Here is a 96,527-nt window from a genome sequence, read left to right as displayed (position 1 = left end):
AGCTCCTGCCCGGTCTCGGCGGCGATCTCCTTGAGGCGGATCGCCGCGGAGAGACCCGCAGGGCCGGCACCCACGATCACCACGTCGAATTCCATGCTGTCCCGCTCGGGAAGCTCGGCCGCCTCGCTCATGCCCACGGACTCCTCGTCTCTTCGACCGGCGCGCGCCGGCTCGCATCATTCCGCCGGCGTGGCCGGCTCCCGTCGTTCATCCGGCCGAGGCCGGTTCGTCGCATCGCCCGCGCGGCGTCGACCCGAGGTCGGATCGCCGGGCGGGCCCCATGTCTCGTCGTCTCCCCCCGGAACGGCGGAGCGCGACCAGCGCCCTCGTCGTTCCCCCATGCCCCGGTATCGCCAGACGGCGGTTCCTCGGGCTATGATCATGAAGACCACTAGACGCTTTCAAACCTTCCGCCAAGGTGGCAGAAAGTGTCGTATAGGGAATGATGTCGCACCCTCATGCAAGCCTCCGATCTCACCTCGCTTCTCGACTGGTACGCGGCGGTCGGCGTCGACGTCGCGCTCGGTGACGATCCGGTCGACCGATTCCTGGAATCGGTGCGCGAATCGGAGGCCCGTCAGGCGCGCGCCGAGGCCCGGCCGGCGCCGATGGGAGGTGCCGCCGCGCCTTCACGCCCCGGCGTCGGCGAGCGCGACGCCCCTCCCTTCGAGGGCGGATTTCGACGCACGCCCGCCACGGATGCACCCCAGGCGCCGCCGCGCGAACCGCCGCCGGAGCGTCGCCGTTTCGAGGCGCCGCCGCAGCCGGTGGCGCGACCGAGCCTCGGCGCGGCCGTGCCCGGCGATGCCGGCGTCGTCGCGGCGCGCGAGGCGGCCGCCTCCGCCGCGACGCTCGACGAGTTGCGTGCGGCGCTCGAACGGTTCGAGGGCTGCAATCTGCGTCTCACCGCCCGTCGATTGGTCTTCGCCGACGGCGCTCCCGGCGCGCGAGTGATGTTCGTCGGCGAGGCGCCGGGCCGCGAGGAGGACGAGACCGGGGTGCCCTTCGTCGGGCGCTCGGGCCACCTTCTCGACCGCATGCTCGCCGGGATCGGTCTGGCGCGGTCGGACGTCTACATCGCCAACGTCGTGCCCTGGCGTCCGCCCGGCAATCGCACGCCGACGCCGCAGGAGACCGAGATCTGCAAGCCCTTCGTCGCCCGCCAGATCGAACTGGTCGCGCCGGAGGTGCTGGTCTTTCTCGGCGGGGCCGCCGCCGCCGCGCTGACCGGGGCGACCCAGGGCATCATGCGCCTGCGCGGCCGTTGGCTGACCCAGGAGACCGCGATCGGCGCGCTGCGGGCGATGCCGACGCTCCACCCCGCCTATCTCTTGCGGCAGCCGATCCACAAACGTCTGGCCTGGCGTGACTTCCTGGAGATCCGCAAGGCGCTCGACACCGCCGGGCGCTGACGACGGCGCGGGCCGCGCCTCGGTGACGATCCGTTCCACGAACGACCAGGGCCGGGGATCTCTCCCCGGCCCTGGTCGTTTCATCGAGGCATCGTCCGCCGGGCGGGCGTCACCGAAGGGACGCGAGCCCGTCGTGCCGCGCGGGAGGGCGATCACTTGTCGCCGTCACCACCGCCGCCGTCACCACCGCCGCCGTGCATCGAGCCGCCACCGCCGTGACCGCCCATGCCGCCGCCGCCGTGGCCACCCATGCCACCGCCGTGGCCACCCATGCCACCGCCGTTACCGTGACCGGGACCACCACCTTGGTGCGGACCCTGGCCGTGGTGACCGTGATGGCCGTGTTGCGACTCGGAGGAGGTGGGCGCCGCGCTCGTGAGGCCGTTGCTGGCGCCGTCGCCGCCCAGCCCTCCGAAGGTGACGGGCAGAACCGTGCAGACTTGGCCGACCCCGCAGTTCCCGGTCGTCCCGTACAACACGAGATCACTTCCGGCGAAGGCGGTGCCACCACCCAGGACGAGCGTCAGTACGAACGCCATCCCGGACACTTTTTGAAGGGTGTTGAACATGGCAACCTCCTTCGGCCTCGGCCCTTCGAGACTCGTAGGGTCTTCTGTGAGGCACGGTATCCATATAAGAAATCTCTCATTTGAATTCAATCATACTTTAGAAATAGACCGGAAATGAAACCGGCGCCGCGCCGCTCCAGTCGTCATGGAATTTCTGTCGCCCACGTAAGGGGAATTGCTCAAATTGCAAGGAATTTCTAGACACGATCGTCACGGTTGGTCTTGCATCATCGGTGCCGGAACAGGGGCGAGGAGAGGATCGGGCTGGAGCAAGACGTCCATGACCATCAATTCCGTCGGATCGTCGTTCGACTACATCCCTCCGGTCCGCGCCGCACGTGAGACCGCAGCCACCGCGCGCGCCGCGGAGGCCTCCGAATCCTCCGCCGGCAAGCGTGACGACTGGCCGCCGCGTCTGGCCTCCGAGAAGGCCCAGGAGGCGCGGCGCAGCACCATCTACGGCCGTCTCGTCGCCGCCCAGGAAGAGGCCGCCTCCAAACCGAGGATCTCCTCGCAGGATGCCGCCCGGGCCTATTCCGGCCGCTGACGCCCCATCTCGCGGCCCGATCGCCTCGGCCGCCGCGAGCCTCGATCCGCCCACCGTCGTCGATCGCCCGCCCGTGAGCGAGGGCGGACCGTCGCGCGCGGACCCCTCGCCCGAATCGGCTCCGGCCGATCGTCGGGTTTTCGGCGTTTCGCCGCCGCGCTTCCGCCGCCTTGTGCCCCCAGGCTCCGGGTCGGACAGGATCGAGGAGATCGCCCGTGCCGACCGTAATCGCCTCAGCCGCCGTGATCGTCGCTCTCGGCCTCGCCTGGCGCTTCGCGCAGCGCTCCTCGGAACCGACCGGAGCGGCGGGAAACCGCCGCGCGCCGACCGAGATCGCCGACGCGGTGCCGCTGGTTCGCGACGCCGACGGGACCTATCGGCCCGCCGCCGACGAGGAATGACCCTGAGCTCGAGAGAAACCGACGGTTCGCTTCGCCGCCCTCGTGCGGGGCCTGCGAGGGCGCGTCGCCCGTCGGCGCCGGTCTGCGCCGCGACGGTTGACGCGGGCACCCGGCGATGGCTAGGGTCCGGCTCGATTTTCTCGCCTTCGGACACGCCGTCATGATCGATCCCACGATGCCCTCCCACATGCGTCCCGATCGCTCCTTCCAGGGGCTGATCCTGACGCTCCAGCGCTTCTGGGCCGATTACGGCTGTGTCGTGCTCCAGCCCTACGACATGGAGGTCGGCGCCGGCACCTTCCATCCGGCGACGACGCTGCGCGCCCTCGGGCCGAAGCCCTGGCGCGCTGCCTATGTCCAGCCCTCGCGCCGTCCCAAGGACGGCCGCTACGGCGAGAACCCCAACCGTCTCCAGCACTATTACCAGTTCCAGGTGATCCTGAAGCCGTCGCCGGCCGACCTCCAGGATCTCTATCTGAAGAGCCTCGCGGCGATCGGCGTCGATACCGCCACCCACGACGTCCGCTTCGTCGAGGACGATTGGGAGAGCCCGACGCTCGGCGCCTGGGGCCTCGGCTGGGAATGCTGGTGCGACGGCATGGAGGTGAGCCAGTTCACCTACTTCCAGCAGGTCGCCGGTTTCGAGTGCTCGCCGGTCTCCGGTGAGCTGACCTACGGTCTCGAGCGCCTCGCCATGTACGTCCAGGGCGTCGACAACGTCTACGACCTCAACTTCAACGGCCGCGAAGGTCACGAGAAGGTCACCTACGGCGACGTCTTCCTCCAGGCCGAGCGCGAATATTCGCGTCACAACTTCGAGCATGCCGACGTCGACATGCTGTTCGAGCAGTTCCGCATGGCCGAGGCCGCCGCCAAGACCTACATCGAGGCCGGCTGGGAGACCCCGGAGGAGAAGCGCCATCTGATGGCGCTGCCCGCCTACGACCAGTGCATCAAGGCGAGCCACGTCTTCAATCTGCTCGACGCGCGCGGTGTGATCTCGGTCACCGAGCGCCAGAGCTACATCCTGCGCGTCCGCGAAATCGCCAAGGCCTGCGGCAAGGCCTGGCTCGCGACGGAGGCCGGCGGCGCGGCGTGAGCCGACCGCTCCCGGCGAGATCTTCGACGGCGCCCTTTCGCGAGGAAGGGCGCCGTCTTCGTTTGCGATCGTCGCCGTCTCTCGAACGGAATGTTTGATATTTCAATGGAATACAGATCAAGGTGAAGGCGCGCAATCGGGCGCATCTCTTCTCTCGACAACGAGGAGAGCAGCCATGTCCTACGATTTTTCCAAACTCGATCCCCGTAACGGCGACAACATCATCCGCATCGCCGCCGGTCTCTTCATGTTCCCGCACGTGATCGGAAAGATCACCGGCTATGAGGCGACACTTGGTTTCTTCACCAAGGCGGGGTTCTATCCGCCGTCCTTCTTCCTGGTGCTGGCCGGCGTGCTGGAGGCGGTATCGGGTCTGCTTCTCGTCTTCGGCCTGTGGACCCGTTACGCCGCGCCGATCGCCGCCGGCGCGCTCTTCGTCGCGGCCATCGCCCTGTGGGAGGTCGGCGGCTTCAAATGGGTGTGGAACAAGGGTGGGTTCGAATATCCGATCTTCTGGGGCCTGATCTGCCTCGCCATCACCGTCAAGGAATGGATGCCCCGCCTCGGGCGCCGCTTCGGCCTCGTCGCCGCCTGATCCCGCCGAGGACGGATCCACGCTTCGATCGCGACAGCCTTATGAGATGCCGCTAATCTTCCTCCCGAAGGGCCGCCAGACGCCCCTCGGGAGGAGATCGTCCATGAGTGAAGTCGTCGTCGCGCAGAAGGGTCCGTTCGTCGTCGCGGTGAAGAGTGGCGAGACCTATTGGTGGTGCGCCTGCGGGCGGTCCAAGAGCCAGCCCTTCTGCGACGGCAGCCACGAGGGCACCGGCTTCGAGCCGGTCGAGTGGATCGCCACCGCCGATCGCAACGTCCCCTTCTGCGGCTGCAAGCACACCGCGAAGCCGACGATGTGCGACGGCTCTCACAAGCACCTCTGAACGTCGGCACGTCGACGCGATCGCTACCCTCGCCTCAGGGCGAGGATCGGTCCGTCTCGCCCGCGTCGTAGCGCCGCCGCTCCGAGGTGATCCGATCGCGATGGGTCACCGCCCAGTCGGCGAGCGCCCCGATCGGACCGGCCAGCGACGCCCCGAGCTCGGTCAGCGCATATTCGACCTGCGGCGGATTGGTCGGAAAGACCGTGCGCGTCACCAGCCCGTCGCGCTCCAGGCTGCGCAGGGTCACCGTCAGCATCCGTTGCGAGATCGCCCCGACCGCCCGTTTCAGGGCGTTGAAGCGCATCGCGCCGTCGCCGAGCCTCAGGATCACCAACACGCTCCAGGCGTCGCCCAGTCGGTCGAGCACGTCGCGCACCGGGCAGAGCACGCGCGGATCGGCGATCGGCCCGGTGACGCCGGCGACGATCCGCACCTCGCGCATGCTGCGTTCGCCGCTGGCCGGCGGCGTGGCGGTTCCTTCCGAGTGCCTTGCGTTCACGAACGTGCGTCCTTCTCGAGGTGGTCACCTCATGGCATCTGGTTACGGATCGTAACCACCCCGGAAGCCTAATCCCCCCGCCGGCTCCGGGCAACGGGAGATATGCCCATGAAGATCGCTCTGATCGGCGCCACCGGCTATGTCGGCGCCGCCGTCCTCGACGAAGCCCTCGCCCGCGGCCATGCCGTCACCGCGCTCGCCCGCACTCCGGAAAAGCTCGCGCCGCGCCCCGGTCTCACCGTGGTGAAGGCCGACGTCTATGACGCCGCCGCCGTCACCGCCGCCGTGACGGGCGCCGACGCCGTGATCTCCGCCTTCAATCCCGGCTGGACCGACCCGGAAATCCACGCGAACTTCCTGAAGGGAGCGAAGGCGATCGACGCCGGGGTCGCGGCCTCGGGCGTGAAGCGCCTCCTGGTGGTCGGCGGCGCCGGCAGCCTCTATGTCGCGCCCGGCGTCCAGTTGATCGACACCGAGCATTTCCCGAAGGACTATTACGCCGGGGCCGACGCCGCCCGCAAACTGCTCGCCGCCTATCTCGCCGGCGAGGTCGGCGCCGGGCTCGACTGGACCTTCCTGTCGCCGCCGGCGATGTTCAGCCCGGTCGGCCCGCTCGCCCATGCCCCGCGCACCGGCACATATCGCGTCGGCGCCGAGGCTCCGCTGATGGACGGCGCCACCCCGGCCGGCATCTCCGAGGCGGACCTCGCGGTCGCGATCGTCGACGAGATCGAGCGGCCGGCGCATGTGAAAAAGCGCTTCACCGTCGCCTCGGCGTGAGCGCGGACGTTCCGACGAGGGGGAAGGCCGGTTCGCGCCGGCCTTTCTCGTCTTTGCGGCTGGACAGGCTTCGTCCCCGATCGTATGCCTCGACCCGATCGTTTTCCGAGCCGGATCAGAGCCCGCCATGCCCGAACTGCTTCTCGAACTCTTCTCCGAAGAAATCCCCGCCCGCATGCAGAAGAAGGCGGCGGACGATCTCAAGAAGATGATCACCGACGGTCTGGTGGCGGCGGGTCTCCACTACGAGGCGGCGATCGCGCATGCGACCCCGCGCCGGCTGGTGCTCCACGTCGTCGGCGTGCCCGCCAAGGGCGCCGACGTCGCCGAGGAGCGCAAGGGCCCGCGCGTCGGCGCGCCCGAACAGGCGATCCAGGGCTTCCTCAAGGGCGCCGGCATCGCCTCGCTCGATCAGGCGACCGTCGTCTCCGACAAGAAGGGCGATTACTACGTCGCCAAGACCCTGAAGCCCGGCCGCAAGGCGATCGACGTGCTGGCCGAGCTGGTGCCGACGACGATCCGCACCTTCCCCTGGCCGAAGTCGCAGCGCTGGGGCACCGGAAGCTTGCGTTGGGTGCGTCCGCTCCATTCGATCGTCTGCACCTTCGGCTCCGATCTGGAAGAACCGGAGATCGTCCCCTTCGAGGTCGACGGCATCCGCTCCGGCAACATCACCCGCGGCCATCGCTTCATGGCGCCGGCTCCCTTCTCGGTGAAGCGCTTCGACGACTACGTCCAGAAGCTCCAGAACGCCTATGTCGTCCTCGACGCCGAGCGCCGCCGCCACACCATCCGCGAGGACGCCAAGTCGCTCGCCTTCGCCCAAGGCCTCGAGGTGATCGAGGACGAGGGCCTGCTCGACGAGGTCGCCGGTCTCGTCGAATGGCCGGTGACGCTGATGGGCTCGTTCGAGGAGGAATTCCTCGAGGTGCCGGCCGAGGTGATCCGCGCCACCATCCGCGCCAACCAGAAGTGCTTCGTGATGCGCTCGCATCACGTCGACCAGAAGCTGGCCGCCAAGTTCCTGCTGGTCTCCAACATCGAGGCCAAGGACGGCGGCGCCAAGATCGTCGCCGGCAACGGCCGCGTCATCCGCGCCCGCCTGTCGGACGCCCGCCACTTCTTCCACACCGATCTCGCCGATCTCCCCGACTACAAGGAGGCCGGCAAGCCGCTCGACCAGCGCCTCGCCAAGCTGCGCGCGCTGAACGTCGTCTTCCACGAGAAGCTCGGGACGCAAGGCGCCCGCGTCGATCGCCTGATCCGGTTGGCGCGCGAACTGGCGCCGCTGGTCGGCGCCGATCCGGCGAAGGCCGCACGCGCGGCCGAACTCGCCAAGGCCGATCTCATGACCGAGGTCGTCGGCGAATTCCCCGAGGTCCAGGGCCTGATGGGCAAGACCTATGCGCTGGCGCAAGGCGAGGACGCCTCCGTCGCCGTGGCGATCGAGGATCACTACAAGCCGCAGGGCCCGTCCGACCGCGTGCCGACCGACCCGACCGCCATCGCCGTCGCGCTCGCCGACAAGCTCGACGTCCTCACCGGCTTCTGGGCGATCGACGAGAAGCCGACGGGGTCGAAGGACCCCTACGCGCTGCGCCGTGCGGCGCTCGGCGTGATCCGGATTTTGATCGAGAACGGGGTGCGGCTGCCGTTGCTGCCGGCCTTCGCCAAGGCTCTCGCGGCCCTGCCGAAGGCGGCGGACACGACCGCCACCGACCTCCTCGCCTTCTTCGCCGATCGCCTCAAGGTCCAGCTCCGCGACCAGGGCGCCCGTCACGATCTCGTCGACGCGGTCTTCGCCCTCGGCACCGCCGAGGCCCCGCAGGACGACCTCGCTCTCGTCGTGAAGCGGGTCGAAGCCCTCGGCGCCTTCCTCGGCTCCGACGACGGCAAGTCGCTGCTGGCGGGCTACAAGCGCGCCGCCAACATCCTCGACAAGGAGGAGAAGAAGGACGGCCGCGCCTACACGGGCGCGATCGACGCGTCGCTCCTCGCCGAGCCGGCCGAGAAGGCGCTGGCGCAAGCCGTCGCCGTCGCCGAGACCGCCGCCGGCAAGGCCGTCGTCGCGGAGGATTTCGCCGCCGCCATGTCGGCGCTCGCCGCGCTGCGTGGCCCGGTCGACGCGTTCTTCGACGGGATCCTGGTCAACGCCGAGGATGCGGCGGTGCGCGAGAACCGCCTGAAGCTGCTTTCCGCCATCCGCGCCGCCTGCGCCACCGTCGCCGACTTCGGCCGCATCGGCTGAGCGCGAGAGCCTCGTGGGGGCTACACCCTGAGGCGCCCGGCTCCGCCGGGCCTCGTGAGGTGCGAAGCCGGGGCAGGGCGCCCGACGCGCGGGGTCTGGGTACTCGCGGCACCGTCGCCCGTGCCTTCGCTCCTGGTTCGAGGCTCGGCCGGCGGCCTCGCGCCTCACCATGAAGCGTCGGGTGCGGTTCGCGCGCCACGAAACCAAAAGGCCCGCCGGATCGCTCCGACGGGCCTTTTCGATGTCCGGGCGCGGCCGAGGCTGCGACCCGCGCCGGCCTCACTCCTCGAGCAGGCTCCGCAGCATCCACGCGGTCTTCTCGTGGACGTCGAGACGCTGGGTCAGGAGGTCGGCGGTCGGCTGGTCGTTGGCCTCTTCCACCACCGGGAACAACGCCCGCGCCGTGCGCGCCGTCGCCTCCTGGGCCTCGACGAGGTGGCGGATCATGTCGGTCGCCTTGGGCACGCCCTCGACCTCCTTGATCGAGGCGCGCGCGACGAACTCCTTGTAGGTGCCCGGCGCCGGGAAGCCGAGCGCGCGGATCCGCTCGGCGATGAGATCGAGCGCGTTCCACTGTTCGGTGTACTGCCCCATGAACATCAGGTGCAGCGTGTTGAACATCGGACCCTTCACGTTCCAGTGGAAGTTGTGGGTCATCAAGTAGAGCGTGTAGCTGTCGGCGAGCAGCGCCGACAGGCCGTCGGCGATCTTGGCGCGGGTGGCCTCGTCGATGCCGATGTTGATCTTGGGAACGGCGTTCATCATGCGTCTCCTGGGTTCGGGTTGGTGGGGGTCGGGTTGGTGGGGTTGGTCGAAGTGCGATGGGCGCGCGGGGCCGGGCCGTCATCCCAACGTGGTGTCGAGCACCATCATCAGGGCGAAACCGGCCATGAGCCCGATCGTCGCAGGGGTCTGGTGACCGTTGCGATGGGTCTCGGGGATGACCTCGTGGCTGACGACGAACAGCATCGCCCCCGCCGCCAGCCCGAGCCCGATCGGATAGGCGATCGCCAGTCCGCCGGAGAGGCCGACGCCCAGCACCGCGCCGAGCGGTTCCATCAGGCCGGTCGCCACCGCCATGGCGACGGCATAGGGCGCCGAATAGCCGCCCCCGCGCAGCGCCAGCGCCACGGCCAGACCCTCCGGCATGTCCTGGAGCGCGATCGCGGTGGTCAGCGGCAGACCGACGCTCATGTCGGCGTGGGAGAAGCCGACGCCGATCGCCATGCCCTCCGGCAGGTTGTGCAGCGCGATGGCGAAGACGAACAGCCAGATCCGTCCGACCCGCTCGCTGCCGGGCCCCTGCACGCCGATCGTCTCGTGCTCGTGCGGCGTGAATTCGTCGAGACCGAGCATCAGCAGGACGCCGAGCCCCATGCCCGCCACCACGATCAGCGCGGCGAGCGAGCGGCTGCCGGCGAGTTGCTCGCCGGCCGCGAGGCCCGGCAGGATCAGCGAAAAGGCGCTCGCCGCCAACATCATGCCGGCCGCTCCGCCGAGCAGCACGTCGGAGAGCTTCTGCGGCATGGTCCGCATCGCCAGCGCCGGCAGGGCGCCGAGGCCGGTCGCCGCGAACCCGGCGAGACCGCCGACGAAGCCGAACTTCAATCCGTCCGAGGCGCCGCCCACCGCCAGTTCGAAGAGACTGCCGAGGAGGAGCGCGATCACCGCCGCCAGCGACAGGCCGAGCCCGACGGCGGCGATCCGATGCGCGCGGACGTGCCGCCCCATCGTCTCCACCCAGCCGGCTCCCTGCGCGAGGCTCTCCATCGACATGATCCGCAACTCCTCGTCCATCGACGTCCGGCCGGGGAGCGCGAGAGCGCGTCGGATCCCCTCTGTCGGCGTCGACTGGATCTTATTGCGAATAATGTGCAAGAGCAAGAAGGGCGCGCCGAGAATCGACGCGCCCCTCCGAGACGGGCCGCCCGCGAGGGGCGGAAGGATCGGCCGCTCGCGCGCGGCTCACTCGACTTCGGCGTAGTCGATCTTGCCGTCGGCGCCCTTCTTCCAGCGATAGACGACATAGGCCGGCGTGGTGATGTCGCCCTTGGCGTCATAGGAGAGGGTGCCGACCACGGTGGTGAAGGGCCGGCCGGAATGGATCACCTTGGCGACCTTGGCGGTGTCGGTCGACTTCGCTTCCTCGGCGGCCTGCGCCCACACTTCGACGGCGGCGTAGGTATAGAGGGTGAAGGCCTCCGGCTCGATCGACTTGGCGCGGAAGCGGGCGACCACCTCGGCCGATCCCGGGATCTTGCGCGGATCGGGGCTGAAGGTCATCAGCGTGCCGTCGATCGAGCCCTCGCCGGCGATCGCAGCGAGCTCACCGGAATTGATGCCGTCGCCGCCCATCAGCGGCGCCTTGACGCCCTGGTCGCGCATCTGGCGGATGATCAGGCCGGCATCGGCGTGGGTGCCGCCGAAATAGACCACGTCGGCCTGGGCCGCCTTGATCTTGGAGACCAGCGCGCCGAAGTCCTTCTCGCCGCCGTTGATCGATTCCGACAGCACCGCCTTCATCCCGTGCGCCGCCAGCTCCTTGCGGGTCTCCTCGGCGAGGCCGCGCCCGTAGGTGGTCTTGTCGTCGATCACCGCGACGTTCTTGCCGGCATAGGCCTTGGCGAGATAGGCGCCGGCGACCTTGCCCTGCTGGTCGTCGCGGCCGCAGGTGCGGAAGACGTTGGTGAGCTTGCGGTCGGTGAAGTTCGGATTGGTGGTCGAGGGCGAGATCTCGAGGATGCCGTTCTCGGCATAGACGTCGGAAGCCGCGATCGACACGCCGGAGTTCAGATGGCCCGCCACGAACTTGACGCCGTCGCCGGCCAGCTTGTTGGCCACCGAGACGCCCTGCTTCGGGTCGGCCTGATCGTCCGCGACGATCAGCTTCAACTGCTGACCGAGGACGCCGCCCTTGGCGTCGATGTCGGCGACAGCCATTTCGGCGCCGTTCTTCATCTGCTGGCCGTAGACGGCGAGCGCACCCGTCATCGGACCGGCGACGCCGATCTTGATCTGGGCCTGAGCGGTGCCGCAGGCGAGAGCCAGAGCGAGCGAAGCGAGGATGAGGCGGGTCTTCATGGTCGAGCCTTCTTTTCGGGCGGGCCGACCGGGGCGGTCGGTCTCGTGATCCGTACCCCCTACGCCACCCCGGCGCCACGAGAAGCACGCGACCCGCAGGGGAGAACTGCGCTCGAGACATGGGCAATTGGCCCGAAACGAGAAGAGTTTCACAAATTCAGCGGCCAAATAGAACGAAAACTCCGATTTTCGGGCGAAAAATCGGAGTTTTCGGTGAAAATTCGCAGTCGCGAGGAACGCGCGGTCATTTCTGGAGATCGATGGCTCCGTAACAGTCCGGACCCTTCCACTGAGCGGTCACCGCATGGTCGGTGACGCGTCCGGAGAAGGTGACGTTGCCCTTCGAGGTGGGTTTGACCGCCGTGAAGGACCCGTCCGACTTGACGGTTCCGGTGCCGACCTCGCCGGCTCCCTCGTAGACCGCGCCGATCAACTGGATCTCAGAGCCCGAAACCACGGCGCGCATCTGCGTCACCCCGGCGCAGACCGGATCGCGGCCGCCCGCGACCGACGAGGCGCCCTCGTAGGTGCCGCCGGCCGACGCCGGCGCGGCGAGAAGGACGAGGACGAGGGCGGCGAGGGGGGCGGAATGGCGCATGATCGGTCTCCTGGCGCCGTCGTGCGAACGACGGCCGATGCTCGGATGAAAGCCTAGTCGAAGCGCGGGATCGTGACAAACCCGTGGCGGCGCCGCGAAGACGCGCGTCTCGGATCCCGATCCCGGCGCCGTCACGGATCGCCGGCGAGGGTGGCCCGGCCGCGCAGAACCGCCTCGGCCACCTCGAGATAGAGGTCCGAACCGGGCGGATGCAGCACCAGACCGGGCAGGATCGCCGGACGCGCCCGCGAGCCCTTGATCGCCGTCACCAGCAGCCGATGGGCCGGCGCCTCGGCGCGCGGATGCACCGGACGGATCGTCACCGCGCCGAATCGCCGGTCGAGCGCGGCGAGCACCTCGGCGAGCCCGTCGCCCTTGAAGATCATCGCCAGACGCCCGCGCGGCGCGAGCACCGAGGCCGCGACCCGCATCCAGGCGTCGAGGTCACCCTCGGCGAAGACATGAGCCCGGGCGCGCGCGCCCGACGGCGAGGCGCGCACCTCGTCGGCCGCGAAGAAGGGCGGATTGACGATCGCGTGATCGAAGCTCTCGCGCGGCAGGGCCGCGTCGCGCGCCGCGCCGCGCCGCAGGAGATCGACCGCGACGACGCCGACCCGGGCGCCGAATGCCGCGTTCTCCGATCGCCGCGCATTGGCCTCGGCCAGACGCAGCGCCGTCTCGTCGCGTTCCGCCAGCACCACGTCGATGCCGGGAACCCGCGCCGCCGCGCAGAACCCCGCCGTGCCGACCCCGGCGCCGAGATCGACGAGGCGTCCGCGCGCCGCCGCCGGCACCAGGGCGGCGAGCAACACCGCGTCGAGCCCGGCGCGATGGCGGCCCTTCGCCGGCTGCTCGATCGTCACCCGCCCGTCGAGGAAACGGTCGATCGTGGTCGCCGCCTCGGCGGGCGCCGTCGTCACGGTTTCGCGTCCCGCAATTCGCCACCGAGACCGGCCTCGACGATCACGCGCCGCGCCTGCGCCTCGTCGTCGTTCGCGACCAGGAGGCGGCGCGGGAAGGCGCCGATCGCCCCTTCCAGCACCGACATGTGCCCGTCGAGTACCAGCACCGCGATGCCCGCCCCGCCGAGCAGGGCCTCGACGGCGGAAATCAGCACCGGATCGTTGCAGCGGATGATTTCGCGCATGTCGCCTCGCTCTTCTCGCCTCTCGGCGAGACCTAGGCGCGCGGGCGCGCCTTGTCCATGGTGGAGAGCGTGGAAACCCTCGGCGTTTTCACCTGCTTGTCGTCGGCGGGGTGGTTGCCTATGCTCGCCCCGAGCCTCGCCGGGTCGTCTTTCGTCGATCGGCGATGAACGAAACGGGTGCGGCTTGCCTTCTGGTATCGACGCCGCCCGCCCGGAATGGTATCGCGCCCCGTCGGGGTGAGGATCGTGGATCCGGGCGAAGGGAGTGGCCGAAGTGGGCGTCGTGGTTTCTCTCGAGGACAACAAGAAGCGGCCGGAGGCCTCCGTCGAGCCTCTGGTCGCGCTCGTCGCCGCCGACATGGACCGCGTCAACGCGCTGATCCTGTCCAAGGCCGGTTCCGACGTCACCATGATCCCCGAGGTCGCCAATCACCTGATCTCCTCCGGCGGCAAACGCCTCAGGCCGATGCTGACGCTCGCCGCCGCCCAGATGTGCGGCTACCAGGGCGACGGCCACGTCAAGCTCGCCATGGCGGTCGAGTTCATGCACACCGCGACGCTGCTGCACGACGACGTCGTCGACGAGAGCGACATGCGTCGCGGCAAGCTCGCCGCCCGCAAACTGTGGGGCAATCAGGCGAGCGTGCTGGTCGGCGACTATCTGCTCGGCCAGGCCTTCCGCGTCATGGTCGAGGTCGGGTCGATGCAGGCGCTCGGCATCCTCTCCGACGCCGCCTCGATCATCGCCGAGGGCGAGGTGATGCAGCTCGCCGCCGCCAAGAACATGGCGACCACCGAGGACGAATATCTCGCCGTCATCCGCGCCAAGACCGCCGCGCTGTTCTCGGCCGCGGCCGAGGTCGGTCCGGTCGTCGCCGGATCGGGCCGCGACGCGGAAGCCGCCTTCCGCTCCTACGGCACCAATCTCGGCCTCGCCTTCCAACTGGTCGACGACGCCCTCGACTACGGCGGCTCCTCCGCCCAACTCGGCAAGAACGTCGGCGACGACTTCCGCGAGGGCAAGATCACGCTCCCCGTGGTGCTCGCCTATCGCCGTGGGTCGGATGAAGACCGTGCCTTTTGGAAGCGCTGCCTTCAGGACGGCGGCGCCGTCGACGGCGACCTCGCCACCGCGACCGAGCTCCTGAAGAAGCACGACGCCATCGCCACCACGGTCGAGCGCGCCCGCCACTACGGCGCCATGGCCAAGGACGCGCTCGCCCCCTTCAAGGACGGGCCGCACAAGCGCGCCCTCGTCGAAGTGGTCGATTTCTGCATCAGCCGGGTGCACTGAGCGAAAGACGGGCGGGGGCGCGCTTCGGGTGGGTCCCGCCGTCGCCGCAGGGTGGAACGCGCGGCAGCACGCGCAGTCCACAGGCGGCGTCCGTGAGGGAGTAGGCGCCCGACGGGGGCCCGGCGCCGACGGCGCGATACGCTTTTGCGCCATTGCATCCTCCGGGGCCTGACGAGGTCGGGGCCGGTCGACGAGAACGGCCTGTCAACCAAAGCGGGAAGTTCCGTCTCCAAAGAGAAGACCTTCGATTGCGGCTGGTGGAGCGCTCTCCTAAAATGCGAGCGCACCATCCCTCTCCCGAGAGAGGGCCGAAGCCGGGGGCGAGCATGATATTCCTGACGGAACTGGCGATCGCGATCTTGGTCGCCGTCGTCCCCTTGGCCGTCCTCCATGCTCACCTCGGACGAATCCTGACCGACGAATGCGGAACGGTCGAACGGGCCGACTTCTGGGTTCGTTACACGTATCTCGTCGTCGGCGGCTGCTCGATCCTCTTCGCGGCCTTGGGAACGCATCAGGGCGAGCCGGCGATCACGGTCGACGTTCTGCGCTACGCGTTCACCCGTTCGCTCGTGGGAACGCTGGCGGCGCTCGTCGGGGTCGGCTTTCAGATCATGAAGTTCCTCCCGACGCGGGAATGACCCCGCAGGCCGCCTCCTCCGCGTCGACGACGGCGTAAGGGGCGGGACGCGCGGCACGCGTGTTCCACCGGCCGCGCTCATGAGGGAGACGGGCGCCCGAGGCCGATCTTCGGCGCCGACGGTGCAATACGGCTGCGCCTATTGCACCCTACGGGGTCGCGTGGCCGGTCACTTTTCTTCGAACACCCCGAAACACGTCGCGCCCGACCCCGACATCCGCGCCAGCAGGCAGCCCGGCCGTGACCGCATCTCGGCGAGCGTCTCGGCGATCGCCGGGGCGACCGTGATCGCCGCCGCCTCGAGATCGTTGCGGGTGGCGGCGAGCCAATCGACCAGCGCTGCGACGTCGGCGAAGCGTGCGGGCACCTCCGGCATCGGCGGATTGTCTCGGACGGTCAGCGCCCGGAATACCGCCGGGGTCGCGACCGCCACGCCGGGGTTGGCGAGCACCAGGCGGAACCGGGGCAGCGGCGGCAGGATCTCGATCGTCTCGCCGATGCCGCGCGCCCGCAGCGGCTCCCCCCACACGCACATCGGCAGATCGGCGCCGAGCGGCAGCGAGAGTTCGGCGAGCCGCGCCCGGCCGAGATCGAGCCCCCAGACCCGGTCGAGCAGCCGCAGCGTCGCCGCCGCGTCCGACGAGCCGCCGCCGATGCCCGAGGCGATCGGCAGGTGCTTTTCGAGTGTGAGCGCGACGGGGAAGATCGCCCGGCCGATACGCCGCGCCTCCACTTCCAGGAGACGCGTGGCGCGCAGGACCAGATTGTCGGCGTCCGCCTCGAGCCCGGCGGCGGCCGGCCCGACGATCGTCAGGGTGATCGGCAGCGGCTCCCCGGCCGGGGCCACGGCGTCGAGCCGGCGGACCGAGACCCGGTCGGCGCTGCCGCCGTGCGTCACCAGCGTATCGAGGAGATGATAGCCGTCGGCCCGCCGCCCGGTGACGTGCAGGGCCAGATTGATCTTGGCCGGCGCGATCTCGGCATCGACGGCGGCGGCATCGGCCGCCGTCGCGAGCGCGCCGGGACCGAGGTCGATCACGGCGCCTTCGGCGCGGCGGCGCCCGCCGGAGCCGGGGGCGCTTCGGCCGGAGCCGCCGGAGCAGCCTCGGGCTTCGCCTCGGCCGGGGCGGTCGGAGCGGCTTCGGGCTTCGCCTCGCTCGGCGCGGCCTCGGGCTTCGCTTCGCTCGGAGCGGCCGGGGTGGTCTCCGGCTTCGCCTCGCTCGGGGCGGAGGGAGCGGCCGGCGCGGGCGTCAGCGCCGGATCGGCGGCGGCCGCCTTCGCGGCTTCGGCAGCGGCATCGGCGGCGGCCTTCTGGGCCTCGACGGTGCCGACCTCGGCGGCGGCGTTCTGCTTCGCCACCGACATCGCCTTCTGCTCGTCCTCGAGCTTCTTCTGAATCTTCTGGGCGTCCTCGGGGTCGGGCTTGAAGTCGAGCGCGTGACGCCACTGGAACATCGCCTCGAGCCTGCGCCCGACCTTCCAATAGGCGTCGCCGAGATGATCGTTGATCACGGGATCGTCGGGCTTCAGGAGGATCGCCCGCTCGAGCTCGGTCACCGCCTCGTCGTAGCGGCCGAGCTTGTAATAGGCCCAGGCGAGGCTGTCGACGATGTAGCCGTCGTCCGACTTCAGCTCGACCGCCTTCTTCACCAGATCCAACCCCTTGTCGAGGTTGATCCCCATGTCGATCCACGAATAGCCGAGATAGTTGAGCACGTGCGGCTCGTTCGGCATCAGCTCGAGTGCCTTGTAGAAGTCGGCCTCGGCCTTCGGCCACTGCTTGGTCCGCTCGTAGGCGATGCCGCGATAATAGAAGAACGTCCAGTCGGTCTTGGTCGGCTTTTCGATCTGATCGATCGCCCGGGTATAGACCTTGGCGGCTTCGGCGAAGTTCTTGTCGGCGCGCAGCACGTCGCCGAGCGCGACGATCGCGTCGAGGTCCTTCGGCGTGCGCTCGATCACCGCCTCGAGGTGCTTGGAGGCCTCGCCGTAGTTCTGCACCATCGTGTAGAACCGGCCGACCTGGATGTCGGCGAGCGGACGCAGCTTCGAGGCCGTCGGGATCCGCGACAGCAGCGCGATCGCCTTGTCGTATTGCTTCATCTGGCCCTGCAGCCCGGCCAACGACACCAGCGGCAACTCGGCCTTGGGGTCGAGCCACAGCGCCAGCTGCAGATACATCGCCGCGATGTCCTCGCCGCCGTCGCGGCCGAGCGCCGAGCCGATGCCGTAGAGGAATTCGGCCGCACCCGCCTGGGCGCCGGCGATGATCGGCGCGGGCTTCTTGCCCGCCCGGATCTCCTCGCCGAGGGCCGTCATCACCGGATGATCGGGAACCTGCTTCTCGAAGTCGGCGAGGACCTTCAGTGCCTCCTCGCCGCGCCCGGTGCGGGCGAGATGGCGCACCCACGCCTCGACGATCCGGAGCGCGTTGGTGTCGGACTTGTAGGCCGCCTCGAGCCGCTTGGTCGCCTCGGCGGTGCGCCCGGCGCGCTCGGCGATCAGGCCGGTGTGGTAGTTCTTGAAGACCGCGTACCAGTCGAGACCGCCGACCTTGTCGATCGTGCGGATCGCCCCGGTGGTGTCGCCGCGTCCGGCATCGGCCCAGCCGAGCAGGATGGCGACGGTGAGATCGGAGAGGGGGCGCGGCTGGATCTGCGAGAGCTGGGTCCGGGCCCGCTCGAACCGCCCCTTCTTGAGCGCGTCGGCGCCGAGCACCAGACGCGCCAGCGCATGCCCGCGATTGCGCTGCACCAACTCGTCGGCGAGCCGGACCGCCTCGGGGATGCGCCCGTCGGCGACGAGCAGCTGGAAGGTGCGTTCCGCCAGAACCGCGTTGCCGGGATCGAGCGCCAGCGCGGTCTCGAAATAGGTGGCGGCGGCGGCGACGTCGCGCGATTGACCGGCGAAGCGCCCGGCCAGATAGGCGCCCGCCAGCGTCGGCGGCGCCGTGAACGCCGGCATCGCGTCCCCGGTCTTGGCGCCGGCGACCCCGGGAGCCAGGATCACGAGCGCGGCGAGGCCCGTCCGAAGGGTCCGGCCGGCGCCGGCGAGGAGGCCGCGCGGCGGCGGGACGAGGGCGGACGAGGGACGACCAGACGACATGCGCATGAAACTCTTTCGATGATCGCGACGGGCGAACCGACCCGTCGGCGGTAGAACGTCGGACGATGTCCCGGCCGGACCGATCCGGCCGCGCGCGCCCCTGCGCGGCGATCGCGGGAGCCGTCCCACACTGGTCCGCGGATGTGGCCGCCGAAAGGCGGGCGAGCCGTCGATCCGGCCCGTCCGTTCCCTCCCGCCGGGCGGGCTCGGGCGGCGGCGATCGCATCCGGCGGACGGCGCGAGAATGGCCTGTTCGTGCCGGAAAGTGAAGCGTGTTTCCCGCTCCGCGCGGAGGCCCCGGAGCGGTGAAGAAATTTCGATATTTTCCGCCGTCCGGTCGCGACGATCCGCCGCGGCTCATGGTCATCCGTGTCAGAAACGACTTGCAACGGCACCGGGCGGGATGCAAAGCAGGGTCGAAGCACGGTGGTCGGGTGCCCCTCGAGGGTGCGGCCGGCCGCAGTGAACGACATGGGAGACGTTCGATGACGAAATGGGTCTACACCTTCGGTGACGGTGCGGCCGAAGGCGCCGCCGAAATGAAGGCGCTGCTCGGTGGCAAGGGTGCGAACCTCGCCGAGATGTCGAACCTCGGAATTCCCGTGCCTCCCGGCTTCACGATCACCACCGAGGTGTGCACCGCCTTCTACGCCAACGAGCGCGCCTATCCGGCCGAACTGGCCTCCCAGGTCGACGACGCGCTGGCGCTGATGAGCCGCATCACCGGCAAGAACTTCGGCGACGAGGCCGACCCGCTGCTGGTGTCGGTGCGCTCCGGCGCCCGCGCCTCGATGCCGGGCATGATGGACACCGTCCTCAACCTCGGCCTCAACGACGTCACCGTCGAGGCGCTCGCCAAGGTCGCCGGCGACGAGCGCTTCGCCTACGACAGCTATCGCCGCTTCATCCAGATGTATTCCAACGTCGTGCTCGATCTCGAGCATCACGACTTCGAGGAGATCCTCGAGGACTACAAGGAACACAACGGCTACGTCCTCGACACCGACCTGACCGCCGATGACTGGAAGGCGGTGATCGTCTCCTACAAGGCCCTGGTCGAGCGCGCGATGGGCAAGCCCTTCCCGCAGGATCCGCGTCAGCAGCTGTGGGGCTCGATCGGCGCCGTGTTCGGCTCGTGGATGAACGCCCGCGCCGTCACCTATCGCCGCCTGCACGACATTCCGGCGAGCTGGGGTACCGCGGTCAACGTCCAGGCCATGGTCTTCGGCAACATGGGCGAGACCTCGGCCACCGGCGTCGCCTTCTCCCGCAATCCCTCGACCGGCGAGAAGGCGCTCTACGGCGAGTTCCTGGTCAACGCCCAGGGCGAGGACGTCGTCGCCGGCATCCGCACCCCGCAGAACCTGACCGAGGCGGCCCGCATCCAGGCGGAGTCCGACAAGCCCAGCCTCGAGACGGTGATGCCCGCCGCCTATGCCGAGTTCGTGGCGATCTGCGAGCGCCTCGAGAAGCACTACCGCGACATGCAGGACGTCGAGTTCACCGTCGAGCGCGGCAAGCTGTGGATGCTCCAGTGCCGCATCGGCAAGCGCACCACCAAGGCGGCGCTGAAGATGGCGGTCGACATGGTCGCCGAGGGCCTGATCACCTCCACCGAGGCGATCGGCCGGATCGATCCCGCCGGCCTCGACCAGCTCCTTCATCCCACCATCGATCCCAAGGCCGAGCGCAAGCAGTTCGCCCACGGCCTGCCGGCCTCGCCGGGCGCGGCCTGCGGCGAGATCGTCTTCACCTCCGAGGAGGCCGAGGCCGCGACCCAGGCCGGCCGCAAGGTCGTCTTGGTGCGCGTCGAGACGAGCCCGGAGGACATCCACGGCATGCACGCCTCCGAGGGCATCCTCACCACCCGTGGCGGCATGACCTCCCACGCGGCGGTGGTGGCGCGCGGCATGGGCAAGCCCTGCGTCTCCGGCGCCGGCGCGATCCGCATCGACTATGCCGCCGGCACCATGACCGCCGAGGGGGTGACTCTGAAGCGCGGCGACAAGATCACCATCGACGGCTCCGCCGGTCAGGTGCTGATCGGCGCCGTGCCGATGAGCCGGCCCGAGCTCTCCGGCGACTTCGCCAAGCTGATGGGCTGGGCCGACGATGTCCGCCGCATGAAGGTGCGCGCCAACGCCGAGACCCCGGCCGACGCCAAGGTCGCCCGATCCTTCGGCGCCGAGGGCATCGGCCTCTGCCGCACCGAGCACATGTTCTTCGACGAGGGCCGCATCGTCGCCGTGCGCGAGATGATCCTCGCCGACACCGAGGCCGAACGCCGCGAGGCGCTCGCCAAGCTCTTGCCGATGCAGCGCAAGGACTTCGTCGATCTCTTCGAGATCATGCACGGTCTGCCGGTGACGATCCGCCTGCTCGACCCGCCGCTGCACGAGTTCCTGCCCAAGACCGAGGCGGAGATCGCCGAGGTTTCCGCCGCCATGGGCGTGCCGGCGGCCAAGCTGAAGGACCGCGCCGAGGCCCTGCACGAGTTCAACCCGATGCTCGGCCATCGCGGCGTGCGTCTCGCCATCTCCTTCCCCGAGATCTACGAGATGCAGGTCCGCGCCATCTTCGAGGCGGCGATCCAGGCCGCCAAGGAGACCGGCGAGCACGTCGTGCCGGAGATCATGGTGCCGCTGGTCGGCATCAAGGCCGAGCTCGACTTCGTCAAGACCCGCATCGACGCGGTCGCCAAGGAAGTCGCCGACAAGACCGGCGTGACCCTCGATTATCACGTCGGCACCATGATCGAACTGCCGCGCGCGGCGATCACCGCCGACAAGATCGCCGAGACGGCGGAGTTCTTCTCCTTCGGCACCAACGACCTGACCCAGACCACCTTCGGCCTGTCGCGCGACGACGCCTCGAAGTTCCTGAACTACTACCTCAAGGGTGGCATCCTCGAGCACGACCCCTTCGTCACCATCGACAAGGAGGGCGTCGGTTCGATGATCGAACTGGCGGCGGAACGCGGCCGCAAGACCCGTCCGAACATCAAGCTCGGCATCTGCGGCGAGCACGGCGGCGACCCGGCCTCGGTGAAGTTCTGCGAGACGGTCGGCCTCGACTACGTGTCGTGCTCCCCCTTCCGCGTGCCGATCGCGAGACTGGCGGCGGCGCAAGCGGCGCTCGAGCACAAGAAGTGAGGCTTTCTGCCGACCGACGAGATCAGGGGCGCCTTCGGGCGCCCTTTTTCGTTTCGGGAGGGGCCGGCGGACCAGGGGCACGCCCGCCCCGCCCCGCCTTCGATTTCGGCGCAGGCCGAAGGGCGGCCCCGGGTGTGGGCGACGAAATCACCTTGATGAACCACTCTGGTTCACCCATCATCATTATGACCCACAGGGAACCGAGGAGGGCTCGCGCCATGGTCGCATTCACCGTGCGTCTCGACGACGAGAAGGCCCGCAAGCTCGACCGATTGGCGAGCCGGCTCGATCGATCACGCTCGTGGGTCGCCGCGCAGGCCATCGACGACTACCTCGCCCGCGAGGAGTGGCAGATCGCGGAGATCGAGGCCGGGCTCGCCGAGGCCGACCGGGGCGATTTCGCCTCGCCCGAGGATATCGCCCGGGTCGTCGGCAAATACGCGACGCCGGAGCGTGAACCGTGACGCGGACGATCCGCTGGACCGTCCGGGCGGTCCGCCGCCTGGATCAGGTGGGCGCCTTCATCGCTCGCGACGATCCGCGAGCTGCCGCCCGCGTCGTGGCGCGGATCGTCTCGGGCGTGGAACTCCTCGCCGAGCAGCCGGCGCTGGGGCGGGTCGGGCGCGTCCCCGGGACGCGAGAGTTGGTCTTCGCGGACGTGCCTTACATCGTGCCGTACAGGGTCGGGATGGACACGGTCGAGATTTTGACGGTGATGCATACGGCGCAGAAGTGGCCGGAGGGGTTGTAGGGGTGTCTCGGCGGTCGAGGGAGTGCTCATTGGTCGGGTGTTGTTCATCTTGTAGGCGTAATCTTTAGAATTCACAATTTATGGGTGTTTTTGCCGACGACTGAGGATGTGCTTTGTCGGATGTATGGAGGGGGCAATCGTGCAGAGAGACATGGACTATGTCAGGGAGTTGCTTCTCGACATCGAAGGCAAGGAGAGACCGGGCCTAAAGGACTTGCTTCCTGTTAATGCGGGCAATGCTGAATATTTAAAGCTCGCGGAGCACTTGCGAATGCTTGTTGACGAGGCTGGATTCGTGAGCGGGATCCCTGCCCACAACCTGGCGGGAAAGAACTGGCTGGATTTGCGTCTCACGTGGCAGGGGCACGACTTTCTCAATTCCGTGCGCGACCCCGAGACTTGGGTCAAGACTAAGAAGGGTGCACTCGCCGCTGGCGGCTGGACTGTGGACATCCTTAAGGATTTGGCTAAAGGGTTCATCAAAAAGCAACTTGAGGAGCACACGGGTATCAAACTCTAATTTCCGTGGCCTCGTTCCATCGTGACTCCCACCCTGGTTGCCGCTTCCGGTGAGCGGGCGGCCCATCGCTTCCTGGAGCTCTTCACGGCGCACATCCCTTCGCACCGACCGTCATCCCCGGCGCTCCCTCGCCGGGGATGACCGCCTTCGGACGTGAGAGTTCCGTCCGGTGATGCGCCCCCCCTCCGTAGTATCCCCCTGTTACCCCTTCCGCCCCGTTTTCCCCGATGCTCGTCGCAAGCCCCCGCACGAGGGGTTCGACACCGCGTCCCGGCCGCATGCCGGGCGCTCACCGGGAGAGAAACGATGGCGAAGAAGATTCTCATGCTCGTCGGCGACTACGTCGAGGACTACGAGGCGATGGTGCCCTACCAGATCCTGCTGGCGGTCGGCCATTCCGTCGCCACCGTCTGCCCCGGCAAGGCGCCGGGCGATCACGTCGCCACCGCGATCCACGATTTCGAGGGCGCCCAGACCTATTCCGAAAAGCCCGGCCACAATTTCGCGATCACCGCCGAATTTCCGGCCGATGCCTCCGCCTATGACGCCCTCGTCATCCCCGGCGGCCGGGCGCCCGAATATCTGCGGCTCGACCCGGCCGTCATCGCCCTCGTCAGGGCCTTCGACGCGGCGGGAAAGCCGATCGCCGCGATCTGCCACGGCGCCCAGATCCTCGCCGCCGCCGACGTCATCCGCGGTCGCGGCGTCTCCGCCTATCCCGCCTGCGCGCCCGAAGTGCGCCTCGCCGGCGCGACCTACGCCGAGATCCCCATCGACGGCGCCCATACCGATGGTAATCTCGTGACGGCTCCGGCTTGGCCTGCCCATCCCGCCTGGATGGCGCAGTTCCTCGCCGTCCTCGGCACGCGGATCACCCACGGCTGAGGCGGCGCGTCGGGGTCGAAGCGTCTCGACGCGGCCCCGCCAGAGGGACGAGGAGACGCGCCACGGGGAGGAAGAACCATGTGCCACGTCTTCGCGTCCACCGATCCCGACCTGTTCGAGCCGGTGACGCGCTCGGTGCGCGTCGCCGGCGTCGTCACCAGCCTGCGTCTCGAGGGCGCCTTCTGGCGCATCATCGACGAAATCGCCCGCTCCTCGGAGATGTCGACCGGGCGCTTTCTCTCCACGCTTCACGACGAGGTGGTGGAGATCCGTGGCGAGGTCGGCAATTTCGCCTCGCTGCTCCGGGTGATCGCCTTGCGCTGGATCTCCGGCGAGGTCACCGGCGTCGCCGAACCGCGCCTCCTGATCCCGGCTCGCGCCGAGACGGGCTTCGCCGCCAACGCCTGACACCGACGGGCACGATCTGCCCTCAGCGTTCGACCTTGCGGCCGACGGAGGAGAAGCTGTAGCCCTGGGTGCCGTGCGAGGACAGCATCACCGCCTCGATGATCGGTTCGATCGAGGCGGTCGGCGAGGTCCAGTCGACGATGAAGTTGGCGCCGAGCCCGCCGCGCGTGTCGGGTTGGCCGACCACGACCTGGATCGTGCCGTAGGGGCGGATCGCCACCGGCTCGGGCAGATGTTCCTCCACCAGCTTGCCGGCGGTGTCGTAATAGTCGATCCGCTCGATGGTGATCGGCCGGGTCGACGAGCCGTTGTGGATCGACAGCGTCACCGAGAAGTCGATGCGGGTGCTGCCGCCGATCGCCATCACGCTCGAATAGACCGGCACGTAGGTGCGCCCGTGCAGCCCGGTGAGCGAGGCCGGCCCCGGCTGGATGGCGTCGCCGAAGGCGGCGATCGCCGGCGGCACCTTGGCCGGGCCGGCCGCCTCTTGCGCGGCGGCTCCCGCGAGCATCCCCGCCGACAGCAGGGCGGCCGCGAGGTGACCGGCGGATCCTCGACCGATGCGCATCGTCGTTTCCTCGTGCGATTCCCGTGGGATCCGACACTATCACGGCCGCCGCCGGCGTCGACCGCCGCGAGCGCCCGCGCGCCCGGCCTACGACCAACCGCCTCTTTACGGAATCGCTCGCCCGCGCCATGACAGGCCTCATGACAGGACATGTGACCGCCCCCTCGCGCACGCCCCCGATCCCGACGCTCGACGCGATCCGCGCCGGTGGCAAGCCGGCGGTCGCCCGGGCCCTGACCCTGATCGAGACCGCGCATGGCTCGGAAGGTCTGGCGCGGCTCCTCGACGAGGCGACGGCGAACCCCAAGGGCGACGTCCTCGGCCTCACCGGCCCGCCCGGCGTCGGCAAGTCGACCCTCACCAACGCCATCCTGACCGAGGCGCGCGCCGCCGGCCGCACCGTCGGCGTGGTCGCGGTCGACCCGTCGTCGCGCTTCACCGGGGGCGCGCTCCTCGGCGACCGCACCCGCCTCAGGACCGATCCGGAGGATCAGGGCGTCTTCGTGCGCTCGATGGCGGCGCGCGACCGCCTCGGCGGCCTCTCCGATCACGCGGTGGCGGCGATCGTCCTGATGCGCGCGGTCTACGATCTCGTCGTGGTCGAGAGCGTCGGCATCGGCCAGTCGGAGGGCGACATCGCCTTCGTCGCCGACACCGTGCTCCTGTGCATCCAACCGGGATCCGGCGACAGCCTGCAGTTCATGAAGGCCGGCGTCATGGAACTGCCCGACGTCGTCTGCGTCACCAAGGCCGACATGGGCGCGGCCGCGCGCCGGGCCCATGCCGACGTCGCTGGTGCCCTGACGCTGGCGAGCCATGGTTCCGACGACTGGATCGCGCCGGTGGTGTTGGTGTCCTCGACCGCCGGCACCGGCCTCGACGATCTCGCCGCCGCGCTCGGCGCCCATGGCGCATGGCTCGCCGCCGGCGGACGTCGCGCCGGCCGCCGCGCCGCCCAGGCCCGGCATTGGGTCGAGGACGCGGTCCGGGTGCGCTTCGGCGCGCGCGGCCTCGCCGCCGTCGCCGCCGACCTCGCCCGCAGCGGGGAGGGGCCCTTCGGCGCGATCCGCCGCCTCGACGCGGACCTCGCCGCGCGCCTCGCTCGGCCGGTCTGAACCTTCCGCGAGGCGTCTCGCGGAATTTCACCGCGTTTAACGATTTCTCGAGGTTACCGAGCGATGATCGGATCGATCGGGAGGCAATTCCGTGGACCGTGGCCATTCGGCAACGGACGCGATGCCGATCGATCCTGTTCGGAGCTGGTATCGCGTATGCCGAATGATCGTCACCGCCGCCGTGCGGCCCGACGGGTGAGAGCCTTCCCGCGTCTGCGGACGGCGCCCGTCCTCCTCCTCGGTCTCTTCGCCGCCGCCGTCCTGGGGCAGACCCCCTCGGGCGAGCCGCCGATCCATTGGACCATGCGCGAGGATACCTCCTGGATGAACGATTGGGACGGCGTGCGCGACGTGCGCCTCGCCGCCGCCGCGGCCGCCGTCCACCGTGAGGCCAACCAATTGCCCCTCAACCTCGACGGCGCGCCACTGGTCGTCGCCGTCAAGGCCGAGGCCGAGAAGCCGATCGTCGTCGCCGCCAGGCCGGTGGTCGTCGACATCAAGCCGATCGTCGTCGCCGAGGCCGATCTCGTGCCGCGCGACGTGCCGAAGCAGGTGCCGCTCGCGGCCGAGGAACCCGTCACCACCGGGTCGGTCCCCTCCCGGGTCGACACCGGCGAGCGGCGCGAACCCGTCCGGGTCCATCCGACCATCAACCGCACCGGAAAGACCGATCGCCTGTTCTCGCCGTCTCCACTCGGCCGTTCGACCGAACAGGAGATCTTCGTCAAGCCGACGCTGGCGGTGGTCCCGCCCTCGCAGGACGGCTGGCCGCCGGTGGTCACGCTCGCCTCGCTCACCACGCCCTTCGGCGAGAAGACCATGCCGCGCCTCGCCTGGGGGCCGGCCCCCGACACGGGCGCCGAGCCGGTCGTCGTCGCCCTGGTGCGCTCCGGCCCCGGCCGCGTCGTCACCCAGTCGGTGATCGCCGGCCTCGACGGCGACCGTCACCGCGCCAAGGGCCGCGTCGTGCTGCCGCCGGTGCCGGAGGCGCAGGTCGCCACGCTGCCGCCGCGCTCGCGCGTCTGGGCTCAGCCCGACGTGCCGGTGATGGGCTACACCCGTACCAACGACGTCGAATATCGCTTCAAGGCGCTGCTCGGCGACGAGGAGACCGCGACCCCGAGCACCAACCCGGACGATCAACTGCCGCCGTGAGCGCGGCCGTCGCGAGGATCCGCGACGTCTTCTCCCCTGGAAGACCGCGGCGAGGCCGCCCGTGCGCAGAGCGCGGGGCGGCCTTCGTCGTTTCCGCCGCACGGATCACGGGTTCGCCGATCCGCCGCGAGCATGGCTTCCCCGCGCGTCGCGGCGAGCCGGCGCCGTCGTCTCGTGCGACAAAGTGAAGTGTGGGACCGAACCTCGGTTCGACCCCGCCTCGTCACCCTCTCGCTCTCGGAGCCGCCATGCCCTTCGCCTGCACCGTCTCGGCCGTTCCCACCCAGCTCGTCGACGACGATCGCGTCACAGTCACCCGCTGGGACTTCGAGCCCGGCGCCACCACCGGCTGGCACCGGCACGGCATGGATTACGTCGTGGTGATCCTGACCGATGCCGTCATGGCCTGGGAGGTCGACGGCGTCGTCACCGAGCTCGAGGTCAAAGCCGGCCAGAGCTACAGCCGCCTCACCGGCGTCGAGCACGACGTCAAGAACGCCGGCACGACCCATCTCGCCTTCGTCGAGATCGAAATGAAGCGCTGACGCCGCTCGGTCACGGCGGCGCCTCGCGCACTCGTTTCGAACGAACGCCGCGCCGCCGATGCTCCGCGCTCGAGACGCCGCCGCTTCTCTCAGATCGCGGCCGCGCCACTGCTTCTCTGCGGTCGCGACGACACCGCTCAGGCGACGTCGATGTCGAGACCGATGTCGAGCACCGGCGCCGAATGGGTGATCCAGCCGGTCGAGATCAGATCGACGCCGCTCTCCGCGATCGCCGCGACCGTATCCGGTCCGACCCCGCCGGAGGCCTCGGTGATCGCGCGTCCCGCGACGATCGCCACCGCCTCGCGCAGGGTCTCCGGCCCCATGTTGTCGAGCAGCACCGCGTCGGGCCGCTCGCCCATCGCCTCGACGAGCTGATCGAGGCGGTCGACCTCCACCTCGATCTTGACCAGATGACCGGCGAAGGCGCGCGCCTGCCGGATCGCCTGGGCGACCGAGCCGCAGACCGCGATGTGGTTGTCCTTGATCAGGATCGCGTCGTCGAGGCCGAAGCGGTGATTGGCGCCGCCGCCGCAGCGCACGGCGTATTTCTCGAAGGCCCTGAGGCCCGGCGTCGTCTTGCGGGTGCAGACGATCTTCGTCTTCGTATGGGCGATGCGGTCGGCGAACATCCGCGTCGCCGAGGCGACGCCGGAGAGCCGGCCGAGGTAGTTGAGCGCCACCCGTTCCGCCGACAGCACCGCGCGCGCCGACCCCTCGACCCGGGCGATCACGTCGCCGGGCGCGACGCGGACGCCGTCGCCGATCAGCTCGGAGAAGCGGATCGCCGGATCCATCATCGCCATGGCGCGCCGGGCGAAGTCGATGCCGGCGACGACGCCGGTCCTGCGCGTCACGAAGGTGGCGATCGCCCGCGCGCTCGGCGGGATCGTCGCCTGGGCGGTGATGTCGCCGGCCCGGCCGAGATCCTCGAGGAGCGCCGCCTCGACGGCGCGATCGACCAGGAGGCGCGGCAGTTCCGGCAGATAGGCGGTGGTCGACGGGGCCGCCGACACGGGGGCGAAGGACGATACGGTCATGCGCTGAGCGCCTCCGGGGCGGCGACCTGGGCGGAGATCGCCCGCGCCTTGTCGAGGGTGAGATAGGTGCGGCGGGCCTGCGCCGGGTCGGTTTCGGGGAAGTCGGCGCGCCAGTGGCCGCCCCGGCTCTCGGTGCGGGCGAGCGCCGCCGCCGTCACCAGCCGTGCCGCCGTCAGCGTGTTGAGCATCGCGGTGTCGCGGGTGCGCCGCTCCAGCGCGTCGAGGGTGGCGAGCGCCCGGGCGAGCCCGGCGCCGTCGCGGATCACCCCGACGTGGTTCGCCATCACGTCGCGCACCGTCTCCATGGAGGCGGCGTCGGAGGCGCCCGGCAGCTCGGCCTCGCCGCGATCGACCGACCAGCCGGCGACGCGCGGCGACGGCAGCAGGCCCTGGATGTCGCGGGCGATGCGCGCGGCGAAGACCACCGCCTCGAGCAGCGAGTTCGACGCCAGCCGATTGGCGCCGTGGACGCCGGTCGAGGCGACCTCGCCGCAGGCCCACAGTCCGTCGATCGAGGTGCGGCCGTTGGCGTCGGTGAGCACGCCGCCCATGTGGTAGTGCTGGGCCGGCGCCACCGGGATCGGGTCGACGCGCGGGTCGATCCCGGCCGAGAGGCAGGTCTCCCACACGGTCGGGAACTTGGTCGGGAAGGCGGCGCCGACGGCCTCGCGCGCGTCGAGGAAGGCGCCGCGCCCGGCCATGCGCTCGGCGTGGATGGCGCGGGCGACGATGTCGCGCGGCGCCAGTTCCCCGTCGATGTGGTAGCCCGGCATGAAGCGCCGTCCCTCGCGGTCGATCAGGATCGCGCCCTCGCCGCGCAGCGCCTCGGTGGCGAGCGGCGCCGGATCGCGGCCGATGTCGATCGCGGTCGGATGGAACTGCACGAATTCCGGATCGGCGATGATCGCGCCCGCGCGCGCCGCCATGGCGAGCCCGTGGCCGTTCGCCTGGGGCGGATTGGTGGTGACCCGGAAGAGATGGCCGATGCCGCCGGAGGCGAGCACCACCGCATGGGCGGGAAACTCGACCGTGGTCGGCGCCCGGCCCTCGTCGGCGCGCGCGATCACGCCGCGAATCGCGCGGCCGTCGCGGGTCAGCGTCTCACCGACGAAGCCCTCGAGGATGCGGATCGACGGCGTCGCCTTGGCGCGCTCGATCAGCGCCGCCATGATCTCGCGTCCGGCGCTGTCGCCGCGCACGTGGACGATGCGCCGCTCCGAATGCGCCGCCTCGCGGCCGACGGCGAGCCGGCCCTCGGTGTCGCGATCGAAGGGCACGCCATAGGCGAGGAGATCCTCGATCCGGGCGCGCGCCTCGCGGGTCATCAGCCGGGCGATCTTGGCATCGACCGTGCCGGCACCGGCGGCGATCGTGTCGGCGAGATGCTTGTCGGGGTGGTCGCCCTCGGCGATCGCCGCCGCCATGCCGCCCTGCGCCCAATAGGACGAGCCGCCGCCGCCGAGCGGCGCTGCGGTCAGGACCGTCACCGGACGCGGCGCCAGCGAGAGCGCGCAGAAGATCCCCGCCAGCCCGCCGCCGAGGATGACGACATCGTCGATGCCGTCTCGGGTGCGCGGGGTGGCGAGATCATGGGAGATGGACTTGGGCACGGACGGCCTCCGATCCCGGCCGCGTGGGGCCGATCGCAGCAATGGTCGCGCGGGGACGCGACCGGAGGACGGGGAGGGGCGGGACGTCCCTTCCCGACGGCCTCGGGATCGAGGTCAGTTCTTCAGATGGATCATCCGCTCGACGGCGGCCTTGGCGCGGAGCCCGACGGCGGGGTCGACCAGCACCTCTTCCTTCATCTCGAGCAGGGCGTCGAGGATCTTCGGCAGCGTGATCCGTTTCATGTGCGGGCAGAGATTGCAGGGCCGCACGAACTCGACCTGCGGTGCCTCCACCGCGACGTTGTCGGCCATCGAGCACTCGGTGACCAACACCACGCGCGAGCCTTCCGGCAGCGCCTTGACGTAGTCGATCATCTTGGCGGTCGAGCCGGCGAAGTCCGAGGCGCCGATCACGTCCGGCGGGCACTCCGGATGAGCGATGATGGTCACGCCCGGATCGTCGTCGCGATAGGCGGAGAGTTCGGCCCCGGTGAAGCGCTCGTGCACCTCGCACGACCCCTTCCAGGTCAGGATCTTGACCGTGGTGTTGGCGGCGACCCAGCGCGCCAGATACTGGTCCGGCAGGCAGATCACCCGCGGGGCGCCGAAACTCTCGACGACCTCGATCGCGTTGGACGAGGTGCAGGTCATGTCGACCTCCGCCTTCACCTCGGCCGAGGTGTTGACGTAGGCGACGATCGGCACGCCGGGATAGCGGCGGCGCAGCAGACGAATGTCCTCGGCGGTGATCGAGGCGGCGAGCGAGCAGCCGGCCTTGCCGTCGGGGATCAGAACGGTCTTCTCCGGCGCGAGCACCTTGGAGGTCTCGGCCATGAAGTGGACGCCGCCCTGGACGATCACCGCCGCGTCGGTCTTCGCCGCGAGACGCGCCAGTTGCAGGCTGTCGCCGACGAAGTCCGCGACGCAGTGGTAGATCTCCGGCGTCATGTAGTTGTGCGCCAGGATCACCGCGTTGCGGGTCTTCTTCAGCTCGTTGATGGCGTGGACGTAGGGCGCGTGGAACGGCCACTCGATGGCCGGAACGACATGCTTCACCCGCTCGTAGAGAGGCGCCGTCGCCTCCGCCACCTCGGGCGTGTAGTCGAGCGAGGGGCGCGGCAACACGCCGAACCGCTCCGCCGCGCTGCGCATCGGCGCCGTCACGGGCACCCCGCCCGGAACCGCCTCGTCGCTGGAAAACTCCCGGGTCGCGTCGACCACTTGCGTCATTCCGTTTCTCCTCGAGAGCCTTATGCTCAATATGAGCATATATGGAGCCCGAAAAAACACCGGCAAACACCCGGCGTCGACGCCCGCACCTCGCGGACCCGGGGAATATAGGGGCCTGGTCACCACTTGAACAGACCCATTGTCGTCCAAACGTCATGAAAATCGTCGCCCTGTCGTGACGACTCGTCAACGCCGTCGATCGAAGTCACCACGCCTTTTGACTTTTCCAAATCGGTTCGCCCACGTAGTACTACCGATCGAGGGGCGGCCGGCGAGGGGCGACGCGATCGCGTCGCGGCGGCGGGCTCCGGTTCGAGAGAGATCGCCATGTCGTCGCGCCCCGAGAGCTCCGCCGAGACCGCGCGTTTCCCGCTGTGGGCGATCGTCGTCTGCGGCTGCCTGATCGCCGCGATCAACTTCGGCCCCCGGTCGTCGATGGGCTTCTATCTGACGCCGATCACGATGGAGCGCGGCTGGAGCCGCGAGACCTTCTCGCTCGCCATGGCCTGGCAGAACCTGCTGTGGGGCGCCGGCGCGACCTTCTTCGGCGCCTTCGCCGACCGTTTCGGCACCGCCAAGACGCTGGCGATCGGCGCCGCGATCTATGCGCTCGGCATCCTCGCGATGGGCTGGGCGCCGACGCCGCTCGCCTTCCACGGCGCCGGCGTCCTGGTCGGGCTCGGCGTCGCCGGCTCCGCCTTCGGCATCGTCATGGCCGCCTTCGGCCGCGCCGTGACGGCGGAGAAGCGCAGCCTCGTCTTCGGCTTCGCCACCGCCGCCGGCTCTTTCGGCCAGTTCCTGTTCTCGCCGGTGACGCAGGGCCTGATCGTCACCTTCGGCTGGCACGACAGCCTGACCATTCTCGCCGCGATCATGGGGCTGATCCCGCTCTTGGCGATCCCGCTCCAGGGCAAGCCCTCGGCCAAGATCGTCCATGGCCACGATCAGTCGATCGGCGAGGCCTTCAAGGAGGCGCTCGGCCATCGCAGCTTCCTGTTGCTGACCGCCGGCTTCTTCGTCTGCGGCTTCCAGGTCGCCTTCATCACCACCCATTTCCCGGCCTATCTGCGCGACGTCGGGCTGGAGCCGAAGTGGGGTGTGATCTCGCTGATGCTGATCGGCGCCTTCAACGTCGTCGGCTCGCTCGGCTCGGGCCTCCTCGGCATGCGCGTGCCGAAGCGCTGGATCCTCAGCTTCATCTATTTCGCCCGCGCGGTGGTCTTCACCATCTTCCTGCTGGTCCCGGCCTCGCCGGTCGGCGTGGTGCTCTTCGCCAGCGTGATGGGCGTGCTGTGGCTCTCCACGGTGCCGCCGACCAATGCGCTGGTGGCGGTGATGTTCGGCACGCGCTACCTCGCCATGCTCGGCGGTCTGGTGTTCTTCTCTCATCAGATCGGCTCGTTCCTCGGCGTCTGGCTCGGCGGCTGGCTCTACGACCTGAACCAGAGCTACGACCCGGTCTGGTGGATGGGCGTCGCCCTCGGCGTCTTCGCCGGCATGGTCCACCTGCCGATCCGCGAACGCTCCGTCGATCGCATCCCCGTGGCGATGCCGGCGCCGGCCGAGTGAGATCTCCCACGCACGGGGCGGGCTCGCTCGCCTCGATCGCGTCGTGACGAACGGGGGACGCCCGTCGCCTGCGGGTGGTGGGCGCTCGCGCTTGGGTCTATGGTGATCTCGCAACGGGAGCTGCGAGCGAGACCATGGCCGACAATCCCTTCACCACCGGCATCGCCCAATGGACCCATGCCGTGACGTTGCCCTGGCGCCTGTTCGGGCGCCCGTCGAGCGCGGCGCTCCTCGAGGGTTTCCGCCAGCGCAACATCCTCCTCGACGCCTTGTTCTACGACGTGAAGGTGGTGCGCCACGAGGAGGCGGTCGATCTCGCGCCCTGGGTCGCCGGCGAGGGCGCGATCCTGGTGGTGCCCCCCTCCGGCGGCGCCAAACTGACCGTCTGCGCCGATCTCGACGCCTTCTTCGCCGCCGGTGGCGCCGAGTTCGACACGATCGCCGTCGCCGGGGTCGGCTCCTCCGCGCTCGGCACAGCCGCCTTCGCCCGCAACGTCGCCGACGCGCTCGGCCGTCCGGTCGCGGCGGTCGTCTCCGGCTACGGTCTCGCCGATCTCGTCACCGAGGCTTCCGGCGGCATCGCCTGGGCGGCCGGGCTCGACGGGCTCTACAAATTGTGGGAGCGCCTCGACCACAATCTCGACTGGATCCGCACGATGGAGGCCAACGCCCGCGGCGAGAAGCCGGTGCACGCCCATCGCGACGGCGAGGTCCTGCTCGCCCTGCTGCGCGATCCCCGCATCACCGTCGCCAATCTGGTCGGTCACTCCAAGGGCAATCTGGTGATCGCCGACGCGCTCCACGCGCTCCAGCGCGAGGACCGCGCCCGTTCCGACGCGCTCTGCGAACGGCTGCGCATCGTCTCCTTCTCGGCGCGGGTGAAGATGCCGCGCGCCTGCACCCATGTGACCGAGGTGATCGGGCGCTGGGACATGGTGGTCGACTTCGCCGCGCGCCGCGAGGCGCCGCCGGCGATCGTCCCCGACGCCTGGCACCACACCAACACCGATCTCTTCGGCGCGATCGCGGTGACCAAGATCTTGAAGGATCTGTGGGGCGAGCCGAAGCCGCCGACCGCCCCGGCGTCGCCCTCAGCCCCGTGAGCCCAGCCGGAAGCCCGGGGCGGGGCGCTCGCGCAGCACGTCGCGGCGGAAGCGGTAAAGGCTCGCCGGCCGCCCGCCGGTGACGAGCGAGGTCTCGCCGGTCGCCTCGACCAGGGCGGCGGTCTCCACCAGTCGGCGGAAGTTCTGCTTGTGCAGGTGTCGCCCCGAGATCGCCTCGACGGTCTTCTGCAACTCGGTCAGGGTGAAGCTCTCCGGCATCAGCTCGAACACCACCGGCCGGTATTTGAGCTTGGCGCGCAGCCGCGAGATCGCCGTCGCCAGGATCCGGCGGTGGTCGAACGACATCGCCCGCCCGAGCGCCGGGCCCTCGTGCCCGCGACAGGGCCGCCCGTCGCGCCGCGCCTCGGCGACGAGCCCGGCCTCGTAGAGCGTCTCGTAACGCTCCAGCACCTTCTCCTCGTCCCACGGACTGCCGTCCTCGCCGAAGAACAGCCGCATCCGCTCCGCCCGCCCCAGCGCCCGGCCGAGATCGCGTTGATCGGGCGCCTCCGCCCGCCACGCCCGCATCGCCGGCAGGATCGCCTCGTCGAGCACGGAGGGACGGCCCTCGCGCCAGTCCTCCCAGGGGAAATAGTCGTACCACGGCCGGAAGTCGGCCCCGGTCGCGGCCAGCGCCGAGCGCGAGGCGCCGCCGCCGCCGGCGCCCTCGATCCGGGTCAGCGCCAGATAGCCGACCGAGACCACGTGCGGTCCGGTGTCGCCCGGCCGGGCGAGGCGGCCGCGATCGCCGAAGGTGTAGAGCTGCTCGACGTGGCCGAGATGCAGCGCCGTCTGCGCCTGCACCCAGGCGCGCAGACCCAGTTCCAGCGTGCGGTGGCGCAACGGATCGAAGGGACCGAAGGGCAGCGCGTCGGCGCCGTCCCGGTCGCGGCCCTCGCCCCGGCCGATCGTCAGGATCGCCGGTTCCTCGTCGACCACCGCGACGATCGCCGCGTTGAGGCCGATCTCGAGGCCGCCGGCCGTCCCGGCCGCCGCGTCGATCTCCGCGCCGGTCGCGATCTGAGGTTCGATCATGGCGCCGCCCGCTCGATCGGCAGCACGAAGGGAACGCCCTCGAAGGCGTCCCGGCCACGCCCGATCGCCTCGATCGCCTTCGCCATCCGCCCGCCCCGCCCCATCAGGGCGTCGGCGATCCGCACCAGCCGCAGATTGGGCGTCGCCGACGGCGACTTGACGCGCAACTCGCGGGCGATGTCGTCCTCGGCGCGCTCCGGCATCAGCCGGCAGGCGGTGACGAAGGCACCGGCCGTCGAGCGCGAGATCCCGGCCCAGCAATGGATCACCATCGGCCGCTCCCGCGACCACGCGTCGACGAAGTCGAACAGCCGCAGCACCTCCGCCTCGCCGACGGTGATCATCCCGGCCGTCGGCTCGACGATGTCGTTGAAGCCGAGGAAGAGGTGATTGTCGGCGGGAATCGTCGCCGGGCGCGGCACCGGGGTGCCGGCATTGATCAGCGTCGCGACGTGACTGGCCCCACTCGCCGCGACGGTGGCCTCGAGACGCGACAGGGAACAGACGTGCAGGCTCGGCATGAGCGTCTCCGACCGGGATGATTCGTTGCGCCCGTCGATAGACGGCGATCATGACGCGGAAAGGACGAGGAACGAAGACCCTCGCCTCACGCGTCGGTCGGATGGGCGAGCCGGTCGAGCTGGTGGAACCGTTCGAGGAACCGCGCCTGCGCCTCGCCGACCGGCCACGGCGTCAGGTTCAGCCGCTCCGGGAACCCCTTGGGCCGGCCGAAGAGCCGCGCCGCCTCCTCCGCCGAGAACCCCGCGAGTTCCACCGCCTCGAAATAGGCCGAGACGTGATCGGCGCGCTTGGTCAGCGTCCGGATCGCCTCCGGCACCGTCGCGGGCAGGCCGAAGCGGATGTGGATCGCCGCCTCCAGCCGATGTTCGACCGCCTTGTAGCCGCCGCCGACCACCGCCTTGAACGGCGAGATCATGTCGCCGATCACATATTCCGGCCCGTCGTGCAGCAGCACCACGAGGCGGAACTTGGGGTCGAGCGCGGGCTCGAGCCGCAGCGCCAGTTCCTCCACCAACACGCAGTGCTGGGCGACGGAAAAGGCATGATCGCCGTGGGTCTGGCCGTTCCACCGCGCCACGCGCGCGAGACCGTGGGCGATGTCGTCGATCTCCACGTCGAGCGGGGAGGGGTCGAGCAGGTCGAGCCGGCGCCCGGACAGCATCCGTTGCCAAGCGCGGGGAGGAGTGGAACGGGGCGGCATCGGCGGCTCGGCGAAGGATCGGAAGAGGCGGTCGCCCGTTCCTTAGACCGTGCGGCCACCCTCCGCCAAGACCGAACTCACTCGGCGGTCTCGTGCGGCCAGTCGAACGAGGCGAATTCCGGCAGATCGAGCCCGATCGTCACGCCGCCGACCTCGATCGCGTCGCCCGAATCGATCGCCGCCTTGGCCCGGTCGGTGCGCACCAGCGCCAGCGCGAGGGGGCCGTGCGACGAGCCGATCGCGCCGATCGTCTTGTCGCCGCAGGTGATCTCGGTGCCGAGATCGGGCCACGCCGGCCGCGCCTCGAGCGCCCGGGCGATCACCACGCGCTTGCGCGCCGTGCCGCGATGCTTCATCCGCGACACGACCTCCTGACCGACGAAACAGCCCTTCTTGAAGTCGACCCCGTCGAGATCGTCCATGTCGACGTCGTGCGGGAAGACGTCGCCGAGGGCGAAGTCGAGCCCGCTCTCCGGCACGCCGTGCTCGATCCGAAGCGCGTGCCAATCGGCCGGGCTCGCCGTCGTCGCCACCGTGTCGGCCACCGCCGCCGGCACGAGGAGATGCGTGCCGAGGACGGCGAGGCGCGGATCGGCGAAGGCGACCGCGCCCTCGATCGTCGGGGCGGGCCCGCCCCAGGCGAGGAAGACGGCGAAATCGTCGGAACGGTCGGCGACCGTCACCTTGGCGCGCAGCTTGTAGAAGCCGAGCCGCTTGGCGAAGGCGGCCGCCTCGCCGCGCGCCACCTCGAACAGGAACCCGCCCTCGACCGGCGTCGCCAGGAAGTCGAACAGAACCTTGCCCTGCGGCGTCAGGAGCGCGCCGAGCCGCGCCTCGCCGGGCGCGAGCGTCTTGATCGTGTTGGTGACGACGCCGTGCAGAAAGGTCGCGGCGTCCTCGCCCATGACGGCGACGACGCCGCGATCGGGACGTCGAGCGATGGTCGTCGTGGTCATCCGTCGTCTCTCCCATCAGGGTTCGTCGCTCGCGAGCATCGCCCGAGGGCGGCGCGAGCGCGAGAGGAAATGTCGGGCAGGCCGCCCGATCAGTCGGCCGGCCGGAACCAGTGCCAGGTGCCGTCCGGACCGATGCCGACCGAATAGAACGTGTAGCGGCCGACCGACTTCATCTCCTCGAAATCGGCCGAGGTGACGATCTTGTAGAGCTCGACCAGTTGCGGCGGCTCGAGCTTGTCGATCGGCAGCGCCGCATAGGCCGGCCAGACGTACATCTCCTGCGGCGTGCCCGGCGAGACCCGGGCCCAGCTCGATTCGAGCACGTCCGTCAGGATCGCCAGGATCTCCATGCCCTGGCCGTCGCCCGACTGGGCCTTCAGATAATCGATCGGATCGCTCACCTCGTTGACCGAGAACACCGGCGGCATCTCGTTCGACTGGATCGCGATCTTGAGCTTCTGCATGTCGCCGGCATAGGCGGCGTCGAGCAGGCGCTTGCGCATCTTGGCGACCGCCGGCGGCAGGTCGGTCTCGCCCTTGTGGACCTCGGGCGGCGACGAGGAGGGGATCGACGGGGCGACGGCCGGCGGCGGCGCCGGTCGCGGCGCGCGCTCCGCCGCCTCTTCCGGGGTGGGCGCGGCGTCGGGCTTGGCGGCGGTGGGCGGGGTGACGACGATTCGCTCCGTTCCCACCTTCTTGGAGGCGTTCGTCTCCTGCGTCGCGGCCGGGACCGCGCTCGCCGCGAGGAGGGCGATCAGGGCGAGGCCACGGATCGCCGATCGCACCGAGAGTTCTTTCAGACTTGCCATGCGCCGGTCCACCCGCTTAACCATCGGCTCGGGCGTTCGATCCCGTCGATCGGTTCGGCGCCCGACGCGCCGGGCGGCATGTTAGCGATGCGCCGCGCCGATGGAAGGGCCTTCCGCGTTCGGGACGCGGAACCGCAACGGACGAGAAGAGGAGGCGCGTCGCCCATGTCGAGCCTGACGCTGCTTCTGACCGGCCTCGGTGTCGGCGTGGTCTTCTCCGCGCCGGTCGGCCCCGTCAACATCCTGTGCGTCCAGCGCGCCTTCCGCTCCGGCTTCTTCTCCGGTCTGGCGGCCGGCCTCGGCGCGGTCATGGCCGACGGGCTCTTCGCCGCCGTCGCCGCCTTCGGCATCACCGCCGTCTCCGGCTTCATCGAGGGCCATTCGGTCTGGCTGCAGGTGATCGGCGGGGTGCTGCTGATCGCCTTCGGCATCCGCACCGCCCGCGTCCATCCCCATCTCGACGCGAGCGCCGACGAGGTCGCCTCCCTGTCGCGCACCGCCTTCGCGACCTTCGGCATGACCATCACCAATCCGGCGACGGTGCTGGGCTTCCTGGCGCTCTTCGGATCGCTCGGCGATTGGGCGCCGAAATCGGGCGATTGGCTCGCCGCCGGCATGTTCGTGGTCGGGGTGGTGGCGGGGGGATCGTCGTGGTGGCTGATCGTCGCGACGGCGGTGGCGGCGCTGCGCGATCGCATGACCGATCGCACCCTGGCGCGGATCAATCTGGTCGCCGGGGCGCTGCTGGTGTCGTTCGGCGTGGCCGTGCTGGCGCGTCTGCCCTTCGGCGGATCGCCCTTTCCGATCTGAGGCGCGCCTCGGCCCTTCTCACTGCAAGGGGCGATCGATGGTGAATTCGCCGGCCAGCACGCGGTCGGTCAGGCGTTCGACGAAGTCGGCGACCGCGACCTCTCCCCAGGTCGCGACGAGGTCGCTGACAACGGCGAAGAGCGCCGCCTGGGTGACGATGTCGCGTTCGATTCCCTCCGCTTCCGCCTCGGCCATGGCGTCGGCGACCAGTTCGTAGGCGGCGCGCTTCTTGTCGGCGAGCGTCGGTTCGACGTCGCTCACAATCGTCTCGTCGAGCATTCCGATCTCGTGCGATCCCTCGGGGTGCCGCGTTTCGCGCACCCTCGTCCCTCCGAAATGGATAGCACGGGCGAGGCCGCCGGTCCCGCCTCCAGGGGGCCTATTGTTAACGAGCGTTAAAATTCATGTTCCAATGGTTAACGCGGCCGGTGACATTCGAGCCGAATGCGACGGGTCACGGATGCCCCCAGCGCGTCACCAGATCGTGGCCGAGCGCCTCGCCGCGCAGCCGATAGGTCTCGGCGAGGGCGCGCGCCGCGGGCGTGCATCTGCGGTGGACCGCGGCGAGACCGCGATAGGATTGATTGAAGCGATCGACGATGCGCTGACGCCGCTCCCGGCTCGGCTGCTCGGCGTCGAGGATCGTCTGCATCTGATCGCGCCAGGTCTGCGCCTCCGGCGCCCCGCACAGGGGACGCAGGTGGTGCAGCGCCCCGAGCACCTCGGCCAATTTGGCGAGCGTGTCGTCGTAGGGCGCCTCGTCGGCGGCGCGCGACGGCGGGGCCGCGACGAGCACGAGAGCGAGCGCCATCGCCGCGATGGCCGGGATGCGCCCGCCGGCGAGGCCCTTCCGCGCGAAATCGACCCGTCTCGTCATCCGTCCCACGTCTCGCCCGATCGACCCGGCGCGGGGGTTCGTGCCGGTCACGGTTGTCTTAACCCGTCCCGGGAGCGAGATCCATCGAAGAGGCGACGGGCGGCGGCGACCGCGTCGAGCCCGCCGCGAACGAGCGGCAGGCCGGAGAGGCGGGCCGGCGCCACGAACGCCGCTTCGGCGGCGTCGTCACCGGCGACGGGCTCGCCGTCGACCCACACGGCGGCGAAGACGGCGATGTCCCAGGTCATCGCGGTGCCGTCCTCGGCCGCGCTCGGAACCTCGCGCCGATCGCAGAGGCCGAGGAGACGCGCGGTGACGCCGGTCTCCTCGCGCACCTCGCGCAGGGCGGCGGCTTCCGCCGTCTCGTCCGCCTCGATCCGTCCGCCGACCGGCGCCCACAGCCCGCGCGCCGGCTCGCGCCCGCGTCGGACCAGGAGGACCGTGTCGTTGCGGAAGACGACGACCGAGACGGCGGCGCGACGTGGGGGCATGGCGTCCGGAGCGCGTGCGGGAGGGGAGGGAGATCAGGGAAACAGTTCGTCGACGGCGGCCTGCGCCTCCGACTCGAGCGAATCGGCGGCGGGCGCGGCATGCATGCTCGGCGGGCCGTTGATGATGCCGCTGGCGGTGGCGATCAGCGGCTTCAGCCGGTCGCCGACGAAGGCGCGCAGACGATGGCCCCCGGCCGGATCGCGTCCGTCCCAGCCGTCGACCAGCGCGATCGCTTCGGCCATGGCGCAGTCGAGATGGGTGATGGTCGCCTCGAATTCCGAGCGGATCGCCGGATCGGCCGCCTTCCAGGCCAGGACCGCCAGATCGCGCTCGCGGAAATGCGAGTTGCGAAAATAATCCTCATAGGCGAGCGGCGTCCAACCGACGACGTCCTCGGCGCAGTCCGGCATGTCCGGAACCAGCTCCAGCATCATGACGACGTCGTTGAAGTGATTGAGATAGTCGGTGGCGAGACGGGTATTGGGGTTGATGTTGGCGGCGGCCAGCACCTCGGGACTCAAGCGGTCCTGCGAAGCCTCTTCCCTGGTCGCGCGCGCCATCCTTCCACCCATCCCGTCCGGTCGATCGGTTCCAACGGTAAGCGGTAGCCGTTACCATTTCGCTTACGAAACCAAGGCGAGCAGATTCCACCGAGAGGATGATACCGGATGTGTGGCCGCTTCATGCTGACGGCGACGCCCGAGGAGGTGCGGGATGCCCTCGACTACGTCGACCGGCCGAACTTTCCGCCGCGCGAGGACATTCGGCCGACCGAGCCGATCGGTGTCGTCGTACGGGCGTCGGGCGAACGGCGCTTCCGATTGGTCCGCTGGGGCTTCTGGCCGGGGTGGCTGAAGGATCCGAGCACCTTCACGCTGCTGATCAACGCCCGCGCCGAGACGGCGGCCGAGAAACCCTCCTTCCGCGCCGCCATGCGCAACGGCCGCTGTCTGGTGCCGGCGACCGGCTTCGTCGAATGGCGCCGCGACGGCCGGATCCGCACGCCCTTCCGGATCGTGCCCCGGGCGGGCGGGATCGTCGCCTTCGCCGGTCTCACCGAGACCTGGTCGGCGCCCGACGGTTCCGAGGTCGACACCGCCGCCATTCTCACCGTCGACGCCAATGCGGTGGTGGGCGCGATCCACGACCGCATGCCGGCGGTGATCCCACCGGAGCGCTATGGCGAATGGCTCGACCCGGCGACCGACCCGAAGGCGGTCCGGCGCCTGCTCGCGCCCGCTCCCGACGATCTCTTCGAGGCGCTCGAGGTGGCGCCCGCGCCGCGCCCGCCGCGTCCCGGCTCGGCCGGTCCCCCGCCGGGCCGCGCGCCCCGGTCTCGCGAGCCGCGCGGCGGTGGCGGGCAGATGGATCTCTTCTGAACGGTTTCCGGCGTCCTCGCGGGGCGCCGTCGCGGGGTGGGCGGGCCCATGGCGCCGCTTGCGGCCCCATGGGCTCCCGTGTCATAGAACCCGCGAAATCGTAACGAGAAGTCGAAGGACGAGATCCATGGCCGACACCAAGGGCCTGATGGCAGGCAAGCGTGGCCTCGTGATGGGCGTTGCCAACAACCGCTCGATCGCCTGGGGCATCGCCAAGGCGGCGCGCGAGGCGGGCGCGGAGGTGGCGCTGACCTATCAGGGCGACGCGTTGAAGAAGCGCGTCGAGCCGCTCGCCGCCGAGCTCGGCGGTATCGTCGCCGGCCATTGCGACGTCACCGACGCGGCCACCATCGACGCGGTCTTCGCCGAGATCGAGCGCGCCTGGGGCACCATCGACTTCGTGGTCCACGCCATCGCCTTCTCCGACAAGGACCAGTTGACCGGCCGCTACGTCGACACGACGCCGGACAATTTCGAGAAGACCATGAACATCTCGGTCTACAGCCTCGCGGCGATCGCCCAGCGCGCCGAGAAGCTGATGCCGAACGGCGGCTCGATCCTGACGCTGACCTATTACGGCGCCGAGAAGGTCATGCCGAACTACAACGTCATGGGCGTCGCCAAGGCCGCGCTCGAGGCGTCGGTGCAGTATCTTGCGGTCGATCTGGGCGGCAAGAACATCCGCGTCAACGCGATTTCCGCCGGCCCGATCAAGACGCTGGCCGCCTCCGGCATCGGCGACTTCCGCTACATCCTGCGCTGGAACGAATACAACGCCCCCCTGAAGCGCACCGTGACCATCGAGGAGGTCGGCGACAGCGGCCTCTACCTCCTCTCCGACCTGTCGCGCGGCGTCACCGGCGAGATCCTCCACGTCGACAGTGGCTACCACGTCGTCGGCATGAAGGCGGTCGACGCCCCGGACATTTCGGTGGTCAAGGAGTGATCGATTTCCGTCGATACGGACGAAGTGGAGAGGGCGCCCCGGGAGACCGTGGGCGCCTCTTTCGTTCCACGAGGCGACGTCCGTCTTCGAGGGCGCGTCCCCGACCGGCTCTCCCCGCCGTCATCCCCGGGCTCGACCCGGGGATCCATGCGGCCGTGCCCTCGGGAATGACGCCTCGGGGACGACCGGGGCGAGCCCGGTCGTGACGATATCGTGAAGAGGTTGCGACCGAAGTGGCGTTCGGGCCCGCGCGCCGATCCCGCCGGTGAAGACGGTTCGCGACCCCGCCTTCCGACGTTGTGACCGTCATGCTTCCGCGCTAAGACCACCTCGCAAGAGCGAGACGAGGCCCCGATCCGTGACGCGAACGATCTATCACATCCGCCACGGCCAGACCGACTGGAACGTCGCCGGTCGCCTCCAGGGCATGCAGGACATTCCTCTGAACCCGATCGGCCAGGCCCAGGCCGACGGCAACGGCCGCGCGCTCGCCGCCCATCTCGCGGCCGAGGGGATCGATCCGGCCCGCCTCCATTGGTTCTCGAGCCCGCTCGGCCGCACCCGTGAAACCATGGAACGCGTCCGCGCCGGGATCGGCCTCGACCCCGAGGCCTATGTCGTCGTCCCCGATCTGCGCGAGGTCTCCTTCGGCGTCTACGAAGGCAAGACCTACGAGGACATCGCCGAGACGAACCCGGCTCACCATGCCGAGATCCTGCGCGACAAGTGGCATTTCCTGCCGCCGGAGGGCGAGAGCTACGAGCAGATGGCCGAACGCCTGCGGGCGTGGCTCGCCCGAACCTCCGGCGACATGGTCGTGGTTTCGCACGGTGGCGTGTTCCGCGCGCTGCGCGCGGTCATCGAAGGTCTCGACGATCCGAACCTCGCGCATCTTCTCGTGCCCCAGGATCGCATTTTCGTGTGGCGGGACCGTCACGGATCGTGGTTATGATCTGACTCTGGATGGTCCCGTCGTCTCTTCGCGGCGGGATCTTTGCGTGAGGGCCCCGCGACGAGGGCCGCGCCGGATGGGGATGTCGAGATCATGTGCACGCTCGAGGGATGCGGAAGTCACGCCCACATGCCGCCGCTGGTGGTCCCGCAGGCCGATCGCCGGGCCTTTCTGATGGGGCTGGCGGGTCTGCCCATCGCCGCCGTCCTGGCCGATCCGGCGCTCGCCGAGGTCGCCGCCGCGTCGGTGGAGATGGTGCCGATCCCGGTCGAGGGCAGCCACGATCTCTCCGCCGCGATCGCCTATCCCAAGGCCGACAAGGCGCCCGCGCTGGTGCTCATCCACGAATGGTGGGGCCTCAACGATCAGATCAAGGCGGTCGCCGCCGAATTCGCCAACCAGGGCTATCTGGTGATCGCGGTCGATCTCTACGGCAAGGTCGCCAAGGACGCGACCGAGGCCAAGGCGCTGATGGGCGGCCTCGACGCGCGCCTCGCCACCCGCCAGATGATGGCGGCGGTCGCCTTCGCCCGGGCGCACGCGCGCGGCAACGGCAAGGTCGCGACCTGCGGCTGGTGCTTCGGCGGCGGCTGGTCGCTCAACACCTCGATCGCCACCCCGGTCGACGCCACCGTGATCTACTACGGCAACGTCAAGAAGACCGCCGATCAGGTGAAGGGGCTGAAGGGCCCGGTGCTCGGCCATTTCGCCACCCAGGACCAGTCGATCGACGCGGCCATGGTCGGCGGTTTCGAGCTGGCGATGAAGGAGGCCGGCCTCGCCGATCGCCTGACCGTCTACTGGTACGACGCCGATCACGCCTTCGCCAATCCGACCGGCGCCCGCTACGACGCCGAGGATGCCGCGCTCGCCTGGGACCGCACCCTGCGCTTCCTCAAGAAGACGCTGGTCTGACGTCGATTTGACCGGCACCGAGCGATCCCCTAGACGAAGATCTCGTTCAGGGGATCCCGCGCCATGTCGCACAACACCTTCGGCCATCTCTTCCGCGTCACCACCTGGGGCGAGAGCCACGGTCCCGCCATCGGCGCGGTGATCGACGGCTGCCCGCCCGGCGTGGCGCTCGACCTCGCCGCCCTCCAGGCCGATTGCGACCGCCGCAAGCCCGGCCAGAGCCGCTTCGTCACCCAGCGGCGCGAGGAAGACATGGTCGAGGTGCTCTCCGGCGTCTTCGAGGACGACGGCACCGACGGCCTGCGCACCACCGGCACGCCGATCTCGCTGATGATTCGCAACACCGATCAGCGCTCGAAGGACTACGGCGAGATCCGCGACAAGTTCCGTCCCGGCCACGCCGACTACACCTACGACGCCAAATACGGCATCCGCGACTATCGCGGCGGCGGCCGCTCCTCGGCCCGCGAGACCGCCGCGCGCGTCGCCGCCGGCGCCGTCGCCAAGCAGGTGCTGAACGCGCTGGTACCCGGCGGCGTGACGATCCGCGCCGCGCTGGTGCAGATCGGCCGCGAGGCGATCGATCGCCTCAATTGGGACTGGTCCGAGGTCGGCCGCAATCCCTTCTTCTCGCCCGATCCCGACAGTGTCGCCCGCTTCGAGGCCTATCTCGACGGCATCCGCAAGGCCGGCTCGTCGATCGGCGCCATCCTCGAGGTGGTGGCGGAGGGCGTGCCGGCCGGCTGGGGGGCGCCGCTCTACGGCAAGCTCGATCAGGACATCGCCTCGGCGCTGATGTCGATCAACGCGGTCAAGGGCGTCGAGATCGGCGCCGGCTTCGAGAGCGCCGAATTGACCGGCGAGGAGAACGCCGACGAGATCCGCATGGGCAACGACGGTCCGATCTTTCAGTCGAACAACGCCGGCGGCATCCTCGGCGGCATCTCCTCCGGCCAGCCGATCGTCGCGCGTCTGGTGGTCAAGCCGACCTCCTCGATCCTGACCCCGCGCAAGACCATCGATCGCACCGGCCACGACACCGACCTGATCACCAAGGGCCGTCACGACCCTTGCGTCGGCATCCGGGCCGTGCCGGTGGTCGAGGCGATGACGGCGATCACCCTGGTCGATCACGCCCTGAGGCATCGCGGCCAGACCGGCCGGTGACCGCGCGCATCGTCTGAGGTGGGCATCGCCGCCTCCGTCCGATGCGTCGACGGGCGATCGATGGGCTCGATCGCGCCTCCCGTCGCGTGACGCGCGCCCGTCGAACGCTGCGTGCATGAAAGCGCCGCATGCTTTTCATTGCCACTGAAAGCCTCTCGCGCTATTCAGTGCTCATGCGCCTCGACCAATGGCTCGCCCGATCGAAAGAGACCCGCAGCGCCTTCGCGCGCCGCGTCGGCCTGTCGCCGGCGGCGATCACGGCGTTGTGCAACGATCCCTCGGTGTGGGTCTCGCGCGAGACCGCCGAGAAGATCGCCGCCGCCACCCGCGGCGCGGTCACCCCCGACGATTTTCTCGGCCTCGCCCCGCGCTCCAAGGCCCATGAGGAGACGATGATGAACCAGTCCCGTGTCGCAGCCGCGCTGCGCGCCTTCGAACGCGGCGAGATCGTCGTGGTCACCGACGACGACGATCGCGAGAACGAGGGCGACCTGATCGTCGCCGCCGTCCACGCCACCCCCGAGAAGCTCGCCTTCATCGTCCGTCACACCTCCGGCATCGTCTGCACGCCGATCCCGCGCGATCTCGCCCGCAAGCTCCACCTGGAGCCGATGATCGCCGCCAACGACGCCCCGCTCGGCACCGCCTTCACGGTGACCATCGACTATCGCCACGGTCTGACCACCGGCATCTCGGCCGAGGAGCGCTGCAACACCGCCCGCGCGCTCGCCAATCCCAACGTCGGCCCGGGCGACTTCGTCCGCCCCGGCCACGTCTTCCCGCTGATCGCCAAGGACGGCGGCGTCCTCATGCGCTCCGGCCACACCGAGGCCGCCGTCGACCTCTGCCGCCTCGCCAAGCTGCCGCCGGTCGGCGTCATCTGCGAGCTCGTCAACGACGACGGCACGGTGAAGCGCGGCCCCGACGTCGCCAAGTTCGCCGAGGACCACGGCCTCGAGATCGTCTCGGTCGCCGACCTCATCGCCTATCGCCAGAGGAACGAGAAGCTGGTCGACCGGGTCGACGAGTTCGACGTGGAGACCCCGGCCGGCCGCGCCCGCGCCATCTCCTATTCGACCCCCTTCGACCCGATGCATCATCTGGCGATCGTCTTCGGCGACATCCGCGACGGCCGTTCGGTGCCGGTGCGGCTCCATCTCGAGTCGGTCGTCGACGACGTCTTCGGCAAGACCCAGTCGCTCGACCGCCTGACCGAGCGCATGGCCAAGGAGGGCCGGGGCGTCATCGTCTATCTGCGCGAGGGCTCCGTCGGTGTCGCCAAACCGACCCGCGAGGCCGAGAAGGGCGCCGACCCGCTCGCCGCCGCCGAGCACGAGGCCCACGTCTCCGCCTCGACGCGCGCGGAGAATTGGCGTGAGATCGGCCTCGGCGCTCAGATCCTCAAGGATCTCGGCGTCTCCTCGATCCGCCTGATCTCCTCCAAGGAACGCCGCTACGTCGGCCTCGAGGGCTTCGGCATCGCCATCGAGGGCACCGAGACGCTGGAGCGCTGCTGATGAGCGAGGAGACGACCCCCGACCTCGACGCCGAGACCGACGAGAACGTCCAGGTCCTCGTCCCCGGGACGGTGATCGCCATCGTCGACCCCCTGTGCGGTTGGTGCTGGGGCGCCGCCCCGGCGCTCACCCGCCTCGCCGAGAGCGGCGCGGTGCCGTTGGAGCTGCTCGCCTCCGGCCTCTTCATCGGCGGCCGGCCGATGACGCCCGACTTCGCCGCCTATGCCTGGAAGAACGACTGCCGGATCCGTGATCTGACCGGCCAGACCTTCTCCGACGCCTATCGCGAGAAGGTGCTGGGCGATCTCGACTCCACCTTCGACAGCGGGCCGGCGACGCTCGCCTTCGCCACGGTCCAGTCGCGCGCGCCGGGCGAGGCCCTGCGGGCCCTCCACGCGCTCCAGGCGGCGCGCTGGGTCGAGGGACGCGACATCACCGACGAGGCGGTCTGCGCCGCCGTGCTGCGCGAGATCGGCATCGGCGAGGACGACGTCTCCGCCTTCCTGAACGAGGACGAGGCGGTGATCGACGCGCTCAATCAGCGCGCCGATCTGGCGCGGCGGCTGATGGAGCACGTCGGCGCGCGCGGCGTTCCGGCCCTGCTGCGCGTCACCGAGACCGGCGTCGAGATGATCGAGAGCCGGGTCCTGTTCGAGAACGTCGAGACCATCGTGATGCAGGTGGTGGGGTCGCAGGGCGCCGCCTGACCCGCTTCACGCGACCGGGGCGGGCGGCGGCCGCTTCGCCAGATCGTGGGCGGCGCGCCGCACCTCGCGGTCGAGCGCCTGCAGGAACACCTGCCGGTCGCGCGGCCCGAACGGGCGCGGCCCCCCGGTGACCGCCCCGGCCGAGCGCAGATCCTCCATCAGATCGCGCGTCGCCAGCGCCATGCCGATCGAGGCGGCGTCGAAGACGCGCCCCTTCGGGGTCAGTACCCGCGCGCCCGTCTTGACGCAGCGATCGGCGAGCGGCACGTCGGCGGTGATCACCACCGATCCCGGCCCGGCCCGCTCCGCGATCCAGTCGTCCGCCACATTCGCGCCCTGCGCCACGATCACCCGCTCGATCAGCGGATCGTCGGGCACGCGGATCCAGGAATTGGCGACGACGAACACCCTCAGATGCAACCGCCCGGCCACCCGATAGACCTCGTCCTTGACCGGACAGGCATCCGCATCGACGTAAACCGTAGGGGAAGGCGTCATCTCATCCTCGGAAAAATTGTCCATTACGCAACGTCATTGAAGAAAGATTTTCGAAGCCTCGATGTTTTGGTCGAGATCCACAACCCTTCGTTAACGACGCCGGCGTTCCAATCGGTCGCAGTCGACCGGAATGGAGCGCCATCCTCATGCATCTCAAGAAGCGTCTGACCCTCGGCATCGGCGCCGGTGTCGTGATCGCGGCCGCGGCTTGCGTCGCCGCGGGATTGTGGTTCGTGGGCAATCTGATCGAGGACAACGTCGCCCATCAGCTCGACAACGGCTCCCGTCAGTTCGCCGCCGAGGTCAACGCGCAGGGCCAGCGGGCCCGCTCCCTCGCGCGCTTCGTCGCCGCCGTTCCCGCCTTCACCGACGCCTTCGCCGCGCGCGATCGTGGCCGCCTCTCCGACTTGTTGGTGCCGGCCTTCGACACGGTCAAGGCCGACGGTTTCGATCAGTTCCAGTATCACACCGCCCCGGCGACGTCGTTCCTGCGCGTCCACAAGCCCGCCAAGTTCGACGACGATCTGTCCTCCTTCCGTCAGACGGTGGTCGAGGCCAATGCCGGCGCCAAGGACGTGATGGGTCTCGAGAACGGCGTCCAGGGCATCGGCATTCGCGCCGTGGTGCCGGTGAAGAAGGGCGCCACCGCCCTCGGCACGGTCGAGTTCGGCCTCGCCTTCGGCAAGGACTTCGTCCACGACTTCGGCGCCCGCACCGGCCTCAAGGTGGCGTTGCTGCTCGACGCGACCGAGCCCGGCAAGTCCGGCCGCACGCTGCTCGCCACGAATTTCCCCGACGGATTCGCCCTCGACACCGCCACGCTGAAGGATCTCGGCGGCGGCGCCGGCCGTCTCGGCGTCTTCTCGATCGAGGGCCGCAATTGGTCGCTCGCCGACCAGCCCCTGCTCGACTATTCCGGCAAGCCGATCGGCACGGTGGTGCTCGGCACCGACCGGACCGACCTCGAGGCGACCCGCGGCAATGCCGCCGCCGTCTTCACCGCGCTCGCCGTGATGCTGCTGCTCGGCGGCGGCGTGATGATCTGGTGGCTGAACCGCGAGATCGGCGGGCCGATCGTCGCGCTGACCGACGCGGTCGGCCGCATCACCGGCGGCGATCTCGACGTCGTCACCCCGCGCGCCGACGAGATCGACGAAATCGCCGCCATGGGCCGCGCCGTCGATGCGCTCAAGGCGGCGCTGCGCGCCGAGGCGGAGGCGGAGACCGCCGCCCGCCGCGACGAGGAGGCCCGTTCGACGCGCGGCCGCCGTCGCGAGGAACGCACCCGCGCCTTCGAGGGCTCGATCAAGTCGGTGCTCGGCGCGATGACCGAGGCCGCCGACCGCATGGCCGCGACCGCCGACGGCCTGCGCGCCGTCTCCGAACGCACCACCAGCCGCTCGCATGCCGCCGTCGCCGATGCCGAGGAGACCTCCGGCACCGTCGGCGCCGTCGCCGCCGCCACCGAGGAACTGGCGAGCTCCGTCCAGGAGATCCAGCGCCGGGTCGATCATTCCGCCGCCATCGCCGGCCGCGCCCTCGACGAGGCCGGCCGCACCGACGAGGCGGTCCGCACCCTCGCCGTCAGCGGCGACAAGATCGGCGAGGTCGTCGACCTGATCAATTCGATCGCCGGCCAGACCAATCTCCTCGCCCTCAACGCCACCATCGAGGCGGCGCGCGCCGGCGAGGCCGGCAAGGGCTTCGCCATCGTCGCCGCCGAGGTCAAGGCGCTCGCCAACGAGACCACTCGCGCCACCGAGGCGATCGCCGGTCAGGTCGCGCACATCCAGGGCGAGACCCAGCGCGTCGTCGCCGCGATCGGCTCGATCGGCACCACCATCCGCGAACTCACCTCGCTGTCGCGCGACATGGCGGCCGTGATGGGCGATCAGGAGATCGCGACCCAGGAGATCGCCTCCAACATCCAGCGTGCCGCCGCCGGCGCCCGAACCCTCTCCGACGTGATCGGCGAGGTCGAGGGCGACGCCGCCGCCACCGATCGCGCCGCCGTCGGCGTCATCGACACCGCGCATGAACTCGGCCGCTTCCGCGAGGCGCTCGACCGAGAGATCCACGGCTACATCGAGGACCTGAAGCGGGCGTGAGCCCCTCTCTCGCGCGCGCCGGCCGGGATCACACCTCGACCGGCATCCGCGCGAACCCCTGGGTGCCGAAGACGCGGGTGTAGCGGGCGACCTCGTCGGCCGGCCCCATCGCCTTCTCCGGATTGTCGGAGAGTTTGACCGCCGGCCGCCCGTCGGCCGCCACCACCTTGCAGACGAGCGAGATCGCCTCGAGGTTCGGATGGCTGCCGGCCGGGGCGCAGCCGGCGAAATCGTTGGTCAGGTGCGTGCCCCAGCCGAACGAGAAGCGGCATTTGCCGTCGAGGTGGCGCGCCGAGGCCTCGATCGAATCGATGTCCATCCCATCGGAGAGGACGATCAGCTTGTCGCGCGGATCGTGGCCGCGCGCCTTCCACCAGGCGATGATCTCGTCGGCGGCGGCGATCGGCTCCTTGCTGTCGGGACGCACGCCCTTCCACTGGGCCGCCCAATCGGGCGCGTCGCGCAGGAAGGCGGTGGTGCCGAACGTGTCCGGCAGGATCACCAGCAGATTGCCGTGATAGAGGCGCGCCCAGTCCTCCAGCACCCGATAGGGCGCGGCGCGCAGCTCGTCGTCGCTCTTCGCCAGCGCCGCGTAGACCATCGGCAACTCGTGGGCGTTGGTGCCGATCGCCTCCAGCGCCGAATCCATCGCCAGCTTGACGTTGGAGGTTCCGAGGAAACTCGCGCCGAGCCCCTCCTTCAGCGCCTCCACGCACCAGCGCTGCCACAGGAAGCCGTGCCGGCGCCTCGTGCCGAACTCGGCGATCGGCACCGTGCCGACCTCCGCCTCGAGCGCCCGGATCCGTTCGATCTTGGCCCAGACCTTGGCCTTGGCGCGGGCATAGAGCACGTCGAGCTCGAACCGGCTCATGCCCTTCATGGCGGCGCGGGCACGCAGCTCGTTGACGATGGCGAGCGCCGGGATCTCCCACATCGAGGTCTCTGCCCAGAGCCCCTCGAAGGTCAGTTCCCATTGCCCGTCGGCCGTGCGTTCGAGGCGGTAGTCCGGCAGGCGGAACCGCTCCAGCCAATCGAGGAAATCGGCGGAGAAGATCTGGCGCACGCCGTAGAACGTGTTGCCGGCGAGCCAGATCAACTCGTTCTTCTGGAAGCGGATCGTGCGGGCGTGGTCGAGCTGGTCGCGCAGCTCGCGTTCGTCGATCACCTCGGCGAGGCGGACGCTCCGGGTCCGGTTGATCAGCCCGAAGGTCGCGCGTGTGCTCGGCGCGACCTGGCGGATCAACTGCACCATCAGGAACTTGTAGAAGTCCGTGTCGAGCAGCGTCCGTACGATCGGGTCGATGCGGAAGCCGTGGTCGTAGACGCGCGTGGCGATGTCGAGGGTCATGGGTGGAGATTACCCGCGCCCCTCGACGATGCAATGCCGGCCGGAGCGGTTCACGCCACCAGATCGGTCCATTTGACGATATGGTCCTTGTGGACCGGCTTGCCGCCGGCCTTCCTCACCGCCGCGATCACGTCGTCGAGGGTGAGCCCGGCCGGTACGTCCTCGATCGCGTAGATCACCGACCCGCCGCTGGTCGGCCCTTCCTCCGAATTCTTCAGCGCCTTGGTCACCAAGCCCTCGTAGGCGACCTTCACCATGTGCACTGCCATGCCTTCCCCCGTCGTTTCTCGACATTGCCTGTCGACACGCGCACGGCGCCTGTCGGAAACCGCACGGGAATGGGCACCCGTCACGGTCTCGATCGCCGAAGGAGCAAGCCGCGTGCCGGCCGTTTCCTCGGCGCGCGCGAACGGCTATGATCGCCGCCATGACCCGCGCTCCGTCCCCCGCCGTGCCACGTCCGGTTCTCTATGTCGGCCTGCCCGCGCTCGCCGGCCTTCTGGTCGTCGCGCTCTGGGCCTGGGCCCGCTTCGGCCAGGGCGTGTTCTTCGACACGCTGGTCGGCGGCATGAGCGCCTGCCTGTGATCGCCGCTCTCGGATCCCGCCCGTCATGACCCGCAAACGCCTCGACGTCGCCCTGGTCGACCGCGGTCTCGCGCCGACCCGGGCGCGCGCCCGCGACGCGATCGATCGCGGCACCGTCACCGTCGACGGCCGCGTCGAGACCCGGCCGGCGGCGCCGGTCGGCGTCGAGACGCGGATCGAGATCGCCGATCCCGCCGCGCGCTGGGTCTCCCGCGCCGCGCTGAAACTGGTCGGCGCCCTCGACGCCTTCGCCCTCTCGCCGGAGGGGCGGACCTGCCTCGACCTCGGCGCCTCCACCGGCGGCTTCACGCAGGTGCTGCTGGCGCGCGGCGCGGCCCACGTCACCGCGATCGACGTCGGCCACGGCCAATTGGCGCTCGCCGTGGCGAATGACCCTCGCGTCACCTCGATCGAGGGGCTGAACGCCCGCGATCTCGCCGCCGATCATCTCGCCCGGGCGCCCGATTGCGTCGTCGCCGACGTCAGCTTCATCTCGCTCGCGCTCGCCCTGCCGCCGGCGCTCGATCTCGCCGCCCCCGGCGCGATCGGCGTCTTCCTGGTGAAACCGCAGTTCGAGGTCGGCCGCGACCACGTCGGCAAGGGCGGCGTGGTGCGCGACGAGGCGGCGGCGGAGGCGGCGGTCGAACGAATCGCCGCGCTCCTCGAAACCCACGGCTGGCGCGTGCTCGGCCGCGCCGAGGCCGCCATCGCCGGTGCCGACGGCAACCGCGAACATGTGCTGGCCGCTGTGAAAAACGGGGCCTGACGCCTACGCGACCATGACGCCCCTCGCTTCCCGGCGCCGGATGGGGCACAAGGTCGGCCGACCAACGAACGAGGACAGACCCGTGACCGACGCTTTCCAGGACGGCCCGACCGTCACGGTCGCCATCACCGACATCGCCCACAAGGGCGACGGCGTCGCCGTCTTCGAGACCGAAGCGGGCGAGAAGCGCATCTTCGTCGGCGGCGCTCTTCCCGGCGAGACGGTGCGGATCGGCATCTCCGGCGAGGGCGTCAACGAGCGCGGCCGCGTCGTCGAGGTGGTCGAGGGCTCGCACGACCGCGTCGAGCCGGCCTGCCCGGTCTACGACCGCTGCGGCGGCTGTTCGCTCCAGCATTGGGACCAGACGCCCTATCTCGCCTGGAAGCGGGCGCAGGTGCGCGCCGCCTTCGCCGATCGCGGTCTCGACGTCGAGGTCGCCGAGATCGTCGCCACCGGCCCCGCCTCGCGCCGCCGCGCGGTGATCGCGGTCCAGCGCCGCACCGGGGCGCCGGTCGCCGGCTTCCGCGAGCGTCTCTCCCACACCGTGGTCGACGGCTCCGACTGTCTGGTGATCTCGCCGCGCATCCGCGCCGGTCTGCCCAAGCTGGTCGCGCTCTCCCACCTGCTCACCTTCGGCGCGAAGGGGGCGATCTTCACCGTGCTCGACACCGAGACCGGCCTCGACGTCTCCGTCGGCGACGCCACGCTGGCGCCCGATCGCCGTCAGCAGGCGCTGAGCCTCGCGCTCGAACTCGGCCTCGCCCGTTTCTCGATCGGTCGCGAGATCGTCGTCGAGGCCCATGCCCCGGTGATCCGCTTCGGCGGCATCGCCGTGATGCCGCCGCCCGGCGGCTTCATCCAGGCGGTGGCGGAGGCCGAGGAGGCGATGGCCAAGCTGGTGGAGGTGGCCGTCGAGGCGGCGCTCGCCGCGCGCCCGAAGCGGGCCAAGGGCCCGCCGCGCGTCGCCGATCTCTTCGCCGGTTGCGGCACCTTCTCGCTCCGCCTCGCCCGTCTCGCCCAGGTCCACGCGGTGGAGAGCGAGCGCGGCGCCCTCGACGCGCTCTCCTTCGCCGCGCGCCACACCCAGGGTCTGAAGCCGGTGTCGGTCGAGGTCCGCGACCTCTATCGCCGCCCCTTGATGGGCAAGGAACTGGCCTTCGACGCGGTGGTGATCGACCCGCCCCGCGACGGTGCCGCGCCGCAGTTCAAGGAACTGGCGAAATCCTCGGTGCCGGTGATCGTCGCGATCTCCTGCAACCCGGCGACGCTCGCCCGCGACGCGCGCTATCTGGTCGATGCCGGCTGGACCATGGGCGAGGTGACCCCGATCGACCAGTTTCTCTGGTCGCACCACGTCGAGGCGGTGGTGGTCTTCACCAAGGGGTGACGAGCGCGCCGTCGCCCTGGCCGTCCACTCCGTGTTTCCTCTCGTCATGACCGGGCTCGGCCCGGTCATCCATTCGGCGTCGCCCCGGTGGCGCGGCTCCATGGATCCCCGGGGCGAGCCCGGGGATGACGGTGGAGGTGGCGGAGGAGGGGGGCGCCTAGGGCAGGCGCTTCACACCGGCACTTTCGTGGTGCGCTTCACCGTCCTGAGCGTCAGCTGCGACTGGACGCGGACGACGCCGGGGAGCCGCGTCAGCACTTCCGAATGCAGCCGCTCCAGATCCGCCATGTCGTGGAAGATGACGCGCAGCAGATAGTCCGACTGCCCCGCGAGCAGGTGGCACTCCTGGATCTGCGGGATGTGCCGGACCTTGGCCTCGAAGGCGTCGAGCCGGGCGCGATCCTGACTGTCGAGGGTGATCGAGACATAGGCCGTGCCGGCGAAACCGGCCGCCTTCTGGTCGAGCACCAGATGGGTCCCGGCCACCAGCCCGCTCTCGAGGAGCAGGTTCACCCGGCGCAGACACGCCGACGGCGAGAGGTGCACGCGCTCCGCCAACTCGGCGTTGGTGAGCCGTCCGTCGGCCTGCAACTCGGTCAGAATGGCGCGATCGCGATCGTCGATGTGAAGCATCGCAGGATATTCGAAGAATCTTCGAATTCGATCAAGGATCGATTTTTGCGAATGGTTTGAAATCCCGCATCCGGCGAGAAATTGCGTGGATCTGGTCGCATCATCGGCAGAATATTCGACCGGGTCGGGCCGGTCGATCCCGTCGAGGAGAGCCCCCCATGCGCATCGGTGTCCCCAAGGAGATCAAGGATCACGAGGACCGCGTCGGCCTGGTGCCGTCGTCGGTCGCCGAACTCGTCGCCCACGGCCACGAGGTGCTGGTCGAGAAGGGCGCCGGCCGGGGCGCCGGCATCGCCGACCGCGACTTCGTCAAGGCCGGCGCGCGGATCCTCGACGCCGTCGATGCGGTCTGGGGCGAGGCCGAGATGATCGTCAAGGTCAAGGAACCCCTGGCGGTCGAGCGCGAGAAGCTCCGGCCCGACCATCTCCTCTTCACCTATCTCCACCTCGCGCCCGACCCTGATCAGACCCGCGATCTCGTCGCCTCCGGCGCCACCTGCGTCGCCTATGAGACCGTGACGTCGGCGACTGGCGGCCTGCCGCTGCTCACGCCGATGTCGGAGGTCGCCGGACGCATGGCCGCCCAGGTCGGCGCCCACGCGCTCGAGAACGCCGCCAAGGGGCGCGGCGTCCTGCTCGGCGGCGTGCCCGGCGTGGCGCCGGCCAAGGTCGTCGTCCTCGGTGGCGGCGTCTCCGGCACCCATGCCACGACGATCGCGCTCGGCATGGGCGCCGACGTCACCGTGGTCGATCGTTCCCTCGACGTGCTGCGCCGCCTCGACGCCCGTTTCGGCCCCCGGCTGAAGACCGCCGCCTCGACCCGCGAGACCATCGCCGCGCTGGTCGCCGAGGCCGATCTCGTCATCGGCACGGTGCTCATCCCCGGCGCCGCCGCGCCCAAGCTGATCACCCGGCCGATGCTGAAGACCATGAAGCGCGGCTCGGTCATCGTCGACGTGGCGATCGATCAGGGCGGCTGCGCCGAGACCTCGCGCGCCACCACCCATTCGCGTCCGACCTACGTGGTCGACGGCGTCGTGCACTATTGCGTCGCCAACATGCCCGGCGGCGTCGCCCGCACCTCGACCTTCGCGCTGTCGAACGCGACGCTCCCCTTCGCGCTCGCCCTCGCCGACAAGGGCTGGCGCCGCGCGCTCGCCGAGGATCCGCATCTGGCGAACGGGCTCAACGTCTGCGCCGGCCGCGTCACCCATCCGGCGGTCGCCGAGGCGCTCGGTTACGACCTCCTCCCCCTCGACCGGGCGCTCGCCGCCTGAGGGGATCGGTCGCCGACGAAAAGGAAACCCCGCGTCGCTCCGACGCGGGGATCTTCATGTCGGCTGCCCGTCACACCACCCGCGTCACCAGCTTCGGCACCGCTTCCCACAGCGTCGTGGCGGCGAAGGCGAGGAAGAGACCGCCGGTCACCCGCACGATCGTCACGGCGTGGGAGAGGTAGAGCCGCCGCATGAAGCCGGTGCCGACGATCCAGGCGAGGATCGCGTCGCCGCAGAGAAAGCCGACGAAGGAGGCGACGAAGAGCCCGGGCATGGCCGAGACCGTCAGCGCCTCCGGCCGGCCGGCGAAGAGCGCCGTGTACATGGCGAGCGCCACCGGATAGCTCTTCGGATTGGTGAGGCCGAAGGCGACGCCGCGCAGATAGGGCCGGTCGCCGATCAGGTCGTCGGCCCCGCGCGCCGAGCGTGCCGTGACGCCCTTGAAGCCGAGAAAGCCGAGATAGAACCCGCAGGCGAGCGCCACGATCTCGAACAGCAGCGGATCGAACACCTTGGCCCCGACCAGCGCCAGCACCGCCAGCGAGCACCACAGCGTGTCGCCGGCGAGATGGCCGAGCAGGAAGGTCAGCGCCGGCCGCCGGCCCTTGGCGGCGCCGATGCCGACCAGCGCCAGCACCGCCGGTCCCGGCGAGACCACGTAGAGACATCCCGCGACGGCGGCGGAGAGAAGGGCGGCGGCGTCGATCACGGGCGTCTCACGACATGGTCAGGAGGCGCCGGATCTTGGTCATCGCCTTCGCCGTCTCCTCCTGGAAGTTGATGATGCCGACGAAGCGCGCCTGTGGGTCGAGCATGTAGACGGCGGCGGTGTGATCCATCGTGTAGTCGCCGCCCTGGCCATCGACCTTGCGGGCATAGACACGGTAGGCCTTGAGGATCCGGTCGATCTCCTCGCGCGGCCCGCTGAGACCGACGAAGCGCGGATCGAAACTGGCGAGATAGTCCTTCAGCTTGGCCGGCGTGTCGCGCTCCGGATCGACGGTGACGAAGACCACCTTCAGCCGGTCGGCGTCGTCGCCGAGTGCCTTCATCCAGCCCTCCGCCTCGAGCAGCGTGGTCGGGCAGACGTCCGGGCAGAAGGTGTAGCCGAAGAAGAGCAGCGTCGGATGGCCGAGCAGTTGCGCCTGGGTGAAGGGCGCTCCGGTCTGGTCGACCAGGGTGAAGTCGCCGCCGATGCCGGCGACCGGCTTCAGCGCGGTGCTCTCCGCCTGCGGTTGCGGCGCCCGTCCCTCGCGCAGCGCCACGAAGACGCCGAGCCCGATCACCACGACCGCGACCAGCACCCACAAGGCATGGCGCAGAAGGCGCAGCGACATGGTTTCCCTCTCCTCAGGCGCGCCGCGCCGGCTCGATCGCCGCTTCGCCGCGCCCGAGTGCTTCGAAGACGCGTCGGACGATGCCGTTCGCGTCGATACCGATCGCCGCATGGGTCTTCTCCGCGTCGCCGTGGTCGAGGAACATGTCCGGCATCGTCAGGGTGCGGACCTTGAGGGCGCCGTCGAGCAGCCCCTCTTCGACGAGAGCATGCAGGACGTGGCTGCCGAAGCCGCCGATCGCCCCTTCCTCCACCGTGATCAGCACCTCGTGCGAGCGCGCGAGCCGGCGAAGGAGGTCGCGGTCGAGCGGCTTCATGAAGCGCGCGTCGGCGACCGTGGTCGAAAGGCCGTGCGCCTCGAGCGTCTCGGACGCCTCCAGAGCGGCGGCGAGGCGCGTGCCGATCGACAGGATCGCCACCTTGGTGCCCTCCCGCAGGATCCGGCCCTTGCCGATCTCCAGGATCTCCCCGAACGCCGGCAGCTCGACCCCGACGCCCTCGCCGCGCGGGAAGCGGAAGGCAGAGGGGCGGTCGTCGATTGCCGCGCTGGTCGCCACCATGTGCACCAGTTCGGCCTCGTCGGACGGCGCCATCACCACGAAATTCGGCAGGAAACCGAGATAGGCGAGATCGTAGGATCCGGCATGCGTGGCCCCGTCGGCGCCGACGAACCCGGCCCGGTCGATCGGGAAGCGCACCGGCAGCTTCTGCAGCGCCACGTCGTGGGCGACCTGATCGAAACCGCGTTGCAGGAAGGTCGAATAGATCGCGCAGAACGGCTTGAACCCGTCGGCGGCGAGCCCGGCCGCGAAGGTCACCGCGTGCTGCTCGGCGATGCCGACGTCGAACATCCGCTTCGGGAAGGCCTCGGCGAAGAGATCGAGCCCGGTACCGCCCGGCATCGCCGCGGTGATGCCGAGGATGCGCTCGTCGCGCCGCGCCTCGCCGATCAGCGCCTGGGCGAAGACCTTGGTGTAGGAGGGCGCGTTGGCCTTGGGCTTGTCCTGCTTGCCGGTGACCACGTCGAACCGGGCGACGCCGTGATACTTGTCGTCGGCCGCCTCGGCCGGGGCATAGCCCTTGCCCTTCTGGGTGACGACATGGACCAGAATCGGCCCTTCCTTCGCGTCGCGGACGTTGCGCAGGATCGGCAGGAGATGGTCGAGATTGTGCCCGTCGATCGGCCCGACGTAGTAGAAGCCGAGTTCCTCGAACAGCGTGCCGCCCATCGCCATGCCGCGCGCGAATTCCTCCGCCCGCTTGGCGCCGACCTCGATGAACTTCGGGAGGCGCTTGGTCACCTGCTTGCCGAAGTCGCGCAGGTGCATGAAGGTCCGAGACGAGACGAGCCGCGCCAGATAGGCGCTCATCGCGCCCGTCGGCGGGGCGATCGACATGTCGTTGTCGTTGAGGATGACGATCAGTCGAGCGTCGCGCGCGCCGGCGTTGTTCATCGCCTCGTAGGCCATGCCCGCCGACATCGAGCCGTCGCCGATCACCGCGATCACGTTGTTGGTGCCACCGCGCAGGTCGCGAGCGGCCGCGAAGCCGAGCGCCGCCGAGATCGAGGTCGAGGAATGGGCCGCGCCGAAGGGATCGTAGGGGCTCTCGTCGCGCTTGGTGAAGCCGGAGAGGCCGCCCGGCTGGCGCAGCGTGCGAATCCGGTCGCGCCGCCCGGTCAGGATCTTGTGCGGATAGGTCTGGTGACCGACGTCCCAGATCAGGATGTCGCGCGGCGTGTCGAACACGTGATGCAGCGCCACCGTCAATTCCACCACGCCGAGACCGGCCCCGAGATGGCCACCCGTCACCGAGACCGCGTCGATCGTCTCGGCACGCAACTCGTCCGCCAACTGGCGCAGCTGGTGGTCGGGAATCCTGCGCAGGTCCTCGGGGGAGTGGACGGTATCGAGGAGGGGAGTCTCGGGGGTGGTCGACAAAATCGGAACTCTCGCGATGGCGACCGGGAGCGATCGGCGACGGGGCGATCGTCGGGGCCTTCGAACGGAAGGTGACCACCTACCGATACATGAGCCGTCGCGGGGCTGCAAATCACCCTTTCGCGGAGGAACCGGCCGAAGGGGCGCCCGCCGACCCGCCGTCGAGAGGACCGAGCCGCTCCCGCAGCGCCGTGAGCACCGCGTCGGAGAGCGCCGGATCGGCCGTCGCCAGGGCCCGCGCCAGGATCTGCCCGCCGATCGCGGTCGCGAGCAGCGCCGCCGCGCGCCGGGCGCGGCTCTCCCCGTCCTCGCCGTCGAGGACCGGCAGACGCTCGGCGACCGCGTCGAGGAGGCGCGCCGCGCCCCCGGCGAGCTCCGCCGCCACCTCGTCCGGCAACCGCGCGTGCGGGCTCGGAAAGGCGAGCAGCGGACAGCCCTCGTCGGGACGGTCGCGGTGGCCGCGCGAGAGATAGCCGCGCAACCACGCCTCGAGCCCGCGCGTCTCGAGACGCGCGCGCCCCTCCTCGAAGGCCGCCCCGATTGCTTCCGCCGCCAGCGCCTCCTTCGAGGCGAAATGGCCGTAGAAGCCGCCGTGGGTGAGGCCCGCCGCCCGCGTGATCTCCGCCACCCCGACGCCGTCGAGGCCGCGCGCCCGGAACAGCCGGCTCGCCGCCCTGACCATCGCCGAGCGATGCGTCGCCGCCGTCTCCTTGGACACCCTGGCCATGTCGTCGATCCTCGCCGCTCGAGGGAATGAAAGGTCGATTTGCCTATTGATGATGATCATCATCAATGTGATTATTCATGATGGTGATCATGATAAACCCCGTGCCGCCCGCCGGCAACGCCGAGGAACCGCCGATGAACGACCATTATCTCGAGGATCTCGAACCCGGCCGGCGCTGGACCACCGGCTCGGTGACGATCGACGCCGACGCCATCAAGGCCTTCGCCCGCAGCTACGATCGCCAGCCCTTCCACCTCGACGAGGAGGCCGCCGAGGCGACGTTCTTCCGTGGGCTCGCGGCGAGCGGCTGGCAGGTCGCGGCCCTCTCGATGGGGCTCCTGACCGAGAACGGCGTGCCCTTCGCCTGGGGCATCGTCGGTGCCGGCGGCGAGATCTCCTGGCCGCGCCCGACCCGGCCCGGCGACACGCTGACGGTCCATGTCGAGGTGGTCGACGTGACGCGATCGAGGTCGCGGCCCGATCGCGGCATCGCCACGGTCCGCAACGAGACCCGCAATCAGAACGGCGAGGTCGTTCAGATCCTCGTCGCCAAACTGGTCGTGCCGGCGCGCCGCCCGGCCGAGGCGACGGCCTGACCCGTCAGGCGCGATCCGGATCGAGCGCTTCGGTGCCGGCGGCGCGCCCGTCGGCGCCGACGCGGATCTTCTCGACCCGCGCCTCGGCGATCGACAGAAGCCCGGCGCAGCGCGCCTTCAGCGCCTCGCCGCGCTCGTAGGCGGCGATCGATTCCTCGAGCGGCACGTCGCCGCGCTCGAGCCGCCCGACCAGCGTCTCGAGTTCGGCGAGCGCCTGCTCGAAGGTGAGGGCGGCGACGTCGGGAGCAGCGGTGGTGTCGGTCAAGGCATCGTCCTCGCGCGGTCGGTCGGGACTCAGCGGTCCTCGAGCAGCCCCGACGTCTTACCTGCCGGGAGCTTCTTCGCAAAGACGATCTCGACGTCGTAGGTCGTCGTATCGCCCGAACTCTCCTGGGCCTGGATCACCAGCTTGTCGGTGCCCTGACCCTTGGCCGGGGCGGGAATCGTCACCGTGGTCCAGTTGAACGGCTTGCCGTCGCAGGCGGCATAGGGGCCGGCCGGATCGGTCTTGCCGGCCGCCTTGGCGCTCTTCACGCTCGCCTTGCCGAAGGCGGGATGCTGCAGCACCGTCACCACCGGCGCCGGGGCGAGCGCGCAGTCCTCGCGCATCTCCCGGAAGCGATCGACCGTCACGGCCTTCGCTCCGGTCGCCACCCACAGGCGCTTTTCGATCGTGTCGCCCTCGGCCCGCGCCGGCCCGAGCGAGACGAGGAGGGGCAGGAGCGAGGCCAGCCCGGCGGAAAGGAGAGTACGACCCGACATCGATGGCCTCCCGACGCTCGCGATCCCGGCCGCCGATCGGCCGACGATCGCACAGAAGTGTTCCCGACCACGCCGCCGCCCGCCAGTGTCGAACCACGCTCGGCGGCGACATATCCACCGCGACGGCGATACCGCGCCGCCCCGCGTCAGTTCTTCATCAGGGTCATCACATGCGCGGCGACCGAGCGCGCCAGCCCCTCGAGGTCGTAGCCGCCCTCGAGAACCGAGACGACACGACCGTCGCAGCGTCGGTCGGCGATGTCCATCAGCCGCGACGTCGCCCAGGCGAAATCCGCCTCGACCAGATTGATCTGGCTCATCGGGTCGCGCGTATGGGCGTCGAACCCGGCCGAGATGATGACGAGATCGGGCCGGAAATCCTCGATCCGCGGCAGGATGGCGATGTCCATCGCCTCGCGGAAGTCGGCGCCGCCGGCCCCCGCCCACAGCGGCGCGTTGACGATGTTGTCGCGAACCCCGGTCTCGCCGACCTCGCCGGTGCCGGGATAGAACGGCATCTGGTGGGTCGAGGCGTACATCAGATTGGGGTCGTTCCAGAAGATGTCCTGGGTGCCGTTGCCGTGGTGGACGTCGAAGTCCATGACCACGACCCGCTCGGCGCCGTGCCGGACGCGCGCCCAGTGGGCGGCGATCGCCGCGTTGTTGAACAGGCAGAAGCCCATCGCTCGCTTCGATTCGGCATGATGGCCCGGCGGACGCACGGTGACGAAGGCGTTGCGGACCTTCTTCTCGAACACCTCGTCGACCGCCTGACACGCCCCGCCGACGGCGCGCAGCGCCGCCTCGAGACTGCCGGGCGAGATGGTGGTGTCGTCGTCGAGGCGCAGCAGGCCCTCGGCCGGGACGGCGTCGGCGATCTCGTCGAAATAGGTTCCGGGATGGGCCATCTCCACCATGGCGCGGGTGCCGAGGGCGGCCGCCTCGCGCTCCAGCGGCTGAAACCGCTCGTGTTCGAGAATGCGGTCGATCACCCGCATCCGGTCCGCGCGTTCGGGATGGCCGAGCGGGGTCGCATGGCCCAGACACGCCGGATGGTGGATCAACAACGTCGACATGCGTCCGTCCTTCCTCCCCTCGACCGGGCCGCGCCTTGTCGTCGGCGGCTCTCGCGGTCGCTCGGTCCGTTGGCCGGACCGATTGAATTCTTCCCGCCTCTCGTGCGGCGCCGGAGTAGAGCCCGGCGTCACGGCCACGAGGAGACGGACCTTACGATGACCGATCGTGATCGGCTCGTCATCAACCGACCGTGACGGAAATCAATGGTGAGGTCATACCTTCGTCGGGATCCTCGAACCGTCATCATGCGTGTCGCGCATGGCTGTCCGCGCCGGCCCGCCAAACTCAGGGGCGCGGCGCCGCCGCCCGCCGCAACCGATCGGCGATGGCCTCGCCGAGCCCGTCTTCGGGGATCGGCACCACCGCGATCGTGCCGGCGCCGCTGGCATCGAGATCGCGCAAGGCCCCGAAGAGGCGGCTCGCGGCTTCGACCGGATCGCCCGAGGGGCTGAGATCGACGAGCGCCACCGCCTGCGCGCTCCCCGGCGGGCGAAGACCGGCGAAAGTCATCAGCGCCTCGCCCGGCGCGACCCGATCGGCATCGAGCCGGACCCGCGCGTTCGGCGCGTAATGAGAGGTGAGGAGCCCGGGGGCGAGGGGCGCGGCGCCTTCCGCCGAGGCGTCGACGGCGAGGCTCGCGGCCTCCGGCCGATCGAGTGGACGGCCGATCACGGTCTCGATCGCCTCCCGCGTCACCCCGCCGGGCCGCAGCAGCGTCACGCGTCCGTCGAGCACCGCGACGATGGTCGATTCGACCCCGACCGGGCAGGGCCCCGCATCGACGATCACCGCGACCGCCGCGCCGAGATCTTCCGCCACGTCGCTCGCCCGGGTCGGCGAGATCCGCCCGGATCGATTGGCGCTCGGCGCCGCCACCGGCCGGCCGAGCCGGGCCAGGATTTCGCGCGTGACCGAGGGCGCCGGCACCCGCAGGCCGATGCTGTCGAGCCCGGCGGTGACGAGATCGCAGATCGCGCTCTCCGGCCGCTTCGGCACGACCAGCGTCAACGGTCCCGGCCAGAACGCCGCCGCCAGCGCCCGCGCCGTCGGCCCGAACACGCCGTGCGTCTCGGCCGCCGCGAGGTCGGGAACATGGGCGATCAGCGGATTGAAACGCGGCCGGCCCTTGGCGGCATAGATCGCCGCCACCGCGCGCGGATCGGTGGCGTCGGCGCCGAGCCCGTAGACGGTCTCGGTCGGCAGCGCCACCAGACCACCGGCCTCGAGCGCCGCCACCGCCGCCTCGATCGCTCCCTCGCGGTCGTCCTCGATCTTCACCATGACCATTCGCGCGCCCGCGCCTCGTTCCCGCTCGTCTCGCGGCCCTGTCTAGCCGAGATCGCGCCGCGAGGCACGTCTCGTGATCGTCGCCGCCGTCCCGGCCGTCGAGGACGGCGCCGCCACGAACCGGCCGCGACGGTGTGGACCTTTCTGTCCGGACATGCTGAGATCGGCTCGTATCGATCGAAAAATGACGTTTGCGTCAAGGAGAGCGGCGGCCGCCGCGACCCGGCGCAAGGACCATGAGGAAACCGCCGCGATGTCGCAGGATCTGCCGCCCACCGTGATCGCCGAGCGCGACGGCGCCGTCGCCGTCCTGCGCCTCGCGCGCGCCGACAAGAAGAACGCCCTGACCTCCGACATGTATGCGGCGATCACATCGGCGTGGTCGGCGGCGGAGGCCGACGATGCCGTCGCGGTCCATCTCTGGCTCGGCCTGCCCGGCGCCTTCTGCGCCGGCAACGACATCGAGGACTTCCTCGAATGCGCCCGCACCGGCCGCCTCGGCAGCGAAATTCTGGACTTCCTGCACCGTCTGGCGACCCTCGAGAAGCCGCTGGTGATCGGCGTCGACGGGCTGGCGATCGGCGTCGGCACCACCGCGCTTCTCCACGCCGATCTGGTCGTCGCCTCGGACGCCTCGCTGTTCCGCACGCCCTTCACCGATCTCGGTCTGGTGCCGGAGGCGGCGTCGAGCCTGCTCGGACCGCGTCGCCTCGGCCATGCCGTCGCCTTCGAGCTGCTCGCCCTCGGCGCCCCCTTCGACGCCGAGCGTGCCCGTGCCGTCGGTCTGATCAATCGCGTCGTGCCCGCCGCCGATCTCGAACGTACGGCCCGCGACACCGCCCGCGCCCTCGCCGCCAAGCCGCGCGCCGCGCTCGCCGCCGCCCGCCGTCTGCTGCGCGACGTCCCCGGCGCCGGCCGCGCCGAGATCCTGGCGCGGATCGAGGAGGAGGCGGCCGAATTCGCCCGCCGTCTCGCCTCGCCGGAGGCCGCCGCCGCCTTCACGGCTTTCGTTTCTCGCAAGAAGTGAGGCGAGCCGACGGGGCTCAGCCGACGAAGCGGAAATAGAGATCCTCGATGTCGCGGCCATAGGAGCGATCGCCCGGCGGTGTCACCCGGCGATGCAGCACCCACGGGCGGAAGGTGCGCCAGATCCGTTTGACGTCGATCGAGATGGCGCGTTCGATCGCCGCCTCGTCGCACACCGAGGCCACGAGGCAGCGGGTGAAGAGATCGAAGGACCCGATCAGCAGATCGACCTTCGGCGCCAGATCGTGGCTCTCGACGAAGGTGATCAGCGAGGCGTCGCGCTCGGAGATCAGCGCGTCGCGGGTGTCGTCGTCGGGGGCGTTCTGGATCCGCCGCTGAATGTCCTCGATCGCCTCCCACCACGGTTTCATCTCCGTGGCGAGATCGATGTAGGCCTTGTGGGCGGGGGTGTCGTCGAAGCGGTCGACCAGGTCGAGCGCATAGGCGACGCGGGCGTTGTTCTCGGCGATCGGAACTCGCACGAAATGCTCATAGGCCGCCCACCCCCAGCCGCTCGCGGCGAGCAGGACGGCGGACACCAGCGCCGGCGTCCGGAGATCCCTCCGGGCGCCGGCGTCATGGTTTCGGCTCGGTCGGCCGACGTCGTTCCCTTGCTCCACGACGTCGCCTCTCAACGGCCCGGCTTGGGCTTGCAGCAGGGTCCACCACAGCAGACGTCCTGCCACGGCGGCCGGCTCGGCTGCTGCGGGCGCTGCTGCGCTTCGGCCTGAACGACACCGAGCAGCGCGAGCACGGCGACGGCATGGATCAATGTCCGAATCATGGGACGGGTCTCACCTCCGGTCGGCCTTGCGGCCTTGCGACTTCGGGAGCCACTCTCGCACACGCGAGATGAACCGCGCCCGAACGAACGCGCGCGCCGGTCAACGCGACCGGCGCGCCTTGAGGAAGGCCTCGAGCTCCGGATCGCCCCCTTCGGGCAGGACGATGCGCGGGGTGACGTAGAGATTGCCGCTCCCGCCGGTCTTGGTCGGCAGGCCCTTGCCCTTCAGGCGCAGTTCCTTGCCGCCGGTGGTGCCGGCCGGAAGGTTGAGCTCGACCGCGCCCGACAGCGTCGGCACGCGCACGCGCCCGCCGAGAACCGCGTCCTCGAGCGTGATCGGCGCGTCGAGTTCGAGATCGTGGCCGTTGACCCGGAATTGCGGGTGCTTCTGGAACACCACGCTCACCATCACGTCGCCGTTCGGCGTGCCGGGATGGCCCTGGCCCTTGAGACGGATCTGCTGGCGATCGGAGACGCCCTCGGGCAGCTGCACGTCGAGGGTCTTGCCGTTGGGAAGCTCGACCCGGATCTTGGCGTGCTCGGCCACCTCCTCGAGGCTGACGCGCGCCTCGACCTCGATGTTCTCGCCGCGCGCGCGGGGCTGGCCACCGCCCATGCCGCCACCGCCCATGCCGCCCATTCCACCCATGCCGCCCATTCCGGCGCGGCCGCCGCCCATGCCGCCGCGCCCACGCGCGCCGAAGGCCTGGCCGAGGATGTCGGTGAGGAAGTCGTCGAATTCCGGTCCGCCGCCGTGGCCGCCGCGCGCCCCGGTCCGAGCGCCGGCCGAGCGGAAGTCGAAGCCGCCGCCGGGATGGCCGGTGAAGCGCGGCTTGCCTTCCGCGTCGATCTCGCCGCGATCGAACTGCGCCTTCTTGGCGGCGTCGCCGAGGATCTCATAGGCGGAATTGACCTCCGCGAAGGCCTCCTGGGCCTTCGGGTCGTCGCGATTCTGATCCGGATGGTGCTTCTTGGCGAGGCGTCGGAACGCCTTCTTGATCTCGTCGGCGCTCGCCGATCGAGCGACGCCGAGCACGTCGTAGGGGTCGCGCATCATCGAACTCCTCGTCCCCGGTTCCCGGTCGTCCGGCCGTCGGGGTTGCGGCCTTGCGGCCGATGATTGGTCTCGCGCACGGATGTGGGAGTGTTCGTCGGCGAATTCCAGAGGAAAAGCAAGGTCGCCGACCCGATCTCGACGAGATCGCGCCGCCGCGCGCGGAACATCTCGGGGATCGCGTCGAGGAGGCGCGGTGTCTCGGCCCCTCAGCCGCCGAGCCGTTCGAAGCGCAACACTTCCCAGCCGCCTGAATAGCCCTGGCAGATTCGCCCGCCGTGGAGATCGACGCCCTCGATCGTGACCAGCGTCGTCTCGAAGTCGCGGCAGGGAGCGCCGTTGCCGGCGCGTACCGCCGTCGAGGCGGTGACCGTGCCGGAATGGCCGGTGGCGTCGTTCTTCCAGGCGACCGGCGCGTCGATGCCGCGCGCCACCGCCACCTCGATCGCCCGGCGCACCGCTTCGCCGTCGCCGTCGGGCGCGGCGCCCGCGGCCGGTTGCGCCGGTCCGATCGACCCGGTGACGTCGCTCGGCGGCGCCGCCGTCTCGGAGGGCGAACTCGACATCAACGACGACAACGGCATCACGATGCCGCAACCGGACAGGGCCGAGGCGAGGAGCAAGCCGGCGAGAGCACGGCCGATCTGCGGCACGCGCGTCTGGCGCGGCTCGTGAACGACGGTATAGGATGGGGACCGAAGACCGGCCAAGGGTGCCTCCGAAGACGATGACCGACCATTTTCAGAACGATCCACCATCGGAGTTAACGACGGGTGACTTTTCCGGCGCCGAGGAGCCGTTTCGCCTCTTCGCCGATTGGCTGAGGGATGCCGAGGCCAAGGAAGTCAACGATGCCAATGCGATGGCGGTGGCCTCGATCGACGAGACCGGCCTGCCGGACGTGCGCATGGTCCTGTTGAAGGGCTTCGACGAGGCGGGTTTCGTCTTCTACACCAACTTCGAGAGCAAGAAGGGCCGCGAGCTTCTCGCCACCCGCAAGGCCGCGCTGCTCTTCCACTGGAAGACCCTGCGCCGCCAGATCCGCATTCGCGGCGCCGTCGAACTGGTGAGCGACGCCGAGGCCGACGCCTATTTCGCCTCGCGCGCGCGGGCGAGCCGCATCGGTGCCTGGGCCTCCAAGCAGTCGCGCCCGCTCGAGAGCCGCTTCGCGCTCGAGAAGGCGGTCGCCGAATACGGCCTCAGATACGCCATCGGCGAAGTGCCGCGCCCGCCCCATTGGTCGGGCTTCCGCGTGGTGCCGCAGGCGATCGAGTTCTGGCACGATCGCCCCTTCCGCCTCCACGACCGCATCGAGTTCACGCGCGCGGGCGTCGGCGCGCCGTGGGAGAAGACCCGCCTCTACCCGTGAGCGGGGAGGGCGGGGCTCACAGCCACCGTTTCCACTTGAAGACGGCGAAGGTGGTCGCGACCGACGCGACCATCAGCGCCAGCGCCATCGGATAGCCCCAGGGCTCGTCGATCTCCGGCATGGCGTGGAAATTCATGCCGTAGATCGAGGCGATCAGCGTCGGCGGCATGAAGACCACCGCCAAGACCGAGAAGATCTTGACGATCGTGTTCTGCTCCAGGCCGACCAGACCGAGCGTCGCGGTGAGCAGGAAGTTCACGCGCGCGTCGAGCGACTTGGCGTGTTCGGCGAGCGAGCGGGCGTCGAGCTCGAGCGTGGCGAGCCGCGCCTTGCCGTCGCGGTCGAGCCGCTCGCGCCCGTTCTCCTCGCCGAGATAATGGAAGAGCCGCGACAGCGAGACGATGCTCTCCTCGGCCCGGGCGATGGCGCCGCCCATCCGGCCGATCGCGGTGATCGCGTCCTCGAGTTCCTTCTCGCGTTCCCGGCGCGGCCGGAACACGTCGGCCGACAGACGCTCGAGATCGGCGCCGATCCGCTCCAAGCCGTCGGCGAGCCGATCGATGATGGTCTCGAGGAGGCCGATCAGCACCGCTCGCCCGTCGACGAGCCCGGCGACCGGCCGTTCCGCTCGCGTCCGAAAGATCTCGAAGGAACGCGGTCGATCGTAGCGCACGGTGACCAGACGGTCGCCGGCGAGAACGAAGGTGATCGGCGTCACGCGCGGATCGTCGGTCTCGAACAGGAAGGGGACGAGCGCGGTCATGTAGAGCGCGCCGTCTTCTTCGTAGAGGCGGCTCGACGCCTCGATCTCCTGCATCTCGTCGCGGGTCGGGACCGCGACGCCGAGCATCTCCTCGACGAGGCGATCTTCCTCCTCGTCGGGCTCGAGCAGGTCGAACCAGACCGCTCGACCTTCCGGCGGCGGTGCGGACGAAATCGCCGCCGTGATCAGGCGCGAGTCGATGAGACCGTGGATCGTCAGCATGTCGAACCGATGCGGGAGGAAGCCGGGACCGCGACGGGATCACACCCGATCGCGCCGTCCCCTCGATACCCCGTTCCCCGCGTCGCGTCGACCTCTCCCCGTCAGGGGATCAGCTCATCTGCGGGCCGCTCTTCTTGCCCTTGAGCGCGGACGCGGCGCAGATCGCCGAGATGCCGATCGGCTTGTACTGGGCGTCGAGCGCGTCGGCCTGGAGGCGCGGCTGGGTCTGCTGGGTCTGCTGCGGGGCTTGGGACTTTTCGTCGGACATTTCGAACCTCGATCGCGTTTCGCTCCCTCGGGTCTCGATCGCGACATCGTCGTCGGTCCCCCGCTGGTCGCCCGGCATGATCTGCACCGGATATGACCGATCTGGTCCCGAATTGCGGCGTCTTCTAGTCGTCGAAACTCCGATGCTTCGGAATATCGAGCAGTGTTGCGCGAGTGCATAGTAAGCACTTGTACGACTTTAGGCGTAGAAAATGGCTCCAAGGCTCGCCTTCGCGAAAGCCGCCCGCATGTGCCTTGCATATCGAGATGCCGGACATGCGATTTCGAGGGGGCTCGGACGGCGGTTTTCCACCGCGCGCGAGCGTCGATCCGGCTCGGGTGAAACGAAGACGACGAGCCGGGCCGGCCGGCGTGACGTCCCCGTCCGGGGTTTCACCGTGCAAAGTCGGACTCGACAGAATCCATGACGCTTGGTTTAACGAAGTGACCGAAACGTCAATGTCGTGCCCATAAGGGACGCGAGGGAGGAACACATGCTCGGCTCCATGCAGAACTGGCCCCTGCTCTGCACCAAGATCATCGACCATGCCGCGCTCCTTCACCCGAAGCGCACGGTGATGACCCGCTCGGTCGAGGGGCCGTTCCACACCACCACCTATGCCGAGATGCGCACCCGCTCGCTCCGCGTCGCCAAACGGCTCGAGAAGCACGGCATCCGCCTCGGCGACCGCGTCGCCACGCTCGCCTGGAACACCTGGCGCCACATGGAGGTCTGGTACGGCCTGCTCGGCCTCGGCGCGATCTATCACACCGTCAATCCGCGCCTCTTCCATGATCAGATCGTGTGGATCGTCAACGACGCCGAGGACCGCCTCCTCTTCGTCGACCTGACCTTCCTGCCGGTGATCGAGAAGTACATCGCCGACATGCCGACCCTCGAGCAGGTGATCGTGCTGACCGACGCCGAGCACATGCCCGCGACGACCCTGCCGAACGCGGTTCCCTATGAGGAATGGCTGAAGGAGGCCGACGACGACTTCGTGTGGCGGACCTTCGACGAGAACACCGCCGCCGGCCTCTGCTACACCTCCGGCACCACCGGCCACCCCAAGGGCGTCGTCTATTCGCACCGTTCGAACGTGCTCCATGCCTTCCAGGCGTCCCAGGTCGACATGTTCGGCTGCGGTTCGCGCGACGTGATCATGCCGGTCGTGCCGATGTTCCACGCCAACTGCTGGTCGCTCGCCTTCACCGCGCCGATGGTCGGCGCCGCGATGGTGATGCCGGGCGCCAAGCTCGACGGCGCCTCGATCCACGAGATCCTCGAGGTCGGCAAGGTCACGCTGACCGCCGCCGTCCCCACCGTCTGGCAGATGCTGCTGCAGCACATGGAGGCCAAGAAGCTCGGTCTGACCCACCTCGAGCGGGTGGTGATCGGCGGTGCCGCCTGTCCGCGGGCCATGACCGAGAAGTTCGAGAAGGTCTACGACGTCCGCGTCGCGCATGCCTGGGGCATGACCGAGACGAGCCCGCTCGGCACCATCTGCGGCCTCAAGCCCGAGACCGCCGACCTCGACATCGAGGCCCGGCTCGACCTTCAGGTGAAGCAGGGCGTTCCGCCCTTCGGCGTCGAGATGAAGATCACCGACGATCAGAACCGCGAACGTCCGCGCGACGGCAAGGCCTTCGGGCGCCTGCGCGTGCGCGGTCCCGCGATCGCCGGCGGCTATTTCAAGGGTGCCGGCCAGGAGGCCTTCGGTGAGGACGGGTTCTTCGACACCGGCGACGTCGCGACCATCGACGAGAACGGCTACATGCAGATCACCGACCGCGCCAAGGACGTGATCAAGTCCGGCGGCGAGTGGATCTCGACGATCGACCTGGAAAATCTGGCGATCGCCCATCCGGACGTGCTGGAGGCGGCGGTGATCGGCGTGTTCCACCCGAAGTGGGACGAACGCCCGCTCCTGATCATCGTGCCGAAGCCCGGCGCGACCCCGACCAAGGAGAAGATCCTCGCCTATTACGAGGACAAGATCGCCAAGTGGTGGATGCCCGACGACGTGGTCTTCATCGAGGAGATCCCCCACACCGCCACCGGCAAGATCCAGAAGATGTCGCTGAGGGAGCAGTTCCGGGATTACAAGCTGCCGGGGGTGTGAGGAGAGGGATGCGGAGAGGGCGTCGGTCACCCGGCCTCGGTCCCCCCGCCCCACCGTCCGCATAGTTGCATATCAAATCATTTCATGAGAGATGATTTGATATGCAGGATCCTTCGATGTCTCTCGACTCCCGTTTCGGGTTTCACCTGGTCGGGCTCGCCCGGCGTTGGCGGCGCGCGCTCGACGAGGCCTTGGCGGCGCGCGGCTTCGCCGATGCCTCCTGGGTGCCGATGGTCCATCTCGCCGAGAACGGCGGGATCACCCAGCGCGATCTCGCCCTGCGCTGCGGCCTCGACGATTCGACGCTGGTGCGCCTCCTCGACGCGCTCACCGCGCGCGGCTGGGTCGAGCGGCGCGCCAAGCCGAACGATCGCCGCGCGCGCTGCGTTCATCTGACCGAGGCCGGCACCGCCGCCGTCGTCGAGATCCGCGCGATCCTGGCGGCGAGCGAGGGCGCGATGCTCGCCGGCGTCGAGCGCGCCGATCTCGCCGCGGCGATCGCGATGTTCGATCGCATCGAAGGCGGGATCGCCGCCTTCGCCGAGCAGGGGGCGCGGCCGTGAGCCTCGCCGCCACGCTCACCCGCGCCGGGTTCGATCTCGCCCGCCTGCGCTTCGCCGCGCCGACCGCGGTCGCCGCCTGCCTCGCGCTCGCGCTCGCCGCCGCCCTCGGCCTCGAACACCCGCAATGGGCGGCGATGACCGTCTGGGCCGCCTCGCAACCCTCGCGCGGCCAATTGCTCGAGAAGAGCTTCTGGCGTTTCGCCGGCACGGTCAGCGGCACGCTCGTCGGGGTCTTCCTCGTCTCCTCCTCGATCGATCGGCCCTGGCTCCTGGTCGCCGGTCTCTCCGCCTGGATCGGCGCCTGCGCCGGCATCGGCAACATCCAGCGCGGCTTCGTCTCCTACGGCACCATGCTCGCCGGCTATTCCGCCGCCATGGTCGCGCTGCTCGACGCCGCCCATCCCGAACACGTCGTGCTGCTCGGGGCCGACCGTCTGGCGACGGTCCTGACCGGGGTCGGCGTCGCCCTCGTCGTCGGACTGATCGTCGCGCCGGCCGGGCGCGAGCAGCCGATCGTCGCCCGGGTCGACGCGATCGCCGCCGAGTTCCTGCGGGCGCTCGCCGCGCGCGTCCATCCCGCTCATGACCGCCGCGTCACCGCCGCCGCGCGCGCGCTTTCGGTGATCGCCGAGATCGACGAGGGGCTCGATCCCCACGGCGCCGGATCGCTGCGCTCCCGCAGGCTGGTTCGCGCCGTCCGTGGCCGCCTCGTCGCGCTGGTCGCCGGCCTCCTCTGGCTTCACGCGCCGAGCGTCGAGGTCCTGCCCGACGATCTCGCCGAAGCGCTCGACGCCGCCGCCGGCCGGCTCGAGGATCCCACGCGGCCGGCGGGGCGCGACGCCGCCCTCGATCGCGCGCTCGATCATGCTCTGGGCCTCGCCGCCGGCCGCTCGCGTCTCCTCGAGATCCTCGGACCGCTCTTCGCGGCGCTGAGCGATCGCCCCGACCCCGACGACGCCGGACGTCGGGCCTCCTCGGCCGGACCGCTGGTCGTCCTCCACCGCGATTGGGTCGGCGCCCGCGAGGCCTCGGTGCGCTCGGTCGCCACCATGGTCCTGGTCGGAACCTTCTGGCTGACGACCGGCTGGAGCGGCGGACCGTTCCTCTTGTTGGGAACCGCGATCATGACGTCGCTGTTCTCCACCTTCGACAACCCGGCGCAGTTCATGCGCAACGTGTTCTTCGGCCAGGTCCTCGGCGCGCTCGGGGCGCTCGCCTGCCGCTGGTTCGTCTGGCCGCTGGTCGACGGCGAGATCGGCCGGATCCTGACGCTGATGCCCTTCGTGCTCCTCGGCGTCGCCGTCTTCGCCCATCGCCGGACGCAACTCGCCGGTTTCGACTACAACATGGTCGTGCTGCTGCTGTCGCAGCCGATCGACCCGCCGAGCGGCACCGTGCTGCATTCCCTCGCGGTGGCGGCGGCGGTCGCCTCGGCGCCGATCGCCGGCTGGTTCGCCTATCGGCTGGTTTATCCGGTCGGCCCGCGCCGCCGCCTCGAGACGCTGGTCGCCGGCATGGTCCACGACCTGCGCGCCATGGCCCGGTCGACGCGTCGCCCGGTCGATCGCGCGGTCTGGCGCAGCCGTCTCTATCACCGCCTGCTGCGATCGATCCGCTGGGCGGAAAAGGCAGGGGGGCGCCCGCTGTCGATCAGCGAGGGCGGGCTGGCCGTGCTCGATCTGGGCTCGGCGATCCTCAGAATGCGCGACATCGCCGCCGAGCCGAGGCTCGCGCCCTCCATCGCCCGGGTCCTGCGCGTGGCGCTCGATCGCGTCGCCGGGATCGACGAGGCCCCCGACCGGCTGGCGCGGACGATCCGAACCGCCGCCGCGCGCCTCGACCGCGCCGGCCGCGCCGAGGATGCCGCGCGTCTGCGCCTCGCCGCCGACGGTCTCCTCGACCATCACGCCTTCTTCGCGCTGGCGCGGTCACGGTCCGAGACGGGGGAGGGGGTGCCGGTCGCGGCGTGAGGGCGGCGACGCGGGCGCGGGAGGCCGAGCGTCGGTCGCGCGCGAAGCCGCATCGGGGCCTCCGATCTCACTTTCGGCCGGAAGGGTCGAAACTGCGAGCCCGGCCGCGAGCGTGGCTCGCGGCGTTCGTCACTCGCGAAGCCCCACCGGGGCCCGGCCGCGAGCGTGGCTCGCGGCGTTCGTCACTCGCGAAGCCCCACCGGGGCTTCGCGTCCTCGTCCCGGACGGGGTCCGGGGCGAGGACCGTTCCTCACCCCTTCACCCACACTTCGACGTCGCCGGAGAGCTTGATCGTCAGCGGGCGGCCGTAGCGGTCCATCGCCTTGCCGGCGGGAACCCGGATCCAGCCTTCGGAGATGCAGTATTCCTCGACGTTGAACTTCTCCACGCCCTTGAAGCGCACGCCGATGCCGGCCTGGAGCACGTCGCCGTCGAAATAGGGGCTGCGCGGATCGATCGACAGGCGGTCGGGCAGGGCCACGGTCGCGGGAGTCTCGGTCGCGTCGGCGGAGGTCGGGGTCTCGTCGGTCATGCGGGTCTCATCCTCGAGGGCAGGGCTCCGGTCGCGCCGGGCGCGGGGAGCGAAGTCGCCCCGACATGCACCGTTTCGCGCGGCGGGTCAAACCCCGGCGTCGGATCCCCACCGCCGCCTCTCCCGGCCCGCCGCCGGTCGTGCTAGAGGGAGACGACGCCCCGACCAACCGACGGCCGCCCGCTCATGATCTACCGCCCGCCTCAGCGCCGATCCCGTCTCGCCGGATGGAGCCGGATGCTCGGCACCTTCGCGATTCCGGTGCTGGTCATCGCCATCGTCGGTCACCGCACCGGCCACATGACGACCGATCACGCGGTACCCCTGGCGATCGCCGCCTTCGCCGTCGCCGCGCTGGCGGTGCTCGCCGGTCTGATCGCGGCGGCGCGGATCTGGTCCGACGGCCGCCTCGGCGCCCGCCACGCGGTCACCGGCATCCTCTATGGGCTGGTCGCCCTGACGCCGGCCGGCTGGCTCGCCGTCCAGGCCCTGAGCCACCCTCGTCTGGTCGACGTCTCCACCGACGCGGTCGATCCGCCGCTCTACCGCGCCGCCGCCTTCGAGCGCGTCGGCCGTTTCAACACGCCGACGCCGCCGCCGCCCGAGGAGCGCGCCCGCATCCGCGCCCTCACCCCGGAGATCGGCCCGCGCCGCTATTCGGTCGGCTCCGACCTGCTCTTCGCCGTGACCCGCCGCAGCATCGAGGCCGCCGGCTGGACGATCCTCGACGAAGCCCCGCCCTCCGGCGACGGCGATCGCGGCCGCATCGAGGCGGTGGCGCGCTCGCTGGTCTTCGGCCTCTCCGACGACGTGGTGATCCGCATCCTGCCCGAACCCTCGGGCGCGCGCATCGATCTGCGCTCGTCGCCGCGCTGGGGCGGCCACGACTTCGGCCGTGGCGCCGCCCGCATCCGCGCCTTCCTCGACGAACTCGACACCGCCGTCGCCGCCAGCTACGGCAGCTGACGGCGAGCCCGGGACGCCGGCGTCAGAGCCGTCGCCAGCGCGCCGAAAGCCGCACCTCGCCCTCGATCGGGGCGATCAGGCCGCGCGCGGCGAGATCCTCGGCATGGGCGAAGAGCGACAGCGCCGCCGCCCCGTGCAGGCGCGGGTCGACCGCCGCGTAGATCGTCGCCACCATCTCGCGGATGGTCTTCTCCGCTTCCGCGAGTTGCTCGAGGAACGCCGCCTCGCGCCCGAGCCGATGCCCCTCGAGGCCGCGCAGGAAGGCGAGCGGCTCGCCGATGCCGGCTCCGTGCGCCGGCAGCAGCAGCCGGTCCTCGCGTGCCATCAGCCGCCTGAGCGAGGCCATGTAGTCGACCATCGCCCCGTCCGGCGGCGCCACGATCGAGGTCGACCACGCCATCACGTGATCGCCGGTGAAGAGGGTCTTCTCCTCGGGAAGGGCGAAGCAGAGATGATTGGCGGTGTGGCCGGGGGTGGCGATCGCCTCGAGCGTCCAGTCCGGTCCGCTGACGACGTCGCCGTCGCCGAGCACCCGGTCGGGCTGGAAATCGCCCTGCGAGGAGGCGTCCATCGGGTTGATCTCGCCGAGGTCGAGCGGCCGCGCCGGCCGGTGCGGACCCTCGCCCCAGATCGGCGCGCCGGTCGCCGCCTGGAGCGCGGCGGCGGCGGGGGAATGGTCGCGATGGGTGTGGGTGACGAGGATCGCCGTCACTCGCGCCGAGCCGACCGCCGAGAGGATCGCCGCCACATGGGCGGGATCGTCGGGGCCGGGGTCGATCACCGCCACGTCCGAGGTGCCGATCAGCCAGGTGTTGGTGCCGTGGAAGGTGAAGGGGCCGGGATTGTTCGCCGTCACCCGTGCCACCAGCGGCGAGACGGCGACCCGCTCGCCGTGTCGCGGATCGAAGACGCGATCGAAGATCAGGGGGCCGCCGCTCGTGGGACGATCGCTCATGGCATCACTCCGTCAGATCAGCGAGACCAGGAACCGCAGCCCCATCAGGGCCAGGAAGAGCGCGAAGACGATCTCCAGCGTCCGCTTGGGCAGGCGATGGGCGAGGCGCGCGCCGATCGGCGCCACATAGACCGAGGTCGGCATGATCAGCGCCGCGCCGATCAGGCTGACGTAGCCGATCGAGAGTGGCGGCAGTTCGCCCATCTTCGACCAGCCCGCCGCCATGAAGCCGATCGCGCCGGGGATCGAGATGAGGACGCCGACGCCGGAGGAGGTCGCGACCGACTGGTGGATCGGCCGATTGCAGAAGCTCATCACCAGATTGACGATCGAGCCGCCGCCGATGCCCATCAGGGCCGACAACAACCCGGTGACGACGCCGATGATCGACCGGCCCGGCTCCTTCGGAATGTCCTGCGCGATGGTCCAGGACGCCTTGCCGAAGCCGAGCTTGATCGCCGTCGCCCAGGCGACGAAGACGAAGACCAGCTTGAACACCGCCGACGGCGCGAAGGAGGCGAGCCACGATCCGAGGATCACGCCGCCGATCACCGGCAGCGCCCACGCCTTCAACAGCTCCTCGTCGACCGCGCCGCGCGCCCGATGGGTCATGAAGGAGCGGATCGAGGTGGGGATGATGACGGCGAGCGAGGTGCCGACCGCGAGCTGCATCCGGAGCGCGTCGGGCACGCCGATGACGCCGAAGAGCTGAAACAGCACCGGCACGATCACCGCGCCGCCGCCGACCCCGAAGAGGCCCGCGAGCAACCCCGACACCACGCCTGCGGCGAGCAGGACGCCCGCCAGTTCCAAGAAGTGCATCGGATCCATGCCGGCCATCGGTTTCCTCGGTCTTCGTCGCTGGGTCGGTCGCGCCCGGGAGGCGAGACGATCCGCCCCCTCTCGTCGCGACGACCAGTCTGCCGTCTAGCATGTCGCGCGCGAACCTGTCGCCGCCGCGCGACGCACGGCTGCCGGGAGACAGGCGTATGGAGGCGTTCGTACGCGCTGCGAACGAGGTTGGGGCTCACGCCTTGTCGCGACGGAACCGGGCCGGCACCAGATCCTCGACCGGCGACGGCCGCACCACCAGCGCCGCCCCCACATAGGTGACGATGCCGAGCACGATCGAGGCGGCGAGGTCGATCGCGGTGGGCAGATGCTCGAGCGTGCCGCGCGCGACCAGCAACACGACCACCATCGCCAGCGTGGCGAGGACGGTGCGGCCGATGTCGCCCCACGGGATCGGGAAGGGCAAGAGCCGCCGGGTGACGACGAAGGTCACGGCGACCATGAAGAGATATTGGATGAGATAGGCGACGGCGCAGCCGAGCACCCCCCATTTCGGCACCATGAGGAGCATGGCGCCGATCCCGACGATCGCCGCCGGCAGCGAGATCACCGCGTTGAGCCCGTTGCGCTTGACCATGTGGAACACCTGATCGAGCACGAAGGACTTGAACCCGACCAGAAGGGCCGAGACCACGGCGACCGGGATGACGAGGGCGGCGGTGGCGACATAGTCCTCGGCGAGCAGCAGCCGGGTCATCGGCTGCGCCACCAGAATGATGCCGGCGGCGGCCGGCAGGGTGATGAAGACGATGCCGGAGATCAGTTCGCCGAGCCGCTTGCCGCCGCGCGCCGCGCCGCCGCGCTCGTAGTCCTCCATCAGCAGCGGAAAGGTCCGCACGCCCGCGAGCGAGAAGATGAAGTCCATCGGCTGACGCGCCAGCATCACGCCGGCGGCATAGAGCGCCAGCGCCTCCGCGCCCGCCGTCTGATTGAGGAACAGACGGTCGGAGGAGGCGAGCGCCGCGGTGATGAGGCCGGTCGGAATGATCGGCAGGCCATAGGCGAGAAAGGTCTTCAGCGGCTCGACCGTGCCCGACCGGAAATCGATCGACCGGGTCGTGCGCAGCACGCCCCACAGGCCGACCGCCACCGTCACCGTGGCGAAGACCACCGTCTGGACCAGGAACGATTCCGACAGCCACGTCGCGGCGATGCCGAGCACGAGGATGCCGAGCGCCTTGGTCGCCTCCATCGAGACGATGCCGTTGCGGTCGCCTTGGACCGACATGACGGTCGAGGGGAAACGCAGGACGCCGATCGACAGGATGTAGATCAGGAGGGCGACGATGAATTCGACGGTCCGATCCGCCTGATTGAAGTAGCCGAAGCCGATCGCGAACAGGAGCGCCGGCACCAGCGTGATGAGATAGACGGCGACCGCGCGCACCGTCTCCCGCCCCATCGCGTCGGGATGGGCCGAGGCGAAGCGGGCGAGGGCGATGCGCACCCAATTGCTGACGACGCCGTCGATCGCCTCGCCCATGGTCGCGACCAGAACCACGAGGCCGTATTCCTGCTTGGAGATCAGGCGCGTCAGCACCAGCACCAACACCAGCGAGGCGAGGCGCGGCAGCACCACGGCGGGGGCGTAACCGACGAGGGAACGGACGATCGACATGAACTCTCCGGACGTGGCCGCGGGACGCTTCAGAAGCCCACGTCGTTGATGTAGCCGTACCAGCGCTCGGCGATGATCCGGCGGATCGCGCGCGGCGACAGCGCGATCACCGTGAGCGCCACCATGTTGACGATCCGCTTCCCCCGGCCGATCGAGCGCAGATACCAGAAGTTCCGGACCCCCGTCGCCAGACCGCGCAGCACCGGCGTCTCGGGCACCACCCATTTGGTCGGGGCGCCGCGCAGCAGGAAATGCCAATTGAGGTAATAGGCGCCGATCAGATGGGTCGGCTTCTCCACCGCCACCCCGTAGGAGCGCGCCACCTCGAAGGCCGATTGCTGAGCATTGTAGGCGTACCAGACGTCGCGCAGGATGTTGCTCATCTTGCGGGTCCGGCCGGGCTGCGACAGGTTGGTCGCGTGGATGCGGTAGAGACCGAGGACCTCGTCGGTCGAGGCGACCTTGCCGAGCAGCGCCGCCGACAGGCACAGCCAGATGTCGTGCGAGGCCTCGATCATGTTCTGCGACACCGCGAACACCCGCTCGACGAAGCGCCGGTCGAAGGCGTTGCCGGAGGCGGGCGGATAGACCATCGAGCCGGTCTCGAGGAAATAGCGCGCGACGTCGCCCTCGATGAAGGGATAGCGCGGCAGCGTCTCGCCGGGATGGTCGACCATGCCGAAGGTCTCGAGCCGATATTGTAGCGCCACGATCCCCTCGACCCACAGCGCCGCCACCCGCTCGCAGGTCTGCGGCAGAAGCTCGTCGTCGGAATCGAGCGTGATCACCAGATCGCCGGTGGCGGCCTCGAGCGCGCGCCGGATCGTGGCGCACTGGCCCTGATTCTCTTGGAAGATGGCGTTCACGGCGGGATAGCGGGAGATCACCTCGCGCGACTCGTCGGTCGAGCCGTCGTCGACGATGATCACCTCGACCTGCGGCCAGGTCTGGGCGAGCGCCGATTCGATCGCCGCGCCGACATAGGCGCCGTAGTTGTAGTTGCAGATCAGGATCGAAAACGTCGGCGTCATGCCATCCCCCGAGGCGACGCGCCCGGTCGGTCCGGTTCGTCGCCTGCCCATCGCGCGCCGCGCCGAGCCGGTGAACTCGACGAGACGGACCCGGTCACCGCCGGTCGCGGCGGTGACGTAAGGTCTTACGGCCGGGATCTTGCCCCACGGGTCTTTACGATTTGGTTTTTTCTCTCCCGATTTCGACCGGCCGGGCGTCAGCGCAGGCCGAGGGCCCGGGCGACGCGGTCGTCGACCCGCATCGTCGCGGTGTCGTCGATGATGCCGAAGGACGAGCGTGCGACCGTGAGACCGGCGGTATAGATCGCCCAGGAAAAGCCCGCCGCCTCCGCCGCCTCGCGGGTCGCGCGGATGATGTCGGCGCGGGTCTCGGGCGCGACCTCGTCCTGGAACACGCCGAATTCGCCCATCATGATCCGCTCCGGCGGCACGTCGTAGGTCTTCGCCCAGGGGAGAACCTGGGCGATGTCGTCGCGGATCGTCTCCGGCCCGGACTTCGAGGCCACGTATGTGTCGATCGCCCGGGGCAGCTCCTCCTCGAGCGCGGCGCGCCGGGCGGGGTCCGTGATCTCGGCGCGAATGGCCTTCACCACGCGCTCGGTGATCTCGGCGCGCATCGCCGCGTCGAGCCGGGCGGCGGGGAACGGCAGTCCGGTCAGGAAGTGGCCGATCGACTTCTCCCACGGCAGGCCGGAATGGGTGATCGCGCCGGGATCGTAGTAGTGGAAGCTCCAGATCAGCGCGTCGTCGTTCCTGTAGCGGCTCGCGTCGACCCGCAGCAGCCCCTTCACGTCGCCGCCGCGCGGTCCCGACAGAACCAGCGGCAGCTTCGGCGCGGCCTGACGGGCGGCGCGATGGAGGATCGCCAACTGGCTCGGCCAGCGATCGGTCAGAGGCGATTGCGAGAACCAGTCCTGATCCGGCTCGTTGAGCAGCTCGAGCGCGGTCTTGTCGGCGGGAAACGTCTTCAATTGGGTGGCGAAGGTCCGCACGATCGCCAGATAGCGATTGAAGCCCTCGCTCGGGCGCCGATCGCCGGTGCCGAGGACGTAGTGCAACCCGTCCGGCCGATCGGGCGATTCCGGCACCAGATGGAGATCGACCACCACCTTGAAGTCGAGCGCCTGCAGCCGCCGGACGGCGCGCAGCGTCGAGGTGACGAGCGCGTCGGCGCGCGGCTCGTCCCACAGCATCGGCGAGGGATCGACGTTGAGCCGGACGAAGTCGAACCCCTGCCGGCGCAGGGCCGTGAGCTTCGCGTCGCTCACCACCTTGGTCCAATCGGGGAAATTGTCGCGGTCGTAATCGGGCGCCAGGAAACGGTCGCGATTGGTCCAGTGCTGCCACAGCTCGAAATTGACGCCGCGTTTCAGGACCGGCACCTCGGCGCCGGCCGTCCCTGGAGCGAGGCAGGCGGTGGCGAGGAGAGCGGCGGCGAGGAGACGGCGGAGGGCGGAGCGCAGGGGCATCGGGAACTTCCGCGATCTCTGGGAAAGGGGATGCGGGATCATGCCCGTATCGGGCGGGCAGGTCCAGGCGCTCGTCCTCCCGGCCTTCCGCAACCGAACGTCGTGGTGCGCAACGGATCCTTCACCGCCCGCCGATAGGGTGACGGCCGCCGCGACCGTCGGGGTCGTCGAGGTGGAGTCGTGCGCCGTGTCGAATCGTCGTCCCATCACATTCGACGGGTGTTTCGGTTGGTTTCACCCGGGTCCGCGCCGTCGCGGCGTGGTCCTGTGCGCGGCCTTCGGGATCGACGGGCTCTCCGCCCATCGCGCCTGGGGCGAATTGGCCGAGGCGCTCGCCGCCGCCGGCCTGCCGACCCTGCGCTTCGACTGGGCGGGAACCGGGGATTCGCTCGGCGACGACCGCGACCCCGATCGGCTCGCGGCCTGGCGCGCGAGTCTGTCCGCCGCGATCGACCGCTTGAAGTCCGAGGCCTCGGTCGACGAGGTCGCGCTCGTCGGCCTGCGTCTCGGGGCCACCCTCGCCGCCGAGGTCGCCGCGACGCGCGACGACGTCACCCATCTGATCGCGGCCGCGCCGGTCGTGTCCGGTCGCGCCTACGTGCGGGAACAACAGAGTCTCGCCCGGTTCCTGCGGGTTCGTGGCGAGGACGAGCCGGCCGATACCGACGAGATCGGCGGCTTCGCCGTCGCCGGCTACTTCACCGCCGATGCCACCGCCGCGGACTTGAAGGCGATCGATCTGCGTCGTCTCGCCGCCGCTCCGGCGCCCCATGTCCTGCTTCTCGCCCGGCCCGGCGACACCGTCACGGCCGAACTCGCGACCACATGGCGCGAGGCCGGGGCGTCGGTCGAAGAGGCGCCCTTTCCCGAGGTCGACGCGCTCATCGAAAATCCCACGAAGTCTCGCCTCCCCGCCGCGGCTTGGACCCTCGTCGTCGCGGCCCTCACGCGAGGGGTCGACGAGACCGTCTCCGTCTCCTTCGGATCCGCCCCGACACCGCAGGCGGTGATGCCGCCGCGTCTGGAGACGGCGGAGTGGATCGAGGAGCCGTTGCTGTTCGGGCCGGAGGAGCGGCTGTTCGGCATTCTCTCCACCCCGCGTCGTCCTCGCGCCGGCGCGCCGTTGGTGATCCTGCTCGACGCCGGACGGATCCCCCATGTCGGCTGGGGCCGAGGCGCGGTCGAGACCGCGCGTCTGCTCGCCGGCGAGGGCCGGCGGGTGCTCCGGATGGACCCGTCGAGCATCGGCGACTCTCTGGCCGATCCGAACGGGCCCGCCGAGGTTCTCTACACGCCGGAGACCGTCACCGACGTCGTCGCCGCGATGGACCGTCTGGCGACGCCGGGCGACGACCGTTTCGTCGTCGTCGGCACCTGTAGCGGCGCCTATCTGGCCCTGCACACCGCGCTCGGCGACGCTCGCGTCGCCGGCCTCGTCATGGTCAATCTCCAACGCTTCATCTGGACCGAGGGCGAGAGCCTCGAGGTGGCGATGCGGACCCAGATGCCCGCCACCAACGTCTTCGCCGAACGGATGTTCCGTATCGACACTTGGCGACGGTTGCTCGCCGGCCGGATCGACGTCGTCTCGATCGCCCGTGTCCTCGCGCGTCGACTGGTCACGCGCGCCGTCGCCGCCCTGCGCCGGACGTTGGTCGTCGATCCGGTGGTGAAGTGGTTGCAGACGCTCGATCGACGCGGCAGCCGTATTCTGTTCGTCTTCGGCACCTACGACGGCGGGCGCGACGAATTCGCCGCCCATGTCGGCGCCGAGGCGCGCCTGTCGCGGACGGTGCCCGGAGCTCGGCTCCTGCTGATCGAGCGGACCGATCACAACATCGGCCCGCGCGATTCCCGCGCCACCCTGCACGGGTATCTTCTCGACTTCCTCGAGACGGTCGACGCGAAGTCCTGAGGGGCGCGAGGGGCGAATTTCCGTTCGTTCAGGTCTCGGTGTCGCGCGGCATCAGGGTCAGCGTGAAGAAGACGTACATCGCCAGCACGGTCGTCTTGGCGGCGATGCCGAGCGACGACGACATGACGCCGACGAAATAGAGGACCGACCACCACGTCTGCCGCGAGGTCAGCGTCACCAACTCGCGCATGAAGGCGGCGAGGGTGGTGAAGAAGGCGAGCGTCACCAGAAGCCCGTAATTGGCGACGAAGCCGACCTCGGAACTCTCGACGCCGATGCGGATCGAATGTTCGCGCTGGGCCTGCCAGATGATGTCGGCGTCGGGCCACATCAGGAACTGTTCGCGGGTCAGATCGCCGAAGATGTAGAGCATCGACAGGCGGGTCTGCGCCGAGCCGTGATCCTCGCTGAACCGCGCGATGAAGCGGTCGGCGCCGCCGCTCTCGACGAACACCACCGCGAACAGGGCGCCGACCGTCACCAGGAGCGTCGCCAGAACGGCGTGGTTCAGATGAAATCGGTGGCCGATCAGCATTCGGATCGCGCCGAGGCCCGAGGCGAGGCCGATCATCGCGATCGCCAGCACCATGGCGACGCGGCCGCCGAAGGCGATCATCGCCACCCCGGCGATGCCCATCAGCAGGATGCGGAAGGCCGGATGCAGCCTGGGTGCGGCGCCGAAGGCCAGCGCCACGATGTAGTTGCCGGTGATGAAGGCGTTCGACAGCGGATGGCCGAACAGCGCCGAGGCGCGCCAGTCGTAGGCGATCACCGTGCCGTCCGCCTCGAGCATCGGCGTCAGGCGCCAGCCGGAGGCATATTCGAAGACGCCGAGCAGCGCATTGATGATCACCAAAACGTGCGCCAGGATCGTCATCCGCTCCCGGTTCGCTGCGTCGAGCCGGATCAGGCAGACGAAGAGCAGCAGCGGGAGGAGGAAGGTGTCGATGATCGGCGCCAGCGGCAGCTTCACGATCACGGCGGTCTGGAACAGCAACAGCACGATGCCCGTCCCGAACATCACCGCGCCGGGATGGGTGATCGCCACCCGGCCGATCAGCCGCCCGAGCCCGCCCGAGGCCCAGCCCCACATCAGAACGGCGATCACCGCCAGATAGGTCGCCGGATGGATCTTGGCGAAGATCGGGCCGGTCGAGGAGGCATAGGGAATGTTGACGGCGCGCAGCACCGCGCCGGAGATCAGCAGGAGCACCAGCACCAGCACATAGGTCGCGGCCGTCGCCAGACGTCGCCGTGTCTCCATCCGATCCGAGGGGATCCGCGAGGGAGACGGCGACGGGGTCGTGGTCGCGGCGGGCATGGTCATGCTCGAACTCTTTCGCGGGCGCCGGTCCATCCCGCCGGCATCACACCCTGGAACAGAAACGCGGTGAGCCGATGGCGGGCGAGGACCGCGTGGAGCATCCAGGGCAGGACGATCCCCGCGGTCAGCGAGGCGATCAGGAGCACGGACATCGAGGCCGTGGGCCAGACCTTCACCACGATCATCCGCGTCGGCGCCAACACGAACACATGGAAGAGATAGATGGTGTAGGAGCGTTCGGCCAGTTTGGCCAGCAGCCGGGAGCGCGGCGCATGGGTGACCAGCAGCAGCACCACGGCGAGGCCGATCAGCAACTGGTCTCGGAACACCTCCATGCTCTGCTCGAACGGCTCCGCCTCCGCCCACAGGGCGAGGAGGCCGAACGCCAGGAAGGTCCCGAACAGCGCCGTGTCGAAACCGTCGCCGCGACCCTCGAAGCCGATCTTGCCCTCCTTCGCGGCGACGGCGAGCAGGTGGCCGAGGAAGTAGTAGGGCGCCAGAATGACCACGTTGTACCAGGAGAAGACGTTGATGGCGGGTTCGGGGATGGTGAGATAGGCGACGCCGGCGAGAAGCGCGGCGGCGATCGCGAACGTCATCCGCCGTTCGGCGAAGATCCACGAGCCGAAGGCCGCCAGACTCGTCAGGAGGAGACTGGTCTGGAGGAACCAGAGGTGTTCGAACGGCTGGGTGAAGGCCGCCACGATCGTCGTCCGGGGGCCGAGGCCGCTGACCTGCGCGAGCACCAGGAGGAGTGTCGTGACGGAGAGGAGCGGGATCCCGAGTCGCGTCGCCTTGCGGGCATAGGCGGCGAGGAAGCGCCGGCCGTCGCCGGTCGGAATGCCGAACACCCGGCCGGAGACGAAGGCGAACAAGGGCATGTCGACCAGATCGAGCACGCGCGCGATGCCCCAATAGACCGAGCCCGGTTCGGCATGGAGCCCATGCGAGGGATCGTTGCCGATGGTGTGATAGAGCACCACGAAGAAGCAGGTCAGCCCGCGGATCGTCTCCACATAGCCGATCCGTCCCGTCTTCGCGCCGTCGACGGCCGCGCGGGTCGGCGCGCTCGGTCGGGAGCGCTCGAGGCCGGACGTCGCGGACGAGACGGAGGAGAAGGGGGTCAAGGAGCGTCCTTCCGAGGGCATGGACCGCTCGAGACGAGGCAGCCGACCTGTGCCGACAATTGTAATCGACTTTTCGAAGAAGAATCGAACGGTTCCCTCGACTATGGTTACGACGTCGTTCCCATACGTCATGTCTCACCGGGAACGACGAAAAACGGCGGTTTTCAGCCGCCGTTCGGAGGGTCGATCGACACTCGTGCGCTGTGTCGTGAGGCGGGGTGACGTGAAGGCATATGGTTTACGAACACTGAATTCCGTCTCGAAAATTCGAAATGAACGTATAGGATCGCCTTAAGTGAGTTCTGGCCTTTTGCTTTAAAAATTGAAGCAAGTATATTAGCTTGCTACTCGATGTAGAGGCCGCGATCGCTCCGGTCGCCGCCGCGCCGAGACCCCGAGGTGCAACCGTGTCCATGACCGCCGTTCAAAGAGCCGTTCCGAGGCGCCACCAGAGCCCGAAGACGATGGTTCACATCGATTCCTGGCGGATCAACATCCCCTCGAGCGACGTGCTGATCGACCGGATCCTGACCGACGCCGACGAGAAGCGCGGCGGCACCGTCTTCACCCTCAATCTCGACCATCTCACCAAGCTGCGTCACGACGCCGACTTCCGCGCCGCCTACGAGCGCGCCACCTACATCACCGCCGACGGCATGCCCGTGGTGATGCTGGCCCGCGCCGAGGGCGCCGCGATCGAGCGCGTCACCGGCGCCGATCTGGTGCTGCCGCTGTCGCGCGCCGCCGCCGTCGCGCGGGTGCCGGTCTATTTCTTCGGCACCTCCGAGAGCGTCCTGAAGACCGCCATCGCGCGCATGAAGGAAATGATCCCGGATCTCGTCGTCGCCGGCTTCGAGGCGCCGCCGATGGGCTTCGATCCGCGCGGCGAGGCCGCCCGCGAGGCCGCGCGTCGCATCGCCGCCTCCGGGGCCGGCATCTGCTTCGTCGCGCTCGGCGCGCCGAAGCAGGAACTCTTCGCCGACACCGCGGTCGAGGCCGCCGACGGCGTGATCCATCTCGGCATCGGCGCCGCCCTCGACTTCATCGCCGGCCACCACACCCGCGCCCCGCGTTTTCTGCAGGTCTCGGGGTTGGAATGGCTGTGGCGCGCCGCCCAGGAGCCGCGCCGCCTGATCCCGCGCTATTTCGAGAACGCCGTCTGGCTGGCGCGCTACGTCCTGCGCCTCGCCATCGAAGGTTCGCCGTCCTCCCCGGACGCCGGCAAGCGCTGACCGAGCCGGGAAACCCGATGCCGCCGAAGTGACCCGGCCGCGCCCATCGGGCGCGGCCTCTTCGTTCGAGTGCTCCGAGCCCTTGGGTACTGCCCTCTTCGTGCGATCGGCTCGGTTCAGGCGGCGGGGGCGACGGCGGCGCGGCGGCCGGCGGCGAGGTCGTCGACGAGACGGGCCCAGACGGCGAAGCCCTCTTCCATCGAGAAGGTCGCGGCGCGCGCGATCCGCTCGTCCGGCGCGCCCGGATCGTCGAGGGCGTTTTCGATGCCGCGCGCCATGGCCTCGGCGTCGCCGATCGGCACCAGCGTGCCGTAGCGCCCTTCGCCGAGGATCTCGCGCGGCCCGTGACAGGCGGTGGAAACGATCGGCAACCCGTGCGCCAGCGCCTCGACCAGCACCAGACCGAAGGCCTCGGTGCGCGAGGGCACCGCCACCACCCGCGCCGTCGCGTAATAGAGGTTCGGATCGATCCGCCCGGGAAGCGAGACCCGATCGGCCAGCCCGAGGGCCTCGATCCGGGCCTCGAGGCGCTCGCGCTCCGGCCCGTCGCCGCCGATGATCAGCCGGGCATCGGGTCGCCGCACTCGCGCGAAGGCCTCGACCAGATCGATCATGCCCTTCTCGATGCTGAGGCGCCCCACCGCCAGAACCACCGGCGGACGCGCCGCGAGGTCCTCGGCGGTCGTCGCCGATCGCGCGAGATCGAGCGAGACCGGATTGTAGATCCGGACCGTCTTGTCCTCTTCCGCGCCCCAGTCCTCGATCAATCGGTGGCGCAGACCGTCGGAGACCGCGACGATCCGATCGGCGCGCCGATTGACGATCGGCATGCCGTAATAGGCGGCGGCGGCGAGCCGTCCGGTCCGCCACTCCTCGAAGCCGTGGTAGCTCAGCACCAGCGGCACCTCGGTGCGGGCGAGCGCCGCCGCCGCGACGAGTTTCACGCAGGATCCCGACACCGCCGCCAGCGCGACGTCCGGGCGTAGCCTCTTCAACACCCGCGCCAACGCCAGCGTGCTGCCGAAATGCGACGAGCCCAATTCGATCAGGCGCGGATTGGTGTCGGCGCCGAGACCGTCGTCGGGCCGCGCGCGGTCGACCGCCAGCGTGACCCGATCGCCGCGTTCGGCGAAGCGCCGGGCGATGGTCGTCCAGACGCGTTCCGCTCCGCCGTCGCCCAGCGCGCGTGTCGTCAGCAATAGATTGAGACTTTTCGAATAGGACATGGCGGAGGAACGAACCGGACGGGGTCGAAGGCCGCGAGACGTCGCTCGTCGCGCGGGCCGGAGCGAGGATAGCGCAGGATGATGAAGAGAAAATCGTTGTGCGTACATTTTTATTACGTTCCGTCCGAACTCCGCCGCTGGCAGATCCACGTCCTCGAGCGCCTCGCCGCCGAACCGGGCGTGAGCATCGGCCTCGCCGCCGCGACCTCTCGGCCTGCCCCGCCGCCCGGGCTCGACCGCCTCTTCGCCTTCGAGCGTCTGTTCGTCGGCCGTGACGAGGAGACCGCCGCCGATCGGGTCGAGCCTCCGGCCGTGCCGAGCCTCGGCCGGGCGCCCGATCTCGTGATCGATCTCGCCGGCGACGCTCCCGCGCGACCCGGCGCGACGGTACTGCGTCCCTCCATTCTCGGCCTGCCGCCGCTCGAGGGCGCGCTCGCCGCCGTGCTCGACGGGCGGGTGCCGGTGCTCGAGCTGGAGACGATCGCGCCGGACGCGCCGCCCCGCGCGCTCGCCCGCTGGGCCGTCGGGGTCGAGGACCGCCGCAACACGCTGCGCGCCGTCTCGCAGATCCTCGGTCGCCTCGCCCACATGATCCTCGCCACCATCGACGGCCTGCGCCGCGAGGGGAGGGAGCCCACGGGCTTCCTCGCCGACGCGGTCGCTCCGGCGCGGCGCTCGGCGATGGTCGCGCCGGCGCTCCTGATCCGCTCGCTCGAGGCACGGATCGCCCGCAAGCTCGATCGGCTGGTGCGCGTGCCGGCCGATTGGCGGGTGATGTGGCGCCGCCGCGATCCGGCGACGCCGGTGCTCGCCCCCCATCGCGATCCGACCCCGTTCCATCTCCTGCCCGACGACGGCGGCCGCTTCTACGCCGATCCGTTCCTGTGGCGCGACGCCGGCCGCACCTGGCTGTTCCTCGAGGAATTTCCCTACGCGACCGGACGCGGCGTGCTCTCGGTCGCCGAGATCGGCGCCGACGGCGCCGTCTCGACGCCGCGCCCCTTCCTCGAACAATCGTGCCATCTCTCTTATCCGCAGATCTTCGCCGAGGGCGGCGAGGTCTGGATGGTGCCGGAGACTTCGGGCCGACGCACCGTCGAGCTGTGGCGTGCGGTGGCCTTGCCCGATCGCTGGGAACGCCACGCGGTGCTGATCGACGACGTCGACCTCGGCGACGCGACGATCGAGCGGGTCGGCGACGGGTGGTGGATGTTCGGTACCTCGCGCGATCTCTGGTGCTCGAGCTGGGACGCGCTCCACGTCTGGCACGCGCCCTCGCTCCAGGGGCCTTGGACGCCGCTCGACACCGCTCCGGTCAAGGTCGACGTCGCCACCGCGCGCCCGGCCGGCCGTATGATCGCCACCGCGAACGGCCTCCTGCGTCCGGTCCAGGACTCCTCGCTCGACTACGGTTGCGGCCTCGCCCTGACCCGGGTCGACCGCCTCGACGAGACCGGCTTTTCGGAGACGGTGCTCGCCCGTTTCGCCACGCCGAAGCCGCTCCTCGGTCTCCACACGTGGAACCGCGTCGCGACCGGCTCGGCCTGGATCGAGACCATGGACGTCTTCGCCCGCGCCGCCGATTTCGGCGCCGAACGCCGCCTCGATCTCACCCCCGAACGTCCGTCGCCGGAAGCGGCCGCCATTTTCGAAACATGATTTATGGTTCGTTAAAGGCTTTGGCGTCTTCTGAAACGCGAGTTGGGGAGACCGCGTCGAATGCGTTCGAAGGCCGTCGGCCCCTACGTGAGGTGATCCTCCGGCCCGGGCGGCCGTGAGGACGACGAACGGCGGAACGCGATGTCGATCTTGCGGACGAACACGGAACGGACGAAGGCGCCACGGACCGTCGCCCCCGGCGTCGGTCTCCACGACGAGCATGTCGACCTCGGCGTGGTGCTGCACATCCTGCGCCGTCAGTTGCCGGTGATCATTCTCACGCTGCTGGTCTTCCTCGGTCTGGCGATGACCTACGCCACGGTGAGCCCGAAGGTCTGGCGCTCCTCGGCGCGGATCCTGCTCGACCCGCGCGAGAAGCAGATCGTCGGCAACGACGTCACCCGCCAGGGGCAGGGCATCGAGCTCGGTTGGGTCGAGACCCGGCTCGAGCTGGTGAAGTCGTTCGACACGCTCGCCGCCGTGGTCAAGAAGGAGAACCTCGTCGACGACGAAGAGATCTGGGGCCCGGCCGAAACCGCCAAGACCGGCGAGGATCCGGTGGCGGGCGCGGTGCGTAATCTCGCCGACATGGTCCTGGTCGAACGGCCCAAGGAGAACAACCTCATCGACGTGACGGTCTCCTCCAAGTCGCCGGAGAAGGCCGCCCGCCTCGCCAATGCCGTCGCCACCGCCTTCGTCGACGGTCTCGCCCATGCCAAGGTCGTGCAGATCGAACACGCCAACGAGCTTCTCGCCCGTCAGGTCGACGACCAGCGCGCCAAGATGCTCGAGGCCGAGGCCCGCGTCGAGGACTATAAGCGCAACAACGGCATCGCCATGACGCGCGGCAACCTCGTCGAGGAGGAGACCCTGCGCCAGACCAACGAGGCCCTGGTCGCCGCCCGCACCAAGACCCAGGAGGCGCGCGAACGTTCCGAGCGCCTCGCGCAGTTGCTCAAGAGCGGCGATCCGACCGTCCTCTCGCAGACCGACGCGATCGGCTCGGCGGTGATCTCGCGTCTCAAGATCGAGGCGGCGATGGCGATGCGCCGCAAGACCGAATTGGAACAGACCCTCGGACCGCGCCACCCGCGCGTCGCCACCGCGCAGGCGGAAGTGGAACGCGCCAAGGCGCAGGTCGGCGAGGAGGTGAAGTCGCTCGCCGCCACCGCCGCCCTCGACTATCAGGTCGCCCGCGCCAACGAGGACAACGCCCGCAAGGCGGTCGAACGCGCCCAGGCGCGCCTCGCCGACGCCTCTCAGGCTCTCGCCGGCATGCAGGAACTCGAGAACGAGGCCAATGCCCGCCGCGAGCTCTACAAGAACTTCGTCTCGCGCATGGAGGAGACCACCCTCCAGCGCAACACCCAGGTCTCCGACGCGCGCATCGTCTCGCCCGCCCAGATCCCGCTGAAGCCCTTCTCGCCGCGCACCCGGCTCGCCCTCTCGCTCGCCGCCGTCGCCGGCCTCGGCCTCGGCCTGTCGCTGGCGCTCTATCGCGGACGCGGCCTGCTGCACGGCGCCCCGCACGAGACGGCCACCGCCGCGCCGGCGCCGCTCCCCGCCGCCGTGGTGCCCGAGCCGACCGCGCCCGACGTGGTCGCGCCGGCGGCCGTCGTGCCACCGCCCGCCGCGCCGTCCGTCGCCGAAGGTGATGCCGCCGCCGCCGACCCCGCCGGGACCCCGCCGGCCGAACCGGCCGCGCTGCTCGCCGAAACGCCCGCGGGCGGCGATGCCGAAACGGCACCGGCCGCCCCGCCCGAGGCCGAGACGGCTTCGGAAGGGGCGGAAGAGGTGGCGCCGGCCGATGGCCTGCACCGGGTCACCTTCCCGTTGTCGCTCGATCGCATCGCCCGTCTCGCCATGCCCGGCGCGGTCGGCACCGGCCCGGTCGCGCTGACCACCACCGCCGAGGGCACCACCGACGCCGACGGTCTCGAGCGCCTGCGCGGTCTTTCGACCGCCCTCTCGTCCGAACCGGGCCTCCGGGTGATCTTCTCCAACACCGTGCCGACCGCGACCACCGCCGCGCTCGCCCATGGCCTGGCCCGCGTCGCCGCCGCCGAGGGCGTGACCGTGGCGCTGGTCGATCTCGCCCACGAGGACGCCGCCCTCGATCCGGTCTTCACCGCGGCGGAAGCGATCGAACTGCCCGACGACGTCGCCGACGACGATCCCTGGGAGCGCGTGCGCGACGCCGAGGGGCTGCTGCTGCTGCGTCCGCTCGAGGCGATCGCCGCCGGTGATCCCGAGGGCCATCCCGACGACGTCGCCGACATGCTGACGGCCCTGCGCGCCGCGACGGGGGCGATCGTCGTCCATCTCGGCCGCACCCCGACCGCCGCGCTGCTGTTCGACCTCGCCGAAACCGCCGATCATATGATCCTGGTGGTCGACGAGCGCGATTTCGCCAGCCGCCGGACCTCCGACGAGATCGAGGTCATGGAGGGGCTCATGCCCCATTTCGACGGCCTCGTCGTTCTGGCGCGAGAAGAGGAGATCACGGCCGCGCCGCGCCGTATCGCCCGCCGCCGCCCGCTCGCCTGACCGCCAACGGGAGACGACGCATGATCCTCGTCGATCACACGCATCTGGGCCGCGCCGTCACCGGCCTCGAGCGCATCACGCTGGAACTCTTCAGCGCCGAGGCGCTGGCGCCGCTGCCGATCACGCCGATCCGCTCGCGCGGCACGCTCGGCCTGATCCTGGCGCAACAGCTGGAGATCCCCGCCCGCCTCGCCGCCTCGCCGGGGGCCCTGCTGCTGGCGCCGGGGTTCCCACCGTCGATCCCGGCGAGCCTCTTCGGACGCCGCGTCGTGCCCTATGTCCACGACTGCTTCCTGATCACCCGTCCGCAGGACCTCAACCGCCGCGCCGCGCTCTACATGGCGCCGGCCTTCCGCCGCGCCGTGACGACGCTGCCGTGGTTCCTGGTCAATTCGCGGACGACGGCGGGCGAGCTGCGCGCCTTCTGCCGGCCGGATGCGGAGATCACTCTCTATCGCCCGACCGTGCGCGACGTCTTCGCCATCGGCGCCGAGGCTTCGGCCCGGGCGGCCACCTCGCGCCGTGTCACCAAGGGCGGCCGGCTCGATCTGATCGCCCTCGGCACCATCGAGCCGCGCAAGAATCTCGCCGCCGCCGCCGACATCGTCGAGGCGCTGCGCCGTGTCCACGGCTGGGACGCGCGGCTGCATCTCGTCGGGCGAATCGGTTGGGGCGGCGAGGCGGAGCGGCTGAAGGCGCGCGAGGGGGTGGTCCTCCACGGCTATGCCGAACCCGACCGGGTGCGCGAGCTTCTCGCCGAGGCGCACGTCTTTCTCTCCACCTCGCACGACGAAGGGCTGGGCCTGCCTCTGCTCGAGGCGCAATACGCCGGCCTCGCGGTGGTGGCGCCGGACAAGCCGGTGTTCCGCGAGGTGTTGGGCGAATCCGGGCGCTTCGTCGATCCGAGCGATCCCGTCGCCGCCGCCGGCGTCATCGACGCGATGGTGCTGCGCCCCGACGTCTTCGTTCAGGCCGCCGCCGACGCCATGGCCAACGTGGCGCGCTGGAACGCGCAAGCCGAAGCCGATCGCGGCGCTCTGATCGAGCGCCTCGGTCCCTGGGCCTGAGGCGCGGGCTTCGGGACGAGGGAGAGGCTCAGGCGGCGCGGCCGGGCCGTCGAGGACGCGGCTCGGCGCGCTTCTCGTAGGCGTCGACCATCTTGGCGACGCACGGATCGAGATCGGTCGTGTCGCCCTTGGCGACGGCGCTGCGGCAGGCGAGGATGCGCGGGTCGACCGCCATCAGGCGGTCGGCCTCCTCGGTGGTCAATCCCTGGAGCAGGGGGCAACGAGTCGGGTCGAAGACCCCCGGGGAGCCTCGAACGATCTGATCGACGCACATGGAACCGCTCTCGGATGGGCTCGAGCGACCGCCGAACGGCCGGCTCGTGTTTCTGTCACGAGGGCACGTGGCGCCCTCATCGGATCCGTGAGCTTCGTTACTGACATGAGAGCGGCACCGAAATCAATCGGTTCGATGCGGGGGAGCCACTCGCTCCCCGAGTGTCTACCGCACGCCGTGCCCTTCGATCCACCGCAGGATCTGCGGCGCCGACATGGCGCCGGACTGGCGCGCCACCTCGCGCCCCTTGTCGAGCAGGACGAGAGTCGGGATCGAGCGGATGCCCCAGCGCGCGCCGGCGTCCGGATCGGCCTCGGTGTCGAGCTTGAGGAGGCGGACCTTCGGCTCGAGGAGCGCCGCCACTTCCTGGAAGGCCGGCGCCATCATCTTGCACGGCCCGCACCACGGCGCCCAGAAGTCGACCAGCAGCGGCACGTCCGAACGCTCGACGTGGCGGGCGAGACCGGCCCCGTCGACGCCGATCGGCCGCCCCGGGAACAGGGGCGCCCGGCAGGACGGGCAGCGCGCCTCGCGCCAATGGGTGTCGAGCTTCTCCTTGACCAGTCGATTGATCGTTCCGCATTGCGGACACACTGCGTGGATGTGCATCGCCGCCTCCCGCCGTGACTTCGCCGTCCTCAGACGACCACGCTTCATGTCGGGGTGTCGAGGATCCAGATCAAGTCCGGGCGAAACGTGACGTCGAAGCGATCCGGACGGGAAACCGCGTCGCGGGCGCGCGCGGAAGCGAACCACGTCGATTTCGCTCGATCGCGATGGCGCATCTCGCCAGACGACGTCTTTCGAAAAAGCCCTCCGGGACAGGGCTGAGCGGTGGTCGGAGTGGCAGGATTTGAACCTGCGACCCCCTCGTCCCGAACGTTGGGAGCAAGGATACTAAGTGACTGTTTCAGTTGGTCTTTCGGGCTGTGCAGTTAATTTCCTCGACCATTTGCGGCCACCTGTAACCCTTTGATTTCGTTGACGGCGCCGGGGAAGCTGCCGGGGAAGCTGCGTGGGAAGCTGCCGGGGAACCGCCTCACTTGAAGGCGCCGTCGAGCTTCTGCTGGAAGTCTGGACGGTGGTGGCCGTAGTGGCGTTCCAGCACTTCGACCGTCATGCCGAGGATGCCGGCGGCGTCCCACACCGTGAGCTTGCCCCGCTGCATCATCCAGGTCGCGGCGGTGTGGCGGAGAATGTGCGGGGTGACGATCCTGGGATCGAGCCCGGCCTTGAGCGCCGCGCTGGCGAAGCCCTTGCGTACCGACTTGATGGGTTGCCCCTGCCACTCGACGACGGCGTTGCCGAAGCGCGGCTCCCGGTGTTCCCGATGGGCGAGAGCCCGCTCCGCCTCTGCCTGTGCCTTCCAACGCCTCAGGTGGGCAAGGAGGCGCGGGAGGATGCGCACCGGCGGCTGGCGCTTCTTCGTCTCCTGCTGCCCGTCGGCGAGGCGGTAGAAGAGGCCGCGGTCGACGTCCACCCAGGAGCGACCCGGCTCGCGCCAGAACGAGGCGGCGCAGATCGCCGAGGCCCGTGTGCCCGTGTAGAGGCCGACGAGCAGAAAGCGGGCGAGGTGCCGGCCGGTGTACTTCTTCGTCGGCTGCGCGGTGCCGGCGTTCTCGCCCTTGCGGTTCCGCTTCTGCGCCTCCCGCATCGTCCACATCGCCCAGAGCAGCTTCGCCGCGTCGGTCTCGGTCAGATAGGCCGTCTTCGGCGGCGCCTTGGGCGGCAGCCAGACGGAGACGACTTCGGTGCAGAGGCCGCACTTGCGATGGTAGTTGACGGCGGCCTGGAGGTCTTCGAGTTCGCGCCGGACGGAGGCGGGCTTGATCGGCTTCGGCGGCGTGCCGGTGCGCTCGGTCATGACCCGGCGGTTCGGCTGTTCGAGCCGGTGCTTCAGGTACTCGCGGCAGGTCAGGATCGTGATGCTCGACAGGGGTCGGTTCCCCCACCAGTCGTTCAGCGAACCGACCCTGAGCATCATGTCGGAGAGGGACGCGAGCCCGTCCTCCGACTTGTGGTCGACGTAGAGGCTCAGGACGTCGGCGATCGGGATATCGGCCGGGGCGCGACGGTCGCCCTGAGCCGAGGTCACCTCCAGGGTGAGCTGCGCCTCGTGCTTGCGCTTCAGGTATTCTGCGAGAGCTGCTTCTGCCCGGCCAACTTCGCCTTCAGCGCAGCCTGTGCTGACGCGAACTTCTCCGTCGCGGATGATCCAGCGGGCGGAGGCGATGAGCTTGTCGTCTTTGGAGCGGCGCTCTCGCTCTAGATAGAGGCGAGCGCCTTTGGGCTTTGCAGGCATGGGGCAGTTCTAATGTCTCGGGAATATGCACCGCCGGGCTGCGAGTGACGTGCTCCCCGTCATTCCGGCCACGGATAAGTTTGGTCCTTCACCAGGAGCAGGACCATGCGGCGCAGCCGTTTCAGTGAAGAGCAGATCATCGGCGTGTTGAGGGAGCACGAGGCCGGCA

At 69.8% G+C, this 96,527-nt stretch carries 100 protein-coding genes; 46 read left to right on the top strand and 54 right to left on the bottom strand.

What is annotated here, in order from left to right; all coding sequences use genetic code 11:
• The coding region (locus tag J3S89_RS01020; protein WP_217925612.1) for an FAD-binding protein at window positions 1-131 on the bottom strand (131 nt) is incomplete at its 3' end.
• A gap of 327 nt (window positions 132-458) precedes the next feature.
• Between J3S89_RS01020 and J3S89_RS01015 the strand changes: the two genes are divergently transcribed.
• Window positions 459-1,412, top strand: coding sequence for a uracil-DNA glycosylase (locus J3S89_RS01015; RefSeq protein ID WP_217925598.1), 954 nt, complete (start codon window positions 459-461; stop codon window positions 1,410-1,412).
• Between the two features lie 152 nt (window positions 1,413-1,564).
• On the opposite strand, the gene J3S89_RS01010 is transcribed toward J3S89_RS01015, so the two are convergent.
• The gene (locus tag J3S89_RS01010) at window positions 1,565-1,981 is read right to left on the bottom strand and encodes a hypothetical protein (RefSeq protein ID WP_217925597.1); all 417 of its coding nucleotides are present in this window, start codon (window positions 1,979-1,981) and stop codon (window positions 1,565-1,567) included.
• Between the two features lie 280 nt (window positions 1,982-2,261).
• On the opposite strand from J3S89_RS01010, the gene J3S89_RS01005 reads away from it, so the two are divergent.
• From J3S89_RS01005 to J3S89_RS00985, 5 genes are all read left to right on the top strand, one after another.
• The gene (locus J3S89_RS01005; RefSeq protein ID WP_217925596.1) at window positions 2,262-2,528 is read left to right on the top strand and encodes a hypothetical protein; all 267 of its coding nucleotides are present in this window, start codon (window positions 2,262-2,264) and stop codon (window positions 2,526-2,528) included.
• 215 nt (window positions 2,529-2,743) lie between these two features.
• Window positions 2,744-2,929: a hypothetical protein gene (locus J3S89_RS01000; protein ID WP_217925595.1), complete on the top strand. Its 186-nt coding sequence runs from the start codon at window positions 2,744-2,746 to the stop codon at window positions 2,927-2,929.
• A 160-nt stretch (window positions 2,930-3,089) separates the two neighbouring features.
• A complete protein-coding gene (locus J3S89_RS00995) occupies window positions 3,090-4,028 on the top strand; it encodes a glycine--tRNA ligase subunit alpha (protein WP_238482031.1) in 939 nt (312 codons plus the stop codon).
• A 175-nt stretch (window positions 4,029-4,203) separates the two neighbouring features.
• Complete coding sequence (locus J3S89_RS00990; RefSeq protein ID WP_217925594.1) at window positions 4,204-4,623, top strand: DoxX family protein; 420 nt, start codon at window positions 4,204-4,206, stop codon at window positions 4,621-4,623.
• Between the two features lie 103 nt (window positions 4,624-4,726).
• On the top strand, window positions 4,727-4,966 hold the full coding sequence (locus tag J3S89_RS00985; RefSeq protein ID WP_217925593.1) for a CDGSH iron-sulfur domain-containing protein: 240 nt from the start codon (window positions 4,727-4,729) through the stop codon (window positions 4,964-4,966).
• A gap of 34 nt (window positions 4,967-5,000) precedes the next feature.
• Here the strand turns inward: J3S89_RS00985 and J3S89_RS00980 are convergent, their stop codons facing one another.
• Window positions 5,001-5,408: a winged helix-turn-helix transcriptional regulator gene (locus J3S89_RS00980; protein ID WP_217925610.1), complete on the bottom strand. Its 408-nt coding sequence runs from the start codon at window positions 5,406-5,408 to the stop codon at window positions 5,001-5,003.
• Between the two features lie 165 nt (window positions 5,409-5,573).
• Here J3S89_RS00980 and J3S89_RS00975 point away from each other — a divergent pair, with 165 nt between their 5' ends.
• Both J3S89_RS00975 and glyS read left to right on the top strand, forming a co-directional pair.
• Window positions 5,574-6,245 (top strand): NAD(P)-dependent oxidoreductase, encoded by a 672-nt coding sequence (locus J3S89_RS00975; protein WP_217925592.1) that lies wholly within the window; start codon window positions 5,574-5,576, stop codon window positions 6,243-6,245.
• A gap of 127 nt (window positions 6,246-6,372) precedes the next feature.
• Window positions 6,373-8,493 carry a glycine--tRNA ligase subunit beta gene (gene glyS / locus J3S89_RS00970; RefSeq protein WP_217925591.1) on the top strand — a complete coding sequence of 707 codons (2,121 nt, stop codon included), beginning with the start codon at window positions 6,373-6,375 and terminating at the stop codon, window positions 8,491-8,493.
• A gap of 279 nt (window positions 8,494-8,772) precedes the next feature.
• On the opposite strand, the gene J3S89_RS00965 is transcribed toward glyS, so the two are convergent.
• The 6 genes from J3S89_RS00965 to J3S89_RS00940 all read right to left on the bottom strand — a co-directional run bounded on the left by J3S89_RS00965 (window position 8,773) and on the right by J3S89_RS00940 (window position 13,319).
• A complete protein-coding gene (locus tag J3S89_RS00965; protein WP_217925590.1) occupies window positions 8,773-9,255 on the bottom strand; it encodes a Dps family protein in 483 nt (160 codons plus the stop codon).
• Between the two features lie 81 nt (window positions 9,256-9,336).
• A complete protein-coding gene (locus J3S89_RS00960; RefSeq protein ID WP_217925589.1) occupies window positions 9,337-10,269 on the bottom strand; it encodes a ZIP family metal transporter in 933 nt (310 codons plus the stop codon).
• A 189-nt stretch (window positions 10,270-10,458) separates the two neighbouring features.
• Entirely contained in the window at window positions 10,459-11,574 is a 1,116-nt protein-coding gene (locus J3S89_RS00955) for a branched-chain amino acid ABC transporter substrate-binding protein (protein WP_217925588.1), read from the bottom strand.
• A 244-nt stretch (window positions 11,575-11,818) separates the two neighbouring features.
• Window positions 11,819-12,172 carry a hypothetical protein gene (locus J3S89_RS00950; protein ID WP_217925587.1) on the bottom strand — a complete coding sequence of 118 codons (354 nt, stop codon included), beginning with the start codon at window positions 12,170-12,172 and terminating at the stop codon, window positions 11,819-11,821.
• A gap of 131 nt (window positions 12,173-12,303) precedes the next feature.
• Window positions 12,304-13,092 (bottom strand): tRNA1(Val) (adenine(37)-N6)-methyltransferase, encoded by a 789-nt coding sequence (locus J3S89_RS00945; RefSeq protein ID WP_217925586.1) that lies wholly within the window; start codon window positions 13,090-13,092, stop codon window positions 12,304-12,306.
• Window positions 13,089-13,319 (bottom strand): putative signal transducing protein, encoded by a 231-nt coding sequence (locus tag J3S89_RS00940; RefSeq protein WP_217925585.1) that lies wholly within the window; start codon window positions 13,317-13,319, stop codon window positions 13,089-13,091. The genes J3S89_RS00945 and J3S89_RS00940 overlap by 4 nt, the downstream gene beginning before the upstream one ends.
• A gap of 274 nt (window positions 13,320-13,593) precedes the next feature.
• On the opposite strand from J3S89_RS00940, the gene J3S89_RS00935 reads away from it, so the two are divergent.
• Both J3S89_RS00935 and J3S89_RS00930 read left to right on the top strand, forming a co-directional pair.
• A complete protein-coding gene (locus J3S89_RS00935; RefSeq protein ID WP_217925609.1) occupies window positions 13,594-14,613 on the top strand; it encodes a polyprenyl synthetase family protein in 1,020 nt (339 codons plus the stop codon).
• Window positions 14,614-14,861: 248 nt separating this feature from the next.
• Window positions 14,862-15,254 (top strand): hypothetical protein, encoded by a 393-nt coding sequence (locus tag J3S89_RS00930; protein WP_217925584.1) that lies wholly within the window; start codon window positions 14,862-14,864, stop codon window positions 15,252-15,254.
• A 168-nt stretch (window positions 15,255-15,422) separates the two neighbouring features.
• Here the strand turns inward: J3S89_RS00930 and J3S89_RS00925 are convergent, their stop codons facing one another.
• Both J3S89_RS00925 and J3S89_RS00920 read right to left on the bottom strand, forming a co-directional pair.
• The gene (locus tag J3S89_RS00925; RefSeq protein WP_230489215.1) at window positions 15,423-16,292 is read right to left on the bottom strand and encodes a 4-(cytidine 5'-diphospho)-2-C-methyl-D-erythritol kinase; all 870 of its coding nucleotides are present in this window, start codon (window positions 16,290-16,292) and stop codon (window positions 15,423-15,425) included.
• On the bottom strand, window positions 16,289-18,358 hold the full coding sequence (locus J3S89_RS00920; protein WP_217925583.1) for a tetratricopeptide repeat protein: 2,070 nt from the start codon (window positions 18,356-18,358) through the stop codon (window positions 16,289-16,291). Before J3S89_RS00920 ends, J3S89_RS00925 begins: the two co-directional genes overlap by 4 nt.
• 485 nt (window positions 18,359-18,843) lie before the next feature.
• Between J3S89_RS00920 and ppdK the strand changes: the two genes are divergently transcribed.
• The 6 genes from ppdK to J3S89_RS00890 all read left to right on the top strand — a co-directional run bounded on the left by ppdK (window position 18,844) and on the right by J3S89_RS00890 (window position 24,074).
• Window positions 18,844-21,510, top strand: coding sequence for a pyruvate, phosphate dikinase (ppdK, locus tag J3S89_RS00915; RefSeq protein ID WP_217925582.1), 2,667 nt, complete (start codon window positions 18,844-18,846; stop codon window positions 21,508-21,510).
• Window positions 21,511-21,728: 218 nt separating this feature from the next.
• On the top strand, window positions 21,729-21,974 hold the full coding sequence (locus J3S89_RS00910) for a CopG family ribbon-helix-helix protein (protein ID WP_217925607.1): 246 nt from the start codon (window positions 21,729-21,731) through the stop codon (window positions 21,972-21,974).
• The gene (locus J3S89_RS00905) at window positions 21,971-22,261 is read left to right on the top strand and encodes a type II toxin-antitoxin system RelE/ParE family toxin (protein ID WP_217925581.1); all 291 of its coding nucleotides are present in this window, start codon (window positions 21,971-21,973) and stop codon (window positions 22,259-22,261) included. The genes J3S89_RS00910 and J3S89_RS00905 overlap by 4 nt, the downstream gene beginning before the upstream one ends.
• A gap of 139 nt (window positions 22,262-22,400) precedes the next feature.
• Window positions 22,401-22,781, top strand: coding sequence for a DUF2513 domain-containing protein (locus J3S89_RS00900; protein WP_217925580.1), 381 nt, complete (start codon window positions 22,401-22,403; stop codon window positions 22,779-22,781).
• Between the two features lie 306 nt (window positions 22,782-23,087).
• On the top strand, window positions 23,088-23,666 hold the full coding sequence (locus J3S89_RS00895; RefSeq protein WP_217925579.1) for a DJ-1/PfpI family protein: 579 nt from the start codon (window positions 23,088-23,090) through the stop codon (window positions 23,664-23,666).
• A gap of 78 nt (window positions 23,667-23,744) precedes the next feature.
• On the top strand, window positions 23,745-24,074 hold the full coding sequence (locus J3S89_RS00890) for a ribbon-helix-helix domain-containing protein (RefSeq protein WP_217925578.1): 330 nt from the start codon (window positions 23,745-23,747) through the stop codon (window positions 24,072-24,074).
• A 22-nt stretch (window positions 24,075-24,096) separates the two neighbouring features.
• Here J3S89_RS00890 and J3S89_RS00885 read toward each other — a convergent pair whose 3' ends face one another.
• Window positions 24,097-24,642 (bottom strand): DUF3124 domain-containing protein, encoded by a 546-nt coding sequence (locus J3S89_RS00885; protein WP_217925577.1) that lies wholly within the window; start codon window positions 24,640-24,642, stop codon window positions 24,097-24,099.
• Between the two features lie 140 nt (window positions 24,643-24,782).
• On the opposite strand from J3S89_RS00885, the gene J3S89_RS00880 reads away from it, so the two are divergent.
• The 3 genes from J3S89_RS00880 to J3S89_RS00870 all read left to right on the top strand — a co-directional run bounded on the left by J3S89_RS00880 (window position 24,783) and on the right by J3S89_RS00870 (window position 27,457).
• Window positions 24,783-25,757, top strand: a complete 975-nt coding sequence (locus J3S89_RS00880; protein WP_217925576.1) for an ArgK/MeaB family GTPase — start codon at window positions 24,783-24,785, stop codon at window positions 25,755-25,757.
• Window positions 25,758-25,913: 156 nt separating this feature from the next.
• Entirely contained in the window at window positions 25,914-26,912 is a 999-nt protein-coding gene (locus tag J3S89_RS00875; protein WP_217925575.1) for a hypothetical protein, read from the top strand.
• Window positions 26,913-27,160: 248 nt separating this feature from the next.
• Window positions 27,161-27,457, top strand: a complete 297-nt coding sequence (locus J3S89_RS00870; protein WP_217925574.1) for a cupin domain-containing protein — start codon at window positions 27,161-27,163, stop codon at window positions 27,455-27,457.
• A gap of 137 nt (window positions 27,458-27,594) precedes the next feature.
• On the opposite strand, the gene nadC is transcribed toward J3S89_RS00870, so the two are convergent.
• From nadC to nadA, 3 genes are all read right to left on the bottom strand, one after another.
• Window positions 27,595-28,497, bottom strand: coding sequence for a carboxylating nicotinate-nucleotide diphosphorylase (gene nadC / locus J3S89_RS00865; RefSeq protein WP_217925573.1), 903 nt, complete (start codon window positions 28,495-28,497; stop codon window positions 27,595-27,597).
• The gene (locus J3S89_RS00860) at window positions 28,494-30,107 is read right to left on the bottom strand and encodes an L-aspartate oxidase (protein ID WP_230489214.1); all 1,614 of its coding nucleotides are present in this window, start codon (window positions 30,105-30,107) and stop codon (window positions 28,494-28,496) included. The genes nadC and J3S89_RS00860 overlap by 4 nt, the downstream gene beginning before the upstream one ends.
• A gap of 114 nt (window positions 30,108-30,221) precedes the next feature.
• Window positions 30,222-31,259: a quinolinate synthase NadA gene (nadA, locus tag J3S89_RS00855; RefSeq protein ID WP_230489218.1), complete on the bottom strand. Its 1,038-nt coding sequence runs from the start codon at window positions 31,257-31,259 to the stop codon at window positions 30,222-30,224.
• A gap of 405 nt (window positions 31,260-31,664) precedes the next feature.
• Between nadA and J3S89_RS00850 the strand changes: the two genes are divergently transcribed.
• Together J3S89_RS00850 and J3S89_RS00845 are read left to right on the top strand one after the other, a co-directional pair.
• Complete coding sequence (locus J3S89_RS00850; RefSeq protein ID WP_217925571.1) at window positions 31,665-32,906, top strand: MFS transporter; 1,242 nt, start codon at window positions 31,665-31,667, stop codon at window positions 32,904-32,906.
• A 134-nt stretch (window positions 32,907-33,040) separates the two neighbouring features.
• Complete coding sequence (locus tag J3S89_RS00845) at window positions 33,041-34,009, top strand: hypothetical protein (protein WP_217925570.1); 969 nt, start codon at window positions 33,041-33,043, stop codon at window positions 34,007-34,009.
• Here the strand turns inward: J3S89_RS00845 and J3S89_RS00840 are convergent.
• The 5 genes from J3S89_RS00840 to J3S89_RS00820 form a co-directional block, all read right to left on the bottom strand.
• Entirely contained in the window at window positions 33,998-35,044 is a 1,047-nt protein-coding gene (locus J3S89_RS00840; protein ID WP_230489213.1) for an NUDIX hydrolase, read from the bottom strand. The two genes, J3S89_RS00845 and J3S89_RS00840, sit on opposite strands and share 12 nt — an antisense overlap.
• Window positions 35,041-35,565, bottom strand: a complete 525-nt coding sequence (locus J3S89_RS00835; RefSeq protein WP_217925569.1) for a tyrosine phosphatase family protein — start codon at window positions 35,563-35,565, stop codon at window positions 35,041-35,043. Before J3S89_RS00835 ends, J3S89_RS00840 begins: the two co-directional genes overlap by 4 nt.
• Before the next feature lie 86 nt (window positions 35,566-35,651).
• Complete coding sequence (locus J3S89_RS00830; RefSeq protein WP_217925568.1) at window positions 35,652-36,266, bottom strand: HD domain-containing protein; 615 nt, start codon at window positions 36,264-36,266, stop codon at window positions 35,652-35,654.
• A gap of 77 nt (window positions 36,267-36,343) precedes the next feature.
• Window positions 36,344-37,222, bottom strand: a complete 879-nt coding sequence (gene ygfZ, locus J3S89_RS00825) for a CAF17-like 4Fe-4S cluster assembly/insertion protein YgfZ (protein ID WP_217925567.1) — start codon at window positions 37,220-37,222, stop codon at window positions 36,344-36,346.
• An 89-nt stretch (window positions 37,223-37,311) separates the two neighbouring features.
• Window positions 37,312-38,031, bottom strand: coding sequence for a hypothetical protein (locus tag J3S89_RS00820; protein ID WP_230489212.1), 720 nt, complete (start codon window positions 38,029-38,031; stop codon window positions 37,312-37,314).
• 165 nt (window positions 38,032-38,196) lie between these two features.
• On the opposite strand from J3S89_RS00820, the gene J3S89_RS00815 reads away from it, so the two are divergent.
• A complete protein-coding gene (locus tag J3S89_RS00815; RefSeq protein WP_217925566.1) occupies window positions 38,197-38,841 on the top strand; it encodes a LysE family translocator in 645 nt (214 codons plus the stop codon).
• A gap of 18 nt (window positions 38,842-38,859) precedes the next feature.
• Here J3S89_RS00815 and J3S89_RS00810 read toward each other — a convergent pair whose 3' ends face one another.
• From J3S89_RS00810 to J3S89_RS00795, 4 genes are all read right to left on the bottom strand, one after another.
• Entirely contained in the window at window positions 38,860-39,120 is a 261-nt protein-coding gene (locus tag J3S89_RS00810; RefSeq protein ID WP_217925565.1) for a hypothetical protein, read from the bottom strand.
• A 175-nt stretch (window positions 39,121-39,295) separates the two neighbouring features.
• Window positions 39,296-39,718: a TIGR02301 family protein gene (locus tag J3S89_RS00805; protein WP_217925564.1), complete on the bottom strand. Its 423-nt coding sequence runs from the start codon at window positions 39,716-39,718 to the stop codon at window positions 39,296-39,298.
• A 47-nt stretch (window positions 39,719-39,765) separates the two neighbouring features.
• A complete protein-coding gene (locus tag J3S89_RS00800; RefSeq protein ID WP_217925563.1) occupies window positions 39,766-40,209 on the bottom strand; it encodes an NUDIX domain-containing protein in 444 nt (147 codons plus the stop codon).
• 33 nt (window positions 40,210-40,242) lie between these two features.
• Window positions 40,243-40,770, bottom strand: coding sequence for a hypothetical protein (locus J3S89_RS00795; protein WP_217925562.1), 528 nt, complete (start codon window positions 40,768-40,770; stop codon window positions 40,243-40,245).
• Window positions 40,771-40,878: 108 nt separating this feature from the next.
• Here J3S89_RS00795 and J3S89_RS00790 point away from each other — a divergent pair, with 108 nt between their 5' ends.
• The 7 genes from J3S89_RS00790 (at window position 40,879) to J3S89_RS00760 (ending at window position 47,793) form a co-directional block, all read left to right on the top strand.
• Window positions 40,879-41,589, top strand: coding sequence for an SOS response-associated peptidase (locus tag J3S89_RS00790; RefSeq protein WP_217925561.1), 711 nt, complete (start codon window positions 40,879-40,881; stop codon window positions 41,587-41,589).
• Between the two features lie 127 nt (window positions 41,590-41,716).
• A complete protein-coding gene (gene fabI, locus J3S89_RS00785; RefSeq protein ID WP_217925560.1) occupies window positions 41,717-42,535 on the top strand; it encodes an enoyl-ACP reductase FabI in 819 nt (272 codons plus the stop codon).
• Between the two features lie 358 nt (window positions 42,536-42,893).
• Window positions 42,894-43,487 carry a histidine phosphatase family protein gene (locus tag J3S89_RS00780; protein WP_230489211.1) on the top strand — a complete coding sequence of 198 codons (594 nt, stop codon included), beginning with the start codon at window positions 42,894-42,896 and terminating at the stop codon, window positions 43,485-43,487.
• 93 nt (window positions 43,488-43,580) lie between these two features.
• Window positions 43,581-44,402 (top strand): dienelactone hydrolase family protein, encoded by an 822-nt coding sequence (locus J3S89_RS00775; RefSeq protein WP_217925559.1) that lies wholly within the window; start codon window positions 43,581-43,583, stop codon window positions 44,400-44,402.
• Between the two features lie 63 nt (window positions 44,403-44,465).
• Window positions 44,466-45,569 (top strand): chorismate synthase, encoded by a 1,104-nt coding sequence (aroC, locus tag J3S89_RS00770; protein WP_217925558.1) that lies wholly within the window; start codon window positions 44,466-44,468, stop codon window positions 45,567-45,569.
• A 173-nt stretch (window positions 45,570-45,742) separates the two neighbouring features.
• Window positions 45,743-47,086, top strand: coding sequence for a 3,4-dihydroxy-2-butanone-4-phosphate synthase (gene ribB, locus J3S89_RS00765; protein ID WP_217925602.1), 1,344 nt, complete (start codon window positions 45,743-45,745; stop codon window positions 47,084-47,086).
• The gene (locus tag J3S89_RS00760; RefSeq protein WP_217925557.1) at window positions 47,086-47,793 is read left to right on the top strand and encodes a DsbA family protein; all 708 of its coding nucleotides are present in this window, start codon (window positions 47,086-47,088) and stop codon (window positions 47,791-47,793) included. Before ribB ends, J3S89_RS00760 begins: the two co-directional genes overlap by 1 nt.
• 6 nt (window positions 47,794-47,799) lie before the next feature.
• On the opposite strand, the gene J3S89_RS00755 is transcribed toward J3S89_RS00760, so the two are convergent.
• The gene (locus J3S89_RS00755; protein ID WP_217925556.1) at window positions 47,800-48,291 is read right to left on the bottom strand and encodes a YaiI/YqxD family protein; all 492 of its coding nucleotides are present in this window, start codon (window positions 48,289-48,291) and stop codon (window positions 47,800-47,802) included.
• Between the two features lie 146 nt (window positions 48,292-48,437).
• Between J3S89_RS00755 and J3S89_RS23315 the strand changes: the two genes are divergently transcribed.
• Window positions 48,438-50,399 (top strand): methyl-accepting chemotaxis protein, encoded by a 1,962-nt coding sequence (locus tag J3S89_RS23315; RefSeq protein WP_217925555.1) that lies wholly within the window; start codon window positions 48,438-48,440, stop codon window positions 50,397-50,399.
• 28 nt (window positions 50,400-50,427) lie between these two features.
• Here the strand turns inward: J3S89_RS23315 and J3S89_RS00745 are convergent, their stop codons facing one another.
• Together J3S89_RS00745 and J3S89_RS00740 are read right to left on the bottom strand one after the other, a co-directional pair.
• Window positions 50,428-51,747 carry a nicotinate phosphoribosyltransferase gene (locus J3S89_RS00745; RefSeq protein ID WP_217925554.1) on the bottom strand — a complete coding sequence of 440 codons (1,320 nt, stop codon included), beginning with the start codon at window positions 51,745-51,747 and terminating at the stop codon, window positions 50,428-50,430.
• Between the two features lie 50 nt (window positions 51,748-51,797).
• Window positions 51,798-52,016 (bottom strand): hypothetical protein, encoded by a 219-nt coding sequence (locus J3S89_RS00740; RefSeq protein WP_217925553.1) that lies wholly within the window; start codon window positions 52,014-52,016, stop codon window positions 51,798-51,800.
• A 158-nt stretch (window positions 52,017-52,174) separates the two neighbouring features.
• Between J3S89_RS00740 and J3S89_RS00735 the strand changes: the two genes are divergently transcribed.
• The 3 genes from J3S89_RS00735 (at window position 52,175) to J3S89_RS23460 (ending at window position 54,486) form a co-directional block, all read left to right on the top strand.
• Window positions 52,175-52,333: a hypothetical protein gene (locus tag J3S89_RS00735; protein ID WP_217925552.1), complete on the top strand. Its 159-nt coding sequence runs from the start codon at window positions 52,175-52,177 to the stop codon at window positions 52,331-52,333.
• A 25-nt stretch (window positions 52,334-52,358) separates the two neighbouring features.
• Window positions 52,359-53,099, top strand: a complete 741-nt coding sequence (locus tag J3S89_RS00730; protein ID WP_217925551.1) for a TlyA family RNA methyltransferase — start codon at window positions 52,359-52,361, stop codon at window positions 53,097-53,099.
• An 82-nt stretch (window positions 53,100-53,181) separates the two neighbouring features.
• Window positions 53,182-54,486 (top strand): class I SAM-dependent RNA methyltransferase, encoded by a 1,305-nt coding sequence (locus J3S89_RS23460; RefSeq protein WP_217925550.1) that lies wholly within the window; start codon window positions 53,182-53,184, stop codon window positions 54,484-54,486.
• A 171-nt stretch (window positions 54,487-54,657) separates the two neighbouring features.
• On the opposite strand, the gene J3S89_RS00720 is transcribed toward J3S89_RS23460, so the two are convergent.
• Window positions 54,658-55,119, bottom strand: coding sequence for an Lrp/AsnC family transcriptional regulator (locus tag J3S89_RS00720; RefSeq protein WP_217925549.1), 462 nt, complete (start codon window positions 55,117-55,119; stop codon window positions 54,658-54,660).
• Between the two features lie 158 nt (window positions 55,120-55,277).
• Between J3S89_RS00720 and ald the strand changes: the two genes are divergently transcribed.
• Complete coding sequence (gene ald / locus J3S89_RS00715) at window positions 55,278-56,396, top strand: alanine dehydrogenase (RefSeq protein ID WP_217925548.1); 1,119 nt, start codon at window positions 55,278-55,280, stop codon at window positions 56,394-56,396.
• Window positions 56,397-56,466: 70 nt separating this feature from the next.
• Here ald and J3S89_RS00710 read toward each other — a convergent pair whose 3' ends face one another.
• From J3S89_RS00710 to J3S89_RS00695, 4 genes are all read right to left on the bottom strand, one after another.
• The gene (locus J3S89_RS00710) at window positions 56,467-57,105 is read right to left on the bottom strand and encodes a LysE family translocator (protein ID WP_230489210.1); all 639 of its coding nucleotides are present in this window, start codon (window positions 57,103-57,105) and stop codon (window positions 56,467-56,469) included.
• Window positions 57,106-57,112: 7 nt separating this feature from the next.
• Window positions 57,113-57,733 carry an SCO family protein gene (locus tag J3S89_RS00705; protein ID WP_217925547.1) on the bottom strand — a complete coding sequence of 207 codons (621 nt, stop codon included), beginning with the start codon at window positions 57,731-57,733 and terminating at the stop codon, window positions 57,113-57,115.
• A gap of 13 nt (window positions 57,734-57,746) precedes the next feature.
• Window positions 57,747-59,672 (bottom strand): 1-deoxy-D-xylulose-5-phosphate synthase, encoded by a 1,926-nt coding sequence (dxs, locus tag J3S89_RS00700; RefSeq protein WP_217925546.1) that lies wholly within the window; start codon window positions 59,670-59,672, stop codon window positions 57,747-57,749.
• A 112-nt stretch (window positions 59,673-59,784) separates the two neighbouring features.
• Entirely contained in the window at window positions 59,785-60,399 is a 615-nt protein-coding gene (locus J3S89_RS00695) for a TetR/AcrR family transcriptional regulator (RefSeq protein WP_217925545.1), read from the bottom strand.
• A 134-nt stretch (window positions 60,400-60,533) separates the two neighbouring features.
• Between J3S89_RS00695 and J3S89_RS00690 the strand changes: the two genes are divergently transcribed.
• Entirely contained in the window at window positions 60,534-60,995 is a 462-nt protein-coding gene (locus J3S89_RS00690) for a MaoC family dehydratase (RefSeq protein ID WP_217925544.1), read from the top strand.
• Between the two features lie 4 nt (window positions 60,996-60,999).
• Here J3S89_RS00690 and J3S89_RS00685 read toward each other — a convergent pair whose 3' ends face one another.
• From J3S89_RS00685 to J3S89_RS00670, 4 genes are all read right to left on the bottom strand, one after another.
• Window positions 61,000-61,260 carry an exodeoxyribonuclease VII small subunit gene (locus J3S89_RS00685; RefSeq protein WP_217925543.1) on the bottom strand — a complete coding sequence of 87 codons (261 nt, stop codon included), beginning with the start codon at window positions 61,258-61,260 and terminating at the stop codon, window positions 61,000-61,002.
• 29 nt (window positions 61,261-61,289) lie between these two features.
• Window positions 61,290-61,757, bottom strand: a complete 468-nt coding sequence (locus J3S89_RS00680) for a hypothetical protein (protein WP_217925542.1) — start codon at window positions 61,755-61,757, stop codon at window positions 61,290-61,292.
• A 146-nt stretch (window positions 61,758-61,903) separates the two neighbouring features.
• Entirely contained in the window at window positions 61,904-62,833 is a 930-nt protein-coding gene (locus J3S89_RS00675; protein ID WP_217925541.1) for a histone deacetylase family protein, read from the bottom strand.
• Between the two features lie 286 nt (window positions 62,834-63,119).
• Window positions 63,120-64,115, bottom strand: a complete 996-nt coding sequence (locus J3S89_RS00670; protein ID WP_230489216.1) for an L-threonylcarbamoyladenylate synthase — start codon at window positions 64,113-64,115, stop codon at window positions 63,120-63,122.
• A gap of 271 nt (window positions 64,116-64,386) precedes the next feature.
• On the opposite strand from J3S89_RS00670, the gene J3S89_RS00665 reads away from it, so the two are divergent.
• On the top strand, window positions 64,387-65,148 hold the full coding sequence (locus J3S89_RS00665) for a crotonase/enoyl-CoA hydratase family protein (RefSeq protein ID WP_217925600.1): 762 nt from the start codon (window positions 64,387-64,389) through the stop codon (window positions 65,146-65,148).
• Window positions 65,149-65,164: 16 nt separating this feature from the next.
• On the opposite strand, the gene J3S89_RS00660 is transcribed toward J3S89_RS00665, so the two are convergent.
• The 4 genes from J3S89_RS00660 to J3S89_RS00645 form a co-directional block, all read right to left on the bottom strand.
• Window positions 65,165-65,686 (bottom strand): hypothetical protein, encoded by a 522-nt coding sequence (locus J3S89_RS00660; protein ID WP_217925539.1) that lies wholly within the window; start codon window positions 65,684-65,686, stop codon window positions 65,165-65,167.
• 92 nt (window positions 65,687-65,778) lie between these two features.
• A complete protein-coding gene (locus J3S89_RS00655; protein ID WP_217925538.1) occupies window positions 65,779-65,931 on the bottom strand; it encodes a hypothetical protein in 153 nt (50 codons plus the stop codon).
• A gap of 100 nt (window positions 65,932-66,031) precedes the next feature.
• The gene (locus J3S89_RS00650; protein ID WP_217925599.1) at window positions 66,032-66,985 is read right to left on the bottom strand and encodes a DnaJ C-terminal domain-containing protein; all 954 of its coding nucleotides are present in this window, start codon (window positions 66,983-66,985) and stop codon (window positions 66,032-66,034) included.
• A 209-nt stretch (window positions 66,986-67,194) separates the two neighbouring features.
• Window positions 67,195-67,695 carry an RT0821/Lpp0805 family surface protein gene (locus tag J3S89_RS00645; protein ID WP_217925537.1) on the bottom strand — a complete coding sequence of 167 codons (501 nt, stop codon included), beginning with the start codon at window positions 67,693-67,695 and terminating at the stop codon, window positions 67,195-67,197.
• Between the two features lie 17 nt (window positions 67,696-67,712).
• Between J3S89_RS00645 and pdxH the strand changes: the two genes are divergently transcribed.
• Entirely contained in the window at window positions 67,713-68,354 is a 642-nt protein-coding gene (pdxH, locus tag J3S89_RS00640; protein ID WP_217925536.1) for a pyridoxamine 5'-phosphate oxidase, read from the top strand.
• Window positions 68,355-68,370: 16 nt separating this feature from the next.
• Here pdxH and J3S89_RS00635 read toward each other — a convergent pair whose 3' ends face one another.
• Together J3S89_RS00635 and J3S89_RS00630 are read right to left on the bottom strand one after the other, a co-directional pair.
• Window positions 68,371-69,339, bottom strand: coding sequence for a magnesium transporter CorA family protein (locus J3S89_RS00635; RefSeq protein WP_217925535.1), 969 nt, complete (start codon window positions 69,337-69,339; stop codon window positions 68,371-68,373).
• A gap of 109 nt (window positions 69,340-69,448) precedes the next feature.
• On the bottom strand, window positions 69,449-69,607 hold the full coding sequence (locus J3S89_RS00630; protein WP_217925534.1) for a hypothetical protein: 159 nt from the start codon (window positions 69,605-69,607) through the stop codon (window positions 69,449-69,451).
• 493 nt (window positions 69,608-70,100) lie between these two features.
• On the opposite strand from J3S89_RS00630, the gene J3S89_RS00625 reads away from it, so the two are divergent.
• The 3 genes from J3S89_RS00625 to J3S89_RS00615 all read left to right on the top strand — a co-directional run bounded on the left by J3S89_RS00625 (window position 70,101) and on the right by J3S89_RS00615 (window position 74,262).
• Window positions 70,101-71,729 (top strand): long-chain-fatty-acid--CoA ligase, encoded by a 1,629-nt coding sequence (locus tag J3S89_RS00625; protein WP_217925533.1) that lies wholly within the window; start codon window positions 70,101-70,103, stop codon window positions 71,727-71,729.
• A 116-nt stretch (window positions 71,730-71,845) separates the two neighbouring features.
• Complete coding sequence (locus tag J3S89_RS00620) at window positions 71,846-72,292, top strand: MarR family winged helix-turn-helix transcriptional regulator (RefSeq protein WP_217925532.1); 447 nt, start codon at window positions 71,846-71,848, stop codon at window positions 72,290-72,292.
• The gene (locus J3S89_RS00615) at window positions 72,289-74,262 is read left to right on the top strand and encodes an FUSC family protein (protein WP_217925531.1); all 1,974 of its coding nucleotides are present in this window, start codon (window positions 72,289-72,291) and stop codon (window positions 74,260-74,262) included. Before J3S89_RS00620 ends, J3S89_RS00615 begins: the two co-directional genes overlap by 4 nt.
• 250 nt (window positions 74,263-74,512) lie before the next feature.
• Here J3S89_RS00615 and J3S89_RS00610 read toward each other — a convergent pair whose 3' ends face one another.
• On the bottom strand, window positions 74,513-74,794 hold the full coding sequence (locus tag J3S89_RS00610; protein WP_217925530.1) for a DUF3297 family protein: 282 nt from the start codon (window positions 74,792-74,794) through the stop codon (window positions 74,513-74,515).
• A 237-nt stretch (window positions 74,795-75,031) separates the two neighbouring features.
• On the opposite strand from J3S89_RS00610, the gene J3S89_RS00605 reads away from it, so the two are divergent.
• Window positions 75,032-75,760 carry a DUF1499 domain-containing protein gene (locus J3S89_RS00605; RefSeq protein WP_217925529.1) on the top strand — a complete coding sequence of 243 codons (729 nt, stop codon included), beginning with the start codon at window positions 75,032-75,034 and terminating at the stop codon, window positions 75,758-75,760.
• Between the two features lie 22 nt (window positions 75,761-75,782).
• Here the strand turns inward: J3S89_RS00605 and J3S89_RS00600 are convergent, their stop codons facing one another.
• The 5 genes from J3S89_RS00600 to J3S89_RS00580 all read right to left on the bottom strand — a co-directional run bounded on the left by J3S89_RS00600 (window position 75,783) and on the right by J3S89_RS00580 (window position 81,685).
• Window positions 75,783-76,715, bottom strand: a complete 933-nt coding sequence (locus tag J3S89_RS00600) for an MBL fold metallo-hydrolase (RefSeq protein ID WP_217925528.1) — start codon at window positions 76,713-76,715, stop codon at window positions 75,783-75,785.
• A gap of 12 nt (window positions 76,716-76,727) precedes the next feature.
• On the bottom strand, window positions 76,728-77,555 hold the full coding sequence (locus J3S89_RS00595) for a sulfite exporter TauE/SafE family protein (RefSeq protein ID WP_217925527.1): 828 nt from the start codon (window positions 77,553-77,555) through the stop codon (window positions 76,728-76,730).
• 187 nt (window positions 77,556-77,742) lie between these two features.
• Entirely contained in the window at window positions 77,743-79,185 is a 1,443-nt protein-coding gene (locus tag J3S89_RS00590; RefSeq protein WP_217925526.1) for a lipopolysaccharide biosynthesis protein, read from the bottom strand.
• 29 nt (window positions 79,186-79,214) lie between these two features.
• Window positions 79,215-80,216, bottom strand: a complete 1,002-nt coding sequence (locus J3S89_RS00585; protein ID WP_217925525.1) for a glycosyltransferase family 2 protein — start codon at window positions 80,214-80,216, stop codon at window positions 79,215-79,217.
• A 197-nt stretch (window positions 80,217-80,413) separates the two neighbouring features.
• The gene (locus tag J3S89_RS00580; RefSeq protein WP_217925524.1) at window positions 80,414-81,685 is read right to left on the bottom strand and encodes a cellulase family glycosylhydrolase; all 1,272 of its coding nucleotides are present in this window, start codon (window positions 81,683-81,685) and stop codon (window positions 80,414-80,416) included.
• Window positions 81,686-81,872: 187 nt separating this feature from the next.
• Here J3S89_RS00580 and J3S89_RS00575 point away from each other — a divergent pair, with 187 nt between their 5' ends.
• On the top strand, window positions 81,873-83,600 hold the full coding sequence (locus J3S89_RS00575) for an alpha/beta hydrolase (RefSeq protein ID WP_217925523.1): 1,728 nt from the start codon (window positions 81,873-81,875) through the stop codon (window positions 83,598-83,600).
• 28 nt (window positions 83,601-83,628) lie between these two features.
• Here J3S89_RS00575 and J3S89_RS00570 read toward each other — a convergent pair whose 3' ends face one another.
• Together J3S89_RS00570 and J3S89_RS00565 are read right to left on the bottom strand one after the other, a co-directional pair.
• Window positions 83,629-84,927, bottom strand: a complete 1,299-nt coding sequence (locus tag J3S89_RS00570) for a VpsF family polysaccharide biosynthesis protein (protein WP_217925522.1) — start codon at window positions 84,925-84,927, stop codon at window positions 83,629-83,631.
• Window positions 84,924-86,051 (bottom strand): acyltransferase family protein, encoded by a 1,128-nt coding sequence (locus J3S89_RS00565; RefSeq protein WP_217925521.1) that lies wholly within the window; start codon window positions 86,049-86,051, stop codon window positions 84,924-84,926. The genes J3S89_RS00570 and J3S89_RS00565 overlap by 4 nt, the downstream gene beginning before the upstream one ends.
• A 464-nt stretch (window positions 86,052-86,515) precedes the next feature.
• On the opposite strand from J3S89_RS00565, the gene J3S89_RS00560 reads away from it, so the two are divergent.
• Window positions 86,516-87,283, top strand: coding sequence for a WecB/TagA/CpsF family glycosyltransferase (locus J3S89_RS00560; RefSeq protein ID WP_217925520.1), 768 nt, complete (start codon window positions 86,516-86,518; stop codon window positions 87,281-87,283).
• Window positions 87,284-87,399: 116 nt separating this feature from the next.
• Here J3S89_RS00560 and J3S89_RS00555 read toward each other — a convergent pair whose 3' ends face one another.
• Complete coding sequence (locus J3S89_RS00555) at window positions 87,400-88,509, bottom strand: glycosyltransferase (protein WP_217925519.1); 1,110 nt, start codon at window positions 88,507-88,509, stop codon at window positions 87,400-87,402.
• A 96-nt stretch (window positions 88,510-88,605) separates the two neighbouring features.
• Here J3S89_RS00555 and J3S89_RS00550 point away from each other — a divergent pair, with 96 nt between their 5' ends.
• The 3 genes from J3S89_RS00550 (at window position 88,606) to J3S89_RS00540 (ending at window position 93,782) form a co-directional block, all read left to right on the top strand.
• Window positions 88,606-90,168 (top strand): glucosamine inositolphosphorylceramide transferase family protein, encoded by a 1,563-nt coding sequence (locus J3S89_RS00550; RefSeq protein ID WP_217925518.1) that lies wholly within the window; start codon window positions 88,606-88,608, stop codon window positions 90,166-90,168.
• A gap of 150 nt (window positions 90,169-90,318) precedes the next feature.
• Window positions 90,319-92,715 carry an exopolysaccharide transport family protein gene (locus tag J3S89_RS00545; RefSeq protein ID WP_217925517.1) on the top strand — a complete coding sequence of 799 codons (2,397 nt, stop codon included), beginning with the start codon at window positions 90,319-90,321 and terminating at the stop codon, window positions 92,713-92,715.
• A 20-nt stretch (window positions 92,716-92,735) separates the two neighbouring features.
• Window positions 92,736-93,782, top strand: a complete 1,047-nt coding sequence (locus J3S89_RS00540) for a glycosyltransferase (protein WP_217925516.1) — start codon at window positions 92,736-92,738, stop codon at window positions 93,780-93,782.
• A gap of 28 nt (window positions 93,783-93,810) precedes the next feature.
• On the opposite strand, the gene J3S89_RS00535 is transcribed toward J3S89_RS00540, so the two are convergent.
• From J3S89_RS00535 to J3S89_RS00525, 3 genes are all read right to left on the bottom strand, one after another.
• Entirely contained in the window at window positions 93,811-94,056 is a 246-nt protein-coding gene (locus J3S89_RS00535; protein WP_217925515.1) for a hypothetical protein, read from the bottom strand.
• Window positions 94,057-94,221: 165 nt separating this feature from the next.
• Window positions 94,222-94,665: a thioredoxin TrxC gene (trxC, locus tag J3S89_RS00530; RefSeq protein WP_217925514.1), complete on the bottom strand. Its 444-nt coding sequence runs from the start codon at window positions 94,663-94,665 to the stop codon at window positions 94,222-94,224.
• Between the two features lie 430 nt (window positions 94,666-95,095).
• On the bottom strand, window positions 95,096-96,358 hold the full coding sequence (locus J3S89_RS00525; protein ID WP_217925513.1) for a site-specific integrase: 1,263 nt from the start codon (window positions 96,356-96,358) through the stop codon (window positions 95,096-95,098).
• Window positions 96,359-96,527 lie beyond the last annotated feature (169 nt).

It is taken from the genome of Pinisolibacter aquiterrae (genome assembly GCF_019160155.1).
Classification (GTDB): domain Bacteria; phylum Pseudomonadota; class Alphaproteobacteria; order Rhizobiales; family Ancalomicrobiaceae; genus Pinisolibacter; species Pinisolibacter aquiterrae.
This window is presented reverse-complemented; position numbering and strand designations above follow the sequence as displayed.

Coding starts and splice junctions, on each gene's coding strand:
- J3S89_RS01015 (WP_217925598.1), top strand. CDS start 459: ATGCAAGCCTCCGATCTCACCTCGCTTCTCGACTGGTACGCGGCGGTC.
- J3S89_RS01010 (WP_217925597.1), bottom strand. CDS start 1,981: ATGTTCAACACCCTTCAAAAAGTGTCCGGGATGGCGTTCGTACTGACG.
- J3S89_RS01005 (WP_217925596.1), top strand. CDS start 2,262: ATGACCATCAATTCCGTCGGATCGTCGTTCGACTACATCCCTCCGGTC.
- J3S89_RS00995 (WP_238482031.1), top strand. CDS start 3,090: ATGATCGATCCCACGATGCCCTCCCACATGCGTCCCGATCGCTCCTTC.
- J3S89_RS00990 (WP_217925594.1), top strand. CDS start 4,204: ATGTCCTACGATTTTTCCAAACTCGATCCCCGTAACGGCGACAACATC.
- J3S89_RS00985 (WP_217925593.1), top strand. CDS start 4,727: ATGAGTGAAGTCGTCGTCGCGCAGAAGGGTCCGTTCGTCGTCGCGGTG.
- J3S89_RS00980 (WP_217925610.1), bottom strand. CDS start 5,408: ATGCGCGAGGTGCGGATCGTCGCCGGCGTCACCGGGCCGATCGCCGAT.
- J3S89_RS00975 (WP_217925592.1), top strand. CDS start 5,574: ATGAAGATCGCTCTGATCGGCGCCACCGGCTATGTCGGCGCCGCCGTC.
- glyS (WP_217925591.1), top strand. CDS start 6,373: ATGCCCGAACTGCTTCTCGAACTCTTCTCCGAAGAAATCCCCGCCCGC.
- J3S89_RS00965 (WP_217925590.1), bottom strand. CDS start 9,255: ATGAACGCCGTTCCCAAGATCAACATCGGCATCGACGAGGCCACCCGC.
- J3S89_RS00960 (WP_217925589.1), bottom strand. CDS start 10,269: ATGTCGATGGAGAGCCTCGCGCAGGGAGCCGGCTGGGTGGAGACGATG.
- J3S89_RS00955 (WP_217925588.1), bottom strand. CDS start 11,574: ATGAAGACCCGCCTCATCCTCGCTTCGCTCGCTCTGGCTCTCGCCTGC.
- J3S89_RS00950 (WP_217925587.1), bottom strand. CDS start 12,172: ATGCGCCATTCCGCCCCCCTCGCCGCCCTCGTCCTCGTCCTTCTCGCC.
- J3S89_RS00940 (WP_217925585.1), bottom strand. CDS start 13,319: ATGCGCGAAATCATCCGCTGCAACGATCCGGTGCTGATTTCCGCCGTC.
- J3S89_RS00920 (WP_217925583.1), bottom strand. CDS start 18,358: ATGTCGTCTGGTCGTCCCTCGTCCGCCCTCGTCCCGCCGCCGCGCGGC.
- ppdK (WP_217925582.1), top strand. CDS start 18,844: ATGACGAAATGGGTCTACACCTTCGGTGACGGTGCGGCCGAAGGCGCC.
- J3S89_RS00910 (WP_217925607.1), top strand. CDS start 21,729: ATGGTCGCATTCACCGTGCGTCTCGACGACGAGAAGGCCCGCAAGCTC.
- J3S89_RS00895 (WP_217925579.1), top strand. CDS start 23,088: ATGGCGAAGAAGATTCTCATGCTCGTCGGCGACTACGTCGAGGACTAC.
- J3S89_RS00890 (WP_217925578.1), top strand. CDS start 23,745: ATGTGCCACGTCTTCGCGTCCACCGATCCCGACCTGTTCGAGCCGGTG.
- J3S89_RS00885 (WP_217925577.1), bottom strand. CDS start 24,642: ATGCGCATCGGTCGAGGATCCGCCGGTCACCTCGCGGCCGCCCTGCTG.
- J3S89_RS00880 (WP_217925576.1), top strand. CDS start 24,783: ATGACAGGACATGTGACCGCCCCCTCGCGCACGCCCCCGATCCCGACG.
- J3S89_RS00875 (WP_217925575.1), top strand. CDS start 25,914: ATGCCGAATGATCGTCACCGCCGCCGTGCGGCCCGACGGGTGAGAGCC.
- J3S89_RS00870 (WP_217925574.1), top strand. CDS start 27,161: ATGCCCTTCGCCTGCACCGTCTCGGCCGTTCCCACCCAGCTCGTCGAC.
- nadC (WP_217925573.1), bottom strand. CDS start 28,497: ATGACCGTATCGTCCTTCGCCCCCGTGTCGGCGGCCCCGTCGACCACC.
- nadA (WP_230489218.1), bottom strand. CDS start 31,259: ATGCGCAGCGCGGCGGAGCGGTTCGGCGTGTTGCCGCGCCCCTCGCTC.
- J3S89_RS00850 (WP_217925571.1), top strand. CDS start 31,665: ATGTCGTCGCGCCCCGAGAGCTCCGCCGAGACCGCGCGTTTCCCGCTG.
- J3S89_RS00845 (WP_217925570.1), top strand. CDS start 33,041: ATGGCCGACAATCCCTTCACCACCGGCATCGCCCAATGGACCCATGCC.
- J3S89_RS00840 (WP_230489213.1), bottom strand. CDS start 35,044: ATGATCGAACCTCAGATCGCGACCGGCGCGGAGATCGACGCGGCGGCC.
- J3S89_RS00835 (WP_217925569.1), bottom strand. CDS start 35,565: ATGCCGAGCCTGCACGTCTGTTCCCTGTCGCGTCTCGAGGCCACCGTC.
- J3S89_RS00830 (WP_217925568.1), bottom strand. CDS start 36,266: ATGCCGCCCCGTTCCACTCCTCCCCGCGCTTGGCAACGGATGCTGTCC.
- ygfZ (WP_217925567.1), bottom strand. CDS start 37,222: ATGACCACGACGACCATCGCTCGACGTCCCGATCGCGGCGTCGTCGCC.
- J3S89_RS00820 (WP_230489212.1), bottom strand. CDS start 38,031: ATGGCAAGTCTGAAAGAACTCTCGGTGCGATCGGCGATCCGTGGCCTC.
- J3S89_RS00815 (WP_217925566.1), top strand. CDS start 38,197: ATGTCGAGCCTGACGCTGCTTCTGACCGGCCTCGGTGTCGGCGTGGTC.
- J3S89_RS00810 (WP_217925565.1), bottom strand. CDS start 39,120: ATGCTCGACGAGACGATTGTGAGCGACGTCGAACCGACGCTCGCCGAC.
- J3S89_RS00805 (WP_217925564.1), bottom strand. CDS start 39,718: ATGACGAGACGGGTCGATTTCGCGCGGAAGGGCCTCGCCGGCGGGCGC.
- J3S89_RS00800 (WP_217925563.1), bottom strand. CDS start 40,209: ATGCCCCCACGTCGCGCCGCCGTCTCGGTCGTCGTCTTCCGCAACGAC.
- J3S89_RS00795 (WP_217925562.1), bottom strand. CDS start 40,770: ATGGCGCGCGCGACCAGGGAAGAGGCTTCGCAGGACCGCTTGAGTCCC.
- J3S89_RS00790 (WP_217925561.1), top strand. CDS start 40,879: ATGTGTGGCCGCTTCATGCTGACGGCGACGCCCGAGGAGGTGCGGGAT.
- fabI (WP_217925560.1), top strand. CDS start 41,717: ATGGCCGACACCAAGGGCCTGATGGCAGGCAAGCGTGGCCTCGTGATG.
- J3S89_RS00775 (WP_217925559.1), top strand. CDS start 43,581: ATGTGCACGCTCGAGGGATGCGGAAGTCACGCCCACATGCCGCCGCTG.
- aroC (WP_217925558.1), top strand. CDS start 44,466: ATGTCGCACAACACCTTCGGCCATCTCTTCCGCGTCACCACCTGGGGC.
- ribB (WP_217925602.1), top strand. CDS start 45,743: ATGCGCCTCGACCAATGGCTCGCCCGATCGAAAGAGACCCGCAGCGCC.
- J3S89_RS00760 (WP_217925557.1), top strand. CDS start 47,086: ATGAGCGAGGAGACGACCCCCGACCTCGACGCCGAGACCGACGAGAAC.
- J3S89_RS00755 (WP_217925556.1), bottom strand. CDS start 48,291: ATGACGCCTTCCCCTACGGTTTACGTCGATGCGGATGCCTGTCCGGTC.
- J3S89_RS23315 (WP_217925555.1), top strand. CDS start 48,438: ATGCATCTCAAGAAGCGTCTGACCCTCGGCATCGGCGCCGGTGTCGTG.
- J3S89_RS00745 (WP_217925554.1), bottom strand. CDS start 51,747: ATGACCCTCGACATCGCCACGCGCGTCTACGACCACGGCTTCCGCATC.
- J3S89_RS00740 (WP_217925553.1), bottom strand. CDS start 52,016: ATGGCAGTGCACATGGTGAAGGTCGCCTACGAGGGCTTGGTGACCAAG.
- J3S89_RS00735 (WP_217925552.1), top strand. CDS start 52,175: ATGACCCGCGCTCCGTCCCCCGCCGTGCCACGTCCGGTTCTCTATGTC.
- J3S89_RS00730 (WP_217925551.1), top strand. CDS start 52,359: ATGACCCGCAAACGCCTCGACGTCGCCCTGGTCGACCGCGGTCTCGCG.
- J3S89_RS00720 (WP_217925549.1), bottom strand. CDS start 55,119: ATGCTTCACATCGACGATCGCGATCGCGCCATTCTGACCGAGTTGCAG.
- ald (WP_217925548.1), top strand. CDS start 55,278: ATGCGCATCGGTGTCCCCAAGGAGATCAAGGATCACGAGGACCGCGTC.
- J3S89_RS00705 (WP_217925547.1), bottom strand. CDS start 57,733: ATGTCGCTGCGCCTTCTGCGCCATGCCTTGTGGGTGCTGGTCGCGGTC.
- J3S89_RS00695 (WP_217925545.1), bottom strand. CDS start 60,399: ATGGCCAGGGTGTCCAAGGAGACGGCGGCGACGCATCGCTCGGCGATG.
- J3S89_RS00690 (WP_217925544.1), top strand. CDS start 60,534: ATGAACGACCATTATCTCGAGGATCTCGAACCCGGCCGGCGCTGGACC.
- J3S89_RS00680 (WP_217925542.1), bottom strand. CDS start 61,757: ATGTCGGGTCGTACTCTCCTTTCCGCCGGGCTGGCCTCGCTCCTGCCC.
- J3S89_RS00675 (WP_217925541.1), bottom strand. CDS start 62,833: ATGTCGACGTTGTTGATCCACCATCCGGCGTGTCTGGGCCATGCGACC.
- J3S89_RS00670 (WP_230489216.1), bottom strand. CDS start 64,115: ATGGTGAAGATCGAGGACGACCGCGAGGGAGCGATCGAGGCGGCGGTG.
- J3S89_RS00655 (WP_217925538.1), bottom strand. CDS start 65,931: ATGATTCGGACATTGATCCATGCCGTCGCCGTGCTCGCGCTGCTCGGT.
- J3S89_RS00650 (WP_217925599.1), bottom strand. CDS start 66,985: ATGCGCGACCCCTACGACGTGCTCGGCGTCGCTCGATCGGCGAGCGCC.
- pdxH (WP_217925536.1), top strand. CDS start 67,713: ATGACCGACCATTTTCAGAACGATCCACCATCGGAGTTAACGACGGGT.
- J3S89_RS00635 (WP_217925535.1), bottom strand. CDS start 69,339: ATGCTGACGATCCACGGTCTCATCGACTCGCGCCTGATCACGGCGGCG.
- J3S89_RS00630 (WP_217925534.1), bottom strand. CDS start 69,607: ATGTCCGACGAAAAGTCCCAAGCCCCGCAGCAGACCCAGCAGACCCAG.
- J3S89_RS00625 (WP_217925533.1), top strand. CDS start 70,101: ATGCTCGGCTCCATGCAGAACTGGCCCCTGCTCTGCACCAAGATCATC.
- J3S89_RS00620 (WP_217925532.1), top strand. CDS start 71,846: ATGTCTCTCGACTCCCGTTTCGGGTTTCACCTGGTCGGGCTCGCCCGG.
- J3S89_RS00610 (WP_217925530.1), bottom strand. CDS start 74,794: ATGACCGACGAGACCCCGACCTCCGCCGACGCGACCGAGACTCCCGCG.
- J3S89_RS00605 (WP_217925529.1), top strand. CDS start 75,032: ATGCTCGGCACCTTCGCGATTCCGGTGCTGGTCATCGCCATCGTCGGT.
- J3S89_RS00600 (WP_217925528.1), bottom strand. CDS start 76,715: ATGAGCGATCGTCCCACGAGCGGCGGCCCCCTGATCTTCGATCGCGTC.
- J3S89_RS00595 (WP_217925527.1), bottom strand. CDS start 77,555: ATGGCCGGCATGGATCCGATGCACTTCTTGGAACTGGCGGGCGTCCTG.
- J3S89_RS00590 (WP_217925526.1), bottom strand. CDS start 79,185: ATGTCGATCGTCCGTTCCCTCGTCGGTTACGCCCCCGCCGTGGTGCTG.
- J3S89_RS00585 (WP_217925525.1), bottom strand. CDS start 80,216: ATGACGCCGACGTTTTCGATCCTGATCTGCAACTACAACTACGGCGCC.
- J3S89_RS00580 (WP_217925524.1), bottom strand. CDS start 81,685: ATGCCCCTGCGCTCCGCCCTCCGCCGTCTCCTCGCCGCCGCTCTCCTC.
- J3S89_RS00570 (WP_217925522.1), bottom strand. CDS start 84,927: ATGACCATGCCCGCCGCGACCACGACCCCGTCGCCGTCTCCCTCGCGG.
- J3S89_RS00560 (WP_217925520.1), top strand. CDS start 86,516: ATGGTTCACATCGATTCCTGGCGGATCAACATCCCCTCGAGCGACGTG.
- J3S89_RS00555 (WP_217925519.1), bottom strand. CDS start 88,509: ATGTCCTATTCGAAAAGTCTCAATCTATTGCTGACGACACGCGCGCTG.
- J3S89_RS00540 (WP_217925516.1), top strand. CDS start 92,736: ATGATCCTCGTCGATCACACGCATCTGGGCCGCGCCGTCACCGGCCTC.
- J3S89_RS00535 (WP_217925515.1), bottom strand. CDS start 94,056: ATGTGCGTCGATCAGATCGTTCGAGGCTCCCCGGGGGTCTTCGACCCG.
- trxC (WP_217925514.1), bottom strand. CDS start 94,665: ATGCACATCCACGCAGTGTGTCCGCAATGCGGAACGATCAATCGACTG.
- J3S89_RS00525 (WP_217925513.1), bottom strand. CDS start 96,358: ATGCCTGCAAAGCCCAAAGGCGCTCGCCTCTATCTAGAGCGAGAGCGC.